Origin of the sequence: Listeria cossartiae subsp. cayugensis, assembly GCF_014229095.1 — a bacterium.
Classification (GTDB): Bacteria; Bacillota; Bacilli; order Lactobacillales; family Listeriaceae; genus Listeria; species Listeria cayugensis.
In genome coordinates, this window is the sequence record NZ_JAARZC010000001.1 from 1,268,775 (window position 1) to 1,384,117 (window position 115,343).

Annotated in this window: 107 protein-coding genes, 1 riboswitch and 4 other annotated features (2 of these 112 cut by a window edge); of the genes, 18 read left to right on the top strand and 89 right to left on the bottom strand. The window is 39.1% G+C overall.

Annotation, left to right across the window (positions count from 1 at the left end; all coding sequences use genetic code 11):
* The 12 genes from icd to HCB49_RS06440 form a co-directional block, all read right to left on the bottom strand.
* Nucleotides 1–76 carry the 5' portion of an NADP-dependent isocitrate dehydrogenase gene (gene icd, locus HCB49_RS06385; RefSeq protein ID WP_185604406.1) on the bottom strand. The gene continues 1,187 nt to the left of window position 1, outside the view, so only the first 76 of its 1,263 coding nucleotides appear in the window; it begins with the start codon at nt 74–76; its stop codon lies beyond the left edge, outside the window.
* Between the two features lie 19 nt (nt 77–95).
* The gene (citZ, locus tag HCB49_RS06390) at nt 96–1,217 is read right to left on the bottom strand and encodes a citrate synthase (protein WP_185391471.1); all 1,122 of its coding nucleotides are present in this window, start codon (nt 1,215–1,217) and stop codon (nt 96–98) included.
* 36 nt (nt 1,218–1,253) lie between these two features.
* The gene (locus tag HCB49_RS06395) at nt 1,254–1,715 is read right to left on the bottom strand and encodes a DUF441 domain-containing protein (RefSeq protein ID WP_008947934.1); all 462 of its coding nucleotides are present in this window, start codon (nt 1,713–1,715) and stop codon (nt 1,254–1,256) included.
* 157 nt (nt 1,716–1,872) lie between these two features.
* Entirely contained in the window at nt 1,873–2,250 is a 378-nt protein-coding gene (locus tag HCB49_RS06400) for an FxsA family protein (RefSeq protein WP_185391472.1), read from the bottom strand.
* A gap of 115 nt (nt 2,251–2,365) precedes the next feature.
* Nucleotides 2,366–4,123: a pyruvate kinase gene (pyk, locus tag HCB49_RS06405; protein ID WP_185391473.1), complete on the bottom strand. Its 1,758-nt coding sequence runs from the start codon at nt 4,121–4,123 to the stop codon at nt 2,366–2,368.
* A 281-nt stretch (nt 4,124–4,404) separates the two neighbouring features.
* On the bottom strand, nt 4,405–5,364 hold the full coding sequence (pfkA, locus tag HCB49_RS06410) for a 6-phosphofructokinase (protein WP_008947937.1): 960 nt from the start codon (nt 5,362–5,364) through the stop codon (nt 4,405–4,407).
* 283 nt (nt 5,365–5,647) lie between these two features.
* Nucleotides 5,648–6,604, bottom strand: a complete 957-nt coding sequence (locus HCB49_RS06415) for an acetyl-CoA carboxylase carboxyltransferase subunit alpha (RefSeq protein ID WP_185604407.1) — start codon at nt 6,602–6,604, stop codon at nt 5,648–5,650.
* Entirely contained in the window at nt 6,594–7,478 is an 885-nt protein-coding gene (gene accD, locus HCB49_RS06420; protein WP_185604408.1) for an acetyl-CoA carboxylase, carboxyltransferase subunit beta, read from the bottom strand. Before accD ends, HCB49_RS06415 begins: the two co-directional genes overlap by 11 nt.
* A gap of 217 nt (nt 7,479–7,695) precedes the next feature.
* The gene (gene dnaE / locus HCB49_RS06425) at nt 7,696–11,022 is read right to left on the bottom strand and encodes a DNA polymerase III subunit alpha (RefSeq protein WP_185604409.1); all 3,327 of its coding nucleotides are present in this window, start codon (nt 11,020–11,022) and stop codon (nt 7,696–7,698) included.
* A gap of 121 nt (nt 11,023–11,143) precedes the next feature.
* Nucleotides 11,144–12,079 carry a DHH family phosphoesterase gene (locus HCB49_RS06430; RefSeq protein WP_185604410.1) on the bottom strand — a complete coding sequence of 312 codons (936 nt, stop codon included), beginning with the start codon at nt 12,077–12,079 and terminating at the stop codon, nt 11,144–11,146.
* A gap of 20 nt (nt 12,080–12,099) precedes the next feature.
* Complete coding sequence (ytoI, locus tag HCB49_RS06435; RefSeq protein ID WP_185604411.1) at nt 12,100–13,413, bottom strand: CBS-HotDog domain-containing transcription factor YtoI; 1,314 nt, start codon at nt 13,411–13,413, stop codon at nt 12,100–12,102.
* 25 nt (nt 13,414–13,438) lie between these two features.
* Nucleotides 13,439–14,125, bottom strand: a complete 687-nt coding sequence (locus HCB49_RS06440; RefSeq protein ID WP_185604412.1) for a metal-dependent hydrolase — start codon at nt 14,123–14,125, stop codon at nt 13,439–13,441.
* Between the two features lie 163 nt (nt 14,126–14,288).
* On the opposite strand from HCB49_RS06440, the gene HCB49_RS06445 reads away from it, so the two are divergent.
* Nucleotides 14,289–15,386 (top strand): M24 family metallopeptidase, encoded by a 1,098-nt coding sequence (locus HCB49_RS06445; RefSeq protein ID WP_185604413.1) that lies wholly within the window; start codon nt 14,289–14,291, stop codon nt 15,384–15,386.
* A gap of 40 nt (nt 15,387–15,426) precedes the next feature.
* On the opposite strand, the gene ald is transcribed toward HCB49_RS06445, so the two are convergent.
* Nucleotides 15,427–16,539, bottom strand: a complete 1,113-nt coding sequence (gene ald, locus HCB49_RS06450) for an alanine dehydrogenase (protein WP_185604414.1) — start codon at nt 16,537–16,539, stop codon at nt 15,427–15,429.
* Nucleotides 16,540–16,779: 240 nt separating this feature from the next.
* Here ald and HCB49_RS06455 point away from each other — a divergent pair, with 240 nt between their 5' ends.
* Nucleotides 16,780–17,244 (top strand): universal stress protein, encoded by a 465-nt coding sequence (locus HCB49_RS06455; RefSeq protein WP_003725993.1) that lies wholly within the window; start codon nt 16,780–16,782, stop codon nt 17,242–17,244.
* A gap of 50 nt (nt 17,245–17,294) precedes the next feature.
* On the opposite strand, the gene HCB49_RS06460 is transcribed toward HCB49_RS06455, so the two are convergent.
* The 5 genes from HCB49_RS06460 to sppA all read right to left on the bottom strand — a co-directional run bounded on the left by HCB49_RS06460 (nt 17,295) and on the right by sppA (nt 21,829).
* Nucleotides 17,295–18,488 (bottom strand): acetate kinase, encoded by a 1,194-nt coding sequence (locus tag HCB49_RS06460; protein WP_185391601.1) that lies wholly within the window; start codon nt 18,486–18,488, stop codon nt 17,295–17,297.
* A gap of 23 nt (nt 18,489–18,511) precedes the next feature.
* Entirely contained in the window at nt 18,512–19,510 is a 999-nt protein-coding gene (locus HCB49_RS06465) for a class I SAM-dependent methyltransferase (RefSeq protein ID WP_185479818.1), read from the bottom strand.
* A 190-nt stretch (nt 19,511–19,700) separates the two neighbouring features.
* Nucleotides 19,701–20,198 carry a thiol peroxidase gene (gene tpx / locus HCB49_RS06470; protein ID WP_185604415.1) on the bottom strand — a complete coding sequence of 166 codons (498 nt, stop codon included), beginning with the start codon at nt 20,196–20,198 and terminating at the stop codon, nt 19,701–19,703.
* Nucleotides 20,199–20,259: 61 nt separating this feature from the next.
* The gene (locus tag HCB49_RS06475; protein ID WP_185604416.1) at nt 20,260–20,796 is read right to left on the bottom strand and encodes an RDD family protein; all 537 of its coding nucleotides are present in this window, start codon (nt 20,794–20,796) and stop codon (nt 20,260–20,262) included.
* Between the two features lie 19 nt (nt 20,797–20,815).
* Nucleotides 20,816–21,829, bottom strand: a complete 1,014-nt coding sequence (gene sppA / locus HCB49_RS06480; protein WP_185604417.1) for a signal peptide peptidase SppA — start codon at nt 21,827–21,829, stop codon at nt 20,816–20,818.
* Nucleotides 21,830–22,008: 179 nt separating this feature from the next.
* Here sppA and HCB49_RS06485 point away from each other — a divergent pair, with 179 nt between their 5' ends.
* Nucleotides 22,009–22,812 (top strand): NAD kinase, encoded by an 804-nt coding sequence (locus tag HCB49_RS06485; RefSeq protein WP_185604418.1) that lies wholly within the window; start codon nt 22,009–22,011, stop codon nt 22,810–22,812.
* Nucleotides 22,813–22,845: 33 nt separating this feature from the next.
* Here HCB49_RS06485 and argF read toward each other — a convergent pair whose 3' ends face one another.
* The 8 genes from argF to ezrA form a co-directional block, all read right to left on the bottom strand.
* On the bottom strand, nt 22,846–23,796 hold the full coding sequence (gene argF / locus HCB49_RS06490; protein WP_185604419.1) for an ornithine carbamoyltransferase: 951 nt from the start codon (nt 23,794–23,796) through the stop codon (nt 22,846–22,848).
* A gap of 2 nt (nt 23,797–23,798) precedes the next feature.
* Nucleotides 23,799–24,953, bottom strand: coding sequence for an acetylornithine transaminase (gene argD, locus HCB49_RS06495; protein ID WP_185604420.1), 1,155 nt, complete (start codon nt 24,951–24,953; stop codon nt 23,799–23,801).
* On the bottom strand, nt 24,950–25,702 hold the full coding sequence (gene argB / locus HCB49_RS06500; RefSeq protein WP_185604421.1) for an acetylglutamate kinase: 753 nt from the start codon (nt 25,700–25,702) through the stop codon (nt 24,950–24,952). Before argB ends, argD begins: the two co-directional genes overlap by 4 nt.
* 12 nt (nt 25,703–25,714) lie before the next feature.
* Nucleotides 25,715–26,911, bottom strand: coding sequence for a bifunctional glutamate N-acetyltransferase/amino-acid acetyltransferase ArgJ (argJ, locus tag HCB49_RS06505; RefSeq protein ID WP_185604422.1), 1,197 nt, complete (start codon nt 26,909–26,911; stop codon nt 25,715–25,717).
* Nucleotides 26,912–26,926: 15 nt separating this feature from the next.
* Nucleotides 26,927–27,958, bottom strand: coding sequence for an N-acetyl-gamma-glutamyl-phosphate reductase (argC, locus tag HCB49_RS06510; protein ID WP_185604423.1), 1,032 nt, complete (start codon nt 27,956–27,958; stop codon nt 26,927–26,929).
* 171 nt (nt 27,959–28,129) lie between these two features.
* Nucleotides 28,130–29,341, bottom strand: coding sequence for a tRNA uracil 4-sulfurtransferase ThiI (gene thiI, locus HCB49_RS06515; RefSeq protein ID WP_008947959.1), 1,212 nt, complete (start codon nt 29,339–29,341; stop codon nt 28,130–28,132).
* A gap of 1 nt (nt 29,342) precedes the next feature.
* Complete coding sequence (locus HCB49_RS06520) at nt 29,343–30,482, bottom strand: cysteine desulfurase family protein (protein ID WP_185604519.1); 1,140 nt, start codon at nt 30,480–30,482, stop codon at nt 29,343–29,345.
* Between the two features lie 124 nt (nt 30,483–30,606).
* A complete protein-coding gene (gene ezrA, locus HCB49_RS06525) occupies nt 30,607–32,322 on the bottom strand; it encodes a septation ring formation regulator EzrA (protein ID WP_185391492.1) in 1,716 nt (571 codons plus the stop codon).
* 293 nt (nt 32,323–32,615) lie between these two features.
* On the opposite strand from ezrA, the gene msrC reads away from it, so the two are divergent.
* Both msrC and rpsD read left to right on the top strand, forming a co-directional pair.
* Nucleotides 32,616–33,104 (top strand): free L-methionine (R)-S-oxide reductase MsrC, encoded by a 489-nt coding sequence (gene msrC / locus HCB49_RS06530; RefSeq protein ID WP_185604424.1) that lies wholly within the window; start codon nt 32,616–32,618, stop codon nt 33,102–33,104.
* A 211-nt stretch (nt 33,105–33,315) separates the two neighbouring features.
* Nucleotides 33,316–33,918: a 30S ribosomal protein S4 gene (rpsD, locus tag HCB49_RS06535; RefSeq protein WP_003723325.1), complete on the top strand. Its 603-nt coding sequence runs from the start codon at nt 33,316–33,318 to the stop codon at nt 33,916–33,918.
* Nucleotides 33,919–34,016: 98 nt separating this feature from the next.
* Here the strand turns inward: rpsD and tyrS are convergent, their stop codons facing one another.
* From tyrS to HCB49_RS06560, 5 genes are all read right to left on the bottom strand, one after another.
* Nucleotides 34,017–35,276, bottom strand: a complete 1,260-nt coding sequence (gene tyrS / locus HCB49_RS06540) for a tyrosine--tRNA ligase (protein WP_185604425.1) — start codon at nt 35,274–35,276, stop codon at nt 34,017–34,019.
* Nucleotides 35,277–35,335: 59 nt separating this feature from the next.
* Nucleotides 35,336–35,544: a binding site (T-box leader), on the bottom strand.
* A 57-nt stretch (nt 35,545–35,601) separates the two neighbouring features.
* A complete protein-coding gene (gene ccpA, locus HCB49_RS06545) occupies nt 35,602–36,606 on the bottom strand; it encodes a catabolite control protein A (RefSeq protein WP_185479807.1) in 1,005 nt (334 codons plus the stop codon).
* A 237-nt stretch (nt 36,607–36,843) separates the two neighbouring features.
* On the bottom strand, nt 36,844–37,929 hold the full coding sequence (locus HCB49_RS06550; RefSeq protein ID WP_185479806.1) for a bifunctional 3-deoxy-7-phosphoheptulonate synthase/chorismate mutase: 1,086 nt from the start codon (nt 37,927–37,929) through the stop codon (nt 36,844–36,846).
* 219 nt (nt 37,930–38,148) lie between these two features.
* Nucleotides 38,149–38,673 (bottom strand): YtxH domain-containing protein, encoded by a 525-nt coding sequence (locus tag HCB49_RS06555; protein WP_185604426.1) that lies wholly within the window; start codon nt 38,671–38,673, stop codon nt 38,149–38,151.
* 21 nt (nt 38,674–38,694) lie between these two features.
* Nucleotides 38,695–39,150 (bottom strand): DUF948 domain-containing protein, encoded by a 456-nt coding sequence (locus tag HCB49_RS06560; protein WP_003723567.1) that lies wholly within the window; start codon nt 39,148–39,150, stop codon nt 38,695–38,697.
* A 256-nt stretch (nt 39,151–39,406) separates the two neighbouring features.
* Here HCB49_RS06560 and HCB49_RS06565 point away from each other — a divergent pair, with 256 nt between their 5' ends.
* Nucleotides 39,407–40,519 (top strand): M29 family aminopeptidase T, encoded by a 1,113-nt coding sequence (locus tag HCB49_RS06565; RefSeq protein WP_185604427.1) that lies wholly within the window; start codon nt 39,407–39,409, stop codon nt 40,517–40,519.
* A 39-nt stretch (nt 40,520–40,558) separates the two neighbouring features.
* Here HCB49_RS06565 and HCB49_RS06570 read toward each other — a convergent pair whose 3' ends face one another.
* The 8 genes from HCB49_RS06570 to HCB49_RS06605 all read right to left on the bottom strand — a co-directional run bounded on the left by HCB49_RS06570 (nt 40,559) and on the right by HCB49_RS06605 (nt 48,713).
* Complete coding sequence (locus HCB49_RS06570; RefSeq protein WP_185517445.1) at nt 40,559–41,104, bottom strand: peroxiredoxin; 546 nt, start codon at nt 41,102–41,104, stop codon at nt 40,559–40,561.
* A gap of 144 nt (nt 41,105–41,248) precedes the next feature.
* Nucleotides 41,249–42,592 (bottom strand): UDP-N-acetylmuramate--L-alanine ligase, encoded by a 1,344-nt coding sequence (gene murC, locus HCB49_RS06575; protein ID WP_185604428.1) that lies wholly within the window; start codon nt 42,590–42,592, stop codon nt 41,249–41,251.
* A 295-nt stretch (nt 42,593–42,887) separates the two neighbouring features.
* Nucleotides 42,888–45,239: a DNA translocase FtsK gene (locus HCB49_RS06580; RefSeq protein WP_185604429.1), complete on the bottom strand. Its 2,352-nt coding sequence runs from the start codon at nt 45,237–45,239 to the stop codon at nt 42,888–42,890.
* A gap of 309 nt (nt 45,240–45,548) precedes the next feature.
* Nucleotides 45,549–46,166 carry a YtpR family tRNA-binding protein gene (ytpR, locus tag HCB49_RS06585; RefSeq protein ID WP_185604430.1) on the bottom strand — a complete coding sequence of 206 codons (618 nt, stop codon included), beginning with the start codon at nt 46,164–46,166 and terminating at the stop codon, nt 45,549–45,551.
* 5 nt (nt 46,167–46,171) lie between these two features.
* The gene (locus HCB49_RS06590; protein WP_185604431.1) at nt 46,172–46,972 is read right to left on the bottom strand and encodes a DUF1444 domain-containing protein; all 801 of its coding nucleotides are present in this window, start codon (nt 46,970–46,972) and stop codon (nt 46,172–46,174) included.
* Nucleotides 46,973–47,006: 34 nt separating this feature from the next.
* On the bottom strand, nt 47,007–47,318 hold the full coding sequence (locus tag HCB49_RS06595; protein ID WP_185604432.1) for a thioredoxin family protein: 312 nt from the start codon (nt 47,316–47,318) through the stop codon (nt 47,007–47,009).
* A 110-nt stretch (nt 47,319–47,428) separates the two neighbouring features.
* Nucleotides 47,429–47,647: a hypothetical protein gene (locus tag HCB49_RS06600; protein ID WP_185604520.1), complete on the bottom strand. Its 219-nt coding sequence runs from the start codon at nt 47,645–47,647 to the stop codon at nt 47,429–47,431.
* The gene (locus HCB49_RS06605; RefSeq protein ID WP_185604433.1) at nt 47,640–48,713 is read right to left on the bottom strand and encodes a M42 family metallopeptidase; all 1,074 of its coding nucleotides are present in this window, start codon (nt 48,711–48,713) and stop codon (nt 47,640–47,642) included. Before HCB49_RS06605 ends, HCB49_RS06600 begins: the two co-directional genes overlap by 8 nt.
* A 197-nt stretch (nt 48,714–48,910) precedes the next feature.
* Between HCB49_RS06605 and HCB49_RS06610 the strand changes: the two genes are divergently transcribed.
* Nucleotides 48,911–49,222, top strand: a complete 312-nt coding sequence (locus HCB49_RS06610; protein ID WP_185391506.1) for a PepSY domain-containing protein — start codon at nt 48,911–48,913, stop codon at nt 49,220–49,222.
* A 36-nt stretch (nt 49,223–49,258) separates the two neighbouring features.
* On the opposite strand, the gene HCB49_RS06615 is transcribed toward HCB49_RS06610, so the two are convergent.
* The 9 genes from HCB49_RS06615 to HCB49_RS06655 form a co-directional block, all read right to left on the bottom strand.
* Entirely contained in the window at nt 49,259–49,507 is a 249-nt protein-coding gene (locus HCB49_RS06615) for a metal-sensitive transcriptional regulator (protein ID WP_185604434.1), read from the bottom strand.
* Between the two features lie 137 nt (nt 49,508–49,644).
* The gene (locus HCB49_RS06620) at nt 49,645–50,496 is read right to left on the bottom strand and encodes a YtnP family quorum-quenching lactonase (RefSeq protein WP_185604435.1); all 852 of its coding nucleotides are present in this window, start codon (nt 50,494–50,496) and stop codon (nt 49,645–49,647) included.
* Nucleotides 50,497–50,555: 59 nt separating this feature from the next.
* Nucleotides 50,556–51,200 (bottom strand): tRNA (guanosine(46)-N7)-methyltransferase TrmB, encoded by a 645-nt coding sequence (gene trmB / locus HCB49_RS06625; RefSeq protein WP_185604436.1) that lies wholly within the window; start codon nt 51,198–51,200, stop codon nt 50,556–50,558.
* A 6-nt stretch (nt 51,201–51,206) separates the two neighbouring features.
* Nucleotides 51,207–51,980, bottom strand: coding sequence for a phosphotransferase family protein (locus HCB49_RS06630; RefSeq protein ID WP_185604437.1), 774 nt, complete (start codon nt 51,978–51,980; stop codon nt 51,207–51,209).
* 210 nt (nt 51,981–52,190) lie between these two features.
* Nucleotides 52,191–53,660, bottom strand: coding sequence for a multidrug efflux MFS transporter MdrM (gene mdrM, locus HCB49_RS06635; RefSeq protein WP_185604438.1), 1,470 nt, complete (start codon nt 53,658–53,660; stop codon nt 52,191–52,193).
* Entirely contained in the window at nt 53,657–54,097 is a 441-nt protein-coding gene (locus HCB49_RS06640) for a MarR family winged helix-turn-helix transcriptional regulator (RefSeq protein ID WP_185479793.1), read from the bottom strand. The genes mdrM and HCB49_RS06640 overlap by 4 nt, the downstream gene beginning before the upstream one ends.
* Before the next feature lie 223 nt (nt 54,098–54,320).
* Nucleotides 54,321–55,190 (bottom strand): D-amino-acid transaminase, encoded by an 870-nt coding sequence (gene dat / locus HCB49_RS06645; RefSeq protein WP_185604439.1) that lies wholly within the window; start codon nt 55,188–55,190, stop codon nt 54,321–54,323.
* Nucleotides 55,191–55,302: 112 nt separating this feature from the next.
* The gene (pepV, locus tag HCB49_RS06650; protein WP_185604440.1) at nt 55,303–56,715 is read right to left on the bottom strand and encodes a dipeptidase PepV; all 1,413 of its coding nucleotides are present in this window, start codon (nt 56,713–56,715) and stop codon (nt 55,303–55,305) included.
* A gap of 74 nt (nt 56,716–56,789) precedes the next feature.
* On the bottom strand, nt 56,790–57,203 hold the full coding sequence (locus tag HCB49_RS06655) for an NUDIX hydrolase (RefSeq protein ID WP_185604441.1): 414 nt from the start codon (nt 57,201–57,203) through the stop codon (nt 56,790–56,792).
* Between the two features lie 104 nt (nt 57,204–57,307).
* On the opposite strand from HCB49_RS06655, the gene HCB49_RS06660 reads away from it, so the two are divergent.
* Nucleotides 57,308–58,138, top strand: coding sequence for an NAD(P)H-hydrate dehydratase (locus tag HCB49_RS06660; protein WP_185604442.1), 831 nt, complete (start codon nt 57,308–57,310; stop codon nt 58,136–58,138).
* Between the two features lie 39 nt (nt 58,139–58,177).
* Here HCB49_RS06660 and HCB49_RS06665 read toward each other — a convergent pair whose 3' ends face one another.
* The 11 genes from HCB49_RS06665 to trpE form a co-directional block, all read right to left on the bottom strand.
* Nucleotides 58,178–58,831: a phosphatase PAP2 family protein gene (locus HCB49_RS06665; RefSeq protein ID WP_185604443.1), complete on the bottom strand. Its 654-nt coding sequence runs from the start codon at nt 58,829–58,831 to the stop codon at nt 58,178–58,180.
* A 9-nt stretch (nt 58,832–58,840) separates the two neighbouring features.
* Nucleotides 58,841–60,454, bottom strand: coding sequence for a putative polysaccharide biosynthesis protein (locus HCB49_RS06670; RefSeq protein WP_185604444.1), 1,614 nt, complete (start codon nt 60,452–60,454; stop codon nt 58,841–58,843).
* 110 nt (nt 60,455–60,564) lie between these two features.
* The gene (locus tag HCB49_RS06675; protein WP_185604445.1) at nt 60,565–62,178 is read right to left on the bottom strand and encodes a putative polysaccharide biosynthesis protein; all 1,614 of its coding nucleotides are present in this window, start codon (nt 62,176–62,178) and stop codon (nt 60,565–60,567) included.
* Nucleotides 62,179–62,251: 73 nt separating this feature from the next.
* Entirely contained in the window at nt 62,252–62,689 is a 438-nt protein-coding gene (locus HCB49_RS06680; RefSeq protein WP_185479786.1) for a hypothetical protein, read from the bottom strand.
* A 70-nt stretch (nt 62,690–62,759) separates the two neighbouring features.
* The gene (trpA, locus tag HCB49_RS06685) at nt 62,760–63,533 is read right to left on the bottom strand and encodes a tryptophan synthase subunit alpha (RefSeq protein ID WP_185604446.1); all 774 of its coding nucleotides are present in this window, start codon (nt 63,531–63,533) and stop codon (nt 62,760–62,762) included.
* Nucleotides 63,526–64,728, bottom strand: coding sequence for a tryptophan synthase subunit beta (gene trpB, locus HCB49_RS06690; protein ID WP_185604447.1), 1,203 nt, complete (start codon nt 64,726–64,728; stop codon nt 63,526–63,528). The genes trpA and trpB overlap by 8 nt, the downstream gene beginning before the upstream one ends.
* Before the next feature lie 2 nt (nt 64,729–64,730).
* Nucleotides 64,731–65,339, bottom strand: a complete 609-nt coding sequence (locus HCB49_RS06695) for a phosphoribosylanthranilate isomerase (RefSeq protein WP_185604448.1) — start codon at nt 65,337–65,339, stop codon at nt 64,731–64,733.
* Complete coding sequence (trpC, locus tag HCB49_RS06700) at nt 65,336–66,094, bottom strand: indole-3-glycerol phosphate synthase TrpC (protein WP_185604449.1); 759 nt, start codon at nt 66,092–66,094, stop codon at nt 65,336–65,338. Before trpC ends, HCB49_RS06695 begins: the two co-directional genes overlap by 4 nt.
* Nucleotides 66,091–67,110, bottom strand: coding sequence for an anthranilate phosphoribosyltransferase (gene trpD / locus HCB49_RS06705; protein WP_185604450.1), 1,020 nt, complete (start codon nt 67,108–67,110; stop codon nt 66,091–66,093). Before trpD ends, trpC begins: the two co-directional genes overlap by 4 nt.
* Entirely contained in the window at nt 67,082–67,687 is a 606-nt protein-coding gene (locus tag HCB49_RS06710; RefSeq protein WP_185604451.1) for an anthranilate synthase component II, read from the bottom strand. Before HCB49_RS06710 ends, trpD begins: the two co-directional genes overlap by 29 nt.
* Complete coding sequence (gene trpE / locus HCB49_RS06715; protein ID WP_185604452.1) at nt 67,684–69,048, bottom strand: anthranilate synthase component I; 1,365 nt, start codon at nt 69,046–69,048, stop codon at nt 67,684–67,686. The genes HCB49_RS06710 and trpE overlap by 4 nt, the downstream gene beginning before the upstream one ends.
* Before the next feature lie 67 nt (nt 69,049–69,115).
* Nucleotides 69,116–69,342, bottom strand: a binding site (T-box leader).
* Between the two features lie 48 nt (nt 69,343–69,390).
* Nucleotides 69,391–69,632, bottom strand: a binding site (T-box leader).
* 500 nt (nt 69,633–70,132) lie between these two features.
* On the opposite strand from trpE, the gene lap reads away from it, so the two are divergent.
* From lap to HCB49_RS06735, 4 genes are all read left to right on the top strand, one after another.
* Nucleotides 70,133–72,733 carry an adhesion-mediating acetaldehyde/alcohol dehydrogenase LAP gene (gene lap, locus HCB49_RS06720; protein WP_185604453.1) on the top strand — a complete coding sequence of 867 codons (2,601 nt, stop codon included), beginning with the start codon at nt 70,133–70,135 and terminating at the stop codon, nt 72,731–72,733.
* A gap of 122 nt (nt 72,734–72,855) precedes the next feature.
* Nucleotides 72,856–73,284 (top strand): VOC family protein, encoded by a 429-nt coding sequence (locus tag HCB49_RS06725; RefSeq protein WP_185604454.1) that lies wholly within the window; start codon nt 72,856–72,858, stop codon nt 73,282–73,284.
* Between the two features lie 82 nt (nt 73,285–73,366).
* Entirely contained in the window at nt 73,367–74,287 is a 921-nt protein-coding gene (locus HCB49_RS06730; protein WP_185604455.1) for an ABC transporter ATP-binding protein, read from the top strand.
* Nucleotides 74,284–75,351 carry an ABC transporter permease gene (locus HCB49_RS06735; RefSeq protein WP_185479776.1) on the top strand — a complete coding sequence of 356 codons (1,068 nt, stop codon included), beginning with the start codon at nt 74,284–74,286 and terminating at the stop codon, nt 75,349–75,351. Before HCB49_RS06730 ends, HCB49_RS06735 begins: the two co-directional genes overlap by 4 nt.
* A gap of 35 nt (nt 75,352–75,386) precedes the next feature.
* Here HCB49_RS06735 and HCB49_RS06740 read toward each other — a convergent pair whose 3' ends face one another.
* From HCB49_RS06740 to HCB49_RS06780, 9 genes are all read right to left on the bottom strand, one after another.
* The gene (locus tag HCB49_RS06740; protein ID WP_185604456.1) at nt 75,387–76,361 is read right to left on the bottom strand and encodes a S66 family peptidase; all 975 of its coding nucleotides are present in this window, start codon (nt 76,359–76,361) and stop codon (nt 75,387–75,389) included.
* Nucleotides 76,358–76,939 (bottom strand): DNA-3-methyladenine glycosylase I, encoded by a 582-nt coding sequence (locus HCB49_RS06745; RefSeq protein WP_185604457.1) that lies wholly within the window; start codon nt 76,937–76,939, stop codon nt 76,358–76,360. The genes HCB49_RS06740 and HCB49_RS06745 overlap by 4 nt, the downstream gene beginning before the upstream one ends.
* Nucleotides 76,940–76,951: 12 nt before the next feature.
* Entirely contained in the window at nt 76,952–77,185 is a 234-nt protein-coding gene (locus HCB49_RS06750) for a hypothetical protein (RefSeq protein WP_185481481.1), read from the bottom strand.
* 101 nt (nt 77,186–77,286) lie between these two features.
* Nucleotides 77,287–79,989: an aconitate hydratase AcnA gene (gene acnA, locus HCB49_RS06755; protein WP_185604458.1), complete on the bottom strand. Its 2,703-nt coding sequence runs from the start codon at nt 79,987–79,989 to the stop codon at nt 77,287–77,289.
* A 157-nt stretch (nt 79,990–80,146) separates the two neighbouring features.
* Nucleotides 80,147–80,947, bottom strand: a complete 801-nt coding sequence (locus HCB49_RS06760; RefSeq protein WP_185604459.1) for an STAS domain-containing protein — start codon at nt 80,945–80,947, stop codon at nt 80,147–80,149.
* 23 nt (nt 80,948–80,970) lie between these two features.
* A complete protein-coding gene (locus tag HCB49_RS06765) occupies nt 80,971–81,393 on the bottom strand; it encodes a general stress protein (RefSeq protein WP_185502343.1) in 423 nt (140 codons plus the stop codon).
* Nucleotides 81,393–84,611 (bottom strand): DEAD/DEAH box helicase, encoded by a 3,219-nt coding sequence (locus HCB49_RS06770; RefSeq protein ID WP_185481484.1) that lies wholly within the window; start codon nt 84,609–84,611, stop codon nt 81,393–81,395. Before HCB49_RS06770 ends, HCB49_RS06765 begins: the two co-directional genes overlap by 1 nt.
* A gap of 84 nt (nt 84,612–84,695) precedes the next feature.
* Nucleotides 84,696–87,767 (bottom strand): AAA family ATPase, encoded by a 3,072-nt coding sequence (locus HCB49_RS06775; RefSeq protein ID WP_185604460.1) that lies wholly within the window; start codon nt 87,765–87,767, stop codon nt 84,696–84,698.
* Entirely contained in the window at nt 87,764–88,888 is a 1,125-nt protein-coding gene (locus HCB49_RS06780) for an exonuclease SbcCD subunit D (protein ID WP_185604461.1), read from the bottom strand. Before HCB49_RS06780 ends, HCB49_RS06775 begins: the two co-directional genes overlap by 4 nt.
* Before the next feature lie 115 nt (nt 88,889–89,003).
* Between HCB49_RS06780 and HCB49_RS06785 the strand changes: the two genes are divergently transcribed.
* Nucleotides 89,004–89,612 (top strand): lysophospholipid acyltransferase family protein, encoded by a 609-nt coding sequence (locus HCB49_RS06785; protein ID WP_008948009.1) that lies wholly within the window; start codon nt 89,004–89,006, stop codon nt 89,610–89,612.
* Between the two features lie 42 nt (nt 89,613–89,654).
* Here the strand turns inward: HCB49_RS06785 and HCB49_RS06790 are convergent, their stop codons facing one another.
* The 12 genes from HCB49_RS06790 to leuS form a co-directional block, all read right to left on the bottom strand.
* Nucleotides 89,655–90,170 (bottom strand): hypothetical protein, encoded by a 516-nt coding sequence (locus HCB49_RS06790; protein ID WP_185604462.1) that lies wholly within the window; start codon nt 90,168–90,170, stop codon nt 89,655–89,657.
* Between the two features lie 173 nt (nt 90,171–90,343).
* Nucleotides 90,344–90,832, bottom strand: a complete 489-nt coding sequence (locus HCB49_RS06795; protein ID WP_185604463.1) for a CcdC family protein — start codon at nt 90,830–90,832, stop codon at nt 90,344–90,346.
* A gap of 80 nt (nt 90,833–90,912) precedes the next feature.
* Nucleotides 90,913–92,718: an ABC transporter ATP-binding protein gene (locus tag HCB49_RS06800; protein ID WP_185481489.1), complete on the bottom strand. Its 1,806-nt coding sequence runs from the start codon at nt 92,716–92,718 to the stop codon at nt 90,913–90,915.
* On the bottom strand, nt 92,702–94,471 hold the full coding sequence (locus HCB49_RS06805) for an ABC transporter ATP-binding protein (RefSeq protein ID WP_185604464.1): 1,770 nt from the start codon (nt 94,469–94,471) through the stop codon (nt 92,702–92,704). Before HCB49_RS06805 ends, HCB49_RS06800 begins: the two co-directional genes overlap by 17 nt.
* Nucleotides 94,472–94,842: 371 nt before the next feature.
* Nucleotides 94,843–95,463, bottom strand: coding sequence for a cell surface protein (locus HCB49_RS06810; RefSeq protein ID WP_185481491.1), 621 nt, complete (start codon nt 95,461–95,463; stop codon nt 94,843–94,845).
* A gap of 14 nt (nt 95,464–95,477) precedes the next feature.
* The gene (locus HCB49_RS06815; protein ID WP_185481492.1) at nt 95,478–95,972 is read right to left on the bottom strand and encodes a matrixin family metalloprotease; all 495 of its coding nucleotides are present in this window, start codon (nt 95,970–95,972) and stop codon (nt 95,478–95,480) included.
* 636 nt (nt 95,973–96,608) lie between these two features.
* Entirely contained in the window at nt 96,609–96,848 is a 240-nt protein-coding gene (locus tag HCB49_RS06820) for a hypothetical protein (protein WP_185529873.1), read from the bottom strand.
* A 103-nt stretch (nt 96,849–96,951) separates the two neighbouring features.
* On the bottom strand, nt 96,952–97,170 hold the full coding sequence (locus tag HCB49_RS06825; protein WP_185572250.1) for a hypothetical protein: 219 nt from the start codon (nt 97,168–97,170) through the stop codon (nt 96,952–96,954).
* A gap of 361 nt (nt 97,171–97,531) precedes the next feature.
* A complete protein-coding gene (locus HCB49_RS06830; protein ID WP_185604465.1) occupies nt 97,532–97,717 on the bottom strand; it encodes a hypothetical protein in 186 nt (61 codons plus the stop codon).
* Nucleotides 97,718–98,198: 481 nt separating this feature from the next.
* Complete coding sequence (gene tsf / locus HCB49_RS06835) at nt 98,199–99,083, bottom strand: translation elongation factor Ts (protein ID WP_185604466.1); 885 nt, start codon at nt 99,081–99,083, stop codon at nt 98,199–98,201.
* Between the two features lie 79 nt (nt 99,084–99,162).
* The gene (gene rpsB / locus HCB49_RS06840; RefSeq protein WP_003723971.1) at nt 99,163–99,912 is read right to left on the bottom strand and encodes a 30S ribosomal protein S2; all 750 of its coding nucleotides are present in this window, start codon (nt 99,910–99,912) and stop codon (nt 99,163–99,165) included.
* A gap of 386 nt (nt 99,913–100,298) precedes the next feature.
* Nucleotides 100,299–102,710 (bottom strand): leucine--tRNA ligase, encoded by a 2,412-nt coding sequence (leuS, locus tag HCB49_RS06845; RefSeq protein ID WP_185604467.1) that lies wholly within the window; start codon nt 102,708–102,710, stop codon nt 100,299–100,301.
* Nucleotides 102,711–102,783: 73 nt separating this feature from the next.
* Nucleotides 102,784–102,985 (bottom strand) — a binding site (T-box leader).
* Nucleotides 102,986–103,113: 128 nt separating this feature from the next.
* On the opposite strand from leuS, the gene mnmL reads away from it, so the two are divergent.
* The gene (gene mnmL / locus HCB49_RS06850; protein WP_185604468.1) at nt 103,114–104,079 is read left to right on the top strand and encodes a tRNA modification radical SAM protein MnmL/YtqA; all 966 of its coding nucleotides are present in this window, start codon (nt 103,114–103,116) and stop codon (nt 104,077–104,079) included.
* Nucleotides 104,076–104,651 (top strand): tRNA 5-(aminomethyl)-2-thiouridylate-methyltransferase MnmM, encoded by a 576-nt coding sequence (gene mnmM / locus HCB49_RS06855; protein ID WP_185604469.1) that lies wholly within the window; start codon nt 104,076–104,078, stop codon nt 104,649–104,651. The genes mnmL and mnmM overlap by 4 nt, the downstream gene beginning before the upstream one ends.
* Before the next feature lie 25 nt (nt 104,652–104,676).
* On the opposite strand, the gene asnB is transcribed toward mnmM, so the two are convergent.
* A complete protein-coding gene (asnB, locus tag HCB49_RS06860) occupies nt 104,677–106,542 on the bottom strand; it encodes an asparagine synthase (glutamine-hydrolyzing) (RefSeq protein WP_185481498.1) in 1,866 nt (621 codons plus the stop codon).
* A gap of 136 nt (nt 106,543–106,678) precedes the next feature.
* Nucleotides 106,679–107,878 (bottom strand): methionine adenosyltransferase, encoded by a 1,200-nt coding sequence (metK, locus tag HCB49_RS06865; RefSeq protein WP_185604470.1) that lies wholly within the window; start codon nt 107,876–107,878, stop codon nt 106,679–106,681.
* A gap of 107 nt (nt 107,879–107,985) precedes the next feature.
* Nucleotides 107,986–108,094, bottom strand: a riboswitch (SAM riboswitch).
* Between the two features lie 184 nt (nt 108,095–108,278).
* Between metK and HCB49_RS06870 the strand changes: the two genes are divergently transcribed.
* Entirely contained in the window at nt 108,279–108,581 is a 303-nt protein-coding gene (locus tag HCB49_RS06870) for a hypothetical protein (RefSeq protein WP_008948024.1), read from the top strand.
* Nucleotides 108,582–108,626: 45 nt separating this feature from the next.
* Here the strand turns inward: HCB49_RS06870 and HCB49_RS06875 are convergent, their stop codons facing one another.
* The 3 genes from HCB49_RS06875 to ytkD are packed head-to-tail and all read right to left on the bottom strand — an operon-like array spanning nt 108,627 to nt 110,321.
* A complete protein-coding gene (locus HCB49_RS06875) occupies nt 108,627–109,538 on the bottom strand; it encodes an L-lactate dehydrogenase (RefSeq protein ID WP_185604471.1) in 912 nt (303 codons plus the stop codon).
* A gap of 16 nt (nt 109,539–109,554) precedes the next feature.
* Nucleotides 109,555–109,797: a DUF2584 domain-containing protein gene (locus HCB49_RS06880; RefSeq protein ID WP_003762570.1), complete on the bottom strand. Its 243-nt coding sequence runs from the start codon at nt 109,795–109,797 to the stop codon at nt 109,555–109,557.
* Between the two features lie 50 nt (nt 109,798–109,847).
* Nucleotides 109,848–110,321 carry an RNA deprotection pyrophosphohydrolase gene (ytkD, locus tag HCB49_RS06885; protein ID WP_185604472.1) on the bottom strand — a complete coding sequence of 158 codons (474 nt, stop codon included), beginning with the start codon at nt 110,319–110,321 and terminating at the stop codon, nt 109,848–109,850.
* A gap of 73 nt (nt 110,322–110,394) precedes the next feature.
* Between ytkD and yidD the strand changes: the two genes are divergently transcribed.
* Nucleotides 110,395–110,661 carry a membrane protein insertion efficiency factor YidD gene (yidD, locus tag HCB49_RS06890; RefSeq protein WP_185392770.1) on the top strand — a complete coding sequence of 89 codons (267 nt, stop codon included), beginning with the start codon at nt 110,395–110,397 and terminating at the stop codon, nt 110,659–110,661.
* A 149-nt stretch (nt 110,662–110,810) separates the two neighbouring features.
* Nucleotides 110,811–111,761 carry a metal ABC transporter substrate-binding protein gene (locus HCB49_RS06895; RefSeq protein WP_185604473.1) on the top strand — a complete coding sequence of 317 codons (951 nt, stop codon included), beginning with the start codon at nt 110,811–110,813 and terminating at the stop codon, nt 111,759–111,761.
* A gap of 18 nt (nt 111,762–111,779) precedes the next feature.
* Here HCB49_RS06895 and HCB49_RS06900 read toward each other — a convergent pair whose 3' ends face one another.
* The 4 genes in view from HCB49_RS06900 to menD are tightly spaced (at most 15 nt apart) and all read right to left on the bottom strand, a layout consistent with a single transcriptional unit that may run on beyond the window.
* The gene (locus HCB49_RS06900; protein WP_185604474.1) at nt 111,780–113,189 is read right to left on the bottom strand and encodes an o-succinylbenzoate--CoA ligase; all 1,410 of its coding nucleotides are present in this window, start codon (nt 113,187–113,189) and stop codon (nt 111,780–111,782) included.
* Nucleotides 113,190–113,204: 15 nt separating this feature from the next.
* A complete protein-coding gene (menB, locus tag HCB49_RS06905) occupies nt 113,205–114,023 on the bottom strand; it encodes a 1,4-dihydroxy-2-naphthoyl-CoA synthase (protein WP_185604475.1) in 819 nt (272 codons plus the stop codon).
* Nucleotides 114,020–114,847, bottom strand: coding sequence for a 2-succinyl-6-hydroxy-2,4-cyclohexadiene-1-carboxylate synthase (gene menH / locus HCB49_RS06910; RefSeq protein WP_185604476.1), 828 nt, complete (start codon nt 114,845–114,847; stop codon nt 114,020–114,022). Before menH ends, menB begins: the two co-directional genes overlap by 4 nt.
* A gap of 1 nt (nt 114,848) precedes the next feature.
* Nucleotides 114,849–115,343, bottom strand: the end of a protein-coding gene (menD, locus tag HCB49_RS06915) for a 2-succinyl-5-enolpyruvyl-6-hydroxy-3-cyclohexene-1-carboxylic-acid synthase (protein ID WP_185604477.1). Its footprint extends 1,248 nt past the window's final position; only the last 495 of its 1,743 coding nucleotides appear in the window; its start codon lies off the right edge, out of view — the gene reads right to left on this strand; the stop codon is at nt 114,849–114,851.

Consider the following 115,343-nt stretch of genomic DNA (forward strand, 5'->3'; position numbering starts at 1 on the left):
CCCCTTCAATAAAAGGGATAACTGGGTTGTTTGGCGTTTTTAGTACACCGTTTTCTACTTGAATTTTTTGACTCATAAAGTTTGTTCCTCCTCCATTAAATTCGTTCTTCAACAGGTAAATAACTTCTATTTTCAGGTCCTACGTAAATGGCGCGCGGACGGATAAGACGATTATCGCGATACTGCTCGAAAATATGCGCTAACCAACCGGATACACGGCTCACAGAAAATACTAATGTAAATAAGTCTCGGTCAATACCAAGCGCATGATAAACGGAGGCTGAATAGAAATCGACGTTTGGTTTTAAATGTTTTAATTCCCAAACCGCTTCTTCTACTTGCATCGAAATATCAAACCATTTTTCTTCGCCTTTTTCAGCTGTTAATTTTCTGGACATTTCACGTAAATGTTGCGCACGAGGATCTCCCCCGCGATAAACACGGTGACCGAAGCCCATGATTTTTTGTTTTGTATCGATTTTTTCTTGGATGTAATTGCGCACATCCCCAGCTTGGTCAATTTCTTCTAACATATCAAACACACGTTCGTTGGCACCACCATGAAGTGGACCTTTCAGCGCACCAATCGCAGCTGTAACGCCGGAATAAACATCCGAAAGCGTTGCCACACACACACGCGCTGTAAACGTAGAAGCATTAAATTCGTGATCAGCGTGCAGCACAAGCGCTTTATTCATCGCTTCTACAGATAACGCATCCGCTTCTTCACCCGTAATCATATAAAGAAAATTCGCTGCCATATTTAAGTCATCTCTTGGTGGAATCGGATCTAGCCCGCGACGAATTCGAGAAAACGCAGCAACAATTGTCGGCATTTTCGCTTGAAGACGAAGCCCTTTACGGTAAACAGCTTCCCCGTCGTCCAGTTCTGCTTCTGTATCGAATACACCGAGCATCGAAACGGTTGTTCTTAAAACACTCATCGGATGTAATTTTTGGTGGTTCTGCATTCTTAAACTCGTAATAATCGTTTCTGATACAGCCATATTTTCTTGTATTTCTAATTTAAACTTTTTAAATTCATCTTTATTCGGCAAACGCAAATGCCATAATAAGTAAATTACTTCTTCAAAAGAAGCATTGTTTTCCATTAAATCATCAATACCATAGCCAACGTATGTTAACATATCATCGATGATAGAGCTAATGGAAGTTTCAGCAACATATACATTTTCTAACCCTTTAGATAACGTCATTTCATTTCCTCCTTTTATCCTTTTTTACGTATGTACTTATTTGATGAATGCAACTAACTGCATTGCCATGTACGCAATACCCGCTGCAATTACTGGTCCAGCAGCAATCCCTCTAAAAAGCACCACTGCTAAAATGGTACCAAATACTAGCGAGACGGTTACTTGCGGATCAACAGCCATATAGCCTACACCTTTTTTCGCTAAAATAGAAACGGCGATTCCAGCACCAAGACCAATCCAACCAGCTGCCGATTTAAAAGAATCAATTAAATCTTTGAAACCGATTTGACCAGTGGCGATTGGAATCAAGATAGCAACGGTTATAATCGTTACACCCCAATTAATCCCCTTTGCTTGAATCATTTCCATCACTTTGCCGTCCACATGAAATAGCTTCAATAGAATAACGGCGGCTACGGCAATGATGAGCGAATTATTTTTTGCTATAAGTCCGAGAAGTAAAAAAAGAAGTAAAAACAACATACTTTCCGTAAACATATTAAGTCACCTTTCAATATCACGCATCTAGGAAGCGAGATAACAATTATTATATCATAAACTTACCTTATAGTAATACTAAAATGCCATAAGGAAAATGAATTACCCTTTTTTCAATGAAACCTCTATAGAAAAGTTTTTCCCATAGAGGTTAGCATTACATATCAAAATAATAATATTGTGTGTGTTTCTTTTGGTTTCCGAGCCATTTGGTTAATTTTGGTTTTAGTAGTTTGCGTGAAATCGGGATAAAAATGAGCAAACCTAGCACAGTTGTGATAATTCCTGGAATAATTAATAAAAAGCCAGCAATGAAAAAGCATAGACTATCTAATAAATACGGTGCTACTGTACGTCCATCGCGTAGATTTCGGAACAGATTGCCACCCAGACGTTTGAAAATAAAAATACCAAAGGCGCTTGATGCTATTTGAATAAAAAGAAGTGGCCAAAAGCCGATTACTTGGAATAGCCAAACATACATAATTAATTCGATTAAGCCGTATAAAGCCCAATAAAGAATAAACTTTCTCATAAAATCAACTCCAATACTTACTGACTATTATAACCTATTTTACCGCATTCGAAAAACAATACAGTGTGCATAAAAAAAGCGTCCCGCATGCGGGACGCTTTTAGAAAGTTAAATTTTAGTGAGTTGCTGTTTTGCCGTTATATACAACGCCTTGACGAGAATCAACAGTGATAATTTCACCGTCTTTTACAAGAGATGTTGCATCTTTAGCACCAACAATGACAGGAATGCCAAGGTTGATTCCAACAACTGCTGCGTGGCTAGTTAAGCCGCCTTCTTCCACAACAACTGCAGCACTTTTCTCGAATGCAGGAAGGATTTCTTTATCTGTTGTTTTAACGATTAAGATTCCGCCTTCTTCTGCTTTTTGAAGTGCTTCTGCATTGGATTTAGCAACGATTGCTTTACCAATTACAGATTTGCTGCCAATTCCTTGACCTTTAGCAACTTTTTCACCAATTAATTGGATTTTCATTACGTTAGTTGTTCCACTTTCTGTAACTGGAACACCAGCAGTGATGATGATTAAATCGCCTTGTTTTGCAACGCCAGAAGCAAGAGATTCTTTTACTGCAAGGTCGAACATTTCGTCTGTGTTGCTAACTGGAGTAGCTAGACGAGGATAAACACCCCATGAAAGAGCTAAGCCACGATATACATGCTCGTTGAATGTTACAGCAACGATATGAGATTTCGGACGGTATTTAGAGATCATACGCGCTGTGTGACCACTTTGAGTCGCAGCAACGATAGTTTGTACGTTTAGGTTTTTCGCAGTATGACCAACAGCTTGACCGATAGCTTCTGTCATATCCGTATTTTCATGAAGTTTAAGCGCAAATTTGTCTTGAGCGACTAATACTTCTTCAGTACGAACAGCGATTTTCGCCATCATTTTAACTGCTTCAACTGGATAGTCCCCAGCAGCTGTTTCACCAGATAACATAATTGCATCAGTTCCATCAAAAATCGCATTCGCTACGTCACTTGCTTCAGCGCGAGTTGGACGTGGGTTACGTTGCATGGAATCAAGCATTTGTGTTGCAGTAATAACAGGTTTACCAAGTTTATTACATTTTCTGATAAGTTCTTTTTGTACAATCGGAACTTCTTCAGCAGGAATTTCAACACCTAGGTCACCACGAGCAACCATTAGGCCTTGAGAAACTTGTAAGATTTCGTCGATATTGTCAACGCCCTCTTGGTTTTCGATTTTAGGAATGATTTGTACGTGAGTTGCATTATGCTCTTCTAAAATTTTAGTAATTTCAAGAACATCTGTAGCACGACGTACGAAAGATGCAGCGATAAAATCGATACCTTGTTCTAAACCGAAGCGGATATCAGCAGCATCTTTTTCTGTGATTCCTGGTAGGTTGATAGAAACGTTTGGTACGTTAACACCTTTTTTATTTTTAAGTACACCTGGGTTAAGTACTTTAGTTACTAATTCGCGAGTAGCTTCGTCTTTTTCGATTACTTCAAGACCGATTAAACCGTCATCAAGTAAAATGGAAGATCCGATTTCTACATCATTGTAAAGTTCGCCGTAAGTAACGGAGAATTTTTCTTTTGTTCCTTCAACTGGAGTCATGGAAACACGTACAACATCACCTGTTTGGAATTCTAATTTCCCACCAACCATGTCGTTTGTACGGATTTCTGGGCCTTTTGTATCAAGTAAGATTGCCACTTGTTTACCAGTTTTTTTCGATGCTTCACGGATATTTACAATACGCGCACCGTGCTCTTCAAAGTCTCCGTGAGAGAAATTAAGACGTGCTACGTTCATTCCTGCTTCGATCAACTGAACTAAAGTGTCAACTGACTCACTTGCAGGACCAATTGTACAAACAATTTTCGTTTTTTTCATGTTATTACTCCTCCTAGAACTTAGCTATTCATTCGTATTTATTATAAACATATCTTCCCCATTTTACCAGTAACAACCTTGTAAAACAAGTCAGTTTGTGAACAAAAGTGCAATCGTGCTACGTGGTAACGATAACAGGAAAACGTTTTCTAGATTGTTACATCACGCTAATTAACGATTTACTTCTCTTTACCCACAAAGTTTATTTTTAATACGTTACTAAAAATTTTCACAAAGAAAGGCTACCATGCTTTGTCATGGCAGCCAGCTCTTCAGCCGTTTTAAATCGACAAAATAGATGCAAGATCAAATAATTTTTGATCAAGCGTGTGTTTTTCTTTCAAAATTTCACTAATGTCATTTTCGACAATTCTATTTTCACGGATTCCAACAGCTAATCCTCCGCGGTTTTCTAACAATAATTCTACTGAGCGCGCACCAAGACGACTTGCAAGTACACGGTCAAATGCAGTTGGGCTACCACCACGTTGAACATGTCCAAGAACCGTTACACGTGCATGATAATCGCCATATTCAGCTAATTGTTTGGCAAAGTCATTACCAGACATTACGCCTTCTGCAACAACGATAATACTATGTTTTTTACCACGTTCGCGACCTTTGTTCAAACGATCCACGACATCATCCATGTTAAAGCTTTCTTCTGGAACGATGATAGCTTCAGCGCCACCAGCAAGACCAGACCAAAGAGCGATATCACCAGCGTCACGACCCATAACTTCAATAATGAAAGTACGTTCATGACTTGTAGCTGTATCGCGGATTTTATCTAGAGCATCAAGAACAGTGTTCAGTGCAGTATCGAAACCAATAGTAAAATCAGTTCCAGAAATATCATTATCAATAGTTCCTGGGATACCAATAGTTGGGAAGCCACGTTTTGTAAGTGCTTCCGCTCCGTGATAAGAACCATCTCCACCGATAACAACAAGGCCATCGATTTGATGTTTTTTCAGTTGTTCGATTCCTTTAAGTTGTCCTTCTTCTGTAGCGAATTCAGGATATCTTGCGGAATAAAGGAATGTACCTCCGCGGTGAAGTAAATCACCAACAGAACCTAATTCTAATTTACGAATATCGCCATTGACTAGCCCTAAAAAGCCATAGTTAATACCGTAAACTTCGAGTCCTTCATAGATTGCTTTCCGTACAACAGCGCGAGTGGCTGCATTCATTCCTGGAGCGTCTCCTCCACTTGTTAAAATTGCAATTCGTTTCATTTTACTTACCACCTCAGACAATGATATTGTTTTTCATCACATGTGTTTATTCTACATGAAAAAAGGGCAAATGAAAAGCTCCAACAGAACACTTTTTTTAAGTATAAGCTTGATAAAACGCCATTTTGAACATCGGTCTATTCCGATTATCCTAATAAACGGCTTTATAGCTTAAATAAACATAATTGGTCTATACTTGTGAATAAACAAACTTTCTTTCATCCTTTGGCATATACCAAAGAAGCGGATTTCCTAAAATGAGGAAATCCGCTTCTTAAATCATCTATAAAGTCTCGTATACACCGATTTTCTTGAATTTCTCATAACGTTGATCCATTAATTGATCTTCAGAAAACGCCATTAAAGCATGTAAAGACTTTGTGATAGCTTTATTAATTTCTTCGGCTTGCGCTGTTAAATCACGGTGCGCACCGCCTTTTACTTCCGGAATAATTCCATCAGTAATGCCTAAATCAAACAAGTCGCCAGCTGTAATCCGCATAGACTCTGCTGCTTTTTTCGCCTGACTAGCATCTTTCCATAAAATTGCCGCTGCGCCTTCTGGTGAAATAACCGAGAAAACTGCATTTTCAAGCATGAAAATCTGATTTCCAAGACCAAGAGCAAGTGCACCACCGCTTCCACCTTCACCGATAACGATAGAAATAATTGGTACTTTCATATCGCTCATTTCATAAAGGTTTCTAGCAATTGCTTCACTTTGTCCACGTTCTTCCGCAGCACGTCCTGGGTAAGCACCTTTTGTATCGATGAAGCAAATAATTGGTCGGCCAAATTTATCTGCTTGTTTCATCAAACGTAGCGCCTTACGGAAGCCTTCTGGATGTGGCATACCAAAATTACGGTGCAAATTGTCTTTCGTATCTTTACCGCGTTGGTGTCCGATAACGGTTACCGGAGTGCCGTTAAAAGTAGCAATACCACCAACAATCGCAGCGTCATCACCAAATGCACGATCCCCGTGAAGTTCCATAAAGTCTTCAAACAATAGCGGAATGTAATCAAGTGTCGTTGGTCTCTCTGGATGGCGAGCTACTTGAAATTTATCCCAAGCAGTCATATTACTATAAATGCTTGATTCCAACTTCGCTAAACGTTTTTCCAGCTTTTCGATTTCATTGGTTAAGTCCACATCAGAAGTTTCATTGTATTCTTTTAAGTCAGCGATTTTACTTTTTAATTCTAAAATCGGTTTCTCAAATTCCATCTCATTCGCCATCAACGTCACCTCCTGCTTCAGGTGTTTTCACGTGAATGCCTAAAATAAAACTTAATTTACTTTGCAAATCAAGACGTGAAATACAATCATCTAGTTGTCCGTGCTTTAATAAGAACTCAGCCGTTTGGAAGTCTTCTGGTAATTCTTCTCGAACGGTTTGTTCAATCACTCGGCGACCAGCAAAGCCGATGAGCGCGCCTGGTTCTGCAAAATTATAGTCTCCAAGTGATGCAAAACTAGCAGAAACGCCACCAGTAGTTGGGTGCGTCATCACCGTAATAACCAGCCCACCGTGGTTGCTAAATCGTTTGAATGCAGCAGAGGTTTTCGCCATTTGCATAAGCGAAAGCATCCCTTCTTGCATACGCGCACCACCGGAAGCAGTGAAAATAACAAATGGTTTGTTTGTTTTATCAGCGTCTTCCACAGCACGAAGGATTTTTTCACCGACAACAGAGCCCATGCTCGCCATTCTAAAACGAGAATCCATCACTGCAATAACAAGTGGATTGCCGTCAATAGTCGCATGACCCGTAACAATTGCCTCATTTAAACCAGACTTTTGCTTATCTTTCTCAATTCGATCCATATAATCTTCAAAACCAAGTGGATTTGCTGTCGTTAAATTAGCATCGATTTCTTCAAAAGATCCTTCATCAACAAGCATATCGATTCGTGTATTTGCCCCAATTGGATGGTGAAAACCACAATAATTACATACCATAAGATTTTTTTGCAATTCTTTGGTATACATTATTTTTTTACATTCTGGACATTTTGTCATAATACCTTCTGGAACATCTGCTTTTGTTCCGTCAGAAGGAATTGTGGCATATTTTCTCTTTTTTGGTTTTGTAAACAAGTCTCCTAACAAGGATAACCCTCCCCATTTACGCTTTCTATTGTGGTTATTAACGATTTTTAATGTTGTAAAAATAAAAAATGAATAATGACATGAAACATAAATCAACCGCATTTTCCCACAAGAAGACAAAATGCCAGTCTATCCGAATCATAACTGGACAGACTGCGCAATATTGTTTTCCACGTTAAACTATAACATACTTTCTATAAATATAGAAAGTCTAAGATTACTTAATTACGACATTCTCTTTACCAAGCAGTGCCATTAGCGCTTCTTGCAACTCATTTGATGGTGTTACTTGAATATTTTTCAGCTCGGCGGTTTGCTTCGTAATTGCCTGATGGACGATGACCTTACTATCGCCTTTGTAGCGCGCTAAAATGGGTTTGATTTGTTCCATTTGTTGTGGTTCTGTTAATTTTAAAAACAGTCTCACTGGCGCTTTAACTTCTTTTAAATCTTCGGCTTTATTGACGATTAATTGGAGTTCTCCGTTTCTTGTATCTGCTTTGACTTGTAAAAAGAGAATTTCCCCTTTTTGGGCAAAGTTCGCATATTTACGGTAGCTTTCTGGGAACATCACTGCGCTAAGTTCTTTAGACTCATCACTAATCGTTAAGAAACACATCGTTTCGCCTTTTTTCGTTCTGATTGATTTTACTTCGTGGACATAGGCCGCTACTTGATGATTTTTACCAGAAGTAACATTCGCAAGTCTTGTGATAGCAAGGTTTTGCAATTTATTTTGATAATATGATACGGGATGTGCCGAAACATATTGCCCCGTGTATAATTTTTCTTTTTCCAGCTTTTCATCAATCGAAATTGGCGCAGTTTGGCGATAGCGCGGTTTCATTTTTTTCAAAAAGTCGTCATCTTCCGCGAAAAGATTCATGCCCTTGGAGTCTTCCCCGAGCAAAGAAATATACTGCAAGACAGCATCAATGGTCGCTAAAATCGTCGCCCGATCTTCACCAAATTCGTCAAAACAACCGGAAAAAACAAGCGCTTCTAACACTGTTTCGGTAAGCATTTTGTGCGGCATTCGTTCGCAAAAATCAAAGAAATCGCGAAAAGGCGCTTTTTTTCGTTCATTGATGATTTCTAAAATGAATTTTGTTGGGACTTTGCGAATGACACGGAAACTATAACGGATGGATGTTTCATTTTCCATTTGGAAATAGTAATTACTATAATTGATACTCGGCGCCAACATTTGGATACCGTAGTTTTTTGCTTCTGTGATATACTGGGAAATTTTATCGTCATTGCCAAAAACAGAGCTAAGAAGTGACGACATAAACGCAGCTGGAAAATGGGCTTTCAGATAGGCTAGTTGGAAAGCAATTTTTGAATAAGCTGCGGCGTGACTTCGGTTGAACCCGTAGTTCGCAAATTGGACAATCATATCATACACTTGATTGGCGCTATTTTCTGGGTAACCTTTACTTTTAGCGCCTTCCACAAAGTGAATGCGTTCTTCGTTTAGGACGTCCGCTTTTTTCTTGCTGACAGCTCGTCTCAACAGATCAGCTTCTCCAAGGGAAAATCCAGCCATTTGGTTCGCGACTTGAATGATTTGCTCTTGGTAGACGATAACACCGTAAGTCACTTCTAGAATGGGCGCCAAATCTGGATGTGGATATTGGATCTTTTCTTTTCCGTGTTTTCTAGCAATGAACGTATCGATTTGTTCCATTGGCCCCGGACGGTACAGTGCATCTACCGCGACAACATCTTCAAAAGAAGTTGGCTTTAATTTTCGAAGTACGCGGCGAATTCCGTCTGATTCGAATTGGAACACCCCAGTCGTATCACCTGTTTGGAATAGTTTTAATGTTTTTTTATCTTCTAAGGAAATATCCGCTAATGTTAACGGCTTTTCTCTAGCGTAATTAACTGATTTTAAAACACGATCTAATAAACTAAGATTTCTAAGGCCTAGAAAATCCATTTTGAGTAAGCCAATTTTTTCTAATTCTCCCATGGCAAACTGGGTTAAGCGCGCGTCCCCACTACCTAATTGAAGTGCGACTTGTTCTACTAGCGGCTTATCACTAATAACAATTCCGGCGGCGTGCGTCGAAATATGGCGCGGCAAGCCTTCAAGTTGGCATGCAACGTCCCAAATCATTTCGTTTTCTTTAGAACTCTTAATATGGTTTTCTAAACGTGGACTTTCTTGCAATGCTCTTTGTAAAGTGATGCCTAGTTGACTCGGAATTAGCTTGGACCATTCAGACAGCAGAACAGAATTCAAACCGAAACTCCTCGCTGTATCACGAATCGCCGCTTTGGCAGCTAATGTTCCAAATGTACCGATTTGCGCCACATGCGCCTCGCCGTATTTAGATACAACATACGAAATCACCTCATCCCGACGATTATCAGGGAAATCCAAGTCAATATCGGGCATCGTAATTCGCTCGGGGTTTAAAAATCGTTCGAATAACAAATTATAACGAATCGGATCCACATCGGTAATTCTAAGTGCATAGGAAACAAGTGAACCTGCCGCCGAACCCCGACCTGGCCCCGTTAAAATTCCAACTTCTCGAGAATAGCGAATCACATCCCAGACAATCAGGAAATAATCCGCAAATCCCATTTCAGTAATCACTTTTAATTCATAATCTAAACGAGCTTGATATTCCTCAGCTAATAAATCTCGTTCTTTTAAGCCGGCATATGCAGTTTGACGCAACACTTCAGATGCATTCTGTGCTTCTTCTAAAGGGAATCGTGGTAGTAAATGTTGGTCCAAAGCGATTTCAACATGACAACGTTTTGCTAATTTCTCCGTTTCAAGGCATGCTCGTTTCTCGAAATCCGTTTGCCAGTCGCGTTCCATCTCCTCTTGTGAGGTAAAATAGTTCGGTCCTGCCAGTGGTAAAGTCGTCCAGTCTACCGTCCGATTATCACGAATTGCCGTTAAAACTTCCTTCGCTTGTGCATCTTTCGGTTCCATATATTGTACATTTTTAGTCGCGACAACTGCTACATTTTCTTCTGCAGAAAAGGCTTCTATTTTTGCAAACAGACGCGGATTTTCTTTTTGTGCAGACAAATAAACGGATTCTTTGCCGAAAATATCGACTAAGTTTCCGTAAGCTTCTAATGCTCCGTCACGGTTTTCCTCCATGAGAAGACGTTCCACTTCTCCCTTGGCTCCAGGTGAGATAGCAATTAAACCACTGCTATACGCACGCAACCAGCTTTGTGGTAACTCTGGGCCTTCTTCGCGCGTTTGAATGGCACTCGCGATTTTTAACAACTCGTGATATCCAGCGGTTGATTCCGCAATTAATATCAACTCATATGAATTAATTGGATTTAAGTAACCTTGTATTGTCACCGTCATCCCGATAATTGGTTTTATATCCGCCGCTAAACACTTTTGATAAAACTCGACTACTCCGTAAAGTACATTTTTATCCGTAATTGCTAAGGCTGGATAATGGTATTCTTTTGCTTTAGCGATTAGCTTATCGATGGACGCTGTACTAGATAGCAAATCATAAGCGCTCGCAACTTGTAAATGAACAAATCCCACTATCCTCTCTCCTTTCAAAACTCTCTTTTTCCATTATATCGGTTAAGCTTAAAAAAAGAAAGTGTGTTCGTGTTTTTATATAAAAATAAAGCCAGATAGTTAATCTGACTTCATTTTTTCTTTATTTAGTTGCGCAAATATGTTGTAGTTTTGCTGTCATTTCTTTAATTTCTTCTTCATTATGCAGTGTTGCGCCAGAAGCAAGCGGATGTCCACCGCCACCATATTCTTTGGCCAGTTCATTAATAACTGGACCTTTTGAACGTAAACGGGCTCTGAAAACCGGCCCTTCTTGGATGAACATAATCCACGCCTTGATTCCCGCCACATTTTCAATGCAAGAAACTAGTGCGGAAGCGTCGCGCGGATTGACGTCAAACTCGTTTAAAAGTGTATCACTTAAATAAACAGTTGCCGCGCCATTTTCATCCATCACAAAGTTTTGTAAAATGTAACCGGAGAGCTTCACGGTATTTTTAGGTAGCTCGTATAATTCCCGGTAAAGTGCCGGGCGGTCAAACGGAAATGTCACTAAATGCGCAGATAAGCGTAGCGTCTCTTCCGTTGTGCTCGGATACAAGAAACGTCCAGTATCTCCAACAATTCCCGCATAAAGAAGTCGCGCCGCCGTTTCGTTCAAAATTAGTTCTTCGGAAAATGCTTCCCAAAAAGCGACAATCATTTCGCTACAAGAAGAAGCTGTCGTGTCAACCCAAAGCAAATCGCCATAAGCATCATCATTTGGATGGTGATCAATTTTAATTAACGCCTTACCTTGATTGAAACGTCCGTCTGAAACGCGCTCTTGATTAGCTGTGTCACATACAATTACTAGCGCGTCTTTATATGTTTCATCCGTTACTTCATCCACTACACCAAGAAATTGGAGCGATACTTCATCATTTCCAACCGAATACACCTTTTTCTCAGGAAAACTAGCTCGGATAATTTCCGCAAGCCCCATTTGCGAACCGTAAGCATCTGGATCCGGTCTCACATGTCGATGCAAAATAATCGTTTCATATTGCTTTATTTGTTGTAAAATCTCACTTTTCATTGTTTCGCCTCTGTTTCTTTTTAACGTTCCATCATTTGACAAGCAACAATTGCTTTTCCGGTCAAAATTCCTTCTAAGTAAAGCTCGACATCTAACTTACCAGCTTTACGCCCCATTTCCAAAATCCGCGGTTTAATAACAATTGTCGCGTCCATTTGAACAGGTTTTAGAAAATACATCGTCACGTTTTCGATTGCCACATTCCGTTTTTTCATGGAAAATAGTTTTTGTTGTACGACTTCACAAACCACTTGTGTAAAGACGCCATACGATAACGTACCTAACGAATTGGTCATTTGCGGACTTACTTTAAATTCATAATCTGCTTCTTCACCAGCATCCGCTTTTTCCGAAAGTTGATTCGCAATCGTGTCGTCAATCGTTTCACCGACTTGTGGTTGTTTTTGAATCATTTGCATCGATTTTAGAATATCCTGCCTGCTGACAATTCCGATTAATGTTAAATCATCTTTCACGACCGGGATTACTTCAATACTTTCCCAAATCATCATATGTGCCACTGAAGCCACGCTCATTTTCGGACCAACCGTCAATGGATTTTTCGTCATTACACGTTCAATCGAAATACTCGGATTTTTTTCTAAAATATCTTTACTCGTCACCATCCCAGTCAGTCGCATCGCCCGGTTAACAACAGGAAAACGGCTATGTCCGGTCGCTTCTTCCATTTTATGCCAATCTTCCACTTTATCAGACGTAGATAAAAAAGCAGTCGTTTCTAATGGCGTTAAAATATCCTCAACAAACACCACTTCTTTTTTAATCAATTGGTCATAAATCGCGCGGTTAATCATCGTTGCCACCGTAAACGTATCATACGAAGTCGATAAAATTGGTAATTCTTTCTCATCCGCCAACTGTTTTACTTCGTCGTCCGTATCAAAGCCACCAGTAATCAGTACCGCAGCACCGCGTTTCAAAGCAAGTTCATGCGCACTCACCCGGTTCCCAACGATTAATAAGTTACCAGCATCTGTATAACGTTCCATCGCTTCCACAGTCATTGCACCAATCACGAACTTATTCAGCGATTTATATAACCCAGCGCGACCGCCGAGTACTTGCCCATCAATCATATTGACAATTTCAGCAAAAGTTAATTTTTCGATGCTATCTTTTTGTTTTCGCTCAATTCGAAGTGTCCCTACTCGTTTAATAGTAGAAACAAAACCAATAATTTCCGCGTCTTTAATTGCCCGATAAGCAGTTCCCTCACTTACAGACAAGTTTTTCGCGATTTTCCGCACAGATATTTTTTCTCCGACTGCAAGATTTTCAATGTATTTTAAAATCTGTTCATGTTTTGTGGCCACGACTCGTTCACCCATTCCTATTTTGTTAGATTTCGATACCTTCCCCAATTTCAAGTACTTTTCCAGCAATACCTTCATCAAGTGATGCAACAAATTGGTGTGCATCTTGCTCAATTAATGGAAATGTATTGTAGTGCATTGGAATAACTAATTTTGCTTGTAAAAAGCGTGCTGCAATCGCCGCATCTTCCGGCCCCATGGTAAAATTATCCCCAATCGGTAAGAAGGCAACATCTAACGGATTTAATTCTCCAATTAATTTCATATCAGAAAATAAACCAGTATCCCCTGCAAAATAAATATTTTTACCTTCTATCGTAAATACAATCCCTGTTGGAAAACCAAGATTGATAATACGTCCATCACGAACAGTTTGCGAACCATGAAAAGCTTGCGTTAACTTCACTTGTCCAAAATCAAACTGTCTTTTCCCACCAATATGCATTGGCGCAATATTCTCCAGCCCATCCTCTACATCTAAAAACGAAGCCAAGTCCGAGTTACAAATAACAGTTGCTCCTGAATTTTTAGCGATTTCAACTGTATCACCGACATGATCATCATGCCCATGCGACAGAACGATAAAGTCCGGCATTTGCTCTTCTGCTTTTAAATCACATTTCTTATTACCGGAAATAAATGGATCCACTAAAATAGTTGTATTCCCAGTGATAATTTTAATACAAGACTGACCATGAAATGAAATCTTCATGTTAAAAAACTTCCTTCCCGATTCATTATTCTATGTGTATTATTGTACCACTATTATTATAAACTAATATATAACACCTCGTAAACTAGGAGGTGTTTATTAGCAAAATATTTCCTTCGCATGTTATCATGATAGAGAAATCAATTGGAAAGAAGGTACAATAATGGAAAAAAATATCGATGTCTTACAAAACTGGCTCAAAGACCAAGGTGCCGAAGTAGCATTTTTGACAGACCCAGAGAACATCGCTTACTTTTCAGGTTATCATAGCGAGCCGCATGAACGTGTACTTGGCTTAGCTGTTTTCCCTGATAGCGAACCATTTCTATTTACACCAGCTCTCGAAGTAGAAGATGTACGTGGCGGCGACTGGACGCATCCCGCTTACGGATACAACGATACAGAAAACCCATTTACAATTATTGCAGAAGAAATCAAAAAACGCGTCGCAAACCCAAGCAAATTTGCGATTGAGAAAAAACATATGAGCGTGGATCGCTACGAACAATTAGTCGGACTATTCTCCGGCAGCTCTTTCATTCCGATTGAACATAAAATCGAACAAATTCGTCTAATTAAAACGGAAGCAGAACTAACCATTTTAAAAGAAGCAGCTTTATTGGCTGATTACGCGGTTCAAGTTGGCGTAAACGAAATCGCAGAAGGCAAAACCGAAGCAGAAATCGTAGCCAAAATCGAATACGAAATGAAGAAAAAAGGCGTCACAGCCATGTCATTCGATAGCATGGTACTTACTGGTAAAAACGGTGCCCTGCCTCATGGTACACCTGGCGAAACAAAAATTAAAAAAGGCGATTTAGTTTTATTCGATTTAGGCGTTGTCCATAAAGGCTATTGCTCTGACATTACGCGTACCGTTGCTTTCGGCGACATTTCTGCTGAACAGAAAAAAATTTATGATACGGTTTTAGAAGCACAAATTACTGCCGTTGAAAAAGTTAAAGCTGGTGTGAAAGCGAGCGAAATCGATTTAACTGCGAGAAACATTATTCGCGAAGCTGGTTATGGTGATTATTTCCCACATCGTCTCGGTCATGGGCTCGGTGCTAGTGTCCACGAATTCCCTTCTATTACAGAAACAAACCATATGGAACTTCAAGAAAATATGGTATTTACGATTGAACCAGGTATTTATGTTCCAGGTGTTGCTGGCGTTCGAATTGAAGATGACCTTGTTGTCACCAAAGATGGCGTACAAGTATTAACCGAATTCCCAAAAACATTACAAGTAATCAACTAATAAGAAAAGCGAACTCTCCTCGGGAAAGTTCGCTTTTTATTTAAATTAATTCTTTACTATCTGTATAAGCCAAACCAAGAGAATCTGCTACAGCTTTATACGTAATATGACCTTGGTACGTATTTAAACCGCGAAGTAAGAATGGGTCTTTTTTCACTGCCGCTTCTAAGCCTTCATTAGCCAGTTTTAATCCGAAAGGTAATGTAGCATTTGTTAGAGCGAGCGTAGATGTCCGCGGCACTGCTCCCGGCATATTAGCAACGGCATAATGCAACACGCCATATTTTTCATATGTTGGATCGTCATGAGTCGAAACATGATCCGTTGTTTCAAAAATCCCGCCTTGGTCAATCGCAATATCGACAAGAACGGAGCCCGGAATCATTTGTTTGATTACATGCTCTTTCACTAATTTTGGTGCTTTTGCCCCAGGAATTAAAACAGCTCCAATTACTAAATCAGCTTTCTTCACGGCGGTTTCAATATTAAAATCGTTCGACATTAACGTTTGTACTTGGTTACCAAAAATATCATCAAGTTCGCGCAACCGTTTTAAATTCATATCAAGAATAGTCACGTTCGCTCCAAGTCCGACAGCAATTTTGGCTGCATTTGTTCCAGCAATTCCGCCGCCGATAATAACAACCTCACTTTTTTCTACACCAGGTACACCACCAAGAAGTACGCCCATCCCACCATTTGTTCTTTGTAAAAATTGAGCGCCAATCTGTGCGGCCATTCGCCCAGCAACTTCACTCATCGGTGAAAGTAGCGGTAACGTGCGGTCTGCAAGTTCTACAGTTTCATACGCGACACTATTTACTTTACTTTGAAGCAAAGCCTTTGCAAGCGTTGGTTCATTGGCTAAATGCAAATAAGTGAAAAGTAATAAGCCTTCTTTAAAATAGTTATACTCTGATGCAATCGGTTCTTTTACTTTTACAACCATATCTACATCCCAAGCTTCTTTAGCTGTCTCCACAATAGTTGCCCCTGCTTCCACAAAATCAGCGTCTTGATAATTAGAGCCAATGCCCGCATCTTTTTCCACGTATACAGTATGACCTGCATTTACATAAGAAAAAACACTTGCCGGGGTCATCGCCACCCTATTCTCGTTATTTTTTATTTCTTTTGGTACGCCGACTAACATCTAAATCACTCTCCTTGACATAGGTATAATAGACTATAAAAGATTTTCCACACCCCCATGCTAACACAATATACCTAAGTTGTAAAAAATTAACTAACTTAAATTCCAACAAATGAATGGGTGAAAATACATACAAAATCTGCTAATAATTAATTTATTTTTCATTTTATGGTTCTTTTAGGAAAAAGAGGGTAAAATATAAGTATAGAAAATACATATATTTTGATTGGAGGAATTATTATGTTACAACAATACGAAAGAGTTTTAGTAGCAGTTGATGGATCCAAAGAGGCAGAAAGAGCTTTCCAAAAAGCAATTCAAGTGGCTAACCGTAATGATGCGGCGCTCGGTCTTGTTCATGTTATTGATACACGCGCTTTCTCATCTGTAGCCAATTACGATACAAGTATGGCAGACAAAGCTACCGAATATGCGGACGAATTACTTAGTGGCTATAAAGAAGATGCTTTAAAAGCAGGTGTCACAAAAGTTGAAAGCTATATCGAATACGGTTCACCAAAAACAGCTATTACAAAAGAAGCAGCCAAAGCATTCCAAGCTGATTTAATCATGTGTGGAGCTACTGGGCTTAACGCAGTGGAACGTCTACTTATTGGTAGTGTATCTGAATATATTATTCGCCACTCCCCTTGCGACGTGCTTGTCGTACGTAATGATGTTCCTGATTATAAAGAAGAAAAATAACTATAGAAAAAGGCTAGCTCTTTCATAAGAGCTAGCCTTTTTTATCGTTTTTAGCGACTTTGTTTGATTGTTTCTACATCACGAGCAATCATTAATTCTTCGTTTGTAGGGATGATGATAACTTTTACTGGAGAGTGAGGATAGTTAAGGAATCTTTCTTCTCCGCGCACTTGATTAAGTGCTGGATCCCAGTATACGCCCATGAATTCAAGTCCACGAAGTACTTTTTCACGAATGTAAGAACTATTTTCACCAATACCAGCTGTGAAGATAATTGCATCTACACCGTTCATGCGAGCTGCATAAGAACCGATGTATTTATGGATACGGTCAACGAATACTTGAAGTGCAAGTTCTGCGCGGTCGTTTCCTTTTGCTGCTTCATCTTCTAAATCACGAAGATCGCTTGAAATACCAGATACACCAAGCATACCGGATTCTTTGTTCAATACGTCAAGTACTTGTTCTGCTGTTTTGTCAGTTTTTTCCATGATGAATGGAATAAGCGCTGGGTCAATGTTACCAGAACGAGTTCCCATAGAAACACCAGCTAGTGGAGTGAATCCCATAGAAGTATCCATTGATTTTCCGCCTTCGATAGCAGCAATACTAGCGCCATTACCAAGGTGACAAGTTAGTAAACGTAACTCTTCTACAGGACGTCCTAGAAGTTCTGCAGCGCGTTCGGATACATATTTGTGACTTGTACCGTGGAAACCATATTTACGGATACCATAGTCTTCATAGTAGCTGTAAGGCAAGCTGTAAAGATAGCTTGCTGGTGGCATTGTTTGGTGGAAAGCTGTATCGAAAACAGCCACCGAAACAACGTCCGGTAAAATTTTGCGGAATGCTTTAATACCAGTAACGTTCGCTGGGTTATGAAGCGGCGCAAGTTCAGATAACGCTTCAATATCTTTAATTACTTGGTCATCAATATAAACGGATTCAGGGAATTTTTCTCCACCGTGTACTACACGATGACCAATTCCAGTGATTTCATCGTAAGAACCGATAACTTTGTGGTTAATTAATTTTTCAAGTAACATTTGAACAGCAATTTCATGGTCAGGAATATCAATAATTTCTTTGATTTTTTCTCCGTCTACAGTAATTGTGAAAATAGAATCTTTCAAACCAATTCTTTCTACAATCCCTGCTGTGATAACACGTTCAGATGGCATATCGTATAATTGGAATTTCAGTGAAGAACTTCCGGCGTTAATTGCAATCGTTTTTTCCATTTTATTTTTGTCAATTCCTTCCATTATTGTTTCCTCTTGAACCAGTTCTCTATTTCAGCTAAAATCGGCGCGGTTACGCTTGGATCTGTTAGCGAAGAGAGATTGGCCAGTAAAACTTCTTTTGGCGGCTTTACATTTACATCCGCTTTTTGTAAAATCAAGATGCTTTTTCGTGCTTGTTCAGTCTTAAACAGCGTCTCGGGTAATTTAATAATCCCCTCGATATGACCGTTTTTCTTGATAAACTTGTCCACCTTAGCAAAGTCACTAGTCCCAAACATTGCGTCAGGTACCAAGAAGAATAAATATCCTCCTGGTTTTGTGTAGCGCATTCCTTGTTCGATAAACAAGAAATGTGCAAATGAATGCCCTTCTTCACGGCAAAGTTCAAATGTTTTTGCATTTTCATCATCCGGATAATAACCAACTGGCAAATCACTAATTACGACATCTACAGGATCTACTAATAAATTAGCCAGACCATCTTGATGAAGTAACGTCATTTTTTGTCGCTGTAAATCCGCACCTACTAATGCAAGCGAAATAAGCAAATCATCTACATCCACACCACTCGCATGAACTTCCACATCGCCTTTTAATTCTAGTTGATTAATCACTGTCGTTAAAAGGTTCGCTGTGCCACAGGCTGGATCCAAAATAGAAACATTTTTCTTCTTTTGAATCACTTTTTCAAGTAAATACGCCACAATAAATCCGATGGAATCTGGTGTCATTTGGTGATTCACTTGAATACCATGTTTCATGCCTTTTAGTAGTGCTAATTGAAGACCTTTGCGGATTTCTTCATTTGAGAAATTCTCAAGTTCGATACTTTCGTAAGACGCTTGTAATTTCAATTGTTTTTCAGAAGACAACTCTTCTTTTTGTAAAACTTCTTTTTGAAACAGATTTTCTCCTGTTTCATAAACCGCTTCCAAATAGCTTATTTCAAGCTCGTTTTGCAAGATAATAGCTGTATTATCAAGCACTTGAAATAATTCTTGCGTTGCTTCATTTGCCAAAAGTAACACCTCGAATTTTTATCATTACTAACACCACCAAACATTATACAGTATTTCTAAAGAATGTGAAAGGATTTTCTGTAGTAAAAGATGAAATTCCCATTGGAAATAGTTAATTATAATTAGTACAGTTTATTTTTAGTAGTAATACAGAAAAAAGCCCTCCTATTTAAAGGAAGGCTTTTAAGATTCATGCTTTTTTCGCGGCTTCAATTGCGGCTTCATAATTTGGATGATTGCTGCCTTCTGGAACTACTTCCGCATAGACAATCTCTCCTGCTGCGTTGACAACAAACACGGAACGCGCTAGCAAGCGAAGTTCTTTCATAATGACACCGTATGCTTCTCCAAAAGAAAGATTACGGTGATCAGATAAAGTAATCGCATTTGGTAAACCTTCTGCTGCACACCATTTCTTTTGTGCAAATGGTAAATCAACGGAGATAGTTAAGACAACCGTGTTATCTAAATTGCTTGCTTCTTCATTAAATTTACGCGTTTGTGTGGAACAAACACTTGTATCAATGGAAGGAACAACGCTGATAAGTCTCACTTTCCCGTCATAATCGTGCAAAGTTACTTCTTCTAAATCTCTATTAACCACAGTGAAATTTGGCGCTTTGTCGCCTACTTTTCTTTCCGTGCCTACAAGTGTAACTGGATTATGTTTAAATGTTACTTGAGTCATTTTTTCTTCCTCCTTTAAATGGACGCTTCTATTCCATTTTAAAGAAGAAGTGAACTATAAGCTATTTTTTTGCTCCATATACCCATTTTTCGTCTAGTTCTAAGTAGCCCATGTGTACGACAGAGGTTGCTTCAAAAAAGTCAGCAATTCCTTGTTTGTTTGGCGTAAAAGCGCAAACAACGTATAAGGGCCAAACTGTTTTTAACACAAAGCGCATCGCACCTTCTCGAAATAATACATTAAGCCATGTTAATTTCTTGCCATTTAATTTGATAACACGAAGACCGAATAACATTTTTCCTAATGTTTGCCCGAAAAATTTCGTTAATAGCACAAAATATGTTAGAAAAATGATTGTTGTAATTACCCAATAAAAGGTAAAGAAACTGTTATCCATCCCTATGCCAGCAATGCGTAAAATCGGATTTATAAGAATTCCCTTTAAGGCTGCTATCGCAATTAAATCGACTAAATAAGCTAAAAATCGAATCCAAAATCCCGCGAAATATTGTTTAGGAATGGCTTCTGTTTTCGGGATAGGTGGCTCATAATGATAGACTTGGCGTTTATTCTCAAAAGCGACATTTTCATGTGTCATTTGCGCCTCTCCTCTCACATTATTCTCCATATAAGTACATCATTCTTGGCGCTTTAAGTGTGCCAGTTAATTTAATTAATTGGGAAATATCCGCATTTTGTCCAGAGATTTTTTGTGCAGCGACAGAAAATAGCGAACTAAAGTCTTCTGGAGCGCTGTATTCGATAACTGTAGCGCCGGACAAACCTTCCTCTTTTTTCAGTGCTTCTAAAGCATCTTCTTGATAGCCAAATTCATCAATTAAGCCAATCTCTTTTGCTTGACGACCATCATAAATGCGACCGTCTGCAATTTTGCGAACTTGTTCTACTGGCATGTCACGGCCTTTTGCAACAACTTTAACGAATTCATTGTAGGAATCATCAATCATCGACTGCATAATTTTCTTCTCGTCTTCCGTCATTGGTCTTGTTCCGCTCATAATATCTTTGTACTCGCCACTTTTAATTGTATTATCTGAAACACCTAGTTTTTTCATTAGTTCACTATAGTCATAGCTTTGCATAATAACCCCAAGCGAACCTGTCAGTGTTTCTTTACTTGCGAAAATCTTATCGGCTGGCGCGGAGATATAATAGCCACCTGATGCTGCCATACTCCCCATCGAAACGTAAAACGGAATACCTCGTTCTTTTTTAATTTGTAAAATTTTATCACGGATTTGTGCGGATTCCATTACGCCGCCACCCGGTGAATTAACGTACAAAAGCACCCCTTGAATAAGGTCGTCATTTCTCACTTGTTCTAATTGTTGCATGAAAAGCGAATGGTTGTAGCCAGCATCGCCAAATAACGAACCCGAATCTCCTGTATCTTGAATGGTTCCATCTACTGATAATACAGCTATCGTATCCATTCCACCTTCTTCAATTACTGTTTCAGTTAGTTCACCTGTATCTGCGAATAAACTTTCAGCAAATGTTAGATTGCCCTCTTCCACTGAAGCAAATTGACTTGATGTAAACTTTGCTAATGCACTAACAATCAAAAGCGCACAAACAATTCCTAGTGCAACCCATCTTTTAGCGTTCATTAAATTCTCCCCTTTTTCTTTTTATATACAGTAATAATACCAGTCTCTTTTATTTTGCACAAATTTTCTTTTGACTTTGTGCATCATTTCACTTTTTTATGGATGAAGAAAGAAATTGAGGCTAAGTCATGTTATAATAGGTTTGTTGATTAAAATTGGATTCTGGAGGGACAACTAACATGGCAAAAACTATTTTTTATTTTTCCTATCGAAAAACAGAAGAACTACACGCAAAAGCAAAAGAATTAAAGAAAATTACGACTGATTATGGATACGAATTAACAGATGACTATCAAAAAGCGAACGTTATCATCAGTATTGGTGGCGATGGTGCTTTTCTTAAATCCGTAAGAGAAACTGGCTTCCGTCAAGATTGTTTATATGCAGGGATTGCGTTAACTGAGCAATTAGGTCAATACTGTGATTTCCATATTAATCAATTGGATGAAATCATCAAAGCAGCTATTGAAGATCGTTGGTTAGTACGTCGTTACCCAACTATTTATGGAACAGTAAATAACACTAAAGCATTCTATGTATTGAATGAATTTAATATTCGTTCTTCTATTATTAGAACACTTACGATGGATCTTTATATTAATGATTCTCACTTTGAAACGTTCCGTGGTGATGGAATGGTTATCTCGACACCAACAGGAAGTACTGCTTATAATAAATCAGTCAACGGTTCTATCGTGGATCCGCTTCTTCCATCTATGCAAGTATGCGAGCTAGCTTCTATTAACAATAATAAATTCCGTACGCTGGGCTCTTCTTTCATCCTTAGTCCAAAACGTAAACTACGTATTGAGATTTCGTCTGAAGAAGGAAATAATGAGTTTCCAATGATCGGAATGGACAGCGAAGCACTAAGCATCCAACACGTTCATGAAGTAAACTTAGAAGTAGGCGACCGTTTTATCAATATTATCAAACTGCCTAAGAATTCTTTCTGGGATAAAGTGAAACGTAATTTCTTATAATAAAAAAAGTCTGGCGTACATGCCAGACTTTTTTTATTTTGCCTCCAAAATCGCTGCAAGCAATGCTTTTTGCGCATGAAGTCTATTTCCCGCTTGTTGATAAATGACCGAGTGATCGCCATCAATAATTTCCGTTGTCACTTCTTCTTCCCGGTGTGCTGGTAAGCAATGTAAAAAGTGGTAATCAGACTTAGCAAAACTAGCTAGTTCGGCGTTTACTTGATATTTCTCACCAAAATCCGCTAATCGTTTCGCGTTTTCATCTTCTTGTCCCATGCTTGTCCAAACATCCGTATAAATAAAATCTGCATCTGTAACTGCTAATTTCGGATCCTCGGTTACAAAAATGGTAGCACCACTTTGCTCGGCCAATTTTTCCGCAGTAGCAAAAATCGTTTCGTCAACCTCATACCCTTTTGGCATTGCGAGGCGGATATCAACGCCGACCATTGCACTGGCTAAAAGCAGCGAGTGACACACATTGTTCCCATCACCGATATAGGCTAGCTTGACACCTTCCAATTGATCTTTCCATTCATAAATGGTCATTAAATCTGCTAACGCCTGACATGGGTGATGCAAGTCGGTTAAGCCATTAATAATTGGGATTTCCGCATGATACGCCAGTTCTTCCACTTTTTCATGGCTAAATGTCCGGATCATAATCGCATCAATATATTCTGACATCACATGCGCCGTATCTTTAATTGGCTCACCGCGACCGATTTGCAATTCCTTCGAACTCATCACAATCGCTTGGCCACCTAGTTGCAAAATCCCTGCTTCAAAAGAAACCCGCGTTCTAGTAGATGGTTTGTCAAAAATCATTCCTAAAATTTTCCCGCTTAAAATATGGCTATAATGCGCCGGGTTCGTTTTCATCGCCACGGCTAACTTTATCATATCCGTCAATTCCTCTTTATTCCATTCCAGCAAACTAAGCATATCTTTGCCCGCTGTATTGTTTTTCGCATACATCGTCATCCCTATTCACTCCCAATCAATTGGTTTTCCAAAACACTTTTCAATATAGTAACTGCTTGATCAATTTCTTCATAGCTCACGGTTAAAGGTGGCAAAATTCGCAGTATGTTTGGCCCAGCCGTCAGTATTAACAAGCCTCGCGCTCGTAATTGTGTAACAACTGGTTCTGCTGCAGTTTCAAGTTCTATTCCGATAAGGAAACCTTCGCCGCGAATGTCTGAAACATTATCCAATAGCTCGAAATGTTCTCCTAGTAGATTTCTAAAGTAATCCGACTTAGCATTCACTTCTTCTAAAAATCCCGCTTGTTTTATGGTTAGCAAGATTTCTTTCGCAGCTGCAAGCGCTAATTTATTTCCACCAAAAGTTGATCCGTGACTCCCCGGTCCAAAAGCGCTACTTAGGTAAGATTTTCCAACCATCGCTCCAATCGGTAAGCCATTTCCAAGTCCTTTTGCTAGTGTGAAAATATCTGGGTCTAAGCCAATTTGTTCGAAACCATAAAGTGTTCCTGTTCGTCCTAATCCTGTTTGGACTTCATCGATAATTAATAACGCGCCCACTTTTTTGCAAAGCATTTGAACTTCTAGCAGCCATGCCGCATTCGCTGGGATGACGCCACCTTCTCCTTGAATGACTTCTAACATGACAGCCGCTGTATTTTCGTCTATTTCTTCCCGAAAAGCTTTGCTATCATTGTATGGAACGTACGTAAAGCCGGGAACAAGTCCGCCGAAACCTTGATGGATTTTCGCTTGACCGGTTGCTGACATCGAACCAAATGTGCGGCCATGGAAAGATTGTTCAAATGTAATGATTTTTTCCTTACCAGTATATTTTCTAGCTAGTTTGAGAGCCGCTTCATTCGCTTCTGTCCCGCTATTGCAAAAGAAAACAAGTCGCTCTTCTCCAGTTGTAATTAGTTCTGCGACACTATCTTGCAAAGCACATTCGTATAAATTCGAGGTATGCCAAATATGCGCTAATTGTTGCTGTATAGCCCCTGTCACATTTTCAGGGCAATGACCTAGGTTGCAAACCGCAATGCCACTCGTAAAATCGAGGTAAGTTTGACCGGTTGCATCTGTGACGATAGTTCCAGAGCCTTTGACTAAATCAATAGGAAATCTATTGTACGTAGGAAAAACGTGTTTCATCCAATCGCCACCTTGCTTTTTATTTTTGTGCCCATTGTTTGAAGGGAATCTGTAATAATTACTTGACCAACACCGTTTTCAGCGGCAAAAGCGGCACTTGCCAATTTAGGTATCATCCCGCCTTGTATTACGCCGGTTGTTTGTAATTCGTCAATTTCTGCGGTTGCTATTTCGCTAATGATTTCTGTTCCATTTTTCACGCCTGGTACATCCGTTAGTAGGTAAAGTGCTTCTGCATTTAGCGCGCTAGCCACTTCACAGGCAGCTGTATCAGCGTTGACATTTAGCCAGTCATGCTCGCTGTTTATTCCAAGTGGTGCAATGACAGTAATAATATTTTCGCCGAGTAATTGTTCGATTAAGTCGGTTTTTACTTTTGTAATTTTGCCAACAAAGCCGAGGTCTGTGTCGCTCAACTGGTCTGCCTCGAGTAAACCTGTATCGCCGGCATTTAAACCAATAACGGAAATAGCTCGTTTTTGAAAAGCGGTTGTGATGGCTGGTTGAACTTGACCAATTAAAACCATTTTGGTTACTTCAAGTGCTTGTTTATTCGTGATGCGTAATCCTTTTTTCGTTTCGACTGGAATTTTGAGAGCTTCCATCATTTTTGTAATATAATGACCACCACCATGGACAAGGACGATTTTTTTACCCGCGGCCTGCCACGCTGTAATTTGTTGGAAGAAACTTTCTGTTAAATTATCACTTGCGACCCCGCCTAATTTAATCACAATTGTGTTCTTCATTCGTTTCCCTCCTTACGTCCGGTAACAGGCATTGATTTTGACGTATTCATAACTTAAATCGCAACCCCATGCCGTTCCTGACTCAAGACCGATATGAAGATCGACTTCGATAACAATATGTTCCTCTTCCAAATAAGCATCCAGCGCTTGTTGATTAAAAATAGTTTGGCTGCTATGATTCAGAATTTCAATCCCGCCAATTTTAATCGTAATGTTATCGGGTGCAAAGCGACCACCTGAGTAGCCAATCGCGCAAATAATACGACCCCAGTTGCCATCTCCACCAAAAGCCGCCGTTTTCACCAAGCTGGAAGATACGATTTTCTTAGCAATCATTCTTGCATCTTCTGTTTTAGTAGCCCCGTTCACTTGGACCTCGATTAGTTTTGTGGCGCCTTCTCCGTCACGCGCGATACTTTTTGCCAAATGCTCTGTGACTGCTTGAAACATATCCGCAAATTTGGCAAAATCAGCTGTTCCTTCTTGTATAAGCGGGTTTTGCGCGCAACCATTCGCCATTACTACTACCATATCGTTTGTCGAAGTGTCGCCGTCGACTGTTATTTGATTGAAAGTTTTATCTACTTTTATTTTTAGTAATTTTTGCAATAATTCAGCCGGTATAGCGGCATCGGTCGTAATAAAAGCAAGCATGGTCGCCATATTAGGATGAATCATTCCCGACCCTTTCGCCACACCTGACATCGTTACCGTTTCACCACCGATTTCCGTTTGAAAACTAATTTGCTTTTGAAACGTATCCGTTGTTAAAATCGCTTCTTCAAAATCGGCCGCATTTCCGGTTTGTTTTTCCAGCATATCGATCCCCGCGATTATTTTGTCCATTGGTAGCATGTCGCCAATAATTCCCGTCGAAGCAACCGCGACAGAATCAAGCGGAATTTCAAGGTTTTCTGCCGTTTTCGCACGCATCGCAAGTGCATCTAACATCCCTTGATTTCCCGTACACGCATTGGCATTACCACTATTCACAATAATTGCTTGCAACTCGGCGCTACTTTGAAAAGAATCTTTTGTCACAAAAATCGGCGCGGCTTGCATTTGGTTCATCGTATAAACGGCAGCAGAATTTGCTGGGACTTCCGAATAAATCCACCCGATATCATTTCGTTTTCTTTTCAGGCCTGCATGCTTTCCGTCCGCATAAAAACCTTTTGGCGAGGCGATGTTTCCTTTAATAAGTTTCATTTTACTTTTCCCCTTTCACGGATACACTGGAATAAATCCTAATCCGTCACTTGCAGCAAAATTCGCCATAATATTTAAATTTTGAATGGCTTGACCAGCCGCTCCTTTGACTAAATTATCAATCACGGAAACGATGGTAATGACATTTGTTTTTTCGTTATAAGCAAGACCAATATCACAGTAATTGGATGCGGTCACTTGTTTGACGGTTGGATAAATATTTTCTGGTTGGATTCGGACAAATGGAGCGTTCTCGTAGGTGGATTCGTAAAGTGTATGTAATTCTTTCTGGGTGATTGGTTTTTTGGGTTTAACGTAGATGGTTGTGAAGATTCCTCTTGTGATGGGAATTAATGAGGTAGAAAATTGGATTGCCGGGATACTTTCATCCCATTTGGTCAGTTGTTGCATAATTTCTGGAATATGTTGGTGGGAATTCATTTTATACAATGTCATGTTTTCGTTAGTTTCGGTAAAATGTGTGCTTGCGGATGGTACTTTTCCTGCGCCTGAAATGCCTGATTTCGCATCTACAATAATCGATGTTGGATCAATTAGCCGGTTTTTTGCGAGTGGCGCTAGACCAAGTAAAGTAGCGGTGGCATAACATCCTGGATTGGCGATAAAAGTCGTTTCTTTATTTTCGCGAAATTCCGCTAAACCATATTCTGCTTTAGCGATGTATTCAACAGGTGCCGCACTTTTCCCGTACCATTTTTCGTACAATTGGCTGTCTTTCAATCGGAAATCTCCGGATAAATCAATGACGTTCATTCCTGCATCAACATATGGTAGCGCGATATCCTTGGCGATTCCTGATGGTGTGGCGATAAAAACCGTTTCACTTTTTTCAATGATTTCTGTTGGATTTATTTTCTCTAAGGGGCTAGCTTCTAAATCTTTTAAATGCGGATAAAAGTTTGCGATTGTAGCTGATTGTGTGGAAAAACTATGTAACGTTGCGATGTCGACAGAAGAATGGTGGTGTAGCAAGCGAATTAACTCAAGCCCTCCGTATCCTGTCGCTCCGATAATGGAAACTTTCATCCTAACCCCTCCCGTTAATTATTAAATGATACTTTTCATTATAATGATGTATATTTATAATGTCAAATGGTTTTTTATTAATATTTAAAACTATTTTATGCATTATAAGTTATTTATTATGTATATAATATACAAAAACCGTTTATCCTAAAAAAGGATAAACGGTTAATCTTAAAATAAATCAGCAAACTCATCTTTCACTTGTTCCGTTTCAGCAATATTCACGGAAATCGTTTCGATATTGTCCAGCGCTTTTGTAATTAAAGCGTCAAAATCGGTGAAACTTTCGTAATGCTCGATTTTATCTAGTTTTGGTTTTGTTTTTGGTGATGGCGGCGTGAATATTGTACAACAGTCTTCAAATGGTTGTACGGATAAATTATATGTATCAATTTTTTGCGCGATTTGAATGATTTCATTTTTATCCATGGAAACAACTGGACGAATGATTGGTGTTGCTGTTACGGCGTTAATCGCTAGCATACTTTCCAATGTTTGGCTGGCAACTTGTCCTAAACTTTCGCCATTAACAATCGCTAAACCGTTTCTCTTGCGGCGAAGTTCGTCCGTAATTCGCAGCATCATTCGACGAGTAACTGTCATAATAACACTTTCCGGAATTTGTTGTTTAATGACTTCTTGAATTTCTGTAAATGGAACGATGTGCATTTGTACTTGTCCGCTATATTTCGCTAGTTTTGCCGCTAAATCGATTGCCTTTTGCTTCGCTTGTTCACTCGTGTACGGTGGGCTATGAAAATGAACTGCTTCAATTTCGACACCACGTTTTTGCGCTAAATATCCAGCAACAGGGCTATCAATCCCGCCAGAAAGCATCAGCATCGCACGGCCTGATGAACCAACTGGAAGACCAGCAGCACCAAGAATTGTCCGACATGATAAAAATACGCCTTCTTTACGTACATCGATGGTTAGTTTTACATCTGGATTTTTGACATTGACCGTTAAATCCTCGATATTTTGCAGTACGTGCGCTCCGATTTCTTGATTTATTTCATTGGAATCAAGCGGAAACTCGCGGTGGCTACGTCTTGCAGCTACTTTAAATGTCCCGTTTTCTTCATGCGCATCTTGCACTAAAGCAAGTGCTGCGGCTTTTACTTCTTCTAGATCTAAATTAACGCGCACAGCTGGGCTAAAAGATTGAATCCCAAAAATCGGTTTCAAACGTTCTTCTGCAAGCTGATAATCTGCACCATTTAAAATAATATACATCCGGTCACGTTCCCCGTGAATGCGTACTTCTGGTAAATCTTGCATTGCGCGTTTAACATTTTGCGCCAACTTCGTCACAAATTGTTTTCTGTTTTTCCCTTTAGTAGATAGCTCTCCGTATCTAATTAACATACGATCAAATTCCAATTTATTTCACCACTTTATTTAGATTTTCAATGATTTCTTGCAGTTTTTGAATAAAAATTTTCGCTTCGGATAAACGATTTTCAAATGATAAACTTACGCGTACAGCGCCGGTTGCTTCTTCGTCCGTTACCCCCATCGCTTTTAACGTACTGCTCGCTAGTTTTTGCTTAGAAGAACAAGCGCTCGTTGTTGAAATGTAAATATCTTCTTTTTCTAAGGCGTGAACGAGGATTTCACCGCGATGCCCTTTTGCCGAAAAACAAACGATATGCGGTGCGGCAACCCCTTGTTTCGTATGGACAGTCATATCAGGCATTTGCGCAATTTCTTTTAGTAAATAATCACGAATCTCGCTTAATTCTGGTTTTTTGGACTCATTTTCTAGCGTTAGCCTTAGCGCTTTGGCAAGCGCCACACTCCCAGCTAGATTTTCTGTTCCACTGCGATAGCCCATTTCCTGACCACCACCAAGAATTTCCGGATGCAAATGCACCTTTTTTCGTTTAAAAAGTACTCCAGTGCCTCGTAAAGCATGAAATTTATGGCCCGAAACAGTCAGCAAATCAATCGCATTCGCATCCAGTGCGAGCGGTATTTTGCCAATACCCTGAACGAAATCCACATGAAAGAAAGTATGCTCACGCTGGGCGAGTATCTCCCCAATCGCGTGTAGCGGTTGAATGCTTCCAACTTCATTATTCACACCCATAATAGATACTAAAATCGTTTCTTCTGTGAGTGCTGCTTGTAATGCCTCTAGTTTGATAACGCCATTTTTGTCAACTGGTAAGTAGGTTACTGAAAACCCGGCTTGCTCCAATTCTTCCATCACAACGCGGACAGACGGATGTTCAATGCTAGAAGTAATAATATGTTTCCCGCGATTTTCATAGCTATAAGCCAACCCTTTAATTGCTAAATTATTCCCTTCCGTTCCACCAGATGTAAAAATAATTTCTTCGGGCAAAGCGCCTAACATTGTAGCGATTTGTTTTCTTGATGCATCAAGCAGTTCTTTCGACTTAGCGCCAAAACGATGAAGCGAAGAAGGATTAGCAAAATAGTTACTTGCTACTTTTGTATATGTTTCAAGCACGGCAGCATTTGGCTTGGTTGTCGCACTATTATCAAAATAAATCATCAAAACGATATTCTCCTCCCCAATATTCCACTCTCCATTTTATCATAATTCCACTACTTTCCAACTACTATTTTCATAAAAAAACAGGATTCCTATAGTAATAGAAATACCTGTTTTTACAATTTTATTCGATATCATCGACACTTACTTTGGAAGAGTAAGCTTTTTCAACTTTTTTAAATGCACCTGTTTCGACTTTTTCTAGTGCCGTTACAGCAATTTCCAGTGCTTTTTTATACTGATAATCATTGTAGAAATGGTTTTCTGCCTGTACAAGCTCATCCGCCAATTCCTTATTACGTAACCGGTAACGATTCGCATATTGAATGACATGCTCAACTAAACGAACATTTTCCATCATTTCTTCCGCTTTTTCCGTTAAATGGATTAAGTCTTCTTCGGCAATGCGCCAATCTTGACTAACAGCCTTCATGTTCAATGGTTTTTCTTCTAAGCGTTTCTCCAGCGTATCAATCGACTCACCCATATGTTCACGGAGCGATAAATACTCTTCTGGAAGCCCTGGTAAACGTTCTCGTTCCATTTTGCGATCAAGCGTAATAATCGCACGGCGCATCCGCTCAGCATCATCGCGCGCTTCAAGTTCATCTTTACGAAGGGAACGTAATTCTTCCGCAAAATTGTCTTGTTCGGCACCAATGGTAATAAGCGCTGCATCGATTTCTTTCATTGTATCCTGGGCAGCAGAGTAAGCAATCTCACCGCTAGCAATTAAAGCTGTCAGTTGTTCAAAGTTTTCTTTTGCTTCACTTAATTTTGCGCTTGTTTTTAAATAAATCGCTAAATCGTCTTCCGCAACATGATACGTTTGTTTTACTTCTGTAATTTGTTCCGCAAGTGCATCTGAAACCAGATTTTGACGTTGTAGCTTATCAGAAGTTGGGCTATGATTTTCTTTGACGAAATGACGCGCTTCCGCTTCGTGCTCTAATGCATCATAAAACAATTCGATTTCGTTATGTAATTCTTCTATACCTTGTTCAGCTTCATCTAAATCAAGATTAATTACATTTTGTTTCATTTTATCAATTTGGTTTTTCATGCGAGCAATTTCTTTATCTAATTCCATTTGGGCTAAATAATACCCTTTTCGCACCATTTCTTCATAACCAGCTCGAAGTTTATTCATTTCTTCTGGCAAAATGGTATCCGTTTCATGCAATAAGGACGGAATTCGTTCCATTTGGGCATCGATAATTTGCATTTCCTTTTGAACGACAATAACGATTTCGCGTGCTTCTAAATGATCGCCTTGGTCAGTTAGTAAATCATAGTTATTTAAGCTTTCGGAAAGGTCATTTAGTTTTGCTTCTACGTAAGGTAACGTTTCCCCTAGTTTAAAGCCTCTTGTTAGCACTTCCCGGCGAAGTTCCGCAAATTTTTCTTTCGTTGCACGACTTTCTTCGGCATTTTTCTCTTCACTAACAAGTAATTCTTTTAGTCCACCAAGAATTTGATCCATTTGCTTTTCGATAACAACGAGCATTTGCTCTATATCATTTTCGGCGTATGTAGCAGAACGGAATTTATAACGATCCGTGTTCATCTCTGCTTCTAATAATACTTCTTCTAAATCAGGAAATAATCTTGTTTCAATTTCATCCCAGGACGAACGCCATGATTCAAAAAGCGCTTCTGTCTGACCTGTTAGTTTTAATTTTTTCACTTTTGAAAGTTCATCAATAACCGGCCGCTCTCTGAGTTTAATCTTTTTCTCTTCTAACTCGTTTATTCTTTGGTAATGTTTTCTTTTTAAAATGTAGCCTGCACTAATGACTGCAATTACTACGATAATAAAGCCGATTAACATGTAGTACATCCAAAATCCTCCCATCAACGTTAACTTGTGAAAGAAAAACAGCCACACTCGTGCTGCTCCATACATCTTTTCAATTATGTACATCTTTCCATATGTAGTATATTTTATTCCTCATTTTCAGTTCATTATACACATCTTTTATTTTACCACGATTTCCTTAGAATTACTTGCGTTTAGTGAAAAAAATTTTGGCGCAACGAAAATCCACCTTATCCCGAAACAAATTTCCCGAAATCCCTTGCCGTTCATGCTATACTAAAGACATTATTTGAAAAGAAATGTGGGGATATAAAATGATTGAAATTCAAAAAATGGCTGGTACAAAAGAAGAAAATTACGCCCTTGCGTTAAAACAAGTCCAAGCAATGATTGCTGGCGAACCAAATTTAATTGCCAATTTGAGCAATGTTTCTTCTATATTAAATCAAGCACTTTCTGATATTAATTGGGTTGGGTTTTATTTACTAGAAAAAGAAACCAACCAATTAGTACTCGGCCCCTTCCAAGGTCTGCCTGCCTGCATTCGCATTCCTCTTGGTAAAGGTGTATGTGGTTCTGCGGCTGCTGACCAAAAAACGTATATTGTCGAAAATGTTCACGATTTCCCTGGCCATATCGCTTGCGACGCGGCTTCTAATTCAGAAATTGTTCTACCTATCGTGAAAAATTCGCAGTTGCTTGGCGTACTTGATATCGATAGCCCGAATTTTAGCCGTTTTGATGAAGTAGATCAATTATGGTTAGAAAAAATCCGTGATGCGATTACTCAAGAAATCAATTGACAAGCGACTAGTAACTATACTATACTGGAAGATGTGTAAAATGCAGCTTGAGTAAAATGAATGAGTGTGTTGTTTACCCCCAGATTTAATTCTGTGGTATATCGCGTAACCGGCGGCTGCTATGGTGATGGTATATGAAGGTAAACTGCCCTGATTTGGTTTTACGTCACGTTTGTTTTATACCAAAAACAAATAAAAGGAGGAGTCTCTTATGGCTCGTTATACAGGTCCAAGCTGGAAAGTTTCCCGTCGTTTAGGAATTTCACTTTCTGGAACAGGTAAAGAATTAGAGCGTCGTCCGTATGCTCCAGGTCAACACGGCCCAACTCAACGTAAAAAAATCTCAGAATATGGTTTGCAACAAGCTGAAAAGCAAAAATTGCGTCATATGTACGGATTAACTGAACGTCAATTCAAAAACACGTTCAACAAAGCTGGTAAATTACAAGGTAAACATGGTGAGAACTTCATGATCTTACTAGAACAACGCCTTGATAACATCGTTTACCGTCTTGGTCTTGCTCGCACTCGTCGTGCAGCTCGTCAACTAGTAAACCATGGCCACATCACTGTAGATGGCAAACGCGTAGATATCCCTTCTTACCAAGTTTCTGTTGGTCAAGTGATCTCTGTTCGTGAAAAATCTGCTAAAAACTCTGCAATCGCTGAAAGCTTAGAAGTTTCAAGCTTCGTGCCTGAATACGTAACTTTCGATGCAGAAAAACTAACTGGTTCTCTTAACCGTCTACCAGAACGTTCTGAACTTGCTGCTGAAATCAACGAAGCATTTATCGTAGAATTCTACAGCCGTTAATTAGAACTAAAAACCTTACAATTCATGATTTCGGTCGTGGTTGTAAGGTTTTTTTATGCATAAAAAAGCACTCGCCTTAAAAACGAGTGCTTTTCCTCTTATTTATAAGAAACCAAGAAGTATTTTTTCTTCCCGCGTCTTACAATCGTAAATTTATTTTCAATCCGGTCAGTAGCATCCATGATTTTTTCTAGATCTTGCTGACGTTCACCGTTAATATAAATAGCCCCGTTACCGACATCCTCACGCGCTTGACGTTTGGAAGGCTCAATACCCAGCGTTACTAGCCAATCTACTAAATTCACTTCCGCATCTTCTGCTACAAACGTCGGAACATCTTTGAAACCTTGTTCGATTTCATCCGCAGTAAGTGCTTTAACATCCCCACTAAACAACGCTTTTGAAATTTTCAAAGCTTGCTCTAAAGCTTCTTCACTATGCACAAATTTAGTCATTTCAGCAGCTAGGGTTTTTTGTGCAGCTCGCAAATGCGGTTCTGCTTCCACTTGTTTTGCTAGTTCATCAATTTCTGCTTCCGTTAAGAACGTAAAGTATTTCAAGTATTTCACGACATCACGATCATCCGTGTTAATCCAAAATTGGTAAAACTCATACGGCGTTGTTTTTTCGGGGTTTAACCAAATCGCGCCACCCTCTGATTTACCAAATTTCGTTCCATCTGCTTTCGTTAAAAGCGGAATCGTCAAACCGAACGCCTTCGCATTTTCGCCTTGTTTTTTACGGATTAAGTCTAGCCCAGCTGTTATATTCCCCCACTGATCACTACCGCCAATTTGCAGACGACAATCATTAAACTCATATAAGTGATTAAAGTCCATCGCTTGTAAAATTTGGTAAGCAAACTCCGTAAATGAAATCCCTACTTCTAAACGACTAGCAACAATATCTTTAGAAAGCATCGTGTTTACATTGAATTCTTTTCCGTAATCACGTAAGAAATCAAGAATACTTACATCTTTCGTCCAGTCATAGTTGTTTACCATACTCGCTGCGGAATCACCTTCAAAGTCAAAAATTTTCCCAAGCTGCACGCGTAAGCTTTCCACATTTTTGCTAATTTGCTCCATTGATTGCAATTGACGTTCTTCTTTTTTACCACTTGGATCACCAATTGTGCCAGTTGCTCCACCAACTAAAATAATTGGACGATGCCCAGCATTTTGGAAACGACGTAAAATCATAAACGGAATTAAATGCCCAATATGCATCGAATCTCCTGATGGATCAATCCCGCAATATAAAGAAATTTGTTTCTCTTCTACCCATTTACGTAAACCCTCTTCATCTGTTTGTTGGTAAATGGCTCCGCGCCACTCTAGCTCATCAATAATATTCATTTCAATCATTCTCCTTTTATTTTTGGACATAAAAAAACGCCCCTCCGCCAAAAATTTAGCGAAGGGACGTGTTAATTAACGTGGTACCACCCTACTTTTAGGAATAAATCCTACTTCAAAAAATAACGGCTCAACACCGGCCGCACCATTATCCTGCGCAGCGTGACTCCGGGATGTAATTCGTCCACTCATCTCTACTAGTTTTCACCAACCACTAGCTCTCTAAGAAAAAGAATAAGCAACTACTTCGTCCGTTCATAGTCATTTTCGTTATGAAAAGTATACATACATTTATAACATACCGTCAAAAATGATGTCAACTCTTTTATTTTTCTTTCGTTGTTCCACGTAATTTTTCGCTATGTGGTAAGATTACTGTTTTTTCGTCTACTTCTTCACTTGTCATTAGTTTCGTAAGTAAACGCATCGCAACCGCACCGATATCATATAAAGGTTGTACAATAGTCGAAAGTTGCGGACGTGACATCAATGTTAATTTTGTATTGTTACTTGTCATCACTTCTAAGTCTTCTGGAACTTTGATTCCCGCATCCAGCGCCGCGTTCAAAATACCGATAGCTAGTTCATCATCAGCGACTACAACTGCATTTGGTTTTTTAGCCAAGGCACTTAATTCAGCCCAAACTTTTACGCCTGCATTGTAGTTGTATTTTGCTTCGATAATGTAATCTTCTTGGTAAGTAATGCCAGCTTCTTCTAACGCTTCTTTATAGCCAGCTAATTTCATTTCGCGGTTAACTGGCTCGTTTAGAGAACCACTGACGAATGCGATTTGCTTATGGCCGTTCGCCACAAAACGTTGTACAGCTTCTTTCGTCGCTTGTTTGTAATCGATATTAACAGAAGCTAATTTGTTTTCCATATCTACCGCTCCAGCTAATACGACTGGTGCAGGAGAACGGTCAAATTCTTCTTGTAATTGTGCCGAAATACGTTCGCCCATGTAAATAATACCGTCCACTTGTTTGCCAAGCAGCGTGTTTAGTACTTGAAGTTCTTTATCCTCATTTTCGTCCGAGTTGCTAAGGATAATGTTGTATTTGTACATCGTTGCAATATCTTCAATCCCACGTGCAAGTTCTGCATAAAACACGTTAGAAATATCTGGAATAATTACGCCAACAGTTGTTGTACGTTTGCTCGCTAGACCTCTAGCTACAGCGTTAGGACGATAGCCTAATTGGTTAATAACATCCAATACTTTTTTTCGTGTTACTGGTTTAACATTCGGATTGCCATTCACTACCCGAGATACCGTTGCCATAGAAACGTTCGCTTCACGTGCAACATCATAAATTGTTACATTCATCCCTATTCACTCTCCATATTCATTATTTTAACGGCTCTACTTACACCATTGTAAACGGAAACAAACTAGCCTTCCTTTAATAATACGATAAGTTTTTTCGATATGCAATTGTTTTCACTCTTTATTTTCATTTATTTTCATATCAAAACGGCATTATTTTCGATTATTATATATCATTAACATATCAGTGGTTTTCTCCAAAATAAAAAACCTTGGAATCCCAAGGTTTTTCACTTATTATTTAATTTTATGCGGAACCAAATTACTTGCTAAAATCGCATTCCAGAACTCTTCAAATTCGGGAATATCCATTTGTTGCGCAGAATCAGATAAGGCAACTGCTGGATCTGGATGAACTTCCGCCATAACACCGTCTGCCTCAATTGCTAAAGCAGCTTTGGCACATGGAAGTAATAAATCTTTTCGTCCAGTAGAATGCGTTACATCAACCATCACTGGTAAATGCGTTTCTTTCTTCAAAATTGGAACAGCAGAAATATCTAATGTGTTTCTTGTCGCTTTTTCGTAAGTACGAATACCACGTTCACATAAAATAATTTTGCCATTTCCTTGTGACATAATATATTCAGCAGCACCGATGAATTCTTCAATTGTAGCAGACAAGCCACGTTTTAGAAGAATCGGTTTGTCGACACGACCGGCCGCCTTTAGTAATTCAAAGTTTTGCATGTTTCTTGCGCCGATTTGAATGACATCGACATAATCAAGTGCTACTTCGATATCAGCTGGCGTAACGATTTCACTAATAACGCCTAAACCGTATTCATCAGAAACACGTTTTAAAATTTTGAGTCCTTCTAAACCTAATCCTTGGAAGTCATATGGGCTAGTACGAGGTTTAAATGCTCCGCCGCGAATAAGTTTTAAGCCTTTCGCTTTAATAGATTCAGCGACCGCAGCAACTTGTTCGTAAGATTCAACCGAACACGGGCCGAAAACAAATACGGGTTCGCCGTTTCCGATTGGTAAGCCTTTAACAGTAACAATCGTATCTTCTTTTTTATTTTTTCTAGAAACGAGTAATGCTTTAGAGTGATCATCTTCTTGAAGTTCTAATCCCGCTTTAAAAATTTCTTTAAATAATTTTTGAACCGTACTATCTTCAAAAGGTCCTTCATTTGCTGCAAGAATCGTGTTAAGCATTTCTCTTTCACGTAATGGATCAAAACGAAGAGAACCTTGCGTTCCTTTAATTTTGCCAATTTCTTGTACCAAATTTGCGCGTTTGCTAATTAATTCCAGCAAATCAATATTCAATTGATCCACCTGTGTTCTAAGTTCCTCTAAATTTGAGTTAACCATTTAACTTCCACCCTTCTAAAAATCTGCTCCAAGATTATGTTTCATTATAGAGGAAAACAGATAATTTGTCACGAATCCACTTTTATACTTAATCGCTTTTAAGCATTAAAGTGAATAATGTAAAACTAATGTTAACACGTTTTGATATAAATTACAAGCAGATAATCGCTTTTTTCCTAATAAAAAAACAGCCTCGCAAGGCTGTTTTTTGAACTTACTTTATTTTACTTCTTTTTTAGCATCGGAAGCAATTTTTTTCGCTTCGTCTTTGCCTTCATCTACCGCTTTTTTTGCTTCTTTTTTCGCTTTGTCCGCTGCTTTTTCTACATCGTCTGCCGCTTCTTTTGCTTCACTTTTTACAGCGTCTGCCGCTTTTTTGGCAGCTTCTTGGTTTTCTTCTTTATTTTGTGAAACGACTTCTTTCACTGCTTTGCTTTGTTTAGAAACGGTATCAGCTAATTTGCCTGATTTGTCTTTTACTACATCTACAAATCCACCAGCGGAATCAACTAATTTATCTTTAGTTCCTTTGGCAACGCTACTAATTTCGATACCTTTTTCGTAAGCAACGTCTTTCCATTGGTTACTTTTTTCTTTAATTGTATCTACTTGAGTATTTAAGTCTTCGCGTAGTTCTTTACCTGATTTAGGGGCAAATAATAGTGCTGCGGCTGAACCAACGATCGCACCAATTAAACCACCGATTAGAAAATCTTTTGTATTAATACCATCTTTTTCTGCCATGTTAAATCCCTCCAAATTATATTAGAAATTAGATTGTTCTGCTGCTTCTTTTGCAGCTTCTTTCGCTGCTTTATTCGCTTTCATTTTTTCTCTAAAAGAAAGAATTGAATTGCTAATTGAGACAGCTTGAGAAATCTTCGCCTCGTTTTGTTCTACTTTGTTTGTTGCGAGTGTTGCTAGTTCGCGAACAGATTGACTTAATCCTAGTAAAGAAGTTCCAATGTCACCAACTGCATCAAAAACTGGATCCACTTTCGCAACTTTGCCATTGACATCTTCTAGAAGTGTATTGGTCTTATCAAGCAATTTTTGTGATTGTCCTGTAATCCCTTGTACTTCTACGGTTATTTTTTCTAACGATTTAGCTACCTCGTCCATTGTTTGGGAAGTTGATTTTAATGTTTTTCCCAAATAGATGGCAATAACTAAAAGCGCAATTGCGGCAATAAGCGCTGCAATATACAAGATTACTATCATCTATCCACACCTCCATATTCCTTTTTCTATACCCTGAGTATTCCCCTCTAAAACTTTCTTCTCTAATGATCTATGTACAAAATGCAAAAAAGAAAAGGTATTAGCTTCATTTTAGCAAGTAACTGCCGAAAAATAAACTAATAAGAAAGAAACGTGCTAATTTGTTGCAGAAGGTTGCTTTTGACGTGATTTGGAGTAAAATAGATACAGGCTGCTTTTTTGCCCATTTTTAGTTAAATTTCAGGGAGGTAACAATATGAGAGATGCAAGAATCGAAAAATTAGCACATAATTTAATCAACTATTCCGTCAAACTTGGCGCTGGAGAAAAAGTACTAATCGAAAACTTCGGTGTTCAAAAAGAACTAGTGATGGCTTTAGTGGAAGAAGCATACAAAGCTGGTGGGTTCCCGTTCGTGTCATTGAAAGAACCACAAATCGACCGCGCGATGATGCTCGGTGCTAACAGTGAACAATACGCAAAAATTGCTGAATTCGAAGGCAATGTAATGAAAGAAATGGATGCTTACATAGGTTTACGCGCTGGCGATAACATTAACGAAACATCTGATGTACCAGCTGATAAATTAAAAATCAACGGCGAAACAGTTGGTAAAATGCACTCGGATATCCGTGTCAAACAAACAAAATGGGTTGTGCTTCGTTACCCAAGCTCATCCATGGCACAACTTGCGAAAATGAGCACTGCTGGTTTTGAAGATTTCTATTTTGATGTATGTAACTTAGACTACGGAAAAATGAGCGACGCAATGGATGGCTTAGTAGAACTAATGAACAAAACAGATAAAGTTCATTTAGTTGGACCAGGAACAGATTTAACATTTAGCATCAAAGATATTCCCGCAATTAAATGTGCCGGTGAAATGAATATTCCGGATGGCGAAGTATTTACTGCGCCAGTTCGCGATTCTATCAACGGAACTCTTACGTATAACACACCTTCTCCTTACCAAGGCTTTACGTTTGAAAATGTATCATTCACCTTTAAAGATGGCAAAATCGTCGAAGCGACTGCGAATGATACAGCTCGTATTAATAAAGTGTTAGATACAGATGAAGGAGCGCGCTATGTCGGTGAATTCGCAATTGGTGTGAACCCATTCATCCATGAACCAATGCAAGATATCCTTTTTGATGAAAAAATCGAAGGAAGCTTCCACTTTACGCCAGGTCAATGTTATGACGAAGCATTCAATGGCAATCAGTCAGCGATTCACTGGGATCTTGTAAATATTCAACGTGCGGATTACGGTGGCGGCGAAATTTACTTTGATGATGTCCTAATTCGTAAAGATGGTATTTTCGTTCTTCCTGAATTAGCTCCACTTAACCCAGAAAACTTAGTATAAAAAAAGGCGCTTAGGAATTGATCCTAAGCGCTTTTTCATTTAAACAATTGTTTTTTCACCGGGTTGCCAGTTAATCGGGCATAGTCCACCCGTTTGTAATGCTTGTAGTACTCGTAAAACTTCATCGACTTCACGGCCGATATTATTATGGTGAACCACTTCGTATTGAATTTCCCCTTTTGGATTGATGATGAAAAGGCCACGTAATGCTACACCCTCTTCTTCAATTAAAACACCGTAATCGCTTGCAACTTGGTGATTCGTGTCAGCAGCAAGTGGATAGGATAATTTACCAATTCCGCCTTCTTTAATCGGCGTGTTTGTCCATGCAAGATGCGAATGAATTGTATCAGTTGAAGCGCCAATAATACGTGCATTTAATGCATCAAATTCATCTGACCGAGCGGAAATAGCAACGATTTCTGTCGGACAAACAAATGTAAAGTCCATTGGATAGAAAAAGAGAATCGTCCATTTATCGTCTTCTATATTTTTTTCTAGACTTACTTTCCCAAAAGTCTGATTTGGCATAACAGCTTCCATTTCGAATCTTGGAGCTTGCGTGCCTACTAAACGTTCTGCCACTATTATCCCTCCATTAATTATGTAGTTGTATTTTGTATCACATGATATATTTTAATACACCTAAGAAGGACTGTAAAGCTTTATTTATACTAATTATAAACAAGAAAAAAGCATGCCCGATGATGGGCATGCTTTATTTAGTCATTAATTAATCGCACTTTTTTTCAAATCAGCAGCTGTGATAACTTCATTATCAAGTACTTTTTCATAGGCAGCTTGGAATTTTTGAACGTCCCCTGCACCCATGAATAAAATAACTGCTTCTGGGTATTGTAGTAACTCTTCGGTATGCTCTTCTTTAATAATGTGGTTGCCTTTTGTTTTATGCGCTAAATCAGCAATCGTTAAATTCCCTGTTTTTTCACGTGCGGAACCAAAGATATCACAAAGATATACTTCATCGGCTAAATTTAAGCTATCCGCAAAGCCTTGTAAGAATGTGCGAGTTCGCGTAAATGTATGCGGCTGGAATACAGCAACTACTTTTTTATCTGGGTATTTTTGTCTTGCAGCATTGACAGTAGCGCGGATTTCGGATGGATGATGCGCATAGTCATCAACTAACACTTGATTCGCTTTTTCGGTAATGCTAAATCTTCTTTTGACGCCTTCAAAGGTTTTTAATTCCTTTTTAACTGCTTCTACTGGTAGGCCTTCGTAATCGCAAAGCGCAATCACACTTAAAGCGTTTAATACATTATGATCCCCGTATGCCGGAATTTCAAATGAACCTAAAAACGCTCCGCGATGATACACGTCGAATTTCGTTCCAGTTGTTTCTTTAATAACATTTTTAGCTTGGAATTCGTTTTCCTCATCGAAGCCAAAGTAAATAATCGGAATATCTAAAGTAAGTTTGCGCAATTCGGCATCATCGCCTAGCGCAAACACAGCTTTTTTCACTTGTTTACCTAGTGTTTCAAACGCGTTAAATACATCATCCACGCTCTTGAAATAATCTGGATGATCCCAATCAATATTCGTCATAATCGCATATGTTGGTTTATATGCAAGGAAATGACGTTGATATTCGCATGCTTCCAGCGCAAAGTATTCCGCCCCTTTTGTCCCGCTTCCCGTACCGTCACCGATCAAGTAAGAAGTTGGACGAATAGCGCCAACGACATGAGAAAGCAAACCGGTTGTCGACGTTTTACCGTGCGAACCAGTTATCGCAATACTTGTATAGCCATCAATTAATTGACCTAAAAATTTATGATATCGAACCACTGGAAGACCAAGCTCTAGTGCGCGCTCAATTTCTTCATGTGTATCTGGGAAAGCATTCCCAGCAATAATTGTTAGGCCTTCTTGAATATTATCAGCCGAAAAAGTCATAATCGGAATTTGCTTCTCTTCTAAAGCTTTTTGAGTAAAGAAATATTTATCCACATCACTGCCTTGCACTTGAAAACCTTTATCATGCAGGATTTGAGCAAGTGCACTCATTCCTGACCCTTTTATTCCAACAAAATGATAGATAGTCATTATTTGAACCCCCATTAATTTATCTTGAAGAGGGTGCCTAAAAAAAACATGTTAACTGTTAAGCACCAAGTCTTAACTTTGAAAACAGTATAAAGTCTCCGTTTTCTAGACATCATCTTACGTTCCAATTGTGTTTTATGTTTGAATTCTTAGTTGAGTCAATAATTCACCAGCTTATTATATCACTTTCCATGTAAATAGAAAAATCTTTCAGCGAATATAAGCGAAATTACTCATGAAAACAGCCTTATTTTGTAAAACTAATTAAGTAATGTGTTAGTTTAGTACTACAAAATTAAGATTCTTTGTTTCTCAGTTTAGCTAATTGGTCCTTTGTAATGATAACATCTCGTGGCTTGGAACCATTTATTCCGGAAACGATTTGATGATCTTCCAGCGCTTCCATTAATCTCGCCGCACGATTGTAACCGATTCTAAAATGCCTTTGTAGTAAGGACGTTGACGCAGCATTTTGGCTTAAAACAAAGTCACATGCCTCTTCAAATAATTCATCTGTGTTTTCTTTTACGGACTCTTTTACAAGTAGTTCTTTCTCTTCAAAGATATATTCCGCCTCACCTTGGCTTCGCACATGGGCAACGACAGCATCAATCTCTTCATCACTAACAAATGTTCCTTGTAAACGTACTGGCTTACTTGCGCCGCTTGGTAAAAAGAGCATGTCCCCTTTTCCAAGTAGTTTTTCTGCCCCACTTGCATCGAGAATCGTTCTAGAGTCGATTTGAGACGATACAGAGAATGAAACACGCGTCGGGATGTTTGCCTTAATAAGACCTGTAATTACGTCTACAGAGGGGCGCTGTGTCGCTACGATCATATGAATACCACAAGCTCTTGCTTTTTGAGCGATACGACTAATGGATTCTTCTACATCGTTTGGCGCAACCATCATTAAATCAGCTAATTCATCAATCACAATTAAAATATAAGGTAATTTCTCACCTGTATGATCGGGGTGACTAGCATATTCATTATATTTTTCCATGTTTCTAACGCCTGTGTGGCTAAATAGTTGATAACGGCGTTCCATTTCTTCTACCGCCCATTTCAAAGCGACCGTTGCTGCTTTGGCGTCTGTAATTACCGGGCTCACAAGATGCGGAATCCGGTTGTATGGCGCTAACTCAACCATTTTTGGATCAATTAAGAGTAGTTTCAATTGATCTGGTGTTGCTTTGTACAATAAGCTTACTAGCAATGAATTGATACAAACACTTTTTCCTGATCCTGTTGCTCCGGCGATTAAACCGTGTGGCATTTTTTGTAAATCAGTAATAATTGGCGTTCCAGAAATATCTAATCCAAGTGCAGCCGTTAGTGGCGACTCAGATGATTGGAAAGCTTCTGTATTCATCAATTCAGAAAGCATTACTGGGCGGCTCGTTTGGTTAGGAATTTCAATCCCTACTGTGCTTTTACCAGGTATTGGCGCCTCAATACGAATATCTTTCGCTGCTAAACTTAATTTAATATCGTCGGTCAAATTAGTAATTTTGCTCACTTTTACGCCTTTTTCAGGTTGAACTTCAAACCTTGTCACGGCTGGTCCTTGTGTCCGATTAACAACACTTGCATGAACATTGAAATTTTCTAATGTTTCATCTAACATTTCTTGCTGCATTTGAAGCCAAGAATCATCTTCGCGTTTCGATACCGGCGGATGGAGCAAGCCGAATGACGGGAACTCGTAGTTACTTGGATAAGTTGCTGTCACAGGTTGTGCTTGTTGTGTTACGACTGGTTGTGCTTCTATTGTTGCTGATTTTTCTGAGGCAACTTCTTCTTTTTGGAGTGCTTGTTTATCTTTTTTCACCATCATAACGTTAAATGGAATTCTGCTTTTCAACATTTGTTCTTGTCGATTAGATTCCACTTGCGCATTTCTGGCAGGTGGTGCCGTTTGCGTTTGTTCTTCTGTAATTAAAGAAACTCGTTCTGGTTCTACTGGTTCAGAAATCGGCGCTGCTTCGATTGGTTCTGGCTCTGAAACAACCACTTCTTCTGGCGCTGTCACGATTTCTTCTTCTTTGAATTCCGCTTCTAATTGACGTTCTAATTCCATATCAAGCGCAATCGTTTCCGCTTCAGCTGATTCTAATAAATCAACTGGCGCAATGGTTAAATCTTCTTGTAGCTCCGTAAATTCTTCCGCTTCTGAAACAGCAAATTCAAATTTACTTGGTCGTTTTTTAAAGGCATAGACAGGTGAAGGAACATCCGTCGCAGTAAAAGGTCTTTTTCTTGTTTCCGTTTTTACTGGTTGTGGTTTTTCCGCTACTTGTCGTTCTATTATTGGTTGTTTTTTTGGTTGAATTGGTTGGCTTACTTGTTTATCTGGAATTAGCGGGAAACGAAATTCACCTTTTGGATACTGATATACCATCTGCGTTTTCATTTGCCGTTTTACTGCTTGTACTGGTTTTTGTTTTGGTACTGTTTTATATGCAACTGGTCGCTCGTTTCTTATAGTACGTTCTTTTGTTTTAATTGCTGTCACATTTGATTTCGGTACTACTTCTGGAGCACGTTGTTTTACTTGTTTTTCTACTTTTCTAGAAGACGTATCTTCGTATGTATCTATTTCTTCGTCCATATCGCCAAAGAAAAAATCTTTAAACCATCCCATTCATTATCACCCTAAATTTAATTTTCTTGTTTGATTTTAACAGACAAAAACAAAATAATCTATGACAAAATTGTGAATTCGCTATTTTTCGAAGCATATTCGTTATAATACCTTGATATAACTAGGTTTAAACCTGATATAAGTTTTTATTATAACTTGAAAATCGTTCTATTTTTATACGATTTATGCATATATTGTATACAATTAAAATTAAATCGTTCTACATTCAACCCAATTTCACAATATCTGAAATTTAGCAATATAAAAAGCGCCCAATATAGTATTGGACGCTTAAAAATAATCATTTATTTAGAAATTAACCGGAAACTCTTCTCCTGGTGCAGCAGAATCTTCCAGAACAAGAATACCTTTTTCGGCAGGCGCATCAGGAATTGCAAGTTCGCGCGCAGCACATACCATACCAAAAGAATCTTCTCCACGTAGATTTGACGGTTTAATGATTAAACCACTCGGCATAACTGCTCCGATTTTAGCAACTACTACTTTTTGGCCAGCTTCGATGTTCGGGGCACCACATACAATTTGTAACACTTCTTCCCCTACATTAATCTGACATACATTTAATTTATCTGCATTGGGATGTTTTTCTTTCGATTCCACATAACCAACGACAAATTTAGGAGATAAATCAGCAACGATTTCAGGTTCAAATCCCGCTTTTTCGATTACTTGATTCATTAACGCAACTAATTCTTCCGTTAATTCCACTTTCCCATTTGCAGTAATATCAAAGTATTTGGAGCTGTTAAAAATATTGAAACCAGCTACTTCCTTTGTTTCGCGATCAAAAATACGAGCCACGTCACCGCGACGCTCCCATTCACGATTTTCAAACGTTACTTCGCCAGTTTCGATTAGTAGAGTGTCCCCTACCCCTTTTTCATTATAAAATGCGTTTACTATCACGTCTTCTACTCCTTTAATCTGTTTTTTGCCATTATAAATATCGGTTCAAGTTTACCATTATTATAGACAAATGGCAAAGAGGTAATTGGTACGAGCCCATCCGCAAAGAAATCCATCGTCATATGCGCTAAAACATCGTAACCTGTATTATCTTGAATATCCCCAATAATCAAGACATCTTGATGCGGTACAGCTAACACCATTTCGCCCGTTAGTTTTTCGCGCATTTCACGGAGAAACACCTCATTTAGCAAGCGACTTGCATCGTAACCATCGTTCGTGCGCACGAAATAAAAATCGTTACCGTTGACCGAATCTTTTTTTAACGGAATTTCTAGTTCAGCTAGATTGCGGAAAGCAGCTTCTTTTATTTCTTCGTGTGTTAAATTCGCTTTTTCAAGCATATTTTCTTCGATGAAACGATATGATTTTCCTAAATCAAATGCATAGAAAATTTTCGTTTCCGCAGTGTGATCATCCGTTAACAATGCTTCCCCCGCTTTCGTTTTGCTAGGGAAAGAAGTCGCGCGGACAACTGGGTAGATATTCGATTTATTCGTTTGAAGCTCGACATTTCCCGCAGCAGCTCGAAAACCTTCTTCAACATAATAGACTATTTTTTCAATCGCAGCAGCTCCATCGTTTTCGTAGTTCGCGATGATTTGCGGAATTGTTAGCGTTACTTTTTTGCCATCTTGCGTAACCGAAAGCGTATCATTATCTCGATTATACGAAAATTGACGATTCGGCGTAGCTAGCTCTTTTTCTAGTCGTTCTTTCATTTTTAGCGTGGTCATTTTCGCCATAGGTGCCTCCCCTTCCATAAAAAGCAGTCACTTTTTATATTGCAGCTAGAAAATCATTAATTTCTTCTTTTGTTTTTCTATCCTTACTTACGAAACGCCCTACTTCTTCACCGTCTTCAAATGCCAGGAAACTAGGGATTCCAAAAATTGCTAAATCAGCGCATAAATCAATGAATTCATCTCGATCAACGTGATAAAAAGCAAAATCCTCATTTTCCGCTTCAATTTCAGGCATTACCGGTTCAATATATTTACAATCGCCACACCAATCAGCACTAAACATAAAAACTGATTTACCTTCTGCTTTGATATCGTTAAATTGTTCTACCGATTCTAAGTTTTTCATTTTGATTCGCTCCTTCTTGTTTCATTGTAGTTAAATCCTAACTTTTAGCACGGCTTTCGTCCAGAATAACGCTCATGAAAAAAGTCTAGCCCTTTTAAGAGCCAAACTTTTCATCTCACTTTAGAACGCGCTTTTTTCATTTCTAGATAATCACCAATATAACTAAAAATCAAGGTCATTAGCCCTGCAATTAAAGACGTGATTATCCAACCAAGTTCCGAGTCACGAAAATACGGCATATGAGCGGCGTACCCAAAAAGTGAGACCACACTCGCCGCCAACAGCAGCAAAGCTACTACTAATACCGGTTTTTTCCATATTTTACGCATTGTTTTTAATAGTTTCAAAAGTCGTTTTATCCAAGCCGCGAATAAGCGTTGTAATCATTTCTTTCGCCGCCGCGTAATCATCCACGTGTAAAATTGAGTTAGAAGAATGGATATATCTCGCAGGAACACCGATTACCGCACTTGGAATACCACTTAATGACGTATGCACTTTACCAGCATCGGTTCCACCAGGCGAAACGAAATATTGGTATGGAATTTTATTCGTTTCCGCTGTATCCAGTAAAAACTCACGCATACCGCGGTGCATAATCATCGTCCGGTCAAAAATTCGTAATAAGAAACCTTGGCCAATTTGACCAAATTGCGCTTTATTTCCAGTTGTATCATTGGCAGGACTCGCATCTAGCGCAAAGAATAAATCCGGTTTAATCATATTAGCACTAACACCAGCCCCGCGAAGGCCAACCTCTTCTTGTACGTTCGCTCCAGCAAAAAGTGTATTTGGTAATGGTTCACCTTGCAGTTCTTTCATAAGTTCGATTGCAAGACCAACACCGTAACGATTGTCCCAAGCTTTTGCTAAAATTTTCTTCGGATTTGCAAGCGGCGTGAATTCCGCTACCGGAACGATAAATTGTCCGGGTTTAATGCCGATTTTCTCCGCATCGGCTTTATCATCTGCACCAATATCAATCAGTAAGTTTTTAGGATCTGTCGGTTTACTGCGTTCCGCTTCCGATAACAAGTGCGGCGGAACAGAGGCAACTACACCAATTACTGGACCATTCGGCGCCATAATTTGCACTCGTTGCGCTTGTAAAACTTGCGGATTCCAACCACCAATTGTTTGAAAACGAATCAAACCATTATCTGTAATTTGCGTGACCATAAAACCAACTTCATCCATGTGAGCCGCTACAAGTACACGCGGGCCCTCTTCCGCTCCGTGACGTACGCCAAAAATGCCACCTAAGCCATCTTGAATAATTTCATCGGAAACTGGTTCAAGTTCTTTTCGCATAAAAGCACGAATTCGATGTTCATCGCCCGAAGTCCCTTGAAGTTCCGTTAATTCTTTAAACATTGCTAACGTTTCTTTTTCCATTAATAATCATCTCTTTCCGTCTGAAATCTCTCTTATTATAGCAAATAATATCCGTTTTCGCTCGCCTCACTTCTCCATTTTCCGGAAAGCGTGTTCAAAAATCCTTTTATAATCAAAAATTTGTAGTATAATGATTAAAAGAGATGTTCCGAGTAGCATCTTTTAAAAAGAATAGGAAACACTAGGGAGGAAAAGCGATGAACTGGAAAGCTTTCATTGCAGGCGTTGGAGCAGGAGCGGCGGCTGGACACCTTGTTTATCATTATTTACTTAGCGATAAAACAATTTCAGGGGATGTCATCTTGGAAAATGTCAAAGATGCATTCAAGCAAGAAGGACCAATTGAAGGTTCTTGGATTCAACTCAAAAAACAACATTACAAAAAATTCGCGATTGATACTTTCGTTTACCACGGCGGAATTACATGTATTCGCGAAGGCGAGAAAAAGCAATTTGAATTTATCGCAGACGCTAACACAGGAACAATCATTGATGTTTATTTAGCATAAAAATAAAAACGACTACCCATTTTGGGAGTCGTTTTTTTAACGAATAAAACTGTCGATTTTCTTTTTGATGATCGCTTCATCCGTTTCGCCTTGTTCGATTAATTCTTTCATTTGCTCGGTATAAATTAATTTTGCCGCAGCGTCCATCGCTTTTTTCACTGCGCCTATTTGTTGCATAATCGTTTCTAAATCGCGTTCATCTTCTGACATGTTTTTGATTGAACGTACGTGACCTTCTATCTTAGCAAACCTCGTTACTAATGCTTTCTTTTGATCGTTATCCATATATATACCCCCTTGTAGTATACTTATTTACAACCCCCTACCCGGGTTATATTTTTGGCTCTATTTAATGATTTACAACTATTATAATACCACAAAATAAAAATACCCTCAAAAAAAAGAAGCCGAATTACCGCTTCTTAATTTCGATATACTATTTTCAATTCGGCTTCCACTTCCCCATTTCCGCCAATTTTAACTGCTCGGAATCTTGCATCGTGGTAAGATAAAAACCAGTAATTTCCCCCGAAAGTTTGTTTGAAAATTGCTTGTTTCGCGGAAATGGATGTCATTGGATAATCATCATAAGCAGTTACCCAAAGGACATTTTGATGCGCGAATGTCGGGAAAATATCCGCCATATGAATCGCCTTCTCATCGTTCGAATCGAACCAAATGACAGAATGCCCGTTACTATGTCCGCCAGTATGAGTCATTTTGATTGCATCATCAAACACTTTTTCTAGCGTAAAGGTGTGAACTTGTCCTTCTATCGCTTCCCAGTTTTCTTGCCAATAAGTTGCTTTTGAACGAATATTAGGGTGGCGCATTTCATCCCATTCGATTTCCGAAGTCCAGATTTCCGCATTCGGGAAAATCGAATAATAATCCCCCTCTTTGGATATGCCAGTTAGACCTAAAACATGATCAAAATGGAGATGTGTCATTAAAATATAATCAATATCCTCTGGAGAGACTCCTAACTTAGCTAAATCTTCCAGCACAAATGATTCTTCTGTCACGCCATAGTTACGTTTTTGCTTTTCGGTTAAGCGACCATTCCCTAGCCCACTATCGATTAGATAATTTTTTCCTAAATGCTGAAAAAACATCGGGTCGGTTACGTTCGCCAGTTGATTTTTTTCGTTTGCTGGATATTTTTTCTCCCACAAAGGTTTTGGCACGACACCGAACATTGCCCCACCATCAAAATGAGTATAACCGCCACGCAACCAATAGATGTTGATTTCTCCAATTTGAATAGAATCCACTTTTAACGCCCCCTAAAAAAATAAAAACCAGATGCAGCAGATGCACCTGGTTAACCAAATTAATTTCTATCAAATTTTGCTTCAAGACGATAGATCGGGAATCCTTTCGCTGAAAATTTTTCTTCGTATTCAGTTTTGATATTCCCTTCGTAATCGCTGTTGTGCAAATCAAGTGAAACGAATGTTAGTAACATGTTGTATTCTGAAAATGCCACTAACGAATATTCGAATAAACTACGGTTATCGGTTTTGAAATGAATCTCCCCCGTTTTTGGTAGCAGTCGTTCATAAATCGTCAAGAATGTCGGATTTGTTAAGCGGCGTTTTGTATGGCGCTTTTTCGGCCATGGATCAGAGAAGTTCAAATAAATTTGCGCAATCTCCCCTTTTTCGAAACATTCTTCAAGTAATTTCGCATCTCTTGCAACAAGGCGCAAATTAGGAACATCTGCTTCAATTGCTTTATCCAACGCGGAAACGAGGACACTTTCAATCATTTCGATACCAATATAATTGATTTCCGGATTCGCTTTTGCCATGCCACTAATAAATTGACCTTTACCGGAACCGATTTCGATATGAATAGGATTATTATTCCCAAACACTTCTTGCCAACGACCTTTAAAATCTTCTGGGTTTTTGATGTAGATAGCTGGAAATTCTTCCAAACGATCTTTTGCCCATGGTTTATGTTTTACACGCATCTTTCTTTACACCTCATCATCTTCTATTGCATTTTGAAAAATTTGTTTTGCTCGTTCATTTGCTTCATCGGATTGGTCGGTTGTAAGTTGCATAACCGTTTGGCAAATAGTGTACCACTTTAATTTGCGATGTAATTCGTCTGTTAGTCTAGTGCCATAATTAGCTAGCCAGCGCTCCCAATCTTTCCGCGGAATATATTGGTACAAAAGCATGCCGATATCGTTCGCAGCATCCGCAAGCATCGCACCATCCCAATCGACAAGAAACAATTCATTGTCCTCAGAAATAATCCAATTATTATGATTAACATCCCCGTGACAAACGACATAATCAGTCATTTCCACCGAAGGAATATTTGCTTCTAAATAGTGAATCGCTGCTGTTATTTCTTCTGTCGCATTTTCTGTTCCTGCTTTTACAAGGTTCAACAGTTGATTCGCCGAAAAATAGCAGTTTTCGATTTTTGCTAGCATATGTTGCAAGTTTTCTGATTGATGGATTTTGGATAACAGTTGCGCCACTCTTGGTCCAACCATTTCTTCACGCGTCAAAATATGGCAATTGACCCATTTTTGCGCAGTGATGACATCGCCATTCTCCACCCGTCTTGTCCAAACTAGCTTCGGTACTATGTTTTCTACGGAAAGCGCAGCTAAAAAAGGCGAAGAATTTCTTTTTAAAAAGAATTTTTCGTCTTCATGTGTTGCAACGAATGCTTGGCCAGTTTCCCCTCCGGCCGGGGCTATGTCATATTCTCTCCCAAAAAAGTCATTTTTCATCTACATGCACACCTTTTACTAGCTCTTTGCAACTTCATTATCCCTCGTTTATTTCACTTCCGAACAAATAGGTAACTATTCATGATTTTACTTCTCTTAGCCTTACTAGTCAAGTCAACATATGTTCGTTCTACACATTTTTTTACAGTTTTACTTTATTTATACAAAAAAAGGACACTCCATACAAGCGGAATGCCCTTTTTTCTTATTTTAAGCTTCTTCAGTTTTCGTCACAATTGGTTCCATTGCACTTCTATTTTTTTGAATAAATAATGCTAGAACGCAAGCAACAACGGAAAGAATTCCAGCAACTAAAAAAGCTGTTTCAATTCCGTGGATAAGCACGTGATTCGCAATTTCAGTTTTCGTTTTGCCAATCACATCGGCTGGTCCAAGTTTATCCGCAAAGCTCGCGGCACTTTTGGACATGACAGTAATGAGCGCGGCCGTCCCGATAGAACCGGCAACTTGGCGCATCGTATTGAACATCGCTGAACCATGGGATGCTAGTTTTAATGGCAGTGAATTGAGTGCTGCCGTTTGTAGTGGCATCATTACCATCGCCATACCCGCCGAACGGATGGTTTGCACGATAATAATAAAAGTTAATGTGGTCGATTCGTCCAAATTTGTAAACATGAATGTTGAACCGGCCATAATAATCAAACCGACTAACGATAAATACTTAGCCCCAAAACGGTCAAACATCACCCCAGTGACCGGAGAAAGTATGGCCGTGACGAGTGCGCCCGGCAAGAGAACCAAGCCTGATTCAAGCGGCGAAAATCCTCTAACAGTTTGTAAGAAAATTGGTAATAGCAACATTCCGCCAAATAATCCCATCACTACAAAGAAACTAATTGCGGTTGTTAAAGCAAATGTTGGATATTTAAATACTCTAAAGTTAAGTAATGGCGCTTTGTTGCTTGTTTGATAACGAATAAATATTCCTAGAACAACTAAACCAAGAATAATAAATCCAGCTACTTTCCAAGTGAGCCAATCATGGTCTCCGGCATTACTAAATCCAAGTAACAAGCTTCCGAACCCGACTGTCGACATAATAACGCCCAGAATATCGAGTTTCGGGAATGTTCTTTTTCCGACATTTTTAAGTAAGAAAATCGCTACGACAATATCTAGTATCGCGAACGGAATAATGATAAAAAATAAATTGCGCCAATCATATTGTTGCACGATCCAACCAGAAAGTGTTGGACCAATCGCAGGAGCAAAGTTCATTGCAAGACCAATTAAGCCCATTGCCCGTCCTCTTCGTTCCATCGGGAATAAATTTAATACAACAACGGTTAGTAGCGGCATAACAATCCCAGCGCCAATCGCTTGTACCATACGCCCAGCAATAAGCATCGTATAGTCTGTTGCAAATCCGCCAATCGCTGTACCAATCGCAAAGGTAATCATCGCGAATAAGTAAAGTTGACGCGTCGTAAATCGTTCAATTAAAAAGGCTGTCATCGGAATCATGACACCATTAACTAACATAAATCCAGTCGATAACCATTGTCCTTGACTGGCTGTAATTCCAAAATCTTTCATAATACTTGGTAGCGCGACATTCATCAACGTTTGGTTGAGAATTGTAACAAAGGCGCCCATAAGCATAACAATCAAAATACCATTACGCTTCACTGATGTACTTGCTGCTTTCATATTCAATCTCGTGCACCTTCCCTTTCCAAAATAGTAATAATCTCTTGGTGCATTTCAAGCATCTCTTTCAATCTTTCTTCGCCAATTTCTAAGATAGGCTCTAAACGATTAAAGAAAACATGATACGTTTCTGCTGCTTTCGTAGCTCCTTTTTCCGTTAATTCTAAGCTGAGCGCGCGGCGATTCGTTTCATTTCTTGTCCGTTTCAAAAATCCCGCTTTTACTAATCGATCTACAATGCCAGATACCGTACTTTTACCAAGCTTCATTCGTTCTGCTAATTCACCAAGTGTTAATTCTGACTCTCTTTGTAATTCTCTGATTGCGAGTAATTGTGTCGTTGTAATTTCTCGATTTGCTGCTTCTTCTGCCAACACATGATGGGTTTTTCGTTGTACTTCGCGAAAAGAGAAAATAACCTCTTTCACTAATTTTTCATCCATTGACTTCCCTCCGTACCGTTCGCTTGCAAATATTTCGTATGCGAACTATTAGCCTTTTGAATTATACACCTCAAAAAAAATTTGTCAATTGCTTGAAACGGCCCTTTTCCGACTGAAAGCGGAGCCAATGACGTAATTCCAACGCTTAAAAAAGTTATATAAATTTTTACATAGGTTACTAGGCAAAAAAAAACCTTCCTAAAAACGAGGAAGGTTTTAACAATTATTTAGCTAATTCAACTTCACCACATGCAGCGACAATTTCTTCTACAAAGTATTGATGTAATTTTGCAGTAATTGGGCCACGTTTTCCGTCAGCTACTTGTACACCGTCGATATGAGTAACCGGTGTGATTTCGATTGTTGTGCTTGAAATGAAAACTTCATCCGCTTCACGAAGATCTGTTAAAGTGAAATCAGCTTCTTTGACCGGAATACCGTTCTTTTTCGCAACAGCGATAATAACTTGACGAGTAATACCATTCAAGATTAAATTATCCGCAGCATGTGTCCATAACACTCCGTCTTTAATAATAGAAACATTGGAAGCAGAACATTCGGTTACTTGCTCTCCGCGGTGTAACACAGCTTCTAAGGCATTTTGTTGATGCGCTTTATTTTTCGCTAAAATGTTTCCAAGTAAATTCAAGCTCTTGATATCGCAACGTAACCAGCGCACATCTTCTTCTGTAATAACAGGTCCGCCTTCTACAAATTGCTGCTCATTTCTTGGCACTTCACGAGCGGCTGCAGTTAACACGCCTTCTAATGGGAAATCATCTGGCATCACATGATTACGTGGATTTTGAACCCCACGCGTCACTTGTAAGTATACATTTCCTGTATTAATATTATTTTCGGCAACTAATTTTTCTAATAAATCACGTAACTCTTCTTTGGAATAAGGAATAACTAAGTCAATTTTTGCTGCACTAGCATATAAACGATCAATGTGTTCATTATAAGTGAAGAATTTACCATTATATAAACGAACTACTTCATATACACCGTCACCAAACTGATATCCGCGGTCTTCAATGTCAACTGTGGCATCTTCTCTTTCCACTAAATGGTTATTTACTAATACTTTCATCTCAAGTCTCTCCTTGCATAGTTAATTTTTGGAACTGTCTAAAAACTTAATGAAACAAAGAAACTGCCGCAAAACTAAGCTTTGCAGCAGTTAATTTTTTCAATTATAACCCTTACTTCGCTAATTTGTAAAGTGCTTCTGCATAAATTGCTGTCGCTTTTAACAAATCATCAAAATAGCTGAATTCGTCTTTTTGGTGCATCGTGTCTTCACGCCCTGGGAATAGTGCACCGAACGCTACACCTGTCTCCATATGACGTGCATAAGTTCCGCCACCAATTGCTAGTAAAGTAGCTTCTTCGCCAGTTTGTTTTGTATACACTTCTTGTAAAGTTTGAATAAGTGGGTGATCTTTTGGTACGAAAAGTGGTTTGGAATCTTCGTAATGTGTATATTGTGCATTGTACTCATATACAACTGTTTGCATTTTGTTTTTCAGTTTATCCATATTAGCAGTCACTGGGTAACGGAAATTAAGTCCGTATTTACCGCCTTCTGCTACATCATAACGGATAACCCCAACGTTCATTGTTAGTTCGCCGCTTTCTGCATCTTCATAGCTAATGCCTAGTTTAACAGCGCGAGAATCTCCGAATAAATAATCACGACCAAATGTCACGAAATCATTTGCAGCTCCAGTTAATTTAAATTTACCAAGGAAGCCGACTAAATGAAGACCCGCATTTACACCGTTGTTTGGTTCCATCGCATGCGCAGATTTGCCGACGATGTTGATTTTAACGGATTTGCCGTTTTCTTCTAAGGTTCCTTCCACTGGATGATTTGCTAAGAAAGTTTTGAATGCACTTGCTAGCTTGTCGAAGTCTTTTACATCTTCTAAAATAGCTGTTGCGTGGTCAGGAACCATGTTGTAACGTTCGCCTGATTCTACGCTAAGTAAACGGAATGCTGCTTCTCCGCTCGCTTCACCGTCTTTGAAAGATACATCTAGTTCAGAGATACCTTTTTCTGCATGAATGATTGGGAATTCAGCATCTGGAACGAAACCAAGTGTTGGTTGTTCTTCTGTTTCGAAATAGCGCTCTACACAGCTCATACCGCTTTCTTCATCAGAACCAATAATGATTCTAATGCGGCGTGAAAGTGGTAAACCTAATTCTTTAATAATTTTGAGTGCGTAATAACCAGCGATTGTTGGGCCTTTATCATCCGCAACTCCACGAGCGTATAATTTGCCGTCACGTAAAGTTGGTTCGAATGGTCCATTTGTCCAGCCGTCGCCAACTGGTACTACGTCAACATGTCCTAAAACGCCAACTAGTTCTTCGCCTTGACCATATTCAAGGTGTCCCGCTACGTTTCCAACTTCTTTCGCTGTGAAGCCATCTTTTTTACCTAATTCAATCATATAGTCGAGTGCGCGTTTCACGTCCGGTCCAAACGGCGCATCTTCTGTTTTTTTACTGTCATCGCGAACACTTGGAATGCGAAGAAGCCCTTTTAAATCTTCTAGGAAATCATCTTTACGTGATTCCACTTCTTTTTGCCAATTAATTTCTGTCATAATTGTTATTCCCTCCTTCAAACTTATCTTCTCTATTGTAAACTGTTTTTCCGTAGCTTGGAAGCCGTAACTACCTATTTTCTCATAAAACCTTTAATTGCTTCAAAATCCCAACGTTCCATCCGCGAAGAAAAAACGATATCGATGACGTTTAAGCTTTCCTTTTCTAGTGGCAGAAAGCGATATTCTTCGTGTTCATCGGATAATTCGATTTCGCCATCTTCTGGCATTTCCACTAAATAAATAACGCCGGTAATTTGGAAGTCCTCATGGAAAAATTCCCACGTATCATATAAAATAAATGGCTGTACTTGTAATTTGGTTTCTTCATAAACTTCTCTAAAAAGGGCTTCCCCGTGTGTTTCGCCGTAAGTCATGCGGCCTCCTGGAAGTTCAAATACGTCTCCTTCTACCCCTTTTTTCTTGAGTGCTAAAAATTTTCCGTCTTTTACGATAACTGCTTTCACTGCAGGATATATAGGTTTCATTTTACAAAAGCCTCCTTATCATTTAAGATAAACATGATTTATCTGTTCTTTATTTTACCCGGTTGAGTAGATAAAAGCCAGTGTCATAAGGAGGTTTTACAAAATTGAAAAAAATAACACCAAAAGCAATGTGCGCATGGATTCCAAAACGTGAAGACGAAACACATAAGGGTGACTATGGGCGCGTTCTGATTGTCGCTGGAAATAAACAATTTGGCGGTGCTGCTATTATGGCCGCAGAAGCTTGTGTCAAAAGTGGGGCTGGTTTAACAACCGTTGCTTCCGATAGCGTCAACCGTCCTGCTCTCCAAACAAGAATACCTGAATGTATGTTTATTGATTACGAAAACATCACAAGTCTAAGTGAACAAATCAGCCAATTTGACACGATTTTAATTGGGCCTGGGCTTGGGTTAGATGCATACGCCGAAGAAATTTTCCACTTAGTATTACAAAAATCAACCGAACAGCAGCAAGTGATTATTGACGGCGACGGCATTACCATCTATGCAAAAGGAGAAACACCCCACCCCGCCTCTAAACTAACATTCACACCACATGCGGGCGAATGGGCACGACTAAAAGTGTTAGCGCCTGAAGCAGAAACACCAACAGATGTTGCACTTGCAATTGATGCGACGATTGTACTTAAAGGGCATCGTACCAAAGTGTATTCCGGCGAATCTGCTTGGCAAAACATGTACGGTACGCCTGCAATGGCAACGGGCGGCATGGGCGACACGCTTGCTGGAACAATTTGCGGGTTGATGGCGCAAACAGAAAAACCTATTACCGGTACATTAGCCGCAGTCTTTCTACACAGCTATATCGGTGAAATTTTAGCTAAAAAACGCTATGTAGTGCTTCCTACGGAGATTGCCGAAGAATTACCGACCTATTTGAAAATTTTTAGCGAAACAGACGAACATGCTTAATAAAAAATCCTCCCTTTTTATGAAAGAGAGGATTTTTTTCTATGCTTTTTTAAATTTACTAGCCCATAAAGCTAGTTTTTTATTCCAAATAAAGTAACAACCGATGCCACTGAAAAGCGTCGCATTGCCGATTAAAAATCCAGCGACAACATCACTTGGGAAATGAACTCCTAAGTAAACGCGAGAATACATGATGAAAATCACTAGGCCAAGCGCAAGAATCCCAATCGTTATACGAAGCCATCTGCGGCTAACATACATAATTAACAAGAAAGCGAGCATTCCGTAAAAAACTGTAGACCCTGTCGAGTGTCCGCTTGGAAAACTAAACCCGCCTTGTTCGATTAATTTGTACGTAGGTCTTGGTCGTTGAACGATATTTTTAATAATTGAAGGAATCAGCGCTCCACCAATTAAAACTATACCGCCAAACCAAATTGCCATATCTATTTTTCGCATGAAAACAAACACAATAATCACGATTACAGTCAAAATACAAATAGTTGCTACCCCACCAATATCCGTTAAATATGAAATCACAGTCGTTTTCGTATCCGTAATCCCGGTGCGAATAATACTATTCCAATAATCATCAAAGCGTTGAATCCATTTTGCGCCGGTCATAACGCCAGTCATAAAGAAAATAAATCCAAGGAGGGCGATGCCGCTAATAATAAATGGTGTTTTTTTCATACAATCCTCCTAACGAATTCTTAGTTTTTCACGTAATCTCGTTCCACGTGGTCCAAATAATTTGTCAGACAAGTGTAGTTTGAATGCCATATAACCATAGAAAATCGCGCCAATTCCACCACAAACGATGGTAATGATTAACGCAGGGATTTTCCGGTCGGTGGAAACAAAATTACCCATGAATAGATAAAGTATAATAACCACAAGCCCCATTAAGGCTGTCATTCCAAAGAAAAGCACCGTTCGCCGCAAAATAATTTTGAACGAGAAGCGAACATATTTTTTAATAATAAGCAGCATGAAAATACAAGATACCGCGTAGCCAATTCCGGTCGCAATAATCGACCCTTTTGCCTCAAATAGCATGATTAATGGCATTTGTAGCACCGATTTCGCTAGTAAACCGAGTAATAAACCAAGCACCGTAAAGCGTTGTTCGTCAATCCCTTGAAGGACTGCGGCAGAAACACTAAAGAGCGAGAATAAAATCGCAATTGGCGCAAACAATTGTAATAGTTCGGTTCCATTATCACTAGGCGCGAAAAACACGGTGAATAATGGTCTTGCTAGCATCGCAATACCAAAACAAGCAGGAATTGTTAAAAATAATAAAATTTGAAAAACGTCATTTAGCTGGCGTTTCACTTGGGCATATTCTTTTCGAACATAAGCTCCCGTAACCAGTGGAACAAGCGCCATCGAAAACGCAATCGCGAGCGTTCCCGGAATCATAATCAATTTTTGAACATCAAAGTTAATAATCGCTACATACGAATTCACTAGTTCGGGAGTAATACCAATATATTCCAGTACTCGCCCTAAAGTAAATTGGTCAATCAGTTGATAAAGCGATGTTGCTGATCCAACAATAATAAAAGGAATCGCCGAAAGAATAATATCTTTATACAGCGTCGGGATGGAAATTTTCACCGTCCCTCTGTCCTCTAAAAGCATTCGGTCAAGTCCTGGTTTTCGTTTGTAAAAATACCATAGTAGTAAAAGTAAACTGGCAAAAGCACCTACAAAAGCGGAGAATGTAGCGATACTAATAGCTGTTACTACATTTCCATCAAGCACGTACATCACAATAAATGTGCCAGCAAGTAAGAACATAATTCGTACAACTTGTTCTAAAACTTGCGATACAGCAGAAGGCCCCATCGAATTATATCCTTGGAAAAAACCTCGAAGTAAACTCATGACTGGAATAATAAGTAAGGCAAAACTAACTGCACGAATAACCTGAATCCCATCTGCTAAACTATAACCACCTTCTAGCTGCTGCATACGAGCAAGCGTTGGCGCAAGTCCATACATCGCTAGGAAACAGACAATGCCGGAGAAAATCATTAAATATACACCTGTTTTAAATAATCGTCGGCCAACCGCGTATTCTTCCATCGCATTATATTTTGCTATATATTTAGCAACGGCTAGCGGAATCCCGGCAGTCGCAATGCTTAAGAATAATTGATACGGCACATAACCGAAATTATACAGAAGCGCTGGTTCATCTCCTCCAATAATCGCATAAAACGGAATCACATACAATATTCCGAGCACTTTAGAGATTAATGTCCCTAGTGTCAGAATAAATGTTCCTCTGAGCAGTTTTGAACCCATCGTCTAACTTCCTTTACATTAAATTATACATCCTTGTTTACTTTACCATTAACTCTTTTAAAAAAAAAGAACAAACCTAAATAAATCTCGGCTTGTTCTTTACAAAACACTTAAATCAAATGAAGTTTTTTACGAATTTTATACATCCGATTACCAAGAATGTACTTCAACAGCCCTGCTTTTGCAGCTAAAAACGCATAAATATAAGCGCCAAATCCAGCAGCAATAAAAACAATTACTAAGGCGGTTAATCTTGCGTGCGGATTGAAAAATAAAATTAACCCTTGATAAATGACCCAGACACTAATCAGCATCACGGCGCTAATTCCAACAATAAGCAGCAGTCGTCGCATAATATATTTAAACGAGTACTTCGCATATTTTTTAATAATCCAGATGGTGAACGTGACTGAGACTATGTAACCAAGTCCAGTTGCTAAGGCACCACCTTTTGCTCCAAGAAGTAGAATCAATGGCATTTGTAACACTGATTTCGTTAGTAGCCCAAGTAATAAGCTAAGCACTGTGTAACGCTGCTCATCGATCCCTTGCAAAATCGCCGCCGTTACGCTAAACAACGAGAAGAAAATCGCAAATGGCGCAAAAAATTGAAGTAACATCGAACCGTCCGCATTGTAACCATAAAAAATCGTATAGAGCGGATCTGCTAGAATCGCTATTCCAAGACATGCAGGCACGACTAAAAATAACAGTACTTGAAAAACAGCCGTTAAATGGTGATGCACTTCTCGAATTCGTCCTTTATGAAATGCTGCCGCGACTAACGGAACGAGAGTCATTGAAAATGCTAAAGCCAGTGTCCCTGGGATCATAATAATTTTTTGAACAGAAAAGTTGAAAATGGAAAGTAAGTCTTCCGCGGTTTTCCCTGCCATCCCATCGTACGTTAAAATTCGCGCAAATGTAAACAAATCAATTTGCTGATACAGCGACATCGCCATACCAACAATAATAAATGGCACAGCAGAAATTGAAATTTCTTTTAATAAATGAAAAGTCGAAACGCGCAACTTATTGTTACTGCCAGCAATCATTTTTTGAATGCCTGGTTTCCGTTTTCGGTAATACCAGATGAGGCAAACTAAACTAAAAAACGCTCCAACAAAAGCCGCGAAAGTCGCTAAACTCATTGCTGTTACAAGACTGCCATTCAACACATGAAGCACAATATACGTACTCGCAAGTAAGAATACAATTCGTGCTACTTGTTCAATTACTTGTGACACAGCAGATGGTCCCATCGAATGAAATCCTTGGAAATAACCACGAAGCAAGCTCATGACTGGAATAATAAGCAAAGCAAAACTTACCGCTCGAATAACAGTAGTAATATCCTGAATGCTCGTTCCACCACTAACTTCTTGCATCCCAGCTAAAACGGGCGCAAAAATGTACATCACTAAAAAACTGACAATCCCTGTAAATAACATTAAATACGTACTGGATTTATATAATCTTTGACTCAAAGCATATTCATTTAACGAATTATATTTCGAAATATATTTGGCAACTGCTAATGGAACGCCAGCTGTCGCGATATTTAGGAAAATTTGGTATGGAACATAACCGTATTGATAGAGAATCGTTGCCTGTTCCCCGCCCGCTATCCAATAAAACGGAATAACATATAATATCCCTAAAATTTTTGACAACAAAGTTCCTGCTGTTAATACAGCTGTCCCGCGCATTAATTTTGAACTCATAATTTCTGTTACCTCAATTGATTTTTTCTTTGTAAGTCTGTCTGAATATCTGTTATGTAAAAATCATCCTCTTTTACTTCATGCGTCTAAGATTTAAAATACAAATGACACTTAAAGCAAGCAGTATAGCCGGTAAAATGAGCGATAAAAAGTTCACACCACTATTAATCATTGATAAAACAACACCAAGAACAGTAAACGCTGCATATAAGTAATACACAATCGGTGAAATGACAATACCTTTTCTCAGTTTGTTAAACGAAAGAAATAGAATAATGGTAAATGCGAGACAAAGTACAGCCATAATCGTTGTTGTCATAATAAGATTTTGAACAACGGCCGTTACACTTGCATTAGCAAGCACTTCCTTTTTTTGTTGTATCGCAAAAAGGGATACAATCGAAAATGAACTTAATACGGTTTGAATAGTCGACACTATCGCTATTCCTAGTGTGATATTCTTTGTGTTATTGAGCATTCTAGCGTGCTCTGGTTTAACTTCAACAGACATCCTTACAACTCCTCTTTAACATTCTATACACCAGACTTTACCATATTTAAAGAGAAATTGTAAGTAGTAATTAGTTTTCGATTCGAACTTCTGCAGCCTTTTGCAAAAATGCCCCTAATTCCGCAGTTTTCTTCTCATGTAACATTTGCACAACCTTACTTCCGATAATCACCCCATCACAGACATGCGCAAATTTTTCCACATGTTCAATAGAAGAAACACCAAATCCCGCAAGAACTGGAACAGGACTAATACGTTTTAAATAAGCTAAATGGCTATCAATGTGCGTATCAAATTCATTTCGCACGCCTGTTGTTCCGTTGACCGTCACGGCATAAATAAACCCTTCTGCTTGTTTCGCGATTTCTTCCAAGCGCACTTTCGGACTAGTCAAGGAAACGAGTGGAATAAGTGCAATATCTGTTCCTTCCAGTTCCGGCGTAATCAGGCTTTGATGTTCATAAGGTAAATCGGGAATAATCAGTCCTTTTACCGGAGTTTTTTGAACCAATTCGACAAATTTCGAAATCCCTAAATGAAAAATCGGATTGATGTAGCTCATGATAATTAGCGGAATTTGTACTTTACTCGTTTGTAATGTCGTTAATATTGCTTCCAAACTGACTTGTTCTTTTAAGGCGCGGAGTCCAGCAAGTTGAATGATTGGACCATCGGCAACTGGATCCGAAAAAGGAATCCCGATTTCAATTGCGCTCACGCCAGATTTTTCTAGAAACAGTAACTGTTCTTCTAAATGATCTAAACCACCGTCCCCGCCCATGATGTACGTAACGACGGCAGCATGCTCTTTATTCGCTAGTTTTTTTGTTAAAGTTTTAGTCATTCGCTTGTCCCTCCAAACGTTCTTTTAGTTGGTTAACGTCTTTGTCGCCGCGACCTGATAAGCAAACAACCATGCTTTCTTCTGGGCGCATTTTGCTTGCTAATTTGACAGCATAGCTAATTGCATGAGAACTTTCGAGTGCCGGAATAATTCCTTCAGTGCGGCATAACAATTGAAATGCTTCCACAGCTTCGTCATCAGTAACAGAATGATACTCCGCCCGACCCAAATCACGGAAAAAGCTATGTTCTGGACCGATGCCGGGATAATCTAAACCAGCAGAAATTGAGAATGCTTCCAAAATTTGCCCATTTTCATCTTGTAAAACATCCATCATCGCCCCGTGTAAAATCCCAATTTCACCTTTAGAAATCGTTGCAGCGTGAAATTCGGTTTCTAAGCCGTGCCCTGCTGCTTCAACGCCGTGCATTTGAACAGAAGCATCATCCACAAATGGATAAAATAAGCCCATCGCATTACTACCACCGCCAACACAAGCGACAATAGCGTCCGGAAGTTTCCCTTCTTTTTCTAAATGTTGCTGACGAGCTTCCGTCCCGATGACACTTTGGTAATCACGTACAATTTCTGGAAACGGATGTGGCCCAAGCACGGATCCCATAATGTAATGCGTATCTTCTACATTAGCAACCCAGAATCGGAGCGCTTCATTGACCGCATCTTTTAGCGTGCGGCTCCCTGCTTTTACGCTCACTACTTTTGCACCAAGTAGCTCCATTCTAAACACATTGAGCGATTGGCGTTTGACATCTTCTTCTCCCATAAAAATCGTACATTCCATATTAAAAAGTGCTGCTACCGTTGCAGTTGCTACGCCGTGTTGTCCCGCGCCTGTTTCCGCTACGACTTTTTGTTTTCCCATTTGGCGAGCGAGTAAGGCTTGACCGATGGTATTATTAATTTTATGTGCGCCAGTATGGTTTAAATCTTCTCGTTTTAAATAAATTTTTGCTCCACCAGCATGTGCCGTTAGTTGTTCCGCAAAGTAAAGCGGCGTCTCCCGACCAACATATTCTTTTAAATAGTAGTTTAATTCTTTTTGAAAAGCAGGATCTGTTTTGGAAGCTCGGTACGCTTCATCTAGCTCTTTCACTGCTTTCATTAATGTTTCTGGCACGAATCTGCCACCAAATTTGCCGTAAAAACCATTTTCGTCAGGTGCTTGATATGTCATGCTTATTCCACTCCTTTTGCTGTTTTAATGAAGGCTTTAATTTTTTCTGGATCTTTTTCGCCATTTGTTTCTACGCCTGAAGAAATATCTACTGCGTATGGTCGAAAGCGTTTAATCGCCTCTTGAACATTTCGCGTATTTAGTCCGCCAGCAATGATTAATTTATTTTTTGTGAGAGTATCGCTATTTATTTTGTCCCAATCAAATGTTTTCCCGCTACCGCCTTCGTATTCTTCAGCTGGAGCATCGAGTAAGATATAGGCATTTGGGTAGTCATTTATATTTGGAGGGAGTTTTCCATCTTTAACTGGAAATGCTTTAATTACTTCCGCATCCGTACGCTTTGCTTGCTCAGTAGGCTCTTGACCGTGAAGTTGAACGATATCTAATGGCACGCCTTTAATTGCTGCGGTCAGTTCTTCTTCGGTAGGATTGACGAACACCCCTACTTTTTTGACAGTAGCAGGAATATTTTTGGCTAGTTGATGCGCCTGTTCAATCGTGACTTGGCGCTTACTTTTCGCAAAAACGAAGCCAATCATATCCGCGCCATTTTCCACTGCAGCCGCTACATCCACTGCTTTTTTTAACCCACAAATTTTTACAATCATCGTGCCACCTTCAATCTTTTCGCAGCCGTTTCTGGAGTCGCTTCTCGCATGAGCGCCTCGCCAACAAGTACCGCATTATATTTTGTACGTACTCGAGCCACATCGTCTGCTGTTCTAAAACCTGATTCACTAATGAAACAAGCATCGGTCGAAAAGTCATTCGCAAGCCGTTCACTTACGGCGATATCCACTTCAAAAGTATGCAAATTACGATTGTTCACGCCGATTAATTTAGCACCGAGTTGTTGTGCCACAGCCAATTCTTCCCGGTCATGCACTTCTACTAACACTTCCAAATCAAGTGCTGTAGCCTGTTCAAAAAGGTTTTTTAACTGCTCTTCTGTAAGTGCCGAAACAATCAGCAATACTACCGTTGCTCCCGCATTCCGAGCACGAATTAATTGCTTCTCACTAATAATAAAATCTTTACAAATTACGGGAATTTCGACATTTTTCGCCACTTCTCGCAAATCTTCAATCGAGCCTTTGAAAAAAACAGGATCGGTTAAAACGGAAATCATTCCTGCTCCAGCCGTTTGGTAGGATTTTGCTTGTGCGACTGGATCCACTCCCATATTGATTGCTCCCTTGGAAGGCGAGGCACGCTTTACTTCAGCAATTAGTTGCATTTCGCTCGTATTCGCTTTTAAAAATTCACAAAACGAGTAAGTTTTCCGTTTTTCTGCTACTTTTTCTAATGGCATTTCTGCAACTTCTATTGCTTTTTGAGCTAAAATCTCTTCTAAAAATGTCATTTCGCCAGCACCTCTTTTTGATAAATAATTAAATCTGTCAATTTTTGTTTCGCTAAACCGCTTCTTATTAAATCTCTTGCTAAATCCACGCCTTCTTTCACTGTTGCCACTTTGCCGTTCGCGAATAAGCCAAATCCAGCATTTAAAAGTACTGTATCTAAGTAAGCTCCGGGCTCGCCGTCAAGCACACTCCTAAGAATCGCTGCATTTTCTTTAGCATCTCCACCTTTAATTGCTTCAAGCGGATAACTCGTTAAACCAACGTCTTCGGGATTTAGTGTATATAACTGCACTTCCCCATTGTCATATAGCGCGTAATGATTTTCACCAGCTAAAGAAGCTTCATCCATAAAACCAGCTCCATTTAAAACGACTGCTCGTTTTCGCCCAAGTTGACCGAGTACCTCCGCTGTTTGTTCTAATAAATCACGACGATAAATGCCCATCAATTGTGTTTCAAGATGCACCGGATTTGTAAGAGGGCCAATCAAATTGAAAATTGTTGGTGTACCCAGCTCTTTTCGAACGTCCATAACGTACTTCATATTCGGATGGACATGTGGTGCAAATAAAAAGGCAATCCCGACTTTTTCAAGTAAATAGGTCATATCTTCTGGTCGCATGTTAATATCAATTCCTAATTCCTGGCAAACATCCGCACTGCCAGAACGACTAGAAATACTCCGATTTCCGTGTTTCGCAACTGGAATTCCCGCTGCTGCAAGAACAAAAGCAGACGTCGTACTTATATTGAAACTATTAGATTTATCGCCACCAGTTCCACAATTATCCATCGCCGTTCCAGCCGGAAAAGCAACTTGAATCGCCACTTGTTGCATCGCCTCCGCAATTCCTGCCATTTCTTCCGCCGTTTCCCCTTTTACTTTTAGCGCCATTAAAAAGGCAGCTATTTTCGTTTTCGACAATCGCCCTTCAAAAATTTCCGTTGCGACAACATTCATTTCAGCTTTCGATAAATTTTCTTGATCATATACTTTTTGTAGTAAGCTTTCCATTTCCCCGCACTCCTTCCACTATATTAATAAAATTCTCCATCATTTGTTTGCCATCATTCGTACCAATTGATTCTGGATGAAATTGCAAGCCATATACTGGATAATCTCTTAGCTTCATCGCCATCACTTCCGCATCATCTGTTGCTAGCGCTAAAACTTCCAAAACATCCGGCAACGTGTTTTTATCTACTATTAAAGAATGATATCGCATCACCGGCATCTCTTCAGGCAAATTAGCAAAAATAGCTCCACCAGTTTGATGCATTGTCGAAACTTTACCATGCCGAATTTTTGCTGCCTGTTTTACTTCCCCGCCGAATACTTCACCAATTGCCTGATGCCCTAAACAAATCCCCAGTAATGGTTTTTCTTTTGCAAATTTCGCAACCACTTCCTCTAAAAGCCCTGCTTCACTTGGTTTTCCAGGTCCCGGTGAAAGAACAATTCCATCTACCAAAGCAGCTACTTCGAGTAAATCAGCCGCATCATTCCGCTTCACGACAACTTCACTAAATTCCGCCAAATATTGCTCTAAATTAAACGTAAAAGAATCATAGTTATCAATTAATAAAATCATTCCCCCACCTCCAAAAGTGCCTTCGCTTTTTGCAATGTTTCTAGATATTCGCTTTCCGGATCTGAATCATAAACAATTCCCGCACCAGCTTGTACATAGGCTTTTCCGTCATGAAGTACCATCGTTCTAATCGAAAGCGCAAAATCGGAAGCGCCATTTTTCGTTAAATAACCAACCGCACCAGCATATGGCCCGCGTTTCACATTTTCCCATTCATAAATTCGTTGCATCGCTCTTATTTTCGGTGCTCCACTCACAGTCCCAGCCGGAAGCGTCGACCGTAGAGCATCCATTGCTGTAAGACCTGGCTTCAACGTTCCTTCCACCACAGAAACTAGATGCATTAAAAAGCGATATCGTTCAATGGTTAGATAAACAGGTACGTGAACAGAACCCGTTTCTGCAATTTTCCCAATATCATTTCGGCCTAAGTCTACTAACATGCGGTGCTCTGCAAGCTCTTTCTCATCCGATAATAATTCCGCCGCTAAACGTTCATCTTCTTGCTTTGTTGCTCCGCGCCGCCTCGTTCCCGCGATTGGATTCGTAATAACCGTTCGCCCTTTCGTTTTAATTAAACTTTCTGGAGAAGAACCAATCAAAACAGTGTCGCCAAAATCAATGAAGTATAGATACGGCGAAGGATTTAACAAACGTAATTTCCGATAATAATCAAACGGTGTCACGGTAAAATCTGCCTCCAAGCGTTGCGAAAGAACAATTTGAAAGAAGTCACCCTCTTGAATATATGTTTTCGCTTTTTTTACTAACGCCATATATTCCTCTTTTGTATAATTACTTTTATAAGTCATTTTTGGAACATGAATAGCTTTATGCTCGTCTTTTTGAGGTGTAGTCAGTTCAATAAACATTACTTCCAGCGCCTTATCCAGTTCTGCCTCACTTCTACCCGAGTAACAATTATCTTGCACTAAAATAAGCTCCTCCGCTTGATGATCCAAAATGACAAAACTTTCATAAACATAAAAACGAATATCTGGCATATCGCGTGTTTCCACTGGAATATCGCCTAATTTTTCATAAAGCGAAATTACGTCATAACCTACATAACCAATCGCTCCCGAGTCTAACGGTAAATCTGCTTCCTCATCTTTTGCTTTTTCAATGAACAATTCAATTTCTTTTAACGGATCTGCTACAACGCGGTGAACTCCATCTATATAATAATCATGCTGATATACTTTAATTTCATGGACTGGGTTGATAGCAATAATTGAATAGCGACCAGCCTCCGCATCTTTCGCAGCTCCTTCCAGCAAACTTTTCCCTGTCCCAGAAAGCCTTTGAAACGCTAAAATTGCAGTTAATGTATCAGCATCCATTTTCTTCATTTTTCTCATCTAACTCATCCCTTCTTCTTTACTAAAATAAAAAAAGTCCTCTGAAAAAGCGCAGAATCATGCTTTTTCAGAGGACGAGTTATCGCGGTGCCACCTCATTTTAGGAATAAATCCTATCTCAGTGCTGCAATATTTGCAGCTGCTCTATAACGGGAGCACCCGTTCACCCCTACTTTTCGTTCAAGGTATCACGCACAAGGCCCATTCCTAATTCATCTATTTGTCAGCTTTCACCATGCGCTAACTCTCTGTAAAAGTCGATGAAAAAGTACTATTCTTGTTTGATGTTTTCGTTTTATAAAATTAAAAAAGGGCCTCTCTCCAAGCCTAGCAAATATACTAGACAAGGACGAGAGACCCGTGGTACCACCTTGATTAACTGCAAAAACAGTTCACTTAATCCATCCAAATTCCGAATGGGCGCCTTGTGTAACGATAAGGCCTAATCGCTGTATCCTACTAAGAAAATCCTTTCAGATCAGAGCTCAGAAGTCCATTCACATCATGTCCGCTACTGACTTTCACCAACCGCCAGCTCTCTAAAAACTTTCATCACGCTACTTACTCTTCTTCAATGCTATCATTTTTTACTTGTGTTCATCTTACATAAGAAAATCACGAAAGTCAAGCAAATAAAACCAACCAATATGAAAAGGTTTTAAAACAACAACTAATAAACAAGTAAGAAAAAAGAACCATTCAATCAAAAACTATATCCTAAAGAAATAACCATGACATTATCTCTATTTAAATATAACTATATCTCTCTGAAAACCTTTAAATACAAATAATTAATAACTAAAAAACACTTCTCTCTTTTCCATTAAATCAATCACGTTATCCATGCCCAATTAACTAAAAATCAAATTCAAACAAGGACTATCCAACCATCTTTATCAATTTGTGAAGTTTTTCACGTGAAACACTGGACAAACTTTTATTGATGGATTATACTAACGGTGTAATCAAATAAAACAAAAGAATACAGCAAAGCAACAAGCTAAATTTTTTTGGATTATCAGGGACGTTAAAAGTCTACTATGGACATTTTAAGTCCCGAACAAATATTAGGAGGTTCTGGAAAATGGCAATTAAAGAAAATGCGGCCCAAGAAGTATTAGAAGTTCAAAAAGTGATTGACAGATTAGCAGACAATGGACAAAAAGCATTGAAAGCATTTGAAAGTTACAATCAAGAACAAGTAGACAATATCGTTCACACAATGGCACTTGCCGGACTTGACCAACATATGCCCCTTGCAAAATTAGCAGTAGAAGAAACTGGACGTGGATTATACGAAGATAAATGTATTAAAAACATCTTCGCGACAGAATATATTTGGAACAACATTAAAAACAACAAAACAGTAGGCGTTATTAATGAAGATGTACAAACTGGTGTGATTGAAATTGCGGAACCAGTTGGTGTTGTTGCCGGCGTTACACCTGTAACTAACCCAACATCTACTACTCTTTTCAAAGCAATTATTGCAATCAAAACGCGTAACCCAATCATCTTCGCTTTCCATCCAAGTGCGCAACGTTGTTCATCTGAAGCAGCAAGAGTTGTTTACGAGGCAGCAGTTGCAGCTGGAGCACCAGAACATTGTATTCAATGGGTAGAAAAACCTTCCCTAGAAGCAACAAAACAATTAATGAACCACGATAAAGTAGCACTTGTACTAGCAACTGGTGGTGCTGGAATGGTTAAATCAGCATACTCTACTGGTAAACCTGCACTAGGCGTTGGACCAGGTAACGTACCAGCTTACATTGACAAAACAGCGAAAATCAAACGTTCTGTTAATGACATCATTCTTTCTAAATCTTTTGACCAAGGTATGATTTGTGCTTCTGAACAAGCAGTAATCGTCGACAAAGAAGTTGCTAAGGAAGTAAAAGCAGAAATGGAAGCAAACAACTGCTACTTCGTTAAAGGCGCTGAATTCAAAAAATTAGAAAGCTACGTAATCAACCCTGAAAAAGGAACGCTTAACCCAGATGTAGTTGGTAAATCCCCTGCATGGATTGCTAACCAAGCTGGCTTCAAAGTTCCAGAAGACACAAAAATTCTTGTAGCTGAAATTAAAGGTGTTGGCGACAAATACCCACTATCTCACGAAAAATTAAGCCCAGTTCTTGCATTCATCGAAGCAGCTAACCAAGCAGAAGCATTCGATCGTTGTGAAGAAATGTTAGTATACGGAGGACTTGGACACTCCGCAGTTATTCACTCTACGGATAAAGAAGTTCAAAAAGCATTTGGTATCCGTATGAAAGCTTGCCGTATCATCGTAAATGCACCAAGCGCACAAGGCGGTATCGGTGACATTTATAACGGCTTCATCCCTTCCCTAACTCTTGGTTGTGGATCTTATGGTAAAAACTCTGTATCACAAAATGTAAGTGCGACTAACTTGCTGAACGTTAAACGTATCGCGGATCGGAGAAATAATATGCAATGGTTCAAACTTCCACCAAAAATTTTCTTTGAAAAATATTCCACTCAATACCTTCAAAAAATGGAAGGCGTTGAACGCGTATTTATCGTAACTGACCCAGGAATGGTTCAATTCAAATACGTTGACGTTGTAATCGAACATTTGAAAAAACGTGGCAATGACGTAGCTTACCAAGTATTTGCTGACGTTGAACCAGATCCATCTGACGTAACAGTTTACAAAGGTGCAGAATTAATGAAAGACTTCAAACCAGACACAATTATCGCTCTTGGTGGTGGTTCCGCAATGGATGCTGCCAAAGGTATGTGGTTATTCTATGAACAACCAGAAGCTTCTTTCTTCGGCTTGAAACAAAAATTCTTAGATATCCGTAAACGTACTTTCAAATATCCTAAACTTGGCGAAAAAGCGAAATTTGTTGCGATTCCAACAACAAGTGGTACAGGTTCTGAAGTAACACCATTTGCGGTTATTACAGATAAAGAAAACAACATTAAATACCCTCTTGCTGATTACGAACTAACTCCAGACGTTGCAATTGTCGATGCACAATACGTAACTACTGTCCCAGCACACATTACTGCTGATACTGGTATGGACGTTCTAACTCACGCAATTGAATCTTATGTATCCGTAATGGCAAGCGATTATACTCGTGGACTTTCCATCCGTGCAATCGAACTTGTTTTTGAAAACTTACGTGAATCCGTTCTTACTGGTGACCCAGATGCGCGCGAAAAAATGCATAATGCTTCTGCCCTAGCTGGTATGGCGTTTGCAAATGCGTTCCTAGGAATTAACCATAGCTTGGCTCACAAAATTGGACCTGAATTCCACATTCCACATGGTCGTGCGAATGCAATCCTTATGCCACACGTTATTCGTTATAACGCACTTAAACCTAAAAAACATGCGTTATTCCCAAGATATGAAAGCTTCCGTGCTGATGAAGATTATGCTCGTATCTCTCGTATTATCGGCTTCCCTGCTGCAACTACAGAAGAAGGCGTTAAATCACTTGTAGATGAAATCATCAAACTTGGTAAAGATGTTGGTATCGACATGAGTCTTAAAGGACAAAATGTTGCTAAAAAAGACTTGGATGCTGTTGTAGATACACTTGCAGACCGCGCATTCATGGACCAATGTACTACTGCCAACCCTAAACAACCTCTTGTAAGTGAACTAAAAGAAATTTACCTAGAAGCTTACAAAGGTGTCTGAAACTAGCTAACTTGTCCACCATTAATATATAAAGTTAGAAGAAAGCGCAAGTCCATCCCAGGGCTTGCGCTTTCGCTTTAGTCCTAAAATTAGTATAATGGAACGAGAATGGAGTTGATTGAATGATGCAAGCAGTAGTTCCCTATTTTACTTTTGACGGGGAAACTCAGGAAGCACTAGACTTTTATAAAAAAGCGTTCCAAGCAGAAATTACGCAAACGCGTTACTTTCACGAGATGGAAGGATTTTCTGGAGATAAACTACTAGGAGAACGAATCCTACATGCAAGACTTACAAGAGACGAGAAAGATTTATTTTATTTCTCAGATACGCTGGAAGGCGAAACAGATGCGGGTAATCGCCTATCACTTGCAATGAATTTTAGTTCCGAAGCAGATTTTGTTCATGCTTTTGTCCTACTTTCCAAAACCGGCACCGTCGAAGTTCCAATCCAAAATACATTTTGGGGCGCAAAATACGCGAAAGTAATCGACCATTACAGCATCGACTGGCATCTCAACCTAGAAAACGAGTCTACTACTAAAGTATGATTTTTCCCCCTTCTCTAGCCGAATGTATTTAGAACTAAAAAATAGTACAATTTAGAAGTGAGAGAAGAAAAGGAGTGAGTTCATGACTGAGACAGTTTTAAAATTAGAACATGTCACGAAAAAAATTGGACAAAAAAATATTGTCCATGATATCAGCTTTGACATACATAAAGGAGAAGTATTTGGTTTACTTGGCCCAAATGGTGCTGGTAAAACAACTATTATCCGCTCTATCGTTGGCTTAATTCGTCGCACAGAAGGTACCGTTTTGATCAATGGTAAAAATGTCGACTCCGAGTATAAAGCAGCGATTTCAGAAGTAGGCGCAATTATTGAAAATCCAGAATTTTACATGTATATGTCTGGATGGGCAAACTTAAAACAATTCGCACGCATGAGTCAAAAAAACATTACTGACGAACACATTCGTGAAATCGTTGAACTTGTCAAACTTACAGGCGCAATTGACCAGAAAGTAAAAACCTATTCCCTTGGTATGCGCCAACGTTTAGGTGTTGCTCAAGCATTAATTCATAGCCCCGCTTTACTTATTTTAGATGAACCTACCAACGGACTTGATCCACAAGGTATGGCTGAATTTAGAACGCTGATTCGCGATTTAGCAACAAACGGCACTTCTGTTTTAATTTCCAGCCATTTACTGAGCGAAATCCAACAAATTACGGATCGATTCGCGATTATTAATAAAGGCGTTTTAACTCATACGGAAAAAATGAGTGATCTCGTTGAAAATCATGTTGCTGTCTACAAATTGAAAGTCAGCGATCCCGAAGCAACTAAAACCGTTCTCCCTACACTCCCAGTCAAAGTTGTTGCTCAAAAAGAGGATCTTTTCAAAATCGAAGTGGCTCATGAAGATGTGCATTTGATTGCTCGTGCGATTATCCAAGCAAATATTGATTTATTAGAAATGGTTCCACTTCAAGCCTCCCTTGAAGAGCGATTCCTTGAATTAACTAAAGGTGGAGGTGCGGAAGTATGATAGCATTAGTAAAAAATGAATTTACCAAATTATTCTCCAGAAAATCAAGTTGGATTATGCAAATTGTCCTATTTGTAGCAGTTTTAGCCCTTGCACTATTAATGTTTTTTGTTAGTAAAATAGATACAAGTGGTGTTGAAGGCGGCGACGCAAGCAATGCCGGTATTACTGCTTATTATGATGACAAAGGTGCTCCGGTTAGTGAAGAGGAATACTGGAACTCCGCAGATAAAGACGGTAATCCTACGTATAAATCTGAAACGTTATCTTTGACTGATTCCGTGGCTTACTTAAAAACACAAGAACAAGCGGCTCCAACAAAAGAAGCCAAAGAATCCATCCAAAAACAAATTGACTTCTATCAAGCTTATGTAGATGCAGATGAAAAACCCGCTAGTAATTCAGCTGGTATTTCAAGCGCAGATTTCTTTGCTTCATTAGGTAGCTCTGGAGCCGTTGCGACAATGCTCGTTGTTGTTGTAGCAAGTATCATCGTTGCAACCGAATTTTCTGGTGGTACTATCAAGCTATTACTAACTCGTCCATACTCTAGAAGTCAAATACTATTCTCTAAATACATCATGTGTATTGTTTATAGCGTTATTAGTTCCATCACCTTACTTTTAGCTAGCTTTATCTTTTCGTTTATTTTACCAAAACAATCTATTTTCATGCCGCTCTCCCCTTCAACAGGTGCAATGACAGCTTGGGAACACGCTTGGATGCTACTTGGTACGAACTTCTTATTGATGATCGTATACGCAACTATCGCGTTCTTCTTCTCATCTGTCGTTCGTTCACAAGCCCTTGCAGTTGGTGTCGGTGTTGGTGTACTATTCTCAGGTGGAATTATTCGCCAACTACTTCCTCTAGCTATTGAAAAATACGACTGGATGAAATGGATTATCTTCAACTTGCTTAGCCTAAATGATACAGTTGGTGGTAGCAAAATTGCTGGTGGCTTAGCAGATTGGCAAATCATTGCCGGTTTAGGTGTTTATACAGCGATTATCCTCTTCTTCACGTTCTTCTTATTCAAAAAACGAGATGTCGCTTTAAGTTAAATTTTAAAAGGCTGTCCGCATTGGACAGCCTTTTTTTAATGTCTAATAATTTGAATTTTATCGGCATGATTTGTATCAATTCTTGCGGTTCCACCAATTGGGAAAGTCGCAATTGGCTGTGTATGTCCAAAATCCGCGCCAGATATAACGGGGATTTTTTGTAATGCCGTCTTCGTTTCAATGATGTAAGCTAATTTCTCCGCCGTAATTGCTGTTTTCTGTTGGAAACGACCGATTACCAGCCCTTGAATCTCGTCAGCACCAGGTTGACTAAGCAGTGACTCTAAATCGCGATCGAATGTTTCTGGCACAGTCATAAAATCGTCTTCAATAAATAAAATTGAACCTGCCAAATTCGGCATGTATTCAGTTCCTTGCAGTAAATTAAGGGTGCATAAGTTCCCGCCAATGATAGTCCCTTCTGCCTCTCCCGGTTGCATAACAACTAATCCGTCATTCGGGATGAAATTTCGATTCTCTTGGTCCAAATACCATTCATCATCACTCCATACTGCACTTTCTTTAAGTGTATATGGCTCTTTTTGTAATAAACAATCACTAAATGATTCAAGTACATAGTCCAGACCTTTTTCCATTGAAAAACTAGAAAAATGCGCACCGGAATAAGTAATCAGTTCGGTTTGTGTATAAATGGCTGTTGCGAGCGCCGTAATATCTGAAAAGCCACATAAAATTTTAGGGTTTTCCGAAATTAAATCATAATCTAAATATGGCAACAATTGGTTGCTATTAAAACCGCCGATAACGGTTAAAATCGCTTTTACATTCGAGTCATTGAAAGCTTCATGGATATCAGCTACGCGAGAACGAATACTTGAGCTCATCATACAATCCATTTCAGCCACATGTTCTCCAAAAGTAACGCTGAAACCCATGTCAGTTAGACGCTTAACGGCAATTTCGACTTGATCGCTAGCCATGATGCCGATAGAACGGCTTGGTGCAATAATCCGAATTTCATCGCCTTGTTTTAATTTTGCTGGAATCATTTAGTAACCTCCCTATTTAACGTGTGAAATGGACACGAACGCAAATGGTCGTCGAGAATCCCAATCGCTTGTAAATAAGAATAAATGATTACGGGTCCAACAAATTTAAAACCGCGTTTCTTTAAATCTTTACTGATTTTTTCGGATAACTCTGTGCTAGCTGGAACTTCTCCCATTCCTTGCCATTCGTTAATAATCCGTTCACCATTTGTAAAACCCCAAATGTAGTTAGCAAATGAGCCAAATTCCGCTTGGACTCTTTGTGTAGCTAGCGCATTTGTACGAACCGCTTTCACTTTTAGGCGATTCTTCACAATTGCTGCTTCCTCAACAATCTTTGCTAACTCATCGTCTGTCAGCAATGCGCATTTATCAATATCAAAGTGAAAAAAAGCTTCTTGATACGCTTTTCTTTTATGTAAAATCAATCTCCATGAGAGCCCGGCTTGCGCTCCCTCTAAATTAAGCATTTCAAATAAATATGTGTCGTCTTTGCTCGGGACACACCATTCTTCATCATGATATTCTAGTTCAAACGGGTCATTAATCGACCATGGGCAACGTAATTCTTCTGACAAAGTGAGTTCCTCCTATATAGTTAAAATGTAATGCACACTAATTAAAACAGCCACAAATAGGCCGATACAACTCCAAATTAGTCGTTTTTCTTTCCACTGACTAACTGCTACAGCAATGCTTAATGCTAAAAATAAAAAGAGCAGCCAGTTCGGAACGTCGGGGTGATAGTCGCTCGTGAAAATAAGATACCCTACTATTGCTGCAATTATTCCTGTAAAAATAAAACTTATCTTTTGATATCTCATTCGCAAAGCCTCCTATTAACCAATAATAAAACATACGTTCTGTTTTTGCAAGTGAAAATAAAAAAGAGACGAACTTTTTTGGTTCGCCTCTTCTTTACAAATTATTTCAATTTGCCACGTAGGACCATTGGTAAAATCCCGCCATGACGGTAATAATCAATTTCTACTTCTGAGTCAAAGCGTGCAAGTGCATCGAAAGTAATACTTGAGCCGTCTTCACGAACAGCTGTCACTTTTACAAGGTCTCTTGGTGCTACATCTTCACCGATTTCGACTTGTAAACTTTCTGAGCCAGTTAGGCCTAATGTTTCGGCATCTTCACCAGGTTGGAATTGAAGCGGTAAAACACCCATCATTACGAGGTTAGAACGATGAATCCGTTCGTAACTTTTCGCGATAACTGTTTTAATACCTAGCAAATTCGTTCCTTTGGCAGCCCAGTCACGTGAAGATCCCATTCCATAATCGTCGCCAGCAAGAATAACTAAGCCAGTGTTATTTTCGATATATTTTCTAGAAGCATCGTAAATCGACATCACTTCGCCAGTTGGCCAGTAAGTCGTATAGCCGCCTTCTGTTCCTGGTGCGATTTGATTTTTAATACGGATATTCGCAAATGTACCGCGCATCATAACATCGTGATGACCACGACGAGAGCCGTATGAGTTGAAGTCACGAATTGCCACACCTTCTTCTTGAAGGAATTTTCCGGCTGGCGTATCTTTCCCGATTGCTCCGGCTGGTGAAATATGGTCGGTTGTAACAGAGTCGCCAAATTTACCGATAACACGAAGTCCGGATAAGCTTTCTACTTTGCCAGCTTCTTTTGCTAAATTATCAAAGAATGGCGGATTCGCTATATACGTGGAGTTTTCATCCCATTTGTATAAAGCATCTTCCGTTGTTTCAATCGCATTCCAAGCTTCATTTTCATCAAATACATGGGCATATTGTTCACGGAAAAGTTCTGGCGTTACCGTTTCTTCTACTAATGCCTTCACTTCTTCTGAACTTGGCCAAATATCGTCTAAGAAGACTTCTTCGCCGTTATTACCGCGTCCGATTGGTTCTGTTAGCATGTCGACATTTGTTGTCCCAGCAAGCGCGTAAGCAACGACAAGTGGTGGTGAAGCTAAGAAATTTGCTTTCACAAGTGCATGAATGCGGCCTTCAAAGTTACGGTTACCACTTAATACAGCCGAAACAAGCAAATCGCTATCTTGAATAGCTTCTTCAATTTCTTCTTTTAATGGACCAGAGTTACCGATACATGTCGTACAACCATAACCAACTAAGTCAAACCCAAGTTTTTCTAAATATGGAAGTAAGCCGGCTTTTTCCAAGTAGCCTGTTACAACTTTGGAGCCTGGCGCCAAGGAAGTTTTTACGAATTTCGGTACTTCTAAGCCTTTTTCAACTGCTTTTTTAGCAACTAAACCAGCGCTTAACATCACGTATGGGTTAGAAGTATTCGTACAACTTGTAATCGCCGCAATGGCAACAGAGCCAGTCTTCATTGTGGATTGGTCACCATTGCCAAAAGTAACTGTTACTTCTTTGTCTAGGGCTGATTTATCGAGTCCGAAACCTTGGTTACCTGCTTTGGCAGTAATGGATTCACGGAATGTTTCTTTCATTTTCGAAAGTGGAATCAAATCTTGTGGACGTTTTGGTCCTGCTAAGTTTGGTTCGATGGCGGAAAGATCGATTTCTACTGTTTGCGTGTAGTTTGGTTCTACTTTTTCTGGTGTGAAGAATAAATCATTTGCTTCTAAATAAGCTTCTACTAATTCGATTTGTTCTTTGTCACGGCCAGTAAGTTTTAAGTAGTTAAGCGCTTCTTTATCGACTGGGAAAAAGCCACAAGTTGCGCCGTATTCTGGAGCCATATTCGCAACGGTTGCGCGGTCAGCAAGTGGCAGTGTCGCAACACCTGGACCGTAAAATTCAACAAATTTACCTACTACTTTTTGTTCCCGTAAAACTTGAGTTACTTTTAAAGCGAAATCGGTTGCTGTAGCTCCGTTTGGCAAAGCGCCGTTTAATTTTACGCCGATAACTTCTGGAATTGGAAAGTATGAAGGTTGACCAAGCATGCCAGCTTCTGCTTCAATACCGCCAACGCCCCAACCTAAAACGCCAATACCGTTAATCATCGTTGTATGGCTATCTGTTCCGACTAGGGAATCTGGGAACGCTACAAATTCGCCGTCTGCTACTTCATTCGCAATTACGACGTTTGCTAAATACTCTAAGTTAACTTGGTGAACGATACCTGTTGCGGGTGGAACGGCACGATAGTTATCAAATGCTTTTTGTGCCCAATTTAAAAACTGGTAACGTTCCATGTTGCGTTTAAATTCTAGTTCCATGTTAATTTTAAGTGCTTCTGGATTCGCATAGCTATCCACTTGTACTGAGTGATCGACAACTAAATCAACCGGGATTTCTGGATTGATTTTTTCTGGATCGCCGCCAAGGTCCGCCATTGCTTTACGTAAAGAAGCTAAATCAACGACTGCTGGAACGCCTGTAAAATCTTGTAGAATAACGCGGGCTGGTTTGAATGGTACTTCGCCTTCATTGCCATCTTTAGACCAGTGGGCTAAGTCTTCCACGTGTGAATCCTTAATGACGCGACCATCTGCTTGTCTTAATACAGATTCTAGTAAAACACGTACAGAATAAGGTAGTTTCTCGATGTTTGTAAGATTGTCCTCTTCTAAGGTTTTAAGTTTGTAATAATGATACGTTTTGTCGTTCAGTTGAAATGATGCTTTTGCTTTTTCTTTCCAATTAGTCATCCACGTTTCCTCCTTCAATTCTTGAAACGATTGGTCTCTCTCATCTATTGTACTTAAAAACGCGCGATAAGTAAACAAAGAGAATCTGCTATAATTCAATAACTTTTTCTTATAACAAAAAGATGAATGACAACGAGTGCCATTCATCTATGCATTATTAAACTAAGTTGGTTAATGCTTGTTCTAGCGAGCCATATGATTCGAGTTTGGAAATGTTTGATCCAAGTTGAATCGTGCGCTGGGCAAAACTTGGTTGCATGCCGGAAAGTATTGGTACTAAGCCGATAAGTTTAAAAGACTGGATCATGTCTTCCATGTGTTTGGTCGCAAAATCATCTTTTAATACCGCGCTAGAAAAATCAATCACAATCGTATCTAAATTTAACTTATCCGCAGATTCTATCGCTTTTTCTTTCATAAAATAGCCTCTATCATCATCTAAACTGCCAACAATTGGCAAGACGCCGATCGAATTAGTGATTGGAATAATCCGTGTTGATAACTGAATAATTTCCTTTCGCTGAGCGGCAACTTGATTTCTATTTTCTTGCATAAAGCCTTCCAACAGCTGTTGTTGTATCGATGCCAGAATATCTTTTATTTCTAACATAAACTGAATAATATCTGCATCTGTATAAAAAACGTCTTCTGTTTCTTTCCATTTGAGCAAACTAGTAATAATAAATTTATCAATTTCACTCATATGTTGATGGATTTTTCGAATATCGGTTTTATCGTTAAAGCGTCTTTTACCGATGCTTTCAAAATCGCGTTCTTTCACGCCAGTAATGACATCGATAATCATACCGCATGATGCTGTGCTTAGTGAACGAATAGATGATTCAGCCTCGCCACCACTAAGTCTTAATTTATATTCGTCCGTATTAATGTAATAATTTTCGTAAAACATATCCACTAATATCGAACGACGCTCTATTAAAAATTGCTTAATCTGCATAAACTTCTCCTTTTTCACCGATATTATCTCGCAAAAATTAAGATGTTATCTGCATGTAGATTTTCAATCATTTTATTTACTTGTTCTTCTGTTAAGTCAAAGTCTTCTAATAGTTTTTTGACAGACTTATCATCTGTTTTCGAGAACCATTTGGCAAAAGGACCAGCTGCGTATAAAGCGCCGTATTTAGGATTGTAAGCTTGTGGAATCACAATAGCGCCACTTAGGGATTGCAGAATTCCAGAAATAATACCGAATGCTTCTTCATTAACAGGACGTTCGATTTCAATATTCTCTTTTTCTGCTAATGTTTCTAGATTTTTATTGTGTTTTGATTTAGCTAGAACAGAAATATCCTCTTTTTCGTAGCCCTCACTCACTAATTTGTCGATAATTTCCTCGGCTGCCGCGACGTTTTGAACTGCGAATACTTCCCACTTTTTCATTATTTGTCATCCCTTCCATTATCCAATTGTAGTATTTGTTTAATTTCTTCTGTACTTAATTTCCCTAGCATTTGTTCCCCTGGCTGAATAAGTTCATCCACTAGTGCTTGTTTTTTCTTTTGCAAATCAAAAATTCGTTCTTCAATCGTTCCTTTAGTAATCATTCGGAACACTTGGACGACACGTTTTTGACCGATTCGGTGCGCGCGTCCAGTAGCTTGTTCCTCTACGGCTGGATTCCACCATAAGTCGTATAAAATCACGGTGTCTGCGCCTACAAGGTTGAGCCCAGTTCCACCAGCTTTTAGCGAGATCAAGAAAATATCATTCTCTCCTTCGTTAAAGGCATTAACCATATCCAGCCTTGTTTTCGACGGTGTTTTGCCGTCCATATAGAAAAGTGTTTGTCCGTCTTCTTCTAGTTTCTGGCGGATAATCGAAAGCATCCCCGTGAACTGGGAAAAAATTAGAATTCGTTTACCGTTTTCTCTTGCTGTCTGTATTGTATCAAATAACTGTAGTAATTTACCAGATTCACCTTGATAATTTTCCACAAACAGGCTTGGATCGCAACAAATTTGTCGTAAACGAGTTAATCCCGCGAGTAATTTGATTCGTTCTTCCCCGGCATTTCCATTGCTCGCTTCTAAATCAGCTTGGATTTTTTCTAAATAAGCTAAGTAAATGGTTTTTTGTTCATCGGTTAATTCAGAGTACAAGTTTGTTTCGATTTTGTCGGGTAGTTCTTTGACTACATCTTGTTTTAATCTGCGCAACAAGAACGGTCGAATCATTTTGGCGATATTGTCGTAAGGGATTTCTTTAAATTTACGTAACGATGGGAAAAATCCTGGCATTAATGTTTGGAAAATCGCCCATAATTCATCGATGCTATTTTCAAGTGGCGTTCCGCTAAGTGCAAAAACATGATTTCGTTTCAGGGCGCGCACAGCTTGTGAAGCTTTCGTATGGTAATTCTTGATAGCTTGCGATTCGTCGATAATAACGCTTGAAAACGCTACATCCGCAAAATGCACAATATCTTGGCGTAATGATGGATAAGAAATCAAGTACACATGGCCTCGCTTCATCTCTTCCATTTCGGCCATACGGGATTGTTTTGTCCCATGTAAAACGGTCACCGGAATAGCTGGCGCAAATTTTTCTAGTTCGCTTTGCCAGTTGTACAGCAGTGAGGCCGGCGTAATAATTAAGACTGGTTTTAAGTTCGGATTATCTTCTAGCTCAGATGCCAAAAAGCTAATCGTTTGCACTGTTTTCCCAAGCCCCATATCATCCGCCAAAATTCCGCCTAGATTATACTTCGCAAGTGATTTCATCCATTCAAAACCAGTGAGCTGATAATCACGCAGCTCTGCTTTTAAACCTTTTGGCAAAGTAAAGTTGTCTTCGGATTGCGTCGTAATATCTGTTAACAGTTCGCGGAATGAACGGCTGAATTTATGATGCTCGTCTTGCGTTCCCGCCCCTAAAATATCATAAATTTGCATGCCTCGGTAAAGCGGTACTTGCATATTTGCTTGAACGTCTTTTTTACGTACTTCGAGCATTTGGAGTACGTCTTCCATTTGTTTATAGTTCTCTGATTCCAGTGATAAGAAACGACCACTTTTAAGGCGGTGATAGCTTCGTTTTTCACGCAATGATTCGAGGACATTTTGGACTTCTTCTTCCGGAATCCCTTTGAAATCAAATGAAACAGACAGATAATCGTTGTCGCCAGAAACATCCAGCGTCGTCACTGGGCGGACATTTTCCTCAACCATTTCTTCGAGACCATCTTCCATATAAATCTCGGCGTACTCGGCAAGTTTCGGAATGGTTCGATAGTAAAATTGATAGAGATCCTTTTCTTGTTTATTAACGACCATTTTTGTTCCGGAAAAATGAACGGGTGCGCTTTCGATAATATTCATCACGCGCGCTTCTTTTTCGACATCGCGAATCATAATTTTTTCGTTTTCTTCTTCGGTTGTCGCAAATGGATCAAATAATTGATTGCCATAATGATACTCCAGACGTAACGTATGCTCGCCGTATTCGAGGGCAATAAATAATTTGCAATCAAGCGGCTGTTGGGTAATCCGGTCTTCAATCGAATCATCCAGTTTTAATTTCCCACTTTTCTGTAGAGCTGGTAGAACGTAGGAAATGACTTCGCTGAGTTGTGACTCTGAAAACTGCACCACTTCATTTTTCGTTACTTTATGAAATTCGATTAATGGTTTTAACGATTCCCACACTTCTTTTGCCGGAATGAAAAACGTCCCATCAAAAAATAGTAATTGGTAAGCTTCGAAAAAGATTGCTTGCTGTAAGTCTTCTAATTCTAATTGATATTTGTCATCGGCACTTTTTTTGAGTTCGAAAATGAAATCAAGATTGTCATGGCGCACGTTGATGCCTCGGTACTTAATATCTTCCACGCGTTCTTTCATAATAATGCACGTCGTATCGCGCTCTGCAAGAAGTTCTAGCAACTCACTCGCCATGCTCGGTGGAATCGTTAAGTTTTTCTCTTCGGCATAAGATTTTGACCAGTAGAAAGAGTCCGTATCATACATTTTGGCAATTTCACTGATTTGCAGCAGTTTATCAAGAATTTGTTTGTCTTCTTCCGCAAAGAAATGCTCATTTGGATCATAAGCAAAATTCTTGGTAAATACGAGCCACTGCCGATCACGAATCGCCGCTAAAAATGTATTCATGTTTTTGACAACATAGGTCCGTTCAGTCCCTACTTTCACTTCAATCGTCATAATATAACTAGTATCATCCGGTTTTAAACGAATAATATATTGGGTTTGAAGAGGCGTTTTATTCGTATTATCCTCTTCCACTTCAAATTGTTGTGCCATATTTTGTTGAAAAAGGGAAAGAAGCGTATTTGATTCTTGCGTGAGAATTCGATTTTTAAAATCTTGTTTGGCTGCTTTTTGCTTTTCTTTTTCCATTTTTAAATGTGTTGCGTAGATGTGTTTACAAATGGCGTTTAATTGAAAATCCGCACAGCTACACGCATAATTTTCGTTGCCAGCATCTTCTACAACATTTTGATCAATAAAATACGTTAAAAAATGGTCTGATGCATCCTTTTCACGAAACTGAATAATTTCTCCGTCTTCCATCAGTTTCTTTCCAGCCTGCTTCACACTATATGGAATCATTTTATTTTGAATTGCGGTAAAGTGCTCCATTACTTTCTTCCTCCCAAAAACCGTCCATTACTCTAAACTACTATTATATAGGAAAAGACGAGGGACGGCAACGCATGCGGTCTTTTAGCTACTAGCGGTAATAAATTTAGTAGTACTTCCGTGATTTGTCGCTGTTACTTCGAGCCTTGCAGAAATTCGTTCTTTTAGCTCTGGCACATGGGAAATAATCCCAACTAAGCGCCCATTTTCTTGTGTTTCGAGTAAACATTCGACTGCGGCTTCAAGTGATTCTGGATCCAGCGTACCGAATCCTTCATCAATAAACATGGTCTCAAGTGAAATCCCGCCCGCCATTTCCTGTACTACTTCTGCAAGTGATAAAGCAAGCGCAAGGGAGGTTTTAAAGCTTTCTCCCCCCGAAAGTGTTTTTACGTGGCGTGTTAGTCCGGTGTATTCGTCAAAAACTTCAAGTTCTAAGCCACTTTGGACATTTCCTTTTGCTTTTTCCATTTTTCGTTGTAGTTCAAAACGGCCGCTCGTCATTTTCGATAGACGGTGATTAGCTCGGTGGATAATAGTGTCTAAGAACATCGCTAAAATGTAGCGTTCAAATGTTAATCTGCGGGCGTTTTTCCCGCGGGCAGCATCTGCTAGCAATCCAATATCCGCATAGTTTGCTTCGGCTTTTTCAACGGTTTGAATGCTATTTTGATAGTTTTCGATCAGTTCTTTGCGTTTTGCGACAAATTCGCGTTGTTTGATAGTACTTTCTTCTGATTGACTGAGTTGTCGTTGCTTTTCTTGCATCACGAATTCGAGTTGTTCGATATTCGGCTTTTGTTTATCTTTGAGTTTCTCTGTTAAATCCGCTTGACGCGAGATCGCTAAATGACGTTTTCGTTCAAAGTCGGCCAGTTGTTCTTCTTGGCTTTTTAGTTCTTCGTCGGACATTAGTGCTTGTTTATAGGCATCATAGGATGAAAAATCATTTTGTTTCATAGCTACTTTAAAAATTTCCCGTTGTTCTTGTAATGCTTCTTTTGCACCTAAAGTTGTTTTTTGCGCAGATTGTAACGTTGATTCTAGTTGGGTTATGGCTTTTTCAGCTTGTCTAAATGCTGTATCCACTTGCTCTGCTTGTTTAATATGCGTTTGAATACTAGCATTTAGTTCTTTTTTCTTCTGCTCAAAAACGGCTTTATCCCGCAAACCAGCTGGGATTGATTGTTCTAAATAGCTTAATTTACCTGTAGTTAGTTGAACTTGCTGATGCAACTGTTCTACTTGAACGGCAATCGTATTTTTTGCTGTTTCGGCTTTATTTTGGTTGGTTTTTAATGTTTGTAAAGTTGCTTGGATTGTTTCTTTTTGGGCGATTTTGGTTTGTAGCATTTCTATTTCTTCCGTTACATTCTTTCTTTGTTGGATGTTTTCAGCTAATGCTTGTTCGAGCTCGGCTAGGTGCACATCCGCGATATCTGCCCATTCACTTAGTTGCCATTCGAGCTGGCTGATCGCTTTTTCGGTTGAATCAATCGCTACTTGTTTTTCGCGTAGCTTTGCGCTAGCTACTTCGAGTGTTTCAAGATTGGCCACTTCTCCAAATTCCGCGAGTTTTGGGTGTGACACAGAACCACAGACGGGACAAGCATCGCCGTCATGCAAATGGGTCGCCAGTATCGCTGCTTGTTCTTGTTGTCGTTTTATTTCTTCTTGATTAATCGTTGTTTCTATTTCCGACTTTGCGGTTAAAAGCTTGGCAAGCGTTTGTTCTTCTTCTTGTTTCTGTGTATTCCATGCAACCATTTTCACCCGTTTTTTTACTAATTCTTGCTTTTTCTCGATGCTAGCTTCAATCGTTGTTCGCTCATTAATAGCTTCCAAATTGGCCATTTCCGCTTGATTTACTTCCCCAAGCCGCGCTTCCATCAACTGCATTTCGGCAATGATTTCTTGCTCACTTTTCACGACTTTTTCTAAATGGTCGGTCGCTTCTTTCCAGTCTAGTTCGGCGCGTCTTTTTTGGACGGTAACCGTTTCTAACTCTATAATTTTCGGTTCCATTTCTTCCAATTGAAACAGCGTGCGTTTATTAGCTTCTAATTCTACTTCTTTTTCCGCCAACATTTCTTTTTGTTTTTTTGCATGTAAAAATTGATCCGATACCCGTTCCGCCTCAAGCGCCACTTGTTTTTCTGTTTTCTCTGCCGCTTCCAATTGTTCTTTCAAACGAATGCAAAGGGCATCTTGAGACCGCAAATTGCTCGCTCTTTTGGCAGCTTCCATGCGCATTTCTATTGCTTGATAAAAATCTTTTTCTGCTTCCAACTTCACTACTTCCGCCGAATATGCATCTAAATTTTGCCAATCAATCAATTGCTCTTTTGCGAGTGTGACTTTTTCAACAGCGTCACTGGTTTGTTTGCGAATAACGCTCAATTCCGTTTCTAATTCTGCTAAAATCGCTTGTTCTTTTTGCATTGCTTCGGTTTGCAAAACACTGATTTCACTCGTCGTTTTTCCAGCAACCTCCATACCAGGCAAACTCAGCTCAGCAAGTTCTGCCACTTTTTTGCGCGCTTCTACGACTAAAATTTCCGCTTCTTTTTGCTTTTCCCACAGTAAATTTTCGACTTTTTCATAGTAAACCGTATGCGCTAACCGTTGCAAAATCACTTCTTTTTCTTTACTATCCGATACGAGTAATTCTCTAAATTCCCCTTGTGGAATCATCAAAATCTGTCTAAATTGATCCACATTAAGCTGAATTAATTCTTCCATTTTCGTATTTACATCACGAACTGAACTTGCCAGTAATTTCATCTCGTCGCCAATCAACTCGTATAACTCGGCTTTTTGCGGAGAAGTAGTCGTTCCATTGCCACGTTGTTTCGCAATTTCTTGCTGTGGAATCCGACTAATTTGGTAAATTTTATCTTTCAATCTAAAAGCAAGCGTGACTTCAGTAATTTCTTTATCCGTCGCAAAATGACTACGCATCGAAAAACTTTCCCGATCAAATGTATTCGCTTTGCCGAAAATCGCAAAACTAATCGCATCAAAAATAGTTGATTTTCCCGCCCCAGTTTTCCCAGAAATCACGAAAATCTGCTCCGTTCCAAGCTTTTCAAAATCAATCACTTCTTTTTTCGCATAAGCTCCGAACGCTTGCATCGTTAATTTAATTGGTCTCATTCAGCATCCTCCGTCCTTGCTTGTTCAAAAACGTCCGCTAACTTTTGTTTTTGCGTTTCCGTTAATTCTGTTCCATTGACATGTTCAAAAAATTGGCCAAATAACTCTAAATCATCTTTTTTCATAATTTCTTCAAAGTTATCTTGCGTTTCTTTTAATGTTTGTTTTTTACGTTCTAAATGTAAAATATTTGGATAAAATTGACGCAATTTCCCCATTGGATCTATCAAAGCGCCCTCATCCATCAAATTAACTTGGAAGAAATCATCAGGATTTTCTACTAAGTTTTCCGTCAGTTCCGTGAGTGTTCCAGAAATAATTCGCATATCATGTTTTGGCGTCAGAAAACGTTCGGTCGCACTAACTAGCTCTTTGCCTTCGATTTCCACAATCCGGACACTTTTATGATCATTTGCTTCTGAAAAAGAATATTTCAAAGGCGAACCACTGTAAAAAATAGATGGATGGCGAATCGCATGCGGGTGGTGCAAATGACCCAGCGCGGTATAAGTAAAACCGTCAAAGCAATTCGTCGAAACACGATCGACATTCCCAATCGCAAGTTGGCGCTCGGAATCACTCGGAATCCCGCCAGAAACGAACGCATGCCCAACCAAAATCTGCGCCTTACTTGGATCCCATTTGGAACGAATTTGTTTCGTCACAGCTTGCATAGCGTCTTCAAAACTGCGAATGGAATTATCCGCAAAAGCCTCACGAATAATTGCCGGTTCATGATATGGTACAAGCCACACTTCCGCATCCATAAAAGGAATCCCTTCAAACTGCGAAGTACACTTTCCTTTCATATAAAGCTTGCTACTTTCATACCACTGGCTACCAAAAGAAAGTCGCTCAGCGCTATCATGGTTTCCACTAATTGCAAAAATCGGAATACCAAGTTCGACATTCCATTTCACTAAAATATCATTCAGCACTTTTACCGCATCAGCAGGCGGCACAGCTCGGTCATATAAGTCTCCTGCCAAAATAATGGCATCTACTTGCTCTTCCTCGACAATCTTCGTTATTTGTGCCAAAATGTACTTTTGTTCCGCAAGCATCGATACTCCAGATACAATTTTTCCTAAATGCAAATCGGCTGTATGTAAAAATTTCATCGGTTTCCTCTTTTCTTTTTCCAGGAGATTATTTATTTTTAATGCAAAACTCGTCATTTTTAAGTATACTAGATATAGTTTAAAAAAATAACTAGCAATACTGGGAGTGAAGAAGTTGTTTTATCATTTCGCAAAAAACCTCGTTCATTTTATTTTAATTATTATTGGTGGACGATTTCAAGTACAAAACAAAGACAAAATCATTGAAGCACCTTATGTGGTTGTGTCCACGCATACGTCATGGATTGAAATCTTATACCTCGGTTTCGCCCTATCGCCAACACCAGTGCATTATATGGCCAAACAAGAGCTATTCAAAGGTAAATTCCTTAACTGGCTAATGACACACCTTAACGCCTTTCCAGTCAACCGTGATAACCCTGGACCAAGCGCCATTAAAGCACCAATCCGAATGCTAAAAGCTGGCAAAGTAGTTGGGATTTTCCCGAGTGGTACACGAAAAACAACCAACCTTCATTTAAAACGCGGTGCTGTGACTATCGCTCACAAAGCAAAAGTTCCGATGCTACCTGCCGTTTATGACGGACCAAAAACATTTGGAGAAATTTTAAAACGCAAAAAAATCATTATTCGTTTTGGCGATCCGGTACTATTCAATGATACCGAACTTGACCAAAAAGAGCTACTAGAAGTTAAATCTCAAGAACTAATGAACACTTTCGAACAGCTTCAAAACGAAATTAATCAAACAAAAAATAAATAAAAAAAAAGACAGTTTCCGATTGGAAGCTGTCTTTTTTTATTATCAGGAAGCTGTATCAGTAGAGATGCTTGAAGGATTAAGTCCTGCATCTTTTAATACGCCAGCAATTGCTTCGTCCGCTTTTGCCATTGCTTCGTCTGCTTTTGTTGTATCACGACCACTAGCTTTAAGTGCGTCTGCTTCTAATTTGTAAGCATCACTTAATTGTTTCACAGCTGCTTTGAAATCATCTGTGTATTTACCAAGGTCAGGTGTTTTTTCACTAGCAAGTGCTTCAGATACTTTAAGTGCTGATTCACTAGCTGGTTTTGCAAGAGCTGCAAGGTCTGCTTCAGCTGGTTTTGGATCTGCGCCAACTGCTCCTACATAAGCGTTGTAATCGCCATTGTTTTCGTTAATAACGTTTACTAAGTCCATGTAATAATTTAATACGTTGTCTTTATCGTTTGTTGTTTCTTTGCTTGTGTCTTCTTTTTTGTCAGAACTGTTAGAACCAGAACAAGCCGCAAGCGACAAACCTAGTGCTAAAGTTAAAACTACTAATAACCATTTTTTCAAGATGATGTCCTCCTTTTTATCAAGCCAAACTCGGAAGCCCTTTTGTAACTGGCCGCGTCAGTCTCGGATATGCTTCACCCATCCGGCAAGTAACATTACTCACGATGTAACATTATTCATTATAAGCTATTCATATGGAATAATTCAAGCTGTTTTGAAAAATGCTTTTACGATTATTCATACTCTCCGCTTACTTCTACTTTTCTAAGCGCTTTTTCAGTATTTTTATATTGGAAATACATCACAATTCGCCACGGTACAATCATCGCAAACGCCATAATCCAGAACATACCAGATAACTCGCCCACTTCTAAACTACCGCTAATCCAGTACTTAATAAAGATCCGAATCAGTAATAACCCCATCAAAATAACCGGAAAAGCTTTTGTACGCTTAATAAATACGTACTGATGACGAATTTCAAATTTCGTTGTCCAAATTAAAATAACTGAAAATACAAGCCCCATTGCAATAGCTTCTAAAATATCTATCCACGAAACACGGAAAAAAGGAATAACAAACATGAGAGCGCCTGTTGACATCATAATTGGCGGTATGATAATCCCTTTCACACTTGCTGGACGCTTCGATGCTTTCATTCGAATCATGATAATTCCAGCTCCAAAAACAAGTGTAATGATAATTGAAATGATTAATGACACTTTTAATTCCCCCTACTAATCTGCTGTAACACTTCGCTCCTCATTATATTCCTTTTACCGTTTGAAATAAACTTCTCTGCTTAAAGCGCTTCGTCTAAATCCATTCCGCTATTTTGTAATTGATACATCGAATGATACACCCCTTGTTCGGCAATCAAACTGTCATGTGTACCACGCTCAATAATTCTTCCTTTGGATAAAACTAAAATTAAATCGGCATCCTTAATTGTCGAAAGTCGATGCGCAATCGCAATCGTTGTACGTCCTTCTCTCATTCGTTTTAAACCAGTTTGAATTAAGCTTTCTGTTTCTGTATCAATATTCGCCGTTGCTTCATCTAACACAAGGATTTGCGGGTTCGTCACAACCGTCCTAGCAAACGAAATCAGCTGTCTTTGCCCACTTGAGAATGATGCCCCACGTTCAATCACTTTATGTTTATATTGATCTGATAATGTTTGAATAAAGCCATCTGCTTGAACAAATTTCGCGGCATCCTCAATTTGTTCATCGGTAATATTTTTATTATACAACCGAATATTGGTATTAATATCCCCATAAAACATAAAACTATCTTGCAATACTAGACCAGTTTTCTTGCGCAATTCAGCAATCTCGTGCGACTTAATCGATTTACCATCAATCAAAATATCACCACGTTCAAATTCATAAAAGCGCATCATTAAATTGATAATTGAACTTTTCCCACTCCCCGTATGACCAACAAGTGCAACTGTTTGTCCAGGTTCCGCCGTAAAGCTAATATTTTTCAGCACATCACGTCCACCTTCATATGCAAACGAAACATCTTTAAACTCAATTTTAGCGCGCGTAATTTTCGCTTCAGGATCATTTAATTGGGCTGGCACTTCTTCGGTTTCATCCATAATCCGAAATACCCTCGATGCCGCTGTAATCGCTTCTTGATACATTGCCAGCCGTTCCATTACGTTATAAATCGCTTCTAAAAAACGGTCAAAATAACTAATAAACGCATAAATCGTCCCAATTGCTACCGGTCCGATTAAAGACTCAGCCCCGAAGAAACTAAGAATAATCACAACAGCAAGTGCATAAATCAAATCAATTGCCGGTCCAAGTAGTAACGCATTAAATTTAATATTCTTCATACCAACGTCATAGTAATCTTTGTTGATTTTCTCAAATTCTTTTACTAACCGACGCTCTTGATTAAATTGTTGCACAATCGACATACCCGAAATCGACTCCGCAATTTTCGCATTTAATTGACTTAATTTTTCTCGACGTGCTCGGTAAAACTGCGAACTATATTTCCGGTAAACGAAGATAATAAAAACAATCAACGGGAATAACAGCAAGCTATATAGCGCTAATTGCACATTGAGCGCGAACATCGCCGCATAAATCCCGACAAGCATAAATAAACTTTGAATCGCTGTAGAAAGCACATTTATAAACATATCCTTTACAGCTTCGGTATCATTTGTCACACGCGAAACGATACTCCCAGCAGGCGTTTTATCAAAATAACGCATACCGAGCGAATGCAGTTTCGTAAAAATATCAATCCGCATTTGTTGAACGATTTCAAGCGCGATTTTTTGGAAGAACAGTAGTTGAAAATACCAAACTACCGATTTCCCAATCGTCAGCCCCAAATACCCCGCTCCAAGAATGAGCAAAGCCTGCATTTCTAAGTTCATCGGTGTTAAATAATCATCCAAGAATATTTTAATCAAAATGGGCGCGAATACATCCGCAAGCGTTACGAGGAGAACAAGTACCCCAGTCCAAATTAAACTTGGAATATGGTATTTCGTATAACTAAGCATTCGTTTTAATACTTCGCGATGTTCTTTACCGGACATCACTAACATCTCATCTTGCTCATTCATCGCTTCCATCTGCCGCACCCCCTTCTTCCAAAGCTTCCTCCAGTTGTTGCTCGTGGAACATTTCCGCATACCAGCCACCTAAAGCCATAAGTTCCATATGCGTTCCTCGCTCCACAATTTGTCCTTTGTCAATCACGATAATCAAATTCGCATGTTCTACAGAGCTAAGTCTGTGCGCGCTAATGATTGTTGTCTTATCAGAACGATTCTCTTTTAAATTAGCTAAAATTTGTTCCTCTGTTTTCGCATCAACCGCCGAAAGCGCATCATCTAAAATCAGCAATTCCGGATTCATAATTAACGCCCGCGCAATTGCAAGTCGCTGCTTTTGACCACCAGAAAGTGAAACCCCACGCTCACCTACCACTGTATCATAGCCATTTTCAAAACCTAGAATATCTTCATCGACAGAAACGAGTTGCGCGATATTGCTCACTTCTTCCTGCGATGCATCTGGTTTCCCAAAACGAATATTATCTCGAACTGTTGTCGAAAATAAAAACTGATCTTGCGGCACATAGCCAATCGCTTCTCTTAACGCTCGAACCGTATAATCTTGAATTTTCACATCAGCGAAAGCAATTTTGCCTTCATACGTATCATATTCACGCATTAAAAGTTTTAATAAAGATGTTTTCCCAGAACCAGTTCGACCAACAATCCCTAACGTTTCACCCGCTTTTAATTCAAAATGAATCGCAGACAAGACAGGTTCGGTTTCATCTGGATACGTAAATTGGTCCAGTTCCACTTGTAAGTCACCAACAGGAACTGTGTCAATCGCGCCATCATGGTCAAGCACATCTTCTTTTTCCGCAAGTAAATGCTGTACCCGGTCATAAGACGCATTCCCGCGCTGAATAATATTGTATAAGAAACCAAATGCTAACATCGGCCAAATTAATAAGAATAAGTAGTTCGAAAACGCAATCACTTGCCCAATAGTCAACTGCCCATCCACAACAAATTTCGCACCGAAACCAAGGGAAAGCACAAAGGAAATCCCAACAATAATCGAAATCATCGGATCGAACATCGCATCCACTTTCGCAACAGAAATATTTTTTTGAACGACTTCTTTGGTTTGTTTCGCAAAATCTTGAATATCTTCTTTCTCTTGCCCAAAGGTCCGTGTTACTTTAATTCCAGAAATACTTTCTTGCGTTTTATCATTTAACATTGAAAAAGCTGCCTGCGCCCCGTGAAAGCGGTCATGAAGCTTTTTACCTAGAATCGAACTTCCGAGTACCATAAACGGCATCGGCAGTAAGGCAATCAGCGTCAACCGCCAGTCAATCGTAATCGCCATTGTCGCAATGACTGTTCCACCTGTTAAAACCGAGTCTGATAAAGTCAAGACACCGATTCCCGCTACTTGTTGAATGGCGGTAATATCATTTGTCGCATGTGCCATTAAATCTCCCGTACGATACCGTTGGAAGAAAAATGGCGACATCTTCGTAAAATGTTCAAATAATCGTAAGCGTAACGTTCGTTGTAATTTATTATCAGAACCGAAAATCAACATCCGCCAAACGTAGCGACCACCGTATGCAAGAATCGCTGCCACAATGAGAATAACCATCCATTTAATCAATTTATCTTTTGTCAGTGAGTCGTTCGTCACGGCATCTACCGTATAACCGATAATTTGCGGTGGAACCAACTGCAAAAGCGCAATCGTAAACAAAATCGTTACTCCAAATGCATAAGATTTCCAATTTTCTTTAAAAAACCAGCCTAATGCTTTATATATTTTCAAACAACAATCCCTCCCTTTTTTCCTTAAAATTGGACAAATAAAAATAATGGACCTATTTCTGCCCATTATTACCCGAAAAAATATATTTATTTGTCACCACTTTGTATAAAATAAAACCAAATTAAAGGAGAGCTCCCTTGTCCCTGAAATGGTCCGGTGAAATAAATTCTATTTTTACGCGCAATAATGCCTTGTTTGAAGTCTTCATATAATTATTCATCGTCCATTCCTCCTTTGTTTTATTATGCAACGATATTAGTTTAACCGATTTTTTTTGAAAGCGCAACAAATAATTGCAAATTGTTTAAAAATTATTTTTATTATATAAAAGAAAGCATAACGATTATCGTACATATCGTTATGCTTTCTTCTTATTTTTCTTCTGGAACTACTTGGTTTTCCACTGCTTCTTCATACAGCTCAAATTCTTCTGTTTTGATAACTTCTTTTTCCGTATCGATATTTTTCGTTTTCTCATCGAAGGAAATAGTCGAGTTCCCGCCCGCTACAAGCAAGGAGCCATCGTCTTGTATATATGCAGTGAAGATATAAACTTTGCCTACTTCCGGCAGTTGGTCATCTTCAAATACATCATAAGCAGATCCGTCTTCACGAATCCCACCTTGTTTTTCAAGTGAAATTTCTTTATTAACTGTTAATTCATTTTTTAAATTAGTAATTACTTCTACTTTATAATTTGTATACGCCTCACCAATATATGCTATCGAACCATCTTCTTGCTCGATTGGTGTTTTATTTTTATATGCAGTTCCTGTCTCTTCTGTAACTTTCCCTACAAAAACATAATCAGCGTCACCAACGACTTCATTTGGATTATCTACATCAAGTGTATAATCGGAAAAAATGGCATAAGTTGGTACATCTTTTTTCTTTGGTTCTGCTTTTTCGGCATACGTATTTACTGTTAAGAAACAGCCGACGCCTAAAATACTAACTACTGAAGCAATAATTCCCATAGTTGTTTTTTTCAATGTGTGTACCCCTTTTAATATTTTTTATATGCTGCGTCATACGAAATTTTATCATTTGTGGATAAAGTCGTTTTCGATGTACTGTACTGATACATAACGTCCGAAGCTGCATTATGCGCTAATCGTAAACCATGTCCTAATTCATGTGTAGCCACATTTTGTTTCCCAGCGTTATTCTTTTTATCCATATTTTTCTTGTTAAACGTGATTTTCCCATTGCTGTAAGTCGTTGCATTGATATTGTTATTTGCTGAAATATCACTACAATATACATCTGATTTATTCGTTGCAGACGCTGGTCTAATAACACCTTTTTTATAGGCATTCCAAGTGTTAGCTCCACTTCTAATAAAAGACATATATTTTGAATTTCCGGAGTAATCCAAGTGTTTGCTAGAATCCACTAGATCCCAACCATTGATTTTTGCGGCCGCACTCGCTTCTTGTCCCGGAAGGAAAACCGTCCATAAACATACAAATGCCACTAACAATGTTACTATTTTCTTCATTCTGTGTCGCTCCTCTTTGTAAGTAATCGTTTAATTAAATGAAACCGTATACATATCCTATTAAAAATAAAATTATTTTTAATATTCTTCCCTTTGAATACAGTTTTCTTCATCTTCGTCTAACCCAGTTCTGATTGCTAAAAAGATAGCACTAACTTACTGCTCGTTTTCTTGCTCACCTCTCTTTTTGAATTTATCATAAAAATAGGAATTGCATTGAACAACCTATTGTTATCACTTAATAAATAACATGTTCACTTGAGAGCATAAGTTTAGTCTGGTACAAAAAAATTGTACCATGAATTTCCACTGTATAACCAAAAATGTAATGAAATGCCTGTTTTACGTCGCGAACGACTTAAAAACGTCCTTAATTATAATCATTATTACTCTTTTTGAGCTAAAAGTTACTGAAAATCCGCATTTCCACTCATTTTAGATTGGTTTTTTCTTTTTTATACATCAGATTTATGAGACTTCACTAAATGTTCATAATTCGGTAATAGCACCTCAATATTTAATACTGTTAACCCCTAAAACATATAAAATATTATATTTCCATCGCATAAATATTCACCAACGGTATATTTAATTTTGATAAATAAAAAAACCTCGATCCTTTATCGAGGTTTTCAGCTATATACTAATGATAATACTCACTACCATAACGACTATACCGAATACAAATGCCACGAAGAATCCATACCACTTCTCCTTATAGGTAGCAAACGCTGAAACTGCATAAATAAGCAAATAGATGAGTTGTAGCCAGAGCGGTGAATTCATTCCTTCTTTCGTCTGTATCATCGTCCACAAACTATTTAGTAAAAATAGCATAAATAAACCAATTAAAACAATCTTGATGATTTTTTTCATGTTGCTCTCCCTTTGTCGTTAATATTCTCTTTCTCAAGTATAGCAAAAAAATGATGGATGTTAAACCATTTTTAGCGCAGAAAAACTACATAACTAAAAAGTATTATTTGTACGGATAGAAATTATTGAGTAATACCAGAATAGCGATAATAACTAGATCTACACGCAAAACATCTTTCTTATCTGCCATACAAAAAGCATGAATCAAACAGCCTAAAATGAGAATTGGCCAAGTTAAAGCCTCATTAATTATCGGAGAGGCGAGTGTAGCTAAAAGCATAATAATTATAAATGTGTATTCAATTCCTTTAGATTTACTCATCTGTTAGTTCTCCTTTATCGTTGGTGAAGTTCGTGTCAATACTATCTAAGTATATCACGAGTTTCATCTATTGTTCTTTAAATCAAGAGGTGAATTTCTATTTGCCCACTTTCTGACTTAATTCCAAAAGAATCAAGATATCATGTCAAAAGTTATTTTAACATGCAAGTATGCTATTTCTTTTTTATTGTTATTTTTCTTTTGTGAATGTAAGCAATAACTCCAATAAGTAGTAGTATTAAAATTATTGGAGCAATAATTACCCATAAAGTATCATAATAACTAAAAACATTTCCAAGTATCAAATTAACTACACTTCCAATTTAATATTTTAATGATTGAGTAAAATAACTTTCATAATTCAACTATGTTTATTTTCTTTCTTTGCATTGCTGTATCTTAAAGTTTGGAACGCTGTACCTAAAAGTGATATAAAAGCACATGCCAACATAATTAGAAAGCCTGTTGCAAAATATATACATATACAAGATATTACAGTAAGCACATATACTCCTATAAGCCATTTTTCCATCTTCACTTTTTTCATTTACTATCCACATCCTTCATAAATTTAATGTTCAACGATATGAGTGCTATTTATCACAAATATAATTTAGCATAAAAAAAGAATGTATAACCAAAAATGTAATGAAATGTCCGATTCTTGTCGCGAACGACTAAAAATAAGATTTATTTAGGTTTATTCTTACACAAAATGAGTATCATTGTGTTTTTAATCACAAAATAATACAAATCATCCGTTCTTATTCATAATTTATGCACTATTTTCCCAATGCTTCACAAAAAGTTCATATTCACTCGAATTTTATGTTATCACATTTGTTAAAATCGCGAAATTATTTAATTATTTATCATTTTTAATTATTAATAAGTGAATAATGAAGTATAAGTATTCACTAAATCTTAAAATTATTGACTCTAGCAAAAGTGTATGTAAAATATTTCCAAAGAAAAACCCCACATTTCCTAAGAAAATGCGGGGTTTTAGTAATCAATTTAAAATTGACTTATTTTTTCACTTGGCTCATTACTTCTTCAACAAAGTTATCTTCTTTTTTCTCGATTCCTTCGCCTACTTCGAAACGTACGAATGATACAACTTTACCACCGCTTTGTTTCACGTAGTCACCTACAGTGATGTCTGGGTTTTTAACGAAAGGTTGGTCTTCTAAGGAAATTTCGCTTAGATATTTTTTCAAACGGCCTTCTACCATTTTTTCGACGATATTAGCTGGTTTGCCTTCGTTTAATGCTTGTTGAGTTAATACTTCTTTTTCGTGTGCAACTTCTTCAGAAGAAACATCTTCACGAGAAATGTATTTAGGGTTGATTGCAGCGATGTGCATAGCAACGTCTTTTGCAACTGTAGCATCAGTAGTTCCTTCAAGAAGTGTAAGAACACCAATACGTCCGTTCATGTGGATGTATTCGCCGAAAGCAGAGTTGTCCTCTTTTTCTTTTACTTCAAAACGACGAAGGGAAATGTTTTCACCGATTTTTGTAATTGCTTCAGTGATGTAATCTTGAACAGTTTGGCCATTAGGCATTTCTGTTTTAAGTGCGTCTTCTAAGCTATCTGGACGTACTGCAAGAATTTGTTTAGCTAAAGCGTCAACTAATTGTTGGAAGTTATCGTTTTTAGCAACGAAATCTGTTTCAGCATTTACTTCTAGTACTACTGCATGTTTTTCATTGCTGATTACATGAGTCATACCTTCAGAAGCTACACGATCAGATTTTTTCGCAGCTTTAGCGATTCCTTTTTCACGAAGATAGTCAATTGCTTTTTCCATATCTCCTTCTGTTTCTACAAGTGCTTTTTTACAATCCATCATACCAGCACCAGTTTTTTCACGTAATTCTTTTACCATTTGAGCTGTAATATTAGCCATTTATTTTCCCTCCAATTTTTCTCTTTAAAAAAGGTGATAAGAATAGTGCCTTATCACCTTGAAAGTTTCAAATAAAATCTTATGCTTCAGTAGTTTCTTCTGTAGCTTTTTCTTCTACAGGAGCAACTTCCGCTTCCGTTAACTCTTCCCCTTGGTTCACTTCAATGATAGCGTCAGCCATTTTAGCAGTTAAAAGTTTAACCGCGCGGATAGCGTCATCATTTGCAGGGATTACGTAGTCGATTTCATCCGGATCACAGTTTGTATCAACAATACCGATGATAGGAATATGAAGTTTACGAGCTTCTGCAACCGCAATACGTTCTTTGCGTGGGTCAACGATGAATAATGCATCAGGAAGACCTTTCATGTCTTTGATTCCGCCTAAGAAGCGTTCTAATTTTTCTTGTTCTTTTTTAAGAAGGACAACTTCTTTTTTAGGAAGGACTTCAAAAGTTCCATCTGCTTCCATTCTTTCGATTTTTTTAAGGTGTTGAATACGTTTTTGAATAGTTTCAAAGTTAGTTAAAGTACCACCTAACCAACGATGATTCACGAAATATTGTCCAGAACGGATAGCTTCGTCGCGAACGGATTCTTGCGCTTGTTTTTTAGTTCCTACGAACAGGATAGTTCCGTTGTCGCTAGCTACTTCACGCATGAAGTTGAAAGCTTCGTCTACTTTTTTCACTGTTTTTTGTAGGTCAATGATATAAATACCATTTCTTTCTGTGAAGATATATTTCTTCATTTTTGGGTTCCAACGGCGAGTTTGGTGACCGAAGTGAACGCCAGCTTCTAATAATTGTTTCATTGAAATAACAGGCATGTGTTATTCCCTCCTATTGGTTTATTTTTTGCGGATAACCGCCCTCCGCATGGATCAACCAGCTGAAAAACTTGAACGAACAAGTCGTTAAGCACCTTCTCAGTCTGTCACCGTGCGTGTGTGATTTAACACTGTTTCCTAATATACCATAAAAATACTATAAATGCAAGAGCAATTGCGGTATTCCTTGTATTTATCTTTACATATTCGCAACTGGAATTCATTTGGACACTGTACGTTATTTATTTAAACGACATGATGGCGTTTGGTGTACAAATTTGGCACGATACCTTCAATTTTGCATACTAAATTCACAGAGAAATTTCTACCAAATACAAAACCGCTCCAAAATTAGCAACAATACTAATTTTGAAGCGGTCTCCTAATCAATTCGCAACAATATTTACAAGCTTCCCTGGAACGACAATCACTTTACGGATTGTTTTGCCTTCTAGGTTTTCTTTCATTTTGTCGTCTTCTTGTGCGATTTTTTCTAGTTCTTCTTTTCCAAGCGATTTGGCAACGGTGATTTTACTTTTCACTTTGCCATTTACTTGAAGTACGATTTCTACTTCATCTTCTACTAGTTTGGTTTCGTCGTATGTTGGCCAAGCTACGTAGCTGATTGTTTCGGTGTGACCTAGGATTTCCCACAATTCTTCTGCAAGGTGTGGTGCGATTGGTGATAGTAATTGAACAAAACCTTCGACATATTCTTTTGGAATCGTGTCTTGTTTGTAGGCTTCATTGATGAAAATCATTAGTTGCGAAATCCCAGTATTGAAACGCAGGTTTTCGTAATGATTCGTTACGGTTTTCACCATATGATGATACGCTTTTTCTAAATTAGCATTCGCATCAGTTGTAACTTTTTCAGCAAGTGTGCCTTCTTCAGTTACTAGCAAACGCCAAATGCGGTCTAGGAATTTACGTGCTCCTTCTAGGCCGTTTTCATTCCAAGCGATAGAAGCTTCTAGTGGGCCCATGAACATTTCGTATAAACGAAGCGTATCTGCGCCGTATTTTTCTACTACTTCATCAGGGTTAACGACATTGCCTCTTGATTTGGACATTTTTTCGTTATTTTCGCCAAGAATCATGCCTTGGTTAAATAGTTTTTGGAATGGTTCTTTGGTTGGAACTACGCCGATATCGTATAAGAATTTATGCCAGAAACGTGCGTAAAGCAAGTGAAGTACAGCATGCTCTGCCCCGCCGATATAAACGTCAACTGGAAGCCATTCAGCTAGTTTTTCTTTGTCTGCAATTGCTTCGGTGTTTTTTGGATCGATGTAACGCAAGAAATACCAGCTTGAGCCAGCCCATTGTGGCATAGTATTGGTTTCGCGACGTCCTTTACGACCATTTTCGTCGGTTACGTTTACCCAGTCGTGCAAGTTCGCAAGTGGCGATTCGCCTGTGCCAGATGGTTTGATTTCCGTTGCTTTTGGTAGAAGTAGTGGTAGTTCTTCTTCTGGAACAAGTGTTGTTTCACCATCTTCCCAGTGGATAACTGGAATTGGTTCGCCCCAGTAACGTTGTCTGCTGAACAACCAGTCGCGCAAACGATACGTGATTTTACGGCTACCGATGCCTTCTTTTTCTAGCCAATCAATTGCAGCGGTAATCGCTTCTGCTTTAGCTAGTCCGTTCAAAAAATCAGAGTTAATATGTGGACCGTCGCCAGTGAAAGCTTCTTTTGTTACCTCGCCGCCTTCAAGAACTGGACGAATATTCAAACCAAATTGTTGCGCGAATTCAAAGTCGCGTTCGTCATGTGCTGGTACGGCCATAATTGCGCCCGTTCCGTATTGAATCAATACATAGTCAGCAATCCAAATTGGTACTTCTTCGCCGTTGATTGGATTAATTGCATAAGCTCCTGTGAAGACACCCGTTTTATCTTTTGCAAGGTCGGTTCTTTCTAGTTCGCTTTTTAGTTCTACTTGTTTTTTATAAGTTTCTACCGCTTCTTTTTGCTCGGGTGTAGTGATTTTTTCGATAAGTTCATGCTCTGGTGCAAAAACGGTATAAGTTGCGCCAAAAAGAGTATCTGGGCGTGTTGTGAAGACGTTAAACGTTGCATCGCTTCCTTTAATTTTAAAAGTAACTTCTGCTCCTTCAGAACGACCAATCCAGTTGCGCTGCATGTCTTTGATGTTTTCAGGCCAGTCAACTAGATCAAGGTCATCTAGCAAACGATCTGCATATGCAGTAATTTTAAGCATCCACTGGCGCATTGGTTTACGGAAAACTGGGAAGCCTCCGCGTTCACTTTTGCCGTCGATAACTTCTTCGTTAGCTAAAACAGTACCAAGTTCTGGGCACCAGTTTACAGCGATTTCGGCTTCATAAGCTAGGCCGTTTTCATATAGTTTTTCAAAAATCCACTGAGTCCATTTGTAATACTCAGGATCTGTTGTGTTGATTTCGCGGTCCCAATCGTAGGAAAAACCTAGTGATTTAATTTGGCGAGTAAAGTTCGCAATATTAAGTGCAGTGAATTCTTCTGGGTCATTGCCAGTATCAATCGCATATTGTTCAGCTGGAAGGCCAAATGCATCCCAACCAATCGGGTGAAGTACATTCTTCCCTTGCATCCGTTTCATACGAGACAAAATATCTGTTGCTGTATAACCTTCTGGATGTCCTACGTGAAGGCCAGCGCCAGATGGATACGGAAACATATCAAGTGCGTAGAAGTTTTCTTTATTTTTATCTTCAGTTGTTTTGAAAGTGTTATTTTCACTCCAATATTGTTGCCATTTCGGTTCCATTTTTTTATGATTAAATGTCACTTTACTCATCCTCTTTTCCTTAAAATATCGAATTTTGGCTACAAAAAAATCCCTACATCCCAACGGCTTATCGCCATGGGACGAGAGATGCTTCTCCCGCGGTACCACCCACATTAGTGTTTGACCACTCAACTTATCAATTCCTTAACGCGGAAAACGGGGATACACCCAAGCTCCATGGTAAGTTCATCCGGATTTTGTGACTGACTTGCACCAACCGTCAGCTCTCTTCACATCAAAATATGCAGATTACTACTCCAATTCATCGCTATTTCGCAAAATTCATTAGTTTTATTGTAGCTGAATTTCATTTTTTTAGCAAGCGCTCTGAAGATTTATCTAACTTTCCTAGTAAAATGTGCTAAAATGAATGGAGAATTTCATTTGAAGGAGTCTAAAACTAGTGAAACAAACGAATCCATTTGTATATAGTAATGATAATAAAAGATATCATACGTGGAATTACTGCTTGCGCGAGGAATTTGGGCAAAAGACGTATAAAGTGGCACTCGATGGCGGCTTTGATTGTCCAAATCGTGACGGCACGGTCGCACACGGTGGTTGTACTTTTTGTAGTGCGGCTGGTTCTGGAGATTTTGCCGGAAACCGCGCGCTTGATTTAAAGGTGCAGTTCCAACAAGTTCGCGATAAAATGCAAACGAAATGGAAAGATGGAAAATGTATCGCGTATTTCCAAGCTTTCACGAATACGCATGCCCCGGTTGCCGAGTTACGTGAGAAATTCGAAACTGTTTTGAATGAACCAGGTGTGGTTGGGCTTTCGATTGCAACAAGACCAGACTGTTTGCCAGATGATGTGGTGGAATATTTGGCTGAATTAAATGAACGTACTTATTTGTGGTTGGAACTTGGATTGCAATCTGCTCATGATGAAACCGGGCGCTTAATTAACCGGGCGCATGACTATGAGTGTTATGTAGAAGGTGTGCGCAAACTACAAAAGCACAATATCCGGATTTGCACCCACATTATCAACGGTCTTCCAAAAGAAACACCGGAAATGATGATGGAAACAACCCGGAAAGTAGTTGAAAGTGGCGTTGACGGTATTAAAATCCATTTGCTTCATTTATTAAAAGGAACGCCCATGGTAGAAGATTATAAAAAAGGTGATTTAGAATTTTTAACGCGCGATGGTTATGTGAACTTAGTGGCTGATCAACTCGAAATCTTACCGCCAGAAATGGTTATTCACCGGATTACAGGTGATGGTGGCGTGGATGATTTGATTGGACCCGTATGGAGTTTGAATAAATTTGAAGTTCTGAATGCGATTGACGCGGAGTTGGTACGCAGAGATAGCTGGCAAGGGAAACTGTATCAACCTGTGGAAGTGAATGCAAAATGAATTTGCGCGGCATTCTCCCCTTCGCTCATGACACCCTTCGAAAAGTAGTTCGTTCTGGTGATTACGTGATTGATGCGACTTGTGGTAACGGGCATGATACGCTTCTACTAGCAGAACTAGTCGGCATTAACGGACATGTGCTTGGATTTGATATTCAACAAGTGGCAATTGATGCGACGAAAGAGCGGCTGGAAAACGCAGCTGCCAGTTCGCAAGTAGAACTCGTATGTGCTAGCCACGCACGCCTCCCGGAATATACATCCAAACCAGTTCGTGCCGCTATTTTCAATCTTGGTTATTTACCTGGTGGCGACAAAGAAATTACGACTACTGTTGATTCTACGCTAGAAAGCATTGGCCATTTAATGGAACTGCTTGAAGTTGGTGGCGTCATTATTCTCGTAATTTATCACGGCCATCCTGCTGGAAAACTAGAAAAAGATGCCGTCGTGACTTTTTGCGAAGCTATCCCACAACAAGATTTCCATGTATTATCTTACAACTTTATTAATCAAAAAAATGATGCGCCATTTGTGATTATCATCGAAAAAAGAAAACCTAGACAAAGCTAGTAATTAGCCAGTCTAGGTTTTCTTTTTATTTTCCGAAGTCGTATTTGTCTGCTACGTATACATCGTACCAAATCATGAAAATAACAACTGTCCAGATTTTACGACTGTAGTCAAATTTACCGGCACAGTGGTCATCTAGTAAATCTAGAACGTATTGTTTGTTAATTAAATGATCGGTTGGTGATTCTTTAATAATGTTTTTAACCCAAGCATTCATTTCGTCTTTTAGCCAGTGACGAATGGGTACTGGGAATCCTAGTTTACGGCGATTAAGTACGTGTTCTGGTACAAATGTTGCTGCCGCTTTACGTAAGATATATTTAGTAGTTCCGTTAGTTGTTTTCATTGTATCTGGAATATTTCTTGCCACGTTGTAGACTTCTTTATCAAGGAAAGGTACACGGACTTCCAGTGAATTAGCCATCGTCATGCGGTCAGCTTTGAGAAGAATATCTCCACGAAGCCACGTATGGATATCAATGTACTGCATTCTTTCTACAGGATGATAATTCGTTGTTTCCGCATAAAATGGATCTGTAATATTCGTATAATCATGCCCAGCTTGATATTTTGGAAGCAAAATTTGTTTTTCTTTTTCCGTGAACATTTTCGCGTTTCCGATATAACGTTCTTCCATCGGCGTTGTTCCACGTTCTAAGAAGCTTTTACCACGCATTCCTTCTGGCATAACACGCGCTACGTTATTTAACAAGGATTTAAATACGCCTGGCATTTTGTTAAACATCGCAAGTGAATTTGGTTCATTATAAATGTTATAGCCACCGAAAAGTTCATCTGCACCCTCACCAGATAATGCTACGGTTACTTGTTTACGTGCTTCTCTTGATAAGAAATAAAGCGGAATAGCAGCTGGGTCAGCAAGCGGATCATCCATATGCCAAACAATTTTTGGTAATTCTTTCATATATTCTTCTGGTGAGATGACATAACTAATGTTTTCTACACCAAGTTTATCTGCTGTTTCTTTGGCTACATCGATTTCACTGAAACCATCGCGTTCAAAACCAACTGAGAATGTTTTGATTGCTGGATGGTATTCTTTGGCAATTGCTGCAATAATCGATGAATCAATACCGCCAGATAGGAATGAACCAACTGGTACGTCAGAACGCATGTGCATTTTAACCGAATCATACATTACGTCACGAACTTCTTTGATCCATGCGTCTTCTGATTTAGTTACTGGTGCAAAAGATGCTTTCCAATAAGTTGTAATTTCCATTGGTTGACCAATTTTTTTCGTGAATTGATGTCCTGGTTCTAAACGTTTTACATTTTTAGTTAAGGAATCTGGTTCTGGAACAAATTGGTACGTCATATAATTTTGTAATGATACTTCGTCTAATTCTTTTTCTTTTAACGCATGTAAAATGGATTTCTTTTCAGAACCCATGAACAGTTTGCCGTCTTCTTCTGCATAGAAAAATGGTTTAATTCCGAATGGGTCGCGTGCGCCGTAAACAAGTTCTTCTTGTTTATCCCAAATAACAAAACCAAACATCCCGCGAAGGCGTTCTGCTGTTTTTTCTTTGTATTTCGCATAAGTAGCGATAATTACTTCGGTATCACTCTCGGTTTCAAATGTCATTCCTTCAGCAACTAATTGCTCGCGGAGTTCCACATAGTTATACACTTCTCCATTAAAAATAATCCAGTAACGTTCATTTTCATACGTTAAGGGTTGATGACCGTTTTCTACATCAATAATACTTAAACGGCGGAAACCAAACTGCACGTGATCATCTGTGAAGTATCCTTCATCATCTGGCCCACGGTGCGTAATCATACTATTCATTTGTCTAAAGGTTTCTTTATCTGCGCCAGTAATTTCTGTAATGCGGTCATGTACGCATCCTACAAATCCACACATGGTAACATTTCTCCTCTATATAGATAATCATTTTATCTTTTTTTCACAACGTCTATCATATCATAACTAGACTCGCTTTGCACTGTTTAGGAAAGAAAAAAACCGAACATTTCTGAGAGGAAATGCTCGGTTAGGATTATTTTACAATTAATTTTTTCAACGCTTCTGCTTTATCGGTTCTTTCCCAAGGTAAATCAAGATCGCTACGGCCAAAATGACCAAAAGCAGCTGTTTGACGATAAATTGGGCGGCGCAAGTCTAGCATATGGATAATGCCAGCTGGACGTAAATCAAATAACGCATTTACGCCATCGATTAATTCTTGTTCGGAATAATCGCTTGTTCCGTATGTGTCAATCGAAATCGAAACCGGACGCGCAACACCGATAGCATAGGCTACTTGTACTTCTACTTTTTTAGCAAGTCCTGCAGCTACGATATTTTTCGCAACATATCTTGCAGCATAAGCACCAGAACGGTCTACTTTGGTTGGATCTTTGCCGGAGAATGCTCCCCCGCCATGACGTGCATATCCGCCATATGTGTCAACGATGATTTTTCGGCCAGTTAAGCCAGCATCTCCAAGTGGTCCCCCAATAACAAAGCGGCCAGTTGGGTTGATAAAGTATTTCGTGTCTTCATCTAAGAAAGAAGCATCAATCACTTCCGGGAAAAGATGTGTGTGCAAGTCTTGTGCGATTTGCTCTTGCGTAATGTCTGGATGATGCTGCGTAGAAACAACAATTGTATCAATCCGAACTGGTTGATTAAATTCATCATATTCGACCGTTACTTGTGTTTTCGCATCGGGACGCAAGTAATCTAATTTATTTGTTTTACGTAATTCAGTTAACTTACGTGCTAAACCGTGCGCTAAAAAGATTGGTAATGGCATTAATTCTTCTGTTTCGTCTGTTGCAAAACCGAACATCAAGCCTTGATCTCCCGCTCCGATTGCTTCAATAGCAGCGTCAATTTCGCTACCACTTCTTGATTCTAATGCTTCGTCCACCCCTTGCGCAATATCTGGTGACTGTTCATCAATTGCCGTTAAAACAGCACATGTTTCTGCATCAAAACCATATTTTGCACGGGTATAGCCGATTTCTTTAATAGTATCACGAACGATTTTAGGGATGTCTACATAAACAGACGTCGTAATCTCTCCCGCTACTAATACTAAACCAGTCGTCACCGTGGTTTCACAAGCCACACGCGCGTCCGGATCTTTTGAAATAATTGCATCTAAAATTGCATCAGATATTTGATCTGCAATTTTATCTGGATGTCCATCAGAAACCGATTCTGATGTAAATAGATGACGGTTTTTAGCCAATTTCATTTTCCTCCTTTAGTTCTCTCCAAATACGTCTCATATAAAAAGCCTCTCCCTATTTTGCACAAAATGCGCACGAATAGAGAAAGGCTATAATTATACCTTTGCTCTCATCGTTCAGAAGATAATCCTCCTGCAACAGATTAGCACCTTTCACATATATGTGTAGGTTGCTGGGCTTCAAAGGGTCAGTCCCTCTACCGCTCTGGATGAAAGATAAATTTTAATTCTAAGATAGAATACCATAAACTGAGGCCAGATGCAATAATAATTCGGTTTTGAATTCATTTCCACCCCTTAAAAATGGCGTTTGATTATTTTTCACTTATCATTATTTCCAACCTGTGGTATGATAGATGGATAAAAAAGATGTTTTACTTAACTAAAGGAGATTGTATCTATGAGTTTAATTCCGCTATCCTTGATTATTTTTCTTGGGTTTTTAGCAGTTGTATGTTTATTTGATTTTGTGTTTCGTTTATATTGGTTTAAATATTTCCTAGCAACAATGGGATTAATTGCAAGTGGTGTGGTATTTTTCATCAGCTTTTACGGCGGTGGGATGTCCCAAACAGAAATAGCAATTGCCATTTTTATCGGCTCATTTGGTGAATATGTTGTATCACTAATTATTAGCCTAGTTCGCTTTATTTCCAAAAAATCAAAAAAACCTAAACAAAAGAAAAAAGCTAAAACAGCCTAAAAAGCTAGCGACATTCACGTCGCTAGCTTTTTTTATGCCAATTTATCATTTAATTAAATGAAAAGCTTTTTTAATAATTTCAGCTGATGCAGCAAAACTAGCCTCTTCATCTACAGTTAGTTTCGGTTCTAAAATAGCTATCACACCATTTGCACCAATAAGCGCTGGTTGACCAATATAAGTCTTTGTTTTTTCGTCATACACAGCCAGCGGAAAAACTTGTTTCGCATCCGTCAAAACTGCATCCACAATTCCCGCCGCGGCTGTCGCTATCCCAAAACTCGTCCAGCCTTTTCCAGTTAAAATATTCCAGCCACCACCGCGAACAGCATCTTTTAAAGTTGGTAAATCAAGTGGTGTTGTTGTTTTGTAATCCGCGATACTAACGCCACCAATTTTCACTGTTGACCAAGCAACAAATTGCGATTCGCCGTGCTCGCCAAGGACGTATCCCTCGACACTCTTTGGATTAATATGTAACGCTTCCCCAACAACCCGTCTCATTCGCGCTGTATCAAGTGATGTTCCCGTCCCAAACACCCGCGAACGATCAAAGCCCGAAACTTTCTGAATAAGCATCGTAATCACGTCACATGGATTCGTAATATTCACAAAAACACCCTTAAAACCCGTCGCTACAATCTTCGGTACAATCTCTGCCACAGATTTGCTTGTTTCAACAAGCTCTTCCATTCGATCTTCCCGAAGTAGCGTTTCTGGACCAACCGCCATCACAATCACATCTGCATCCGCCAGCGCGTCCCAATCATTCGATGTGATAGTTGTATAAGAACGCGTCATTGAAGCCATATCTCGTAGTTCTAGCGCTTCACTTTCCGCCTTTGTTTCTACTTTATCTATTAAAACAATTTCATCACAAATCCCTTGAGTAACAAGGGAAAAAGCCACGTCGCTTCCAACATGACCTGTACCAATTATTCCTACTTTGCGTTTCACAAAATCCCCTCCAAAATTAATTACTTGAATTTAATGCGATTAATTCATATTTAATGATGGTTTTATTATTTTCCCATACCAATTTACGTGGAATTGCTTCTCCAAGTGTTTCGCCTTCTTTTGTTTTGCGAACCGCGATTGGCACATCAATTGGATAAATTCGATATCCTACTTTTTCAAGTTCAAAGAAATTATCAGAAATTCGTTTTTCATTTCCTTTTGTTACGATCATTGTGTTTACCTCTAGTGGCATACCCAATTTTCCCACCTCCATTTTCTATTATCATAGCAGAGTTTACCCCTGTTTGACTAGTTTTTATCGCCTAAAATCCGCTCGGCTTGTTTCACAATTTGAACCATGCCAGCATCACGCATAAAAAAACTGAACGCCGGTTGTAAAATAAATTGGCTCAGTTCCCCACGCAAAACGACAGGTCCTTTTGTTTCTAAGTAATCAGCCTGTTTTTCGATGGTTGTAATCTTAGCCGCATAAACCCGTTTCGTGAACGTCCGCTCCTTGGATTCAACCAAATAATCAGCTACAAAATAAAAAGCATCACTCATTGCTCCCGTTTCTTCCATTAACTCTCGCTCCGCTGCCGCCAAATTAGTTTCCCCTGGTTCCCCTTTACCTCCAGGAAATTCTAGTCCACGAATTTTGTGTTCCGTAAAAAGCCAGCCATCTTCCGTTTTAGGAATAATCAGCACATCATCCGAATTTATTTCCTGTGCTTCAAAATAAATCGTCACTTTATTTCCAAGTGTATCTTTATAAATAAACAAAAACTCACTTCCTTTTCTTTTTTCAAAAATATGGTAAGCTGTATGTAAGCTGAAATTTAGAGGATGAATAATAATGAAAAAAATTCTTATCGGAGGAATCCGACTTTATCAAAAATATATTTCGCGGTTCACCCCGGCGACGTGTCGTTTTTACCCGACTTGTTCGGCATACGGGATTGAAGCAATACAGACACACGGCGCCTTGAAGGGAAGCTATCTCGCAATTAGACGTATTTCTAAATGCCACCCGTTTCATAAAGGCGGGCTTGATTTTGTGCCACCTAAAAAAGAGAAAAACGATGATTCCGAGCACCACTGCAAAGCGCATCATCACCATTAATAATAGCATGAATCGGTTTGCGCCGGTTCATTTTTTTCTTGCTTTTTATGAAAGAATAAGGTATTATCAAATTCGGACTATAAATCGTAATTACTACGATTCGTATACAATTTAAACAAGAACAATTTCGATTTAGAGGAGTGAATGGATTGAAAAAAAGCTACCTTATTGCTATAGCCGCACTATTATCTACTTTATTGATACTTACTGGCTGTTCGGACAGCAGCGATACAAAAACAAGCAGCGATAAATTAACTGTTTATACGACTGTTTATCCTTTACAGTACCTAACAGAACAAATTGGTGGTAAATATGTCGATGTTCATAGCATTTATCCGCCCGGCTCAGATGCTCACAGCTTTGAACCAACACAAAAAGACATGATGAAAATTGCCGATAGTGATTTATTTTTCTATATTGGTCTTGGTATGGAAGGATTTGTCGATAAAGCTGAAAAAACGTTAGCAAACGAACATGTCACTTTCGTCCCTACTGCTGAAAAATTAGATTTACCAACAGACCCTGACGCTGCTGAGGAGCATGACCATGAAAGCGAAGAAGAACACGAACACGGCGATATCAACCCGCACGTATGGCTAAATCCAGTTTATATGGAACAAATGGCAACGGTCGTCAAAGATAAATTAATCAAAGAAATGCCGGATCAAAAAGAAACGTTCGAGAAAAATTATCAAGCTGTCGAAGAAAAATTAAAGACACTTGATCAAGAATTCCGCACCGTCACAAGCGAGGCCAAACAAAAAGATTTCGTCACTGCCCACGCTGCCTATAGCTACTGGGAAACCGAATATAACTTACACCAAATCCCTATTGCCGGCGTATCAACAAGCGACGAACCATCTCAAAAGAAACTAAAATCGATTGTCGAAAAAATCGAAGCAGAAAAAATTCCATATATCATGTTGGAACAAAACACGAATTCGAAAATAGCGGATGTAATCCAACAAGAAACAAACACGAAAACCTTAACACTGCATAATTTAGAAACATTAACGCAAAAAGATATCGACAACCATCGCGATTATCTTTCCATCATGAACGATAACTTAAAAGCATTAAAAGAAGGACTTAATTACTAAAAAAGAAAGGCGCTCTAGTTACTTAGAGTGCCTTTCTTTTAATTTATTCCGTTGAATCTTGCCAGAAGCTGTTTTTGGTAGAGTTTCGACAATGGTTATTTGCTTAGGAATTTTAAAACTAGCTAAGTTCGTTTGGCAAATGGCGCGTAATTCCGCTTCATCAAAAGCTTGCTCTGCAATGATAAAAGCGACTGGTACACTGCCCCATTTGTCATCATGCTTACCTACTACAGCAACTTCTTTCACTGCTTCATAAGTAGCTATAACATGTTCAATTTCGGTTGGATAAATGTTCTCTCCTCCCGAGATAATCAAATCCGAACGACGCTCTAACACAAATAAAAAGCCTTCTTCATCCAAATAACCGATATCACCCGTTTTAAACCATCCGTCCGCGAAGGCAGCTTTTGTTGCCGTTTCATTGTGTAAGTAGCCGGGCGTAATCGACGGTCCTTTTAATAAAATCTCCCCGTCGTCCGCAATTTTCACTTCTGCCGGAAATAACGCTTTACCAGAAGAACCGATTTTAGTTAAGGCATCTTTCGGCGGTAGAGTCACGATTTGCGACGCTGTTTCAGTCATACCGAATGATTGCACTAAAGGAATATTACGTTGCTTGCAAATTGCCAAAACTGCCTCACTCGCCGGTCCCCCGCCAAGAAGCACCGTTCGTAAATTCGGATGATAGCTACCACCATGAATTTTGAGCAATCGTTCAAGCATCGAAGTCACGACAGAAATCGTGGAAACTTTGCCACTTTCTAGTAATTGGGTGATTTTTTCTTCGTCAAAATGTTCTTCCAAATATACCGGAATCCCATAAATTACCGAACGCATCATTATCGATAAACCACTAATATGAAAAATTGGCACGGCGCACAGCCAGCTATCTTTTTCAGTTAAACCTAAATTTAATGCCGAAGCAACCGCACTCCACCAATGGTTTTCATACGTTTGCATAACGCCTTTAGGTTTACCGGTTGTTCCGGATGTATACATAACTGAAGCCACACGCGATAATTCCCATGTTTCTAGTAGTTCTGGCTTTAGATAATTTGTGTGCTGCAATTCAGTGTAACTAATTCCGTCCACCACTTTTTCCGCAAACGTATCTGCGAAAAAGACTTGTTTTACCTTTGCATTAGCAAGTTGAAAAGCAAGTTCTTTTTTCGTCAAACGGTTATTAAGAAATAGCGTGACGGCACCAAGTTGTTGCAAAGCGTGGATAAGTAAGAAAGTCATCCGGTCGTTTTTCCCGAGAATAGCCACCATTTCGTCTTTTCTAATACCACGCGAGAACAATTTTCCCGCAAGCTGCTCCACTGCTTCATTTATTTCCGCAAATGTTTCTTCTTTTCCTTCAAAAACGAGCGCGGTCTCGTTAGGAGAAAGCCGCACTCGTTTTTGAAGCCAGTTTGTCATGTCCATTTTTACACCTTCAAATCAAGGGAATTTTGGAAATTGGTCAAAGTCTGGATCGCGTTTTTCTTTAAAGGCATCGCGACCTTCTTTAGCTTCGTCTGTTGTATAGTATAGAAGTGTTGCATCACCAGCTAATTGCTGAATACCTGCTAAACCATCTGTATCCGCGTTGAAAGCCGCTTTAATGAAACGTAGCGCAGTTGGACTTTTTTGTAACATTTCTTTCGCCCAAGCGACTGTTTCCGTTTCTAAATCTGCTACTGGAACAACCGTGTTAATCCAGCCCATTTCAAGAGCTTCGTCCGCTGTGTATTGACGGCACATGAACCAAACTTCTTTCGCTTTTTTGTGCCCGATAACACGTGCTAAGTAGCCAGAACCGTAACCAGCATCAAAGCTACCAACATTCGGTCCAGTTTGACCAAATTTTGCATTGTCAGCAGCAATGGTTAAGTCACATACCAATTGAAGAACATTACCTCCACCAATTGACCAGCCGGCAACCATCGCAATAACTGGTTTTGGAATAACGCGAATTAAACGTTGTAAATCAAGCACGTTCAAGCGTGGGATTTGGTCATCACCAACATAACCGCCATGTCCGCGAACTTTTTGGTCTCCGCCAGAACAGAAAGCTTTTTCGCCTTCCCCTGTTAAAATAATCACGCCAAGATCTGAATTATCACGTGCTAAGTTAAATGCATCAATCATTTCTGTTACTGTTTTTGGTGTAAATGCATTATGTACCTCTGGACGGTTAATCGTAATTTTTGCGATTCCTTCGTAACTTTCATATTTGATTTCCTCGTATACTTTTTCTGTTTGCCAATTAAAACTCATTTTTCTTCCTCCTTTAAAATAACTTCCAGCCAGTTGTTAAGCTGACTTGAAAAGATGTTTGGTTGTTCTAAATAAACTGCATGCCCCGCTTCTTGCACCGTAACATGCGTGCTATTTGGTAATAGTTGTTGCATATTTTGCGCGATTTTTTCAAATTTCTCATCTAACGCACCAGTAATGAGTAGCACCGGGAAAGTAAAGTCCGCTAACTGATTCCAATAAGATGGTTGCTTTCCAGTGCCCATCCCACGCAAACTCATCGCCAAGCCTTGCGGATTTTGCGCTAACCGTTCAGACCTCATTCGCTTTTTCCGCTCCTCAGGCAAAACAGACTGTGACGCAAAAAGGGCTAAATTTTCCCAGTAATCGACAAAAGACGTGATGCCATCTGCTTCAATCCTGTCTGCTAAACGATTATCCGCTTGGACGCGACTAGCACGAGCATCCGCTTCCGCGAGTCCAGGTGAGCTGCTAACTAAAATCAATCCGCGCACCATTTCTGGATATGTCGCCGCAAAAGCAGTTGCCACTCGCCCGCCCATCGAATAACCAAGCACAAAACATTGCTTGATGCGCTGTTGGTTTAAGATTTCGGCTAAGTCGGCGCATACAGCTTCTATCGAATAACGCGTCATTTCCGCTGGGCTAGCCGTTTTTCCGTGCCCAAGTAAATCAGGCGCGATAATATTATACCATTCTTTTAAAACTGCTATGCTGTCTTGAAAAGTTTCGCTTGTTCCTGTAAAGCCATGCAACATCAGCAAAACCGGTTTATCCCCGTTTAAAGTATTTGTCAGGTGGTAACGTTGCCCGTTGACTAACATCTTAATCTAACGCCTTTAATGCAGTCGCAATTTTTGTCCAAAGCGCTTGGTGATTTGCTTTATTTTCATGCCGATTTGTTTTCACTTCGATAATATCCAAACCTTTGTGGTAACCAGCTTTATCAATTGCTTCTTCCAGCTCATCAGTCGTTTTCGCCTCATGATAGTCCGCATCGTAAAATGCAGCAGCAAACCGGAAATCAAGCTCAGTTGAAGTACCAAATAACGACTCAAAATATTTCGGTTCATTGGCTTGCGGTAAAAATGAGAATATCCCACCACCGTCATTATTGACGATAATAATAGTCAGATTCATCTTATATTTTTTAGCCATCAGCAAGCCATTCATATCATGATAAAACGATAAATCGCCAATCAGTAAAAACATCGGTTGGAACACAACACTAGCACCTAGCGCCGAAGAAACAACTCCATCAATACCGTTCGCCCCGCGGTTTGCGAGCATTTTTATCTTCTTATCAACTTGCGAAAAATA

Excerpts from the sequence above, each read along its gene's own strand:
- citZ (WP_185391471.1), bottom strand. The coding sequence starts at position 1,217 with ATGACGTTATCTAAAGGGTTAGAAAATGTATATGTTGCTGAAACTTCC.
- HCB49_RS06395 (WP_008947934.1), bottom strand. The coding sequence starts at position 1,715 with ATGTTTACGGAAAGTATGTTGTTTTTACTTCTTTTTTTACTTCTCGGA.
- HCB49_RS06400 (WP_185391472.1), bottom strand. The coding sequence starts at position 2,250 with ATGAGAAAGTTTATTCTTTATTGGGCTTTATACGGCTTAATCGAATTA.
- pyk (WP_185391473.1), bottom strand. The coding sequence starts at position 4,123 with ATGAAAAAAACGAAAATTGTTTGTACAATTGGTCCTGCAAGTGAGTCA.
- pfkA (WP_008947937.1), bottom strand. The coding sequence starts at position 5,364 with ATGAAACGAATTGCAATTTTAACAAGTGGAGGAGACGCTCCAGGAATG.
- HCB49_RS06415 (WP_185604407.1), bottom strand. The coding sequence starts at position 6,604 with ATGGCGAATGAGATGGAATTTGAGAAACCGATTTTAGAATTAAAAAGT.
- HCB49_RS06430 (WP_185604410.1), bottom strand. The coding sequence starts at position 12,079 with ATGAAAAGTGAGATTTTACAACAAATAAAGCAATATGAAACGATTATT.
- HCB49_RS06440 (WP_185604412.1), bottom strand. The coding sequence starts at position 14,125 with ATGAAGATTTCATTTCATGGTCAGTCTTGTATTAAAATTATCACTGGG.
- HCB49_RS06445 (WP_185604413.1), top strand. The coding sequence starts at position 14,289 with ATGGAAAAAAATATCGATGTCTTACAAAACTGGCTCAAAGACCAAGGT.
- ald (WP_185604414.1), bottom strand. The coding sequence starts at position 16,539 with ATGTTAGTCGGCGTACCAAAAGAAATAAAAAATAACGAGAATAGGGTG.
- HCB49_RS06455 (WP_003725993.1), top strand. The coding sequence starts at position 16,780 with ATGTTACAACAATACGAAAGAGTTTTAGTAGCAGTTGATGGATCCAAA.
- HCB49_RS06460 (WP_185391601.1), bottom strand. The coding sequence starts at position 18,488 with ATGGAAAAAACGATTGCAATTAACGCCGGAAGTTCTTCACTGAAATTC.
- tpx (WP_185604415.1), bottom strand. The coding sequence starts at position 20,198 with ATGACTCAAGTAACATTTAAACATAATCCAGTTACACTTGTAGGCACG.
- HCB49_RS06475 (WP_185604416.1), bottom strand. The coding sequence starts at position 20,796 with ATGACACATGAAAATGTCGCTTTTGAGAATAAACGCCAAGTCTATCAT.
- sppA (WP_185604417.1), bottom strand. The coding sequence starts at position 21,829 with ATGAACGCTAAAAGATGGGTTGCACTAGGAATTGTTTGTGCGCTTTTG.
- HCB49_RS06485 (WP_185604418.1), top strand. The coding sequence starts at position 22,009 with ATGGCAAAAACTATTTTTTATTTTTCCTATCGAAAAACAGAAGAACTA.
- argF (WP_185604419.1), bottom strand. The coding sequence starts at position 23,796 with ATGACGATGTATGCGAAAAACAATACAGCGGGCAAAGATATGCTTAGT.
- argD (WP_185604420.1), bottom strand. The coding sequence starts at position 24,953 with ATGAAACACGTTTTTCCTACGTACAATAGATTTCCTATTGATTTAGTC.
- argB (WP_185604421.1), bottom strand. The coding sequence starts at position 25,702 with ATGAAGAACACAATTGTGATTAAATTAGGCGGGGTCGCAAGTGATAAT.
- argJ (WP_185604422.1), bottom strand. The coding sequence starts at position 26,911 with ATGAAACTTATTAAAGGAAACATCGCCTCGCCAAAAGGTTTTTATGCG.
- argC (WP_185604423.1), bottom strand. The coding sequence starts at position 27,958 with ATGAAAGTTTCCATTATCGGAGCGACAGGATACGGAGGGCTTGAGTTA.
- HCB49_RS06520 (WP_185604519.1), bottom strand. The coding sequence starts at position 30,482 with ATGATTTATTTTGATAATAGTGCGACAACCAAGCCAAATGCTGCCGTG.
- ezrA (WP_185391492.1), bottom strand. The coding sequence starts at position 32,322 with ATGTACTACATGTTAATCGGCTTTATTATCGTAGTAATTGCAGTCATT.
- msrC (WP_185604424.1), top strand. The coding sequence starts at position 32,616 with ATGATTGAAATTCAAAAAATGGCTGGTACAAAAGAAGAAAATTACGCC.
- rpsD (WP_003723325.1), top strand. The coding sequence starts at position 33,316 with ATGGCTCGTTATACAGGTCCAAGCTGGAAAGTTTCCCGTCGTTTAGGA.
- tyrS (WP_185604425.1), bottom strand. The coding sequence starts at position 35,276 with ATGAATATTATTGATGAGCTAGAGTGGCGCGGAGCCATTTACCAACAA.
- ccpA (WP_185479807.1), bottom strand. The coding sequence starts at position 36,606 with ATGAATGTAACAATTTATGATGTTGCACGTGAAGCGAACGTTTCTATG.
- HCB49_RS06550 (WP_185479806.1), bottom strand. The coding sequence starts at position 37,929 with ATGGTTAACTCAAATTTAGAGGAACTTAGAACACAGGTGGATCAATTG.
- HCB49_RS06555 (WP_185604426.1), bottom strand. The coding sequence starts at position 38,673 with ATGGCAGAAAAAGATGGTATTAATACAAAAGATTTTCTAATCGGTGGT.
- HCB49_RS06560 (WP_003723567.1), bottom strand. The coding sequence starts at position 39,150 with ATGATAGTAATCTTGTATATTGCAGCGCTTATTGCCGCAATTGCGCTT.
- HCB49_RS06565 (WP_185604427.1), top strand. The coding sequence starts at position 39,407 with ATGAGAGATGCAAGAATCGAAAAATTAGCACATAATTTAATCAACTAT.
- murC (WP_185604428.1), bottom strand. The coding sequence starts at position 42,592 with ATGACTATCTATCATTTTGTTGGAATAAAAGGGTCAGGAATGAGTGCA.
- HCB49_RS06580 (WP_185604429.1), bottom strand. The coding sequence starts at position 45,239 with ATGGGATGGTTTAAAGATTTTTTCTTTGGCGATATGGACGAAGAAATA.
- HCB49_RS06590 (WP_185604431.1), bottom strand. The coding sequence starts at position 46,972 with ATGGCGAAAATGACCACGCTAAAAATGAAAGAACGACTAGAAAAAGAG.
- HCB49_RS06595 (WP_185604432.1), bottom strand. The coding sequence starts at position 47,318 with ATGAAAAACTTAGAATCGGTAGAACAATTTAACGATATCAAAGCAGAA.
- HCB49_RS06600 (WP_185604520.1), bottom strand. The coding sequence starts at position 47,647 with ATGCGTAAAATATGGAAAAAACCGGTATTAGTAGTAGCTTTGCTGCTG.
- HCB49_RS06605 (WP_185604433.1), bottom strand. The coding sequence starts at position 48,713 with ATGGAAAAAGAAACGTTAGCAATGTTTAAAGAATTAACGGAACTTCAA.
- HCB49_RS06610 (WP_185391506.1), top strand. The coding sequence starts at position 48,911 with ATGAACTGGAAAGCTTTCATTGCAGGCGTTGGAGCAGGAGCGGCGGCT.
- HCB49_RS06615 (WP_185604434.1), bottom strand. The coding sequence starts at position 49,507 with ATGGATAACGATCAAAAGAAAGCATTAGTAACGAGGTTTGCTAAGATA.
- trmB (WP_185604436.1), bottom strand. The coding sequence starts at position 51,200 with ATGCGTGTAAAACATAAACCATGGGCAAAAGATCGTTTGGAAGAATTT.
- HCB49_RS06630 (WP_185604437.1), bottom strand. The coding sequence starts at position 51,980 with ATGAAAAATGACTTTTTTGGGAGAGAATATGACATAGCCCCGGCCGGA.
- HCB49_RS06640 (WP_185479793.1), bottom strand. The coding sequence starts at position 54,097 with ATGGATGAAAAATTAGTGAAAGAGGTTATTTTCTCTTTTCGCGAAGTA.
- dat (WP_185604439.1), bottom strand. The coding sequence starts at position 55,190 with ATGAAAGTATTAGTAAATAACCATTTAGTGGAAAGAGAAGATGCCACA.
- pepV (WP_185604440.1), bottom strand. The coding sequence starts at position 56,715 with ATGACAGAAATTAATTGGCAAAAAGAAGTGGAATCACGTAAAGATGAT.
- HCB49_RS06655 (WP_185604441.1), bottom strand. The coding sequence starts at position 57,203 with ATGAAACCTATATATCCTGCAGTGAAAGCAGTTATCGTAAAAGACGGA.
- HCB49_RS06665 (WP_185604443.1), bottom strand. The coding sequence starts at position 58,831 with ATGAAAAAAACACCATTTATTATTAGCGGCATCGCCCTCCTTGGATTT.
- HCB49_RS06670 (WP_185604444.1), bottom strand. The coding sequence starts at position 60,454 with ATGGGTTCAAAACTGCTCAGAGGAACATTTATTCTGACACTAGGGACA.
- HCB49_RS06675 (WP_185604445.1), bottom strand. The coding sequence starts at position 62,178 with ATGAGTTCAAAATTAATGCGCGGGACAGCTGTATTAACAGCAGGAACT.
- HCB49_RS06680 (WP_185479786.1), bottom strand. The coding sequence starts at position 62,689 with ATGTCTGTTGAAGTTAAACCAGAGCACGCTAGAATGCTCAATAACACA.
- trpA (WP_185604446.1), bottom strand. The coding sequence starts at position 63,533 with ATGACTAAAACTTTAACAAAAAAACTAGCGAATAAAGAGCATGCTGCC.
- trpB (WP_185604447.1), bottom strand. The coding sequence starts at position 64,728 with ATGACATATCAAGCACCTGACGAAAATGGTTTTTACGGCAAATTTGGT.
- HCB49_RS06695 (WP_185604448.1), bottom strand. The coding sequence starts at position 65,339 with ATGATTGTAAAAATTTGTGGGTTAAAAAAAGCAGTGGATGTAGCGGCT.
- trpC (WP_185604449.1), bottom strand. The coding sequence starts at position 66,094 with ATGACATTTTTAGAAGAGATTTTAGCTCAAAAAGCAATAGAAGTTGCA.
- trpD (WP_185604450.1), bottom strand. The coding sequence starts at position 67,110 with ATGGAAAGCTTACTACAAAAAGTATATGATCAAGAAAATTTATCGAAA.
- HCB49_RS06710 (WP_185604451.1), bottom strand. The coding sequence starts at position 67,687 with ATGATTTTATTAATTGATAACTATGATTCTTTTACGTTTAATTTAGAG.
- trpE (WP_185604452.1), bottom strand. The coding sequence starts at position 69,048 with ATGAGAAAAATGAAGAAAATGGATGCTGATACATTAACTGCAATTTTA.
- lap (WP_185604453.1), top strand. The coding sequence starts at position 70,133 with ATGGCAATTAAAGAAAATGCGGCCCAAGAAGTATTAGAAGTTCAAAAA.
- HCB49_RS06725 (WP_185604454.1), top strand. The coding sequence starts at position 72,856 with ATGATGCAAGCAGTAGTTCCCTATTTTACTTTTGACGGGGAAACTCAG.
- HCB49_RS06730 (WP_185604455.1), top strand. The coding sequence starts at position 73,367 with ATGACTGAGACAGTTTTAAAATTAGAACATGTCACGAAAAAAATTGGA.
- HCB49_RS06735 (WP_185479776.1), top strand. The coding sequence starts at position 74,284 with ATGATAGCATTAGTAAAAAATGAATTTACCAAATTATTCTCCAGAAAA.
- HCB49_RS06740 (WP_185604456.1), bottom strand. The coding sequence starts at position 76,361 with ATGATTCCAGCAAAATTAAAACAAGGCGATGAAATTCGGATTATTGCA.
- HCB49_RS06750 (WP_185481481.1), bottom strand. The coding sequence starts at position 77,185 with ATGAGATATCAAAAGATAAGTTTTATTTTTACAGGAATAATTGCAGCA.
- acnA (WP_185604458.1), bottom strand. The coding sequence starts at position 79,989 with ATGACTAATTGGAAAGAAAAAGCAAAAGCATCATTTCAACTGAACGAC.
- HCB49_RS06760 (WP_185604459.1), bottom strand. The coding sequence starts at position 80,947 with ATGCAGATTAAGCAATTTTTAATAGAGCGTCGTTCGATATTAGTGGAT.
- HCB49_RS06765 (WP_185502343.1), bottom strand. The coding sequence starts at position 81,393 with ATGAAAAAGTGGGAAGTATTCGCAGTTCAAAACGTCGCGGCAGCCGAG.
- HCB49_RS06770 (WP_185481484.1), bottom strand. The coding sequence starts at position 84,611 with ATGGAGCACTTTACCGCAATTCAAAATAAAATGATTCCATATAGTGTG.
- HCB49_RS06775 (WP_185604460.1), bottom strand. The coding sequence starts at position 87,767 with ATGAGACCAATTAAATTAACGATGCAAGCGTTCGGAGCTTATGCGAAA.
- HCB49_RS06780 (WP_185604461.1), bottom strand. The coding sequence starts at position 88,888 with ATGAAATTTTTACATACAGCCGATTTGCATTTAGGAAAAATTGTATCT.
- HCB49_RS06800 (WP_185481489.1), bottom strand. The coding sequence starts at position 92,718 with ATGGAAGCGATGAATGAGCAAGATGAGATGTTAGTGATGTCCGGTAAA.
- HCB49_RS06815 (WP_185481492.1), bottom strand. The coding sequence starts at position 95,972 with ATGAAGAAAATAGTAACATTGTTAGTGGCATTTGTATGTTTATGGACG.
- HCB49_RS06820 (WP_185529873.1), bottom strand. The coding sequence starts at position 96,848 with ATGAAAAAAATCATCAAGATTGTTTTAATTGGTTTATTTATGCTATTT.
- HCB49_RS06825 (WP_185572250.1), bottom strand. The coding sequence starts at position 97,170 with ATGAGTAAATCTAAAGGAATTGAATACACATTTATAATTATTATGCTT.
- HCB49_RS06830 (WP_185604465.1), bottom strand. The coding sequence starts at position 97,717 with ATGAAAAAAGTGAAGATGGAAAAATGGCTTATAGGAGTATATGTGCTT.
- tsf (WP_185604466.1), bottom strand. The coding sequence starts at position 99,083 with ATGGCTAATATTACAGCTCAAATGGTAAAAGAATTACGTGAAAAAACT.
- rpsB (WP_003723971.1), bottom strand. The coding sequence starts at position 99,912 with ATGCCTGTTATTTCAATGAAACAATTATTAGAAGCTGGCGTTCACTTC.
- mnmM (WP_185604469.1), top strand. The coding sequence starts at position 104,076 with ATGAATTTGCGCGGCATTCTCCCCTTCGCTCATGACACCCTTCGAAAA.
- asnB (WP_185481498.1), bottom strand. The coding sequence starts at position 106,542 with ATGTGTGGATTTGTAGGATGCGTACATGACCGCATTACAGAAATTACT.
- HCB49_RS06870 (WP_008948024.1), top strand. The coding sequence starts at position 108,279 with ATGAGTTTAATTCCGCTATCCTTGATTATTTTTCTTGGGTTTTTAGCA.
- yidD (WP_185392770.1), top strand. The coding sequence starts at position 110,395 with ATGAAAAAAATTCTTATCGGAGGAATCCGACTTTATCAAAAATATATT.
- HCB49_RS06900 (WP_185604474.1), bottom strand. The coding sequence starts at position 113,189 with ATGGACATGACAAACTGGCTTCAAAAACGAGTGCGGCTTTCTCCTAAC.
- menB (WP_185604475.1), bottom strand. The coding sequence starts at position 114,023 with ATGAGTTTTAATTGGCAAACAGAAAAAGTATACGAGGAAATCAAATAT.
- menH (WP_185604476.1), bottom strand. The coding sequence starts at position 114,847 with ATGTTAGTCAACGGGCAACGTTACCACCTGACAAATACTTTAAACGGG.